Origin of the sequence: Pseudomonas sp. 5Ae-yellow (genome assembly GCF_014077575.1) — a bacterium.
GTDB lineage: Bacteria > Pseudomonadota > Gammaproteobacteria > Pseudomonadales > Pseudomonadaceae > Halopseudomonas > Halopseudomonas neustonica.
The window spans coordinates 1-115,343 of record NZ_JACGWE010000005.1 but is presented as its reverse complement, the minus strand read 5'-3'; the positions used below and the strand labels follow the sequence as shown (position 1 = coordinate 115,343).

The following is a 115,343-nucleotide window of genomic DNA, read 5'->3' as shown; positions in this document are numbered from 1 at the left end:
AACCGGAGGTAGTCGGCAAGGTATTGGCCAAGGGTGGTTTTGATCCAGCTGAGGTGATGACCAAAGCCAGCGATCCGGCGGTGAAAGAACAACTCAAGAAAGCCACCGAAGAGGCAGTCAGCCGAGGCGTTTTTGGCGCACCGACCTTCTTTGTTGGCGATGACATGTTCTTTGGCCAGGATCGGCTGGAGTGGGTCGAGGCGGCAGCCAGCAACTAAGCTCCGCGCTCCCTGCAGCCGCGTATGTGCGCCGCAGGTCACATGCAGATCATTTGCTACAAAGTGGTAATTGACGGAACCAGGCGGCAGGCATAAGTTAGCGCTTAATCCCCTTTTGGTCGGAATAATCACCATGCTGTCCCTTGCGCTAAAGTGTGTAATGGGTGCGCTCGCAGTGCTGTTGATCGCACTGCTGGCGAAATCAAAAAGCTTTTATATCGCTGGCCTGGTGCCGCTTTTTCCGACCTTCACCATCATCGCCCACTACATCATCGGCACCCAGCGGCTGTCGAGTGACCTGCGTAGCACGGCGCTGTTTGGTCTGTGGTCGCTGATTCCCTACGCGCTGTATCTGATTTCGATTGCCTGGTTTAGTCAGCGATTCAGTTTGATTACCACGCTGGTGTTGGCGGTAGTGGCCTGGACTGTGGCGGCGGCGGTGCTGATTTATGTTTGGTCGCGGGTTTATTCGTTGGGGTAATGGCTATTCCGGATGGCTATCGCAGCCGTGCAGTGTTGAAACGTCTTTGGTTAGCTGATTTCCGCTTTCGCCTCTAGGCGAGCCAAGGGGGCATGCTTGCCCATGCCCCCTTAGCGATCCCCCAGGGCACCCAGCTGCGCGGCCCTCCGGGTTCGCTGCGTTGCTCGACCTGCCGGGGATACTCGCAAACTCGCTTCGCTCAGACACCGCGAGCATCTTTTTCCCGGCAGCTCTGCGCTACTCGCCCGCTCAGATGGGAACTGGTGGGCCCTGCAAACGTGGGTTTTGGTGTTTAAATCTTGACCAAAACAACCAAACTCGAAAACCACGCCGTGCTCGACCAGTGATTCCCCCTTCCAAGCTGCCGATTAACGCAGGGGTTGAGCGATTAAGCCGAGGAATGTTGGGGGCGCCTAGCCTGAGGTGCGAAGCGCCGAGTTCCGCAGGCGCGCTCAACACCGAGTAACGCAGGGAAGCCGCAGGCCAGCTTGGTGGCCCAATCTGGTCGCGTGCATTTCTTTTGGTTATCTTTTCTTTGGCCATTCAAAGAAAAGTGACTCGCCGGAAAAGGCGAAAAACGCGCTTGGTAACAACCAAAATAACCAGCCATTGCTCAGCGCAATAAAAGCTTGGCCGCACCCGATAAGCGATCAGGTCTCAAGCATAATGGTCACCGGCCCATCATTCACCAGATGCACCTGCATATCCGCCCCAAACCGCCCTGTCGCCACCGGCGCGTGCAGCGCCTGAGCCTGGCTCACCAGATAATTGAACAGCACCTCAGCCTGCGCTGGTGGCGCGGCGGTTGAGAAGCCGGGGCGTAGACCCTTGCGCGTGTCGGCGGCTAGGGTGAACTGCGAGACCAGCAACAACCCGCCTTGCACCTGCCGCAGGGAATCATTCATGCGGCCATCGGCATCGTTGAATACCCGGTAGTCGAGTAGCCGCTTGAGCAGTTTGTCCGCGCTTGCCTCGGTGTCTTGCGGCTCGATGCCGACCAAGACCAGCAAGCCTTGGTCTATCGCGCCGACCACTTCACCGTCGACCTCGACGCGGGCCTGACGCACCCGCTGCAGTAGTCCCTTCATCTCATTCGGCCTGCGGTGCCAAATCCAGTAGGCGCTTGGCCATATCACCCGTCGCGCGCACCAAGGCATCGGCAATGCCCGGCTCGGAAGCCGCGTGACCGGCGTCGCGAATAATGTTCAGTTCGCTACTCGGCCAGGCTTGATGCAGTGCGTAGGCGTTATCCAGCGGACAGACCATATCGTAGCGGCCGTGCACTATGATGCCGGGAATATGTTCAATACTCGGCATATTGTTGAGCAACTGATTGGGCTCAAGGAAGGTCTTGTTGGCGAAGTAATGACACTCGATACGCGCGATGGCATAGGCGCGGCGGGCATCACTAAAGCGGTCTATCACCTGTGGGCTGGGTCGCAAGGTGGCGCAGCGGCCTTCCCAAATCGACCAGGCCTTGGCGGCATGCATGCGGCAGATCTCATCGTTACCGGTGAGGCGGCGATAGTAGGCGGCGACCATATCGTCGCGCTCTTCCTCGGGGATCAGATCCAGGTAGTCTTCCCAGAAGTCGGGGAAGATGTGGCTGGCGCCCTCTTGGTAGAACCAGCGAATATCCTGATCACGGCACAGGAAGATACCGCGCAACACCATGCCCATAACCCGGTCCGGATGCGCCTGCGCATAAGCCAGCGCCAGGGTGGAGCCCCAGGAACCACCAAAGAGTACCCACTTCTCGATACCCAGGTGCTCGCGCAGTACTTCCATATCTGCGACCAGGTCGGCCGTGGTGTTGTGCTCCAGATTGGCATGCGGGGTGGAACGTCCGCAGCCGCGCTGATCAAAGGTGATGATGCGATAGATCGACGGATCAAAGAAGCGTCGGCTGAGGGCATCACAACCGGCACCCGGACCGCCATGAATAAACACCACCGGCAAGCCATCTTCCTGACCACTTTCATCGACGTAGAGAACATGCGGTGGGGCCACTGCCAGCTCGTGACGGGCGTAGGGTTTGATCTCCGGATACAACAATTGCATGATGGGCTCCTGGCCTGTGCGCCAACGCGACGGACTTGCTGCTTTAGAGTAGTGCTGCCCTCTCCTCCGCGCCCGCGCCGCTATCTGGATAAAGCATCACATTACTGACCTGCGAGGCTGCTGTCACCTGTGCGCACGCTACTTATTCTGCTAATCACGCTGACCCTTTGCGCCTGCGGCCCCTCCTCGCCGGATGAACGCCTGAATCAGGCCATTACGCAACTGCAGGACGGCATAGAATCCCGCGACCGCGAGCAGGTAACCGCGCTGCTGCATCCCGAATTCAGCGCCCAGGATCAATTCGATAATGCCTGGGTGGAGCGCAATCTGCGGCTGATGTTTTTGCAGCACCAGCGCATCAATGTGTTGGTCAGTAGTCAGGATACGCAGATCGATCCCGGCTACCCCGAGCGCGCCGAAACCAAGGCGCGGGTGACCCTGACCGGCGCCGAGCGTTTTTTGCCCGAGAGCGCCGGTCAGTACGATATTCGCCTGCTCTGGCTGGATGATACCGGCGAGTGGCTGTTACGCGATATTGACTGGCAGCGGATCCGCTGACGATGCTTGATGCCGCGCAGCTGGCCGCGCTGGCCCGTATCGCGCTGGGCCATGTCACACGTGAGTACCCACATAGCGAACCTATGCGCCTGCAATCGGCGGCAGACCTGTTGCCGCCCAGCCAGCTGCATCCGGTGTTTTATGGCAGTTATGACTGGCACTCCTGTGTACACAGCTATTGGCTGCTGGCGCGCATTCGACGACTACAGCCTGAGCTGGCCGAAGCCATCGCTATTGAGGCGCTGTTTGATCAGCAACTGACTCAAGCGAAGCTGGAGCGGGAGTTGGCGTTTTTTCAACAACCCCAAAAGGCAAGCTTTGAGCGCCCTTATGGCTGGGCCTGGTTACTCAAACTGCAGGCTGAGCTGAGTGCCGACAAAGCAGCTTGGGCTAGTGCATTACAACCGCTTGCTGCGCATCTGGCACAACGTCTGTGCGACTACCTGCCGCGCCTGAGCGCGCCGATCCGCAGCGGCGCGCACAACAACACCGCCTTTGCCTTGCTGCTCGCACTCGACTACGCCGAGTCCTGTGGGCATGCCGCGCTAAGCGCGCAGATCATACATAGTGCGCAGGCGTTTTATCGTGACGATCGCGATTGCCAGGCGTGGGAGCCCGGCGGCGAAGACTTTCTCTCACCCGCGCTGCAGGAAGCAGCGCTGATGCAACGTGTGCTGCCCAAAACGGAGTTCCAGCGGTGGTTTAGCGAGTTTCTACCGCGACTGGAGCAGGGCCAGCCTGCTAGCCTGTTGACGCCAGTCCAGAGTCGCGACCGCAGCGATGGCAAGCTGGCGCACCTGGATGGACTCAACCTCAGCCGCGCCTGGTGTCTGCAGGCACTGGCAACCGCCCAACCAGCCACCCTGCAAAAGCGCATGCAAGCCAGCGCAGCGGCTCATCTGCAAGCCAGCCTGCCGCATATCGACGGCGACTATATGGGCGAGCACTGGCTCGCCACCTTTGCCCTGCTGGCGTTACAGACGGCGCATTAACGTAGCTTGGTTTCACGCAGTCTGAGCATGAACTCCGGCGCGCCAAAGCTATCGGCGCACGCCTGCGCCCAATACTTCTTGAACACGGGCAACTCGGCACGCCCATCCAGCAATGCGCCCGGCTCCAGGAACTGAAACAGCTCACCGTAAGGCTGCACCTCATACTTGTTGACGCGACGCATGATGTGCTCCGGTCCCAACTCGCGCGGGTGACTCAAACCGGCGGCTTCCAGCAGATTGGCCAAGGCGGCCACCGTGTTGCGATGGAAGTGATAAACCCGCTCGCTTTTGTCCGCCACGTCCAGCTTGCCGCCGCGGCTCGGGTCCTGTGTTGCCACGCCGCTAGGGCATTTATCGTTATGGCAACTCAAGCTTTGAATACAGCCCAGCGAGAACATGAAGCCACGCGCACCGTTGCACCAGTCTGCACCGAGGGCCAGCGTGCGGGCGATGTTGAAGGCGCTGGTAATTTTACCCGCAGCACCCAGCGCAATATCCTCACGCAGGTTGGCGCCGACCAGGGTGTTATGCACCAGCAGCAAGGCATCGGTCATGGGCATGCCCAGGCGATTTATGAACTCCAGCGGCGCGGCGCCGGTGCCGCCTTCGCCCCCATCCACCACGATAAAGTCTGGCCGTTCACCGGTTTCCAGCATGGCCTTGGCAATCCCGAACCATTCCCAGGGGTGCCCGATGGCCAGCTTGAACCCGACCGGCTTGCCGCCTGACAGTTCGCGTAGTTGGGCAATGAAGGCCATCAACTCCAGCGGCGTATGAAAGGCAGAGTGCGCGGCCGGTGAGACCACATCCTCACCTACGGCGACACCGCGAGCCGCAGCGATTTCTGCGGTCACCTTGGCGGCGGGAAGAATACCGCCGTGCCCCGGCTTGGCACCCTGCGACAGCTTGATCTCGATCATTTTCACCTGATCAAGCTGCGCGTTACGAGCGAAGCGATCGGGATCAAAGCTGCCATCGGGTTTGCGGCAGCCAAAGTAGCCAGAGCCGATCTCCCACACCAGATCGCCGCCGGGCTCGCGGTGGTAACGCGAGATCGAGCCTTCGCCGGTATCATGATAGAAACCGCCTTTCTTAGCGCCGCTATTGAGCGCCAAAATCGCGTTAGCCGACAGTGAACCAAAGCTCATGGCCGAGATATTGAACACACTCACATCGTAGGGTTTAAGTGTTTTCGGGTGACTGCCCACCGGAATGCGAAAGTCCTTATCAATAATATCCACCGGCGCCAGCGAATGATTCATCCACTCGTAACCCTCGGCGTTCATGGGAATCAGTGAGCCAAAGGGCTTCTTGTCGAGAATATTCTTGGCGCGCTGATAAACGATGTTGCGCTGCTCACGCGAGAACGGCAGTTCATCGGTATCGGACTGGATAAAGTATTGCCGTAACTCAGGCCCGATCGACTCGAGCAAATAACGGAAGTGCGCCACTACCGGGTAGTTACGACTGATAGTGCGGCGCTTTTGCAGCACATCCCAGGTACCCATCAGCGCCAGCAAAGACAGCGGCACGGCAGCCAATAGCCACAGCAGTGAAACGAAGCTAAGCCCGAGGCTGATCAGCGCGCCGATCAGGCAAAACAGATAGGGAACATAACGCAGCGCTGACGCTGGTAATTGCATACAGCCATCCTTTGTCGATAAGGCAGGGGGATATTCGAGTCATAGCATATCCTCCCCGCCCCTATACGACCAATGCCGCCGGGTCAGCGCGCACAGGCCGCCGCAATACAGGGAGAGACAAACAAGCCGCCCCGCCAGGCCCCCCTCAAGGTGCGAGTCGCCACCATCAACCACATGAGCGCCAGCAGAATCACCAGTGCGACCCCCATCTTATTGAAAAACCCGAGTTGCAATACGCTGCCGAGCTTGAGTGTGGCCAGGGCGTATACGCCCACTGGGAAGGTAAATCCCCACCATCCAAGGTTGAAGGGAACCCCATGACGGAAATAACGGATGGTGATTAATAATGCCAATAGCAGCCACCATAAACCCAAACCCCAGAGCAAAAGTCCGCCAATAACGCCCACCCCCTGCGCGACCATGCCGACTGTTTCCATACCGCGTGCGGCCAATACGCTAGCCGCGTCGGCGCCCAGCACCAGCAGACCCAATGCTCCAGTACCAATGGGGCCGAGTGACAGCAGGCTGGACGCCGCCATATTCTGATGCGGTAATTTGTGTACCGCCATGCGCAATAGCAGGATGACCAGAATACTCAGGGCCACTGGCACCGAATAGGCCCAGAGGACATAACTGACAATCAGCACCTGGTATGCCTGTTCGCCCGCCAGATAAGGTATCAGCAGCCCCCCGCTAACGGCAGCAACCTCAGCTGCGACAACAGGGAGAAGCCAAACGGCCGTCATCTGATCAATGCTGTGCTCCTGATGCGTAAACATCAGGTAAGGAATGCTGACGCCGCAGATGAGCGCAAGCGCGACGTCGAACCACCACAGCGGCAGCGCCACTGCGACCAGTTGCTCCCCCCAGTAAGGCACACCGAAGGCCAGCACCCCATTGATAATAGTCGCCAATCCCATGGGAATGGTGCCAAAAAACATCGAGACGGTAGCGTGGCCGAACACTCGCTTGGCTTCATGGAAGAAGAACAGCCAGCGCGCTGCGTACAAAAGCATGAACAGGCAGAAGAGGCCGATATTGATTAACCAAAGGGTGCGCCCCACCAGTTGCATGCCGGGTAAGGGTAACTGCGGCAAAGCCAGCGCCAAAATGCCGGTTCCCATAGTGACGGCGAACCAGTTTGGCGTGAACTGCCGTATCACCTCACGCGGGTGCTCCAACTGACGTAAAGGGCGTATTTGCAGCAAGCCGCTGCTCGCTAATCTGGCAAACATGAGATGAGCTCCGATTAAATTCCATTTAATTATATAGCCCTCTCATATCGATATAAGCGAGTAATACACGTTACGTATATCGGATTTACCGATCATTATCGTCAACCACGCTGCCTGCGCAGACTGGCATCCTTTGTGCTTCAATCAATACAAAAAGTAGAGCCAGAGTTTGACCATGAAGCCGCTTGCCACCACATGCCAGGCACCCGACCAACGCCTGATCAGCCTGCAAAGTACCTGCCTGATTGCCCTGTGCTTTCGGGAGCAGGCCTTGGCAGTTGCGCCTCTGCTGGAACAAACCGGTCTCAGCCTGAGCGATCTGGAAACACCCACCCGGCTGATCACGCCAGAGCAGGAGCAACAAGTATTCGCCAATGCCGCGCGTGTGAGCGCCAGTCCGCTCTTGGCGCTGCAGCTGGGGCAGCGCATGCGCGTATCGGCCTACGGGCAGCTCGGCTACGCAATGCTCTCGGCGCCTACGCTGGGCGAGGCGCTAAATGTCATGCTGGCTTTCCCAGTGCTACTCGGCAGCTATTTCAGACTCTCATTAGAGCCACTGAGCAGCGGTCTTATCGCCCTGCGCGCAGATCAGTACCATGAAAACCCGGCATTACAGCTATTCAACATCGAGCTGTGCCTGTCGTCTATCAAAGCCATGTTGGACGACGCACTGGGGCAACCGCTGGCCCTTACTGCGGTGCACCTGAGTACGCCACAACCTGCGCACAGCGCCGATTATGAGCGCTACTTTGGCACCTGCACGGTAACTAGTGCACAAGCAGCAGAGCGCCTGGTATTTGACTGCGCCGCACTGCAAGCAAGCCTGCCACTGGCCGATCCGGTAACTCATTTCGAGGCACGGCGCCAATGCCAGGCGGCTCAGGACAACTTCAGCACTCACGCACTCTCACCGCTGGTCAGCCACCTCTGTGCACAGCTGGAGCAACAGCTGGAAGCACCGCCCAGCCTGACCCAGCTGGCCGAGCAACTGCACTGCACTACGCGTACCCTGCGCCGCCACCTGCAGAAGGCGGGCTGCGGCTATCAGCAGCTGCTCGACCGGCTGCGTTTTCAGCGCGCAAAACTGCTGCTCAACCGCCAACAATTACCCATTTACGCTATCGCTGAGGAACTGGGGTTCAGCGAAACGGCCAGTTTCCGTCACGCCTTTTTGCGCTGGTCCGGTACCACACCACGTGCCTGGCGACAGGGACAAACGCTCGGCGAGACTAACCTCTAAGGTCCACAACCGTTAATAGCAAAACGGTCACCCCCCCTGTCCGTTTCAATCCCTTTTATGTCCATCTGCACTATTTCAACCTGCGTGTCTGAACGCCATGATCGGTACCAAGGCTGGCCAGTAGCCGCAACCGTCACCCCATCAAGGATTCATCATGCAGACTTTCTACAGCGAAGATCATCGCCTGCATCACGCCAACGCAGAACTGAACGAAGGGCAACTGATGCCCTGCTTTGAAATGCCTTCACGCGCTGACATGGTGCTGGCGCAGGTCAAACGAACCGAATTGGGGCCTATCAGCGCGCCGCTGGATTATGGCATTGAACCCATCAAGCGAATCCACGATGCCAACTTTGTCGATTTCATTCAGACCGCCTGGCCGCGCTGGAACGCATTGGGCCGGGAACATGACATGCTGCCGCTGGCATGGCCTATGCGCCGAATGCCCATGCGCTGCCCCGACGATATTGACGGCCAACTCGGTTACTACAGCTTCGATGCAGGCGCGCCGCTCACAGCCAACAGCTGGCAGGCGATCTACAGTAGTGCCCAGGTGGCACTCAGCGCTCAGGCCCATATCGCTGCCGGCGCGCACAGCGCTTTTGCCTTGTGCCGCCCGCCCGGGCACCACGCCGGCATCGATTATATGGGCGGCTATTGCTATCTGAACAACGCCGCTATCGCCGCTCAAGCCATGCTGGATCAAGGCGCGCGCCGAGTCGCTATTCTTGACGTCGACTTCCACCACGGCAACGGCACCCAGGACATGTTCTATCAGCGGGCCGATGTGCTGTTCACTTCGATTCACGGTGACCCACGCAACGAATATCCGTGCTTTTCGGGCTATGCCGACGAACGTGGCGAAGGCGTCGGCCTGGGCTACAACCTCAACTACCCGTTGCCTGCCGGCAGCAACTGGGACGCTTGGTCTCGGGCGCTGAATGACGCCTTGCGGCAGATTGCTGGCTTTGGTGCCGATTATCTGGTGGTTTCGCTAGGTGTAGATACCTACCTCGCCGACCCAATTTCCAGCTTTAAACTCGACAGCCCGGACTACCTGACCATGGGCGAAATGATCGCCAAACTGGGACTGCCAACACTGTTTGTTATGGAGGGCGGCTACGCCGTAGAAGAGATCGGTATCAATGCCGTCAATGTACTCACCGCTTTCGACGCTACCGTCACAGCTCAGGGAGAAGTCCAATGAAACCCATCAACATGGCACGAAAACTGGGGCTCGTTGCCCCACTGGCAGCGCTATCCTTTAGCGCGATGGCCGCTGACGAGGTCAAACTCAATACTGGTTTGACTACACCCCACAGTCGGTATTGGACGGTTTTCAGACTGAAACCGGCATTGCCCCCACGCTGGACACCTTCGATTCCAACGAGGTGCTGGAAGCAAAACTGCTGTCAGGCCGCTCCGGTTACGATGTTGTAGTACCCAGTGACAGCTTCCTGGCCAAACAACGCCAGGCCGGCGCCTTTCAGGCGCTGGACAAGAGCCTGCTACCCAACCTTGGCAACCTCAATCCCGATTTGCTGAAAGTATTAGAAGCCAGCGATCCCGATAATCAATATGCAGTGCCCTACATGTGGGGCACCAACGGCATCGGTTTCAATATCGACAAGGTACGTGAGGTCATGGGCGAGGACGCCCCGGTTGACTCCTGGTCGCTGGTATTCGAGCCGGAGAATATGAAGAAGTTGTCTGAGTGCGGCGTTGCCTTCCTCGACTCTCCGTCCGAGATACTTCCCGGCGCCCTGCACTATCTGGGGCTGGACCCGAACAGCACGCGCGCCGAGGATTATGAAGCGGCAACCGCCTTGATGAGCAAGATCCAGCCCTACGTGCGCTACTTCAACTCGTCACGCTTTCTGAACGATCTGGCCAATGGCGAGATCTGCGTCGCCGTGGCTTGGTCTGGCAGTATTCTGCAGGCTGATTCGCGCGCCAAGGAAGCGAATAACGGCGTCCACCTGGACTATCGCATTCCCAAGGAGGGCGCTCAGGTCTGGTTTGACCTGATGGCCATACCCAAAGACGCGCCCAACCCAGCCGCAGCGCACGCTTTCATCAACTACATTCTCAAACCAGAAGTCGCAGCCGAAATCAGCAACGTAGTTGGCTATGCCAATCCCAACGCGGCGGCCACACCACTGGTCAAGGAGAGCTTGCGTAACAACCCCGGCGCCTACCCACCACCTGAGGTGCAGGAACGCCTGTTTACGCTCAAGCCGCTGCCGATGGCTGCCGAGCGGATTCGTACCCGTGCCTGGAACCGCATCAAGACAGGACAATAAGTCTTGCTGTTATCTGCCACGCATTAACAGAAAACCCGCAGCGATGCGGGTTTTCTGTTTCAGCACAACACCTGAAGCGGCGCGTTACATCCCCATCGGCTTGACGCCAATCAGTACGCCATGCAGATAGAAGGCAAAGGCTGCCCAGGCAACCAGACCAACTATGACCGCCAGCGCATCCATCGCCGGCTTGCCTTTGCCGTAACTGACGCCGACCAGGCGATCGCGCTTGCGTGATACCACAAACAAGGCCACGGCCCAGGCCAGAAAGCCGCCAAACAACAACAGGTCAGCCAGCGCGCCATTGGCTAGCAGGTGGGCCAACGCCCAGAATTTCACCCCCAGTAACATCGGATGACCGACCCGAGCCTTCATGCAGGTGCCCGGGATGTAGGTTGCGGCCAGCAGGATAAATGCAGGAATGGTCAGCAGCGCGGCCAGGTGGCGCGTCCAGACCGGTGACACCCACAACTCGGGCGAATCCAGCCGCGCTTGGCCGTAGCCGTAAATGATCAACACAAGACCCACGATGGACGCCAGTGCATAGATCCCCTTCCAGGCCATCAGGCCCTTGGCAGCAATCTGCTTGGCGCGCCATTCAGGAGCAAACAGGCGCGTGGAGTGCACGCCCAGAAATAGTATCAGGCCGAGGATCAGCAACAGCATGCGAGAGTCCTTCTATAGATAAAATCACGGAGTGGCAGCGGTATCTTCCGCTGTCCAGGTCAGCCACGCCTATGCGCGTAGTCAGAGAAGACAATGCACCAGTGCGGCCTTGCAGGCAACAGCCGCGAGAGTAGCCGCCGTTGCCCCGGGTTGCTTACTGCAGCCGCGCAGTCAGTGCATCGCCGGACTCAGCCTTGAGTATCAATGCGCCGGTATCACTTACCGCAAAGCTGCTGACGTTTTCCAGTGCCTGCAGAAAACGCGACTCCTGCTGACCCATCGCCCCAACACAGGCCATGCGCGTGGTGACCAGTTGGCTTACCGTTAGCCTGTTGCCAGCTACAGCGTAGGCGCCAGCGTAGTTGTTACAAGAGGCCCGTCCCGACACCCGCCCATCATTACCGAAGTTAAGCGTCACCCGCGAGCGATCGATAATCCCGCCCTGATTGATGTCTTCCACCACCCATTCACCCGCCTGCAACAGCAGTGCGCCAGCTGGCTCACACTCGGGATAGGACTGCCCCTTGATCACCAACATCCCCTTGTCACCCTTTGACCAATAGCTGGTTGAACGGTCGCCCGGCACTTCGTACTTGGCGCCAGAGCCAGAGCGCACTTGCTCAAGCACATACTTGTCACTGCCGGCCTCGAGCGTCATCTGATCGCCGCTGAATACCGTGCGCACCGGTAGCGACCCGCAGCTCATGATGGCAACGACAGGTTCAGCCCCGCGCGGTGGCGGTGGCGCAGATCCAGAAGGGCGCTGCGAGCTGGCACAGGCTGTCAGTAATACCAAGGAGCCCAGCAGGGCCGTTGTTAAAGCGGGGCGAAAACGCATCAAACATCTCCTTTGCGAGTAACATCATCAGGGCTTAGAGTAGCTATTCCCTACTCCGAGCGCTGTCTTGAGAGAGCATTCAGGGCAAATAAATCTGCCCTTCCAGGTAAAGTACGGCCAAACCACTGACCTGCACATGGTCCTCCTGCACAACACAGTCCAGCCGCCCACCGCGGCTTGAAGCCTGGATGGCCAGCAACTCGGTTTTACCCAAGCGCTCGGCCCAGTAAGGCGCCAACCCGGCATGGATGGAGCCGGTGACCATGTCCTCCAGTCCGCCATTGCTAGGCCAAAAGTAACGCGAGACACAATCAGACCGATCACCCGGCGCCGTAACCACCACATCGCGCGGCCCCAGCAACATGAGTTGCTCAGGGTCAGGTTGCACCTCTAAAACGCTGCGCTCATCGTCATAGACGGCAAACCAGGCTTGTCGATTGACCAACACCTGCACCGGCGGCAGGGAGAGCCCGGCCAACAGCGCCGCAGGCACCTCGGTTACAGGCTCTGGCTCAAGCCGCGGGAAGCGCATGCTAATACGCCCATCGGCCTCACGACTGACTTTTAAATCACCCACGGCGGGAGCGCTGAAAATGACAGTATCCAGTTCAGGCTGCTGGCGGAACAGTACAAAGGCACTGGCCAAGGTGGCATGACCGCAGAAGTCGACTTCGCACAACGGCGAAAACCAGCGAATGGCATGCCGCCCGTGATCACCCGCGACAATGAAAGCGGTCTCGGACAGGTTATTTTCCTCGGCAATGGACTGCATCAACTCCGCCGAAAGCCAATACTGCAGAGGTACCACAGCAGCGTAGTTACCCTTGAACAGGGTGTCGGTGAAAGCGTCTACCTGGTAGATCGGCAGCTGCATGACCAGCTCCTTGAATAAAAAACGCTAGCCTAACGCAATCGCTTTGACGCTATGCGATACAGTTTGCAACCCACTAAACACAACAGCCCACAGGCTCAGAACCGAGACCCCTCCGTTTGCAGAAAGGCTGCCTCATCGGCCGTAGTCGGGCGCACGAGGATACTGTTGCGGTGTGGATAACGGCCAAAGCGCTCGATAATACGCTTATGCTTGAGCTCGGAGCGCAGGTTGTCCTGCATACCCGGCGCGCTAAACAGCTTGACCGCCTGCTCATGCATTCGCAGTGACTCGCTATGCATAAAGGGCATGTACATAAAGGCACGCAAGGTGACGGGCAGCTGCTGGTCGGAACCGCCAGCAATGGCCTCCTGCGCCAGCACCAATGCCATCCCGTCACTGGCAAAGGCACGCGGGGTATCGCGCCAGATGTTGCGCGAGAACTGATCGAGCACGATAATTTCCGCCAGTCGGCCGAGCGGCGTACCCCGCCAGTTAACCAACTCTGCTCGTTCCGCTCGCTCATGCAGCGAGCCAAAACGCTCTTTGATAAAGCGATCCAGCCCGGGATCCTTACGCCACCACTGTATTGGTCTGAGTTCGGTAAACCAGAACTGCAGCACCTCATCAACTGCCGACACCCAAAGCTCCTCTTGCCTAGTATGCGATTGTCGAAGTCGCGCCCGACATATAGGGGTCAGATCGATCAAATCCGGATCGGTTCCACGCGTGGTCGCCGCACTTAGCCGACGCAGGGACCTCGCCAGTGCATTGCGCCCATGACTTGACGAGCCCTATCAATCAGGCTCAGCCGTAAAGCCGCGACACACCGCCGCGAGCTTATTCCCGTCCGGGTCGCGCACATAAGCACTGAAAAAGTCCGGATTGTACTGGGGACGCAATGCCGGCTCGCCTTCATCACTACCGCCATTTGCGAGTGCGGCCGCGTGAAAGTCTCTTACCTGCTCCCAGCTATTTGCTTTGAACGCAACCATAGTCCCGTTGCCCACAGTCGGCGGCTTAGCATTGAACGGCTCACAGAGCCAAAGCGCCAATTCCTTCTCACCCTGGTTCTCATAAAACCCCCAGCCAGCCCAGCCCTGCCAGTCGTCTTCCTCTCCGGGGGTGGCGCAGCGCTGAATGCCCAACGCACCCATGACAGGATCGTAAAATCGGATACTGCGTTGCAAGTCACTGGTACCCAAAGTCATATAAGAAAACATGCCGCCACTCTCGCGCCTGAAGCAATAAAGAGTCAGCATAACCGCCCGGCAATCGGAAGGCATTATTTAGACATCAATGCATTACTTCGCTATCATTGCGCGCCGCTGAGCAATCAGCCCATCACTACGCCCAATAGACAGCCGCCTGTTTATCGGCGCTTTTAAGCGTTAAATCTAGGTATTATCCGCTTAATTTAGTCAGTTTCATGCGCACGCGCGATTTGTAACACTGGCGTGACAAAATACTTCGCTCTAAAAATACGTTGAATACAAACTATGTCCAATTCCAATATCCTGGCTATCGCCACCCCTGAGAGCGCGTCTTTCGACGCCAACGACTTCAGCCACCAGCGCTTTAAGGTGTTCACCGCCAAGCAGCTGAATCAGATATCCCAGCTACAAAAGCTCAGCCCAGACCAGCGTTTTGAGATGCAGGTAGTCGCCAGCGTGCTGCCATTCCGCGTTAACCAGTACGTGATCGATGAACTGATCAACTGGCAGAATGTACCCAATGATCCTATTTTTCAGCTGACCTTTCCGCAGCGCGGCATGCTCAAGCCTGAGCACTACGACCGCGTGGCCGATGCCCTGACCAGCGGCGCGGACCAGCCAACGCTAAAGCACATCATCAGAGAGGTGCGTGGCGAGCTGAATCCCCATCCCGCAGGCCAACTTGAACACAATATCCCCAAGATTGACGGCGAAGTGGTTGAGGGCCTGCAACACAAGTACCGGGAAACAGTCCTGTTCTTCCCCAGCTCTGGTCAGGTGTGCCACAGCTATTGCACCTTCTGCTTTCGCTGGGCGCAATTCGTCGGTGACAAGGACCTGAAGATAGCTGCGCGCGAGTCGACGCAGCTGCAGGACTATCTGCGCGAACATCCAGAAGTAACTGACATACTGGTCACCGGCGGCGACCCGTTGGTTATGAAGACGCGTAACCTGCGCGCCTATCTCGAACCGCTGCTGAGCGACGAGTTCGCCCACGTGCGTACCATCCGCATTGGCTCCAAAGCACTGACATTCTGGCCACAACGGGTGGTGACCGATGATGACGCTGAGGACCTGTTGGCGTTATTCCGCGAGATCCAGGCCGCCGGCAAGCACCTGGCGCTAATGGCTCACTACAACCATTGGCAGGAACTGGAGCCCGAGATCGCGCGCGAAGCCATTCGCCGCGTACGCGCAACCGGCGCGCAGATTCGCGCCCAGGGTCCGCTGCTGGCGCACATCAACGACAGCGCCGAGGTCTGGGCGCGGCTATGGCAGACCCAGGTCGAGCTGGGCATCATTCCGTACTACATGTTTATCGAGCGTGATACCGGTGCCCGCCACTACTTTGAAGTGCCATTGATCAAAGCCTGGCAGATCTACCGTGACGCTATGCAGAATGTCTCGGGCATTGCCCGCACCGCTCGCGGCCCTTCCATGAGTTCACATCCGGGCAAGGTCGAGATCCAGGGTGTTGCCGAGATCCATGGCGAGAAAGTGATTGCCCTGCGCATGATTCAGGGGCGCAACCCGGATTGGGTTCAACGCCCCTTCTTTGCCAAGTATAACGAAGAAGCAACCTGGCTTAACCACCTTGAACCAGCGTTCGGAGAAGAGAAATTCTTTTTCGATGATTGAACACGAGGCCCGCCACCTGGCGGGCACTGCTTTCTCTTCGAGCGCGCACCTTGGTAAGAGTGATTGCCAATCTAGTCCGATAGCGGTAACTGTATCCAGAGCGCAAAAAAGCCCAGAAAAACCCAAAAGCCGCAGAACAACCAAGGGGAACGCTTGGAAAACGCCAAGGATTTGCGCTGCCCACTGAAGGTCGACTCCCAATCCGAAAATAACGGAAATTCATCATAAGCCTGGCCAAAAGCGGATTCGTGCTGCAGCAAACCACTCTGCTTGGCATACCAATGATCAATAATGTCGCAGGCAGCCTTTATCCCGGGCCAGGCACTGAACGAGCTGAGAATACCGAAAACCGCGAGCGTGGGAGGCACCACTAGAGTAAACAGCTCACCCCAATGGGGGTTGCTGTTGGCCATGCAGGAAGCGTAGGCAATAACCAGAAAGGACTGCGCCGTTAGATACGCATTGGTGCGGTTGGCCAGGTTACCCGTCTCATTAAATATCTCGCGCCGGTAGAAATCCAGGCGCTCCTTGGGCGTCGTGAGCATTTGCAGCGCCGGGTCAGACTGCGGTGGCTCAGGCTTGTGTGGATGAATGATCATGTCCGTCCTCGTCGCATCCCTAACACTAATGTGAAAAACCAAACTGCCTTTAGTTCCTGGTAGCAATACGAACGAGAGACGGTGCTGCAAGCGGACCCACAACAAAAAAGGCGCTGCCCCTTGCAGAGCAGCGCCCCTATACAGCAGCGATCAATCAGTAAGGACAGTTACCACGATATTCTGAAATGCTGAAGTCCGACTCATGGTTTGGTCCGCACAGGAACTGATTGTAGCGGCCGTCTTCATCCAGATGCAGCTTCATCCAGGATACACCCAAGCGCCCCAGCACATCGTTATTGATCCCGCCGCCATTAGCGCAGAAGTGACTACCGTTATTGATCTCAACGAACGCCTTATCGATGCTCGATGGCAGTGCATTGTAGAACGGCGAAGCGTGAAGTCCGACCGGCGCAACAACGTCGGACTCACAAGCAAAGATCATGGTTGGTGCTTCAGCACGGCGCGCATAGTAGCTGCTGGTATCCCATGGTGCGAGCGGAATGGCTGCTTTGATGCGGCCCTGGCTGGCTACGCGAATAGTACCACCGCCACCCATCGACCAACCGATCACACCCAAACGACTGGTATCGATCATGCCCTGAACTGGGCTGCCGTTATCGCTGTTCTGATCAACCAGATAGTCCAACGCGGCATTAATCTGTGTGGCACGGCTCGGCGGTTGATCAAAGCCGGTGTTAGTGTCGATCGTCATCACGACAAAGCCGTAGGACGCCAACTTCGGCCCCCACCATTCAATGGAAGACTCGGCAGAGACATAACCCGGAATAACCACGATGGCCGCCATGGTGCCGCTAACGTCCTCGGGGTAATGAATGGTACCGCCACCAAAGCCGCCTACCAGACTGGAGACCCGCTCGGTATCAACGGTGTATTGACCGCGTGCGGCCTCCAAGAAACTCACGGTCGGATCAGGGCCACGCTGATAGCCAGAGCCGTTACCAGGGTCAGTCGGCTCTCCTGGCGGTGGATTGGTTGCCATCGCGGCCGAGGACATCATCAGCGCGCCAGTGGCCAAGAGAGCAAACAGGGTGTTGCACTTTTTCTTCATCATTTATTGAGTCTCCGTGAAGCATTATTGTTTTAACTACGGATGCTGGCACGCCTTAAAACAGGGGCCATCGCAAGGGATAAAGCTGCCTCGGGACAAATACTACAGATGACTCAAGTCGATTCAATTCGCCCATGCGGGTGAAAAACAACATATCAGGGATGATGGTTCACTTGACCGGGCGATAGGAAGAACAGGGGATTGTCCAAGGTTATGATGGCGCGATTGACCTCGGTTAGTAGTCGCGCATCGACAGCCATAGAGTCGCATATACAAAAAACCCCGCCCGGAAGACCGGGGCGGGGTTTTTCTTTGGTCTGTTTTCAGACCAGGCTATCAGCCTTTGCTGGCGCGCTTGCGCTCGTTCTCGTTCAAGAACTTTTTACGCAGACGGATCGACTTGGGCGTTACTTCTACCAGCTCGTCGTCGTCGATAAACTCCAGCGCCTGCTCCAGGGTGAAACGAACCGGTGGGACCAGCGCGATAACTTCATCCTTGCCGGAGGCACGCATGTTGTCGAGCTTCTTGCCCTTGGTGGGGTTGATCACCAGATCGTTGTCACGGCTGTTGATACCGGCCAACTGACCTTCATAAATTTCCTGGCCTGGCTCAAGGAACAACTTACCGCGGCTTTGCAGTGTTTCCAGCGAGTAAGTCAGTGCCTTACCGGTGGCCATGGAGACCAGAACGCCGTTCTGGCGCTGACCCACGTCACCCAGCTTGACCGGACCATAGTGACTGAAAGTACTGGTCATGATGCCGGAACCAGAGGTCATGGTCAGGAAAGTGTTACGGAAACCGATCAAACCACGTGCTGGAATGTTGTACTCCAGACGGATACGACCCTTGCCATCCGGAACCATGTTGGACAGATCACCCTTACGCAGACCCATCTGTTCCATGATCGGACCCTGATGCTGGTCTTCGATGTCGATGATGACATTTTCATAGGGCTCATGCTTTTCGCCGTCAACTTCCTTGACCACAACTTCTGGACGAGAAATGCCCAGCTCAAAGCCTTCGCGACGCATGGTTTCGATCAGTACCGACAGGTGCAACTCACCACGACCTGATACCTTGAACTTATCAGCGCTATCGCCTTCTTCAACGCGCAGTGCCACGTTGTGCAGCAGTTCCTTTTCCAGACGCTCCTTGATGTTGCGGCTGGTTACGAACTTGCCTTCTTTACCGGCGAACGGCGAGTCATTAACTTGGAAAGTCATGCTCACGGTGGGCTCGTCAACGGTCAGCGCAGGCATGGCTTCGACATTCTGCTGATCGCACAGGGTGTCGGAGATGAACAGCGGATCAAAGCCGCTGATGCAGATAATGTCACCCGCCTGGGCATCGTCAACCTCGACACGCTGCAAACCATGGTGACCCATGATCTTCAGAATACGGCCGTTGCGCTTTTTGCCGCTGGCGTCGATAGAGGTAACCGGGCTATTTGCCTTGATCTTGCCGCGACGAATGCGGCCAATGCCGATCACACCCAGGAAGCTATTGTAGTCCAGGGCCGAAATCTGCATCTGGAAAGGACCATCCAAATCGACGTCTGGCGGTGGCACGCGGTCAACAACGGTCTGGAACAGCGGGGTCAAATCTTCCGACATTTCCTCTGGATCCATACCGGCAATACCGTTGATTGCGGAGGCATAAACAAAAGGAAAATCCAACTGCTCGTCGGTGGCACCCAGGCTGTCAAACAGGTCGAAAACTTGGTCGATAACCCAATCAGGACGCGCGCCTGGGCGGTCAATCTTGTTGACTACAACGATGGGACGCAAGCCAGCCTGGAAGGCTTTCTGGGTTACAAAGCGGGTTTGCGGCATGGGGCCGTCAACCGCGTCGACCAGCAGCAGTACTGAGTCAACCATGGACATGACACGCTCAACCTCGCCACCGAAATCGGCGTGGCCAGGGGTGTCAACGATGTTGATGTGGTAACCGTTCCAATTAATGGCGGTGTTTTTCGCCAGGATGGTAATGCCGCGTTCCTTTTCCTGGTCGTTGGAGTCCATGATGCGCTCAGACTCCAACTCCTTGCGGTCCAGCGTACCGGACTGGCGGAGAAGGGCGTCAACCAGGGTAGTTTTACCGTGGTCAACGTGGGCGATAATGGCGATATTACGAAGATTCTCGATCACTTTGAACGTCCTGGATGGCGCGGCACTTGAGCCGGCTAACTGGAAAAAAGAGGTGGGCATTATACAGACCCAAGCATGACAGTGTATGTTTTTTGCACGCCCAAGCCCAATTGCACTGCATTAACGGGCATAAAAACCGCCAGACGGCCTGTTATTGCCGCCCTGACAGGCCTAACTTTTGGGCAAACGAAGAACCCGCACATTGCCGTAACCGGCATCGAGCAGATACTGCGCATGGAGCTGACTCATTACACCCTTCTCACAATACAGCAGGAAGGCACGAGATGCGTCCAGTGTCGTAAATGCACTGTTGAGACGATAAAAAGGTATCTGCTGTACCTCTACCCCAGGCAACTGCAAGGGCCTTAACTCCTGCTCGTCCGGGTGGCGGATGTCCAGCACCACTTGCCCGGCCAGTGCGCTGCTGACCACCTCAACCTCGGCACCGCCCGCCATCACCTGATCAAGCTCACTACAATCGGTATAGGTTGCGCCAGCTAACGCCCGATTCAGCACCTCAAAGTCAAAACACGCCTCGACCTCTTCTACTTTAGCCACGGTGGTACGAATCGCCGGGCCCACCGAAATAACACCGCAGTACTCCGGCATGCTGCTGGAGAAATCCAGGGTACCGATCTGACGCGCCGTATCAATGATGTCACCCTTGCTGGTGGTAATCAGGGGGCGAATCACAAAACGCTCAGCCGCCTTATCAATTACGCTGAGATTGGGTAGCGTCTGGCTTGCGACTTGCGCGATGGCCTCCCCTGTCACCAGCGCATCGATATCCAGCCGACCCGCCACGCGGTCGGCGGCACGTAACATCATGCGTTTGAGCACGACGCCCATTTGGCTGTTCTCTACATTCTGCAGAATTTCTGCCACCACACCCTCGAAGGGCACACTGACAAAACGCAGTCGATGGCTCGCCGCGTAGCGCTGCCATAAATAGTGCGCGACCTGGCGAACACCCAATTCGTGCGCACGACCACCCAGATTGAAAAATACAAAGTGCGGCAATAACCCGCGCTGCAGCATCTGGTAGCTGGCTACGGTGGAGTCAAATCCGCCCGAAAGCAGGCTCAAAACCGGCTCCATGGTGCCCAGCGGGAAGCCACCCATGCCCGGGTGACGAGCCTGAATCAGGAATACCCGCTGACTGCGAATCTCAATTTGGACAACAACCTCGGGCTGCTTCATCGACACGCCAGCTGCGCCGCAACGCCGCTGCAGCTCGCCACCCACTTTGATCGCCACATCCTGTGAGCTGAAATCATGTTGGCCGACCCGCTTGCAGCGCACGGAAAACACCTTGCCTTGCAGCTGCTCACCGACGGCAGTGACGCATAGATCTGCCAGCTCATCCAGCGTGCCCAGCGGGTACTCGTGCACTTCCAGAAAATGCGCGATACCCGGTGTATTTTTCAGCCGAGCAATACACAACTGCTGCAGCTGTCGATCACTGCCAAGGTTTATCTCCAGGCTATCCCAGCTGCCGGTAACCCGCGCTTCAGGATCAATATCGGCCAGCAGAAGCTTCAGATTGCCCTTGAGTTGCGCCACAAAGCGCTTGCGGACTTGGCGGGTCTTGATGGTAATTTCAGGGAAGAATTTGATGATGAGTTTCATAGGAGTGGTGTAAGGTGCGCAAAGCCGCGCATTATACCTTAGAGTGGTTGCGCGGCGCGCGAACGATCAACAAGCGGCGCGCACTATAAGCGTGCACAATCCCGTTAGGCTGCACTTATTAGGTGCGCTATTATGGTGCGTACTGGCGATTTTTTGAGCAAAGCCCACTGAAACAGGGCCTTTCGAGCTATGCTCCGAAATGGCACACCTTTTGCTCACTTGTAATGCAACCGACGTGCGGACCCGATCCGCTCAAATTAAAGAGGCGCCAGGCCAGATGCCTGGCAAATGATTCCTTTTGGAGGAAACCATGTCGAAAGCGATGGATCTGATCAAAGAGTATGACGTGAAGTGGGTAGACCTGCGCTTCACCGATACTAAAGGCAAGCAGCAGCACGTCACTATGCCTGCTCGTGATGTCAACGACGACTTCTTCGAAGAAGGCAAGATGTTCGACGGCTCCTCGATTGCCGGGTGGAAAGGTATCGAAGCTTCCGACATGATCCTCATGCCCGATGACAGCACCGCGGTTATGGACCCCTTCACCGAAGAGCCTACCTTGATTCTGGTTTGCGACATCATCGAGCCTTCTACCATGCAGGGCTATGAGCGCGACCCACGCGGCATCGCCAAGCGTTGCGAAGAGTATCTGAAGTCCACCGGCATTGGTGACACTGTATTTGTTGGCCCCGAGCCTGAGTTCTTCGTTTTTGACGAAGTGAAGTTCAAGTCCGACATCTCCGGTTCCATGTTCAAAATCTTCTCTGAGCAGGCTTCCTGGAATACCGACGGCGACTTCGAAACTGGCAACAAGGGCCACCGCCCTGGCGTCAAAGGTGGTTACTTCCCGGTTCCTCCGGTCGATCACGATCACGAAGTCCGTACTGCCATGTGTAATGCCATGGAAGAAATGGGCCTGACCATCGAAGTTCACCACCACGAAGTGGCGACTGCCGGTCAGAACGAGATCGGCGTACTGTTCAACACCCTGGTAGCCAAGGGCGATGAAGTACAAACGCTGAAGTACTGTGTACACAACGTTGCTGATGCCTTCGGCAAAACCGCTACCTTCATGCCCAAGCCTCTGTATGGCGACAACGGCTCCGGTATGCACGTACACATGTCCATCTCCAAAGACGGCAAGAACACCTTTGCTGGCGAAGGCTATTCCGGCCTGTCCGACACTGCCCTGTTCTTCATCGGCGGTATCATCAAGCACGGTAAAGCGCTGAACGCGTTCACCAACCCGTCCACCAACAGCTACAAGCGTCTGGTCCCAGGCTTTGAAGCTCCGGTAATGCTGGCGTACTCCGCTCGCAACCGTTCTGCTTCCATCCGTATTCCTTACGTTTCCAGCCCGAAAGCGCGCCGCATTGAAGCACGCTTCCCTGATCCAGCTGCTAACCCTTACCTGTGCTTCGCGGCACTGTTGATGGCTGGCCTGGACGGTATCCAGAACAAGATCCACCCTGGCGATGCTGCCGACAAGAACCTGTATGATCTGCCGCCGGAAGAAGCCGACCAGATCCCACAAGTTTGCGGCAGCCTGAAAGAGGCCCTGGAGTCTCTGGACGCAGATCGCGAGTTCCTGACCAAGGGCGATGTCTTCACCAATGACTTCATCGATGCTTACATGGAGCTCAAGCACGCCGAAGAAATCAAGGTACGCACCTTCGTTCACCCGCTGGAATACGATCTGTATTACAGCTGCTGAACCTGGCGCAAGCCTGGCAGTCAAAGAAGGGTGCCCCTATGGGCGCCCTTTTTTATGCTTGCCATACTGCTCCCATGGGTGAAAAACCGGAGCAGCATACGGCGACACGTGGCGATCTCGACGCCATCAGGCTATAAAGAAGACTGCATGGATGGGCTAGAGCGCCCCAGGAGAGAAAGTGATGTCCAAGAAATCAGTTATGGCACTGTCCGTACTCTTACTAGGCGGCATGAGCGCCGGCGCTGGTGCGAGCGAGATTTACACCTGGACAGATGCACAAGGCAATCGCATCTACTCAGACCAACCCAATCCCAACTCCACCAAGATTGAAGTTGGTCCGACCAATAGTATTGAGCCGCCCAAGCCTATTCCCGCATTTAACGAAGCAAGCAATGGCGCCAACAACCAAAGTAACGCCAATATTACCGGCGGCTATCGCAGCCTTAAGGTCACCAGTCCAGCCAACGATAGTGCAGTTCGCGCCAACGACGGCAATATCACACTGTCGGTCACCATCGACCCGCCGCTGCGCAGTGGAAACCTTCTTCGAGCGCAGGTTGATGGCAATCTGAACGAGCAAGCGATTGCCGGTAGCGGCCAACCCAATGCGACATTAACCTTGCCCAACCTGGACCGAGGCACCCACGAAATCAGTGCTGTCATCATGGATACCAAAGGCCAGGTTATCCTCAGCAGCGACCCGGTTACTCTGCATGTTCAGCGCACTTCGCTGAACCAGCCTGGCCGCGTCGGCAATCCAAACCAGGCCCCTACTGCGCCAGCCGCACCGCGCGCACCAAACGTGCCCGGCCCTACCACCGGAAACTGACCTACCTGCAACGGCGCGGTCAACGTCCAGAACCGCGCCAGCATAAGGCACCGTTTTGGTGCATACTCCCACCAAGAGCTCCCATTCGTGCGCCATCGTTTGGCGTGTGGATTACTGCCCGCTGTCGGTGTGCCACTATAAAGCCTACTTTCTTCACCGTATAACGCTAGCATCGCCAGCATCCAGTGCCCTATTTACAAGGCATGCAGCCCCTACTGCTGCTTGCTGGAACGCTGCGCAACAGAAACGAGCAAAAGAATATGCATAGCATTAGGTCTACGCCCTGAATTGGTTCGCTTCTTGCATTTCTCTGCCCAAACCATGGATATAGTTATGCTGCCTGATCGATTTCTACGCCAAATTTTGGACAACCTGACCACAGCCGTGCTGCTGCTTGATGCAGACTTGCGCCTGAGTTTCATGAACCCAGCAGCAGAGATGTTATTGGCCGTTAGTGGTCAGCGAGTATTCCAGCAGCCCGTAAGCGAGCTTTTTACTGATACTGCTGCGGCACTGGAGTCCCTACGCAACGCTGTTGAAAACGCTCACCCCTTTACCAAACGTGAAGCGCAGCTGAATCTGAGCAACGGCAGAAGCATGATGGTCGATTACTCAGTCACCCCCATCATGGCAGCCAATCGCAGCTGGCTGCTGATTGAGCTTTATCCGCGCGACCGTTTGCTACGTATCACCAAGGAAGAAGCTCAGCTATCCAAGCAGGAAGTCACCAAGGTACTGGTACGCGGCCTGGCACATGAGATCAAAAATCCGCTGGGCGGCATTCGCGGCGCGGCGCAACTACTGGCCCGGGAACTGCCGGAAGAGTCACTCAAGGATTACACCGACGTTATCATTGAGGAGGCTGATCGACTGCGTAACCTGGTTGATAGCATGCTCGGCCCTTATCGCCCGCCAGCTCTGCACCCGATCAACATCCACGAAATTACCGAGCGCGTCTGCAGCCTGATCGAAGCTGAAACCCAGGGCGTCCTGCAACTAAAGCGTGATTATGATCCCAGCATTCCGGACATCCTTGCCGATCGCGAACAACTGATTCAGGCACTGCTGAATATTGTGCGCAACGCCATGCAGGCGATAGCCGAACACCGCCCGCTGGAACAGGGCTGCATTACCCTGCGCACTCGCGCGCTGCGCCAATTTACCATTGGCCAAACACGCTACCGCCTGGTGTGCAGACTGGAAGTGATCGATAACGGCCCCGGCATTCCGTCTGACATCGTCGAAAGTATTTTTTATCCCATGGTCAGCGGCCGGGCTGAAGGTACTGGACTGGGACTGTCGATCACCCAGAACATAATTGGCCAGCACCAGGGCTTGATCGAGTGTGACAGCGAGCCCGGCTGTACGACCTTCACCCTGTTCCTGCCGCTGGAAAAGGAAGGGGGCGACTGACATGTCATGCACCTGGAATTACCCAGCGCGACGATTTGGGCTCCCGCCCCACCGCCTTAGCCTGACAACGAACCCCGCCGTTATCTACTTGCGCGCGTTCACGTCACTGATTAACGAGCCTTGTCTCAACTGCCTGCCGGCTAGACCGGAACTGGAGAACTGATTTATGACCCGCTCACCCAATCGTGCTGAAAATGTCTGGATTGTCGACGATGACAGATCCATCCGCTGGGTTCTGGAGAAAGCGCTGCAGCAGGAAGGTATGGAGCCCGTGAGCTTTGACAGCGCCGATGCCGCGCTGGCGCGCCTGCAGCGCCAAAGCCCGGATGTGCTTATCAGTGACATTCGCATGCCCGGGACCAGCGGGCTGGACCTGCTTGCCAATATTCGCGAGCGCTACCCCAAACTACCCGTCATCATCATGACCGCCCACTCCGACCTCGACAGCGCGGTAGCGTCATACCAAGGAGGTGCCTTTGAGTATTTGCCCAAGCCCTTTGATGTTGATGAGGCGGTCGCGTTGGTACGCCGTGCGCTAGCTCACACTCATGAACAGGAAGCGGAGGATGAAGAGCCGGACGAAGCACGCACACCGGAAATCATCGGTGAAGCGCCGGCCATGCAAGAAGTCTTTCGCGCCATTGGCCGGCTGTCTCACTCCAACATCACGGTACTGATCAACGGCGAGTCCGGAACGGGTAAAGAACTGGTAGCCCATGCCCTGCACCGCCATAGCCCGAGGGCGCGCAATCCGTTCATCGCGCTGAACATGGCCGCCATACCTAAAGATCTGATGGAATCAGAGCTGTTTGGCCATGAAAAAGGCGCCTTTACCGGTGCCAGCGTGCAACGCCGTGGTCGTTTTGAGCAGGCTGATGGCGGCACCCTGTTTCTCGACGAGATCGGTGACATGCCGGCAGAAACCCAGACGCGGCTATTACGTGTGCTTGCCGATGGCGAGTTCTATCGGGTGGGCGGACATACGCCGATCAAGGTTGACGTGCGCATCATCGCCGCCACGCATCAAAACCTGGAAGGCCTGGTTCAGGCAGGCAAGTTTCGCGAAGACTTGTTCCACCGCCTGAATGTCATTCGTATCCACATTCCCAAGCTGGCCGAGCGCCGTGAAGATATCCCAGCGCTGGCTCAGCACTTTCTGGCCAAAGCCGCACAGGAACTCGCGGTCGAGCCAAAGCTACTCAAGCCCCAGACCCAGGATTATCTGCGCAACCTGCCCTGGCCCGGCAACGTCCGTCAGCTAGAAAATACCTGCCGCTGGATCACCGTTATGGCTTCCAGCCGCGAAGTGCTGATCGAAGACCTGCCCCCCGAAATGCTCACGCAGCACCACGACAGTGCGCCTGATGGCAATTGGGAGCACGGTTTGCGCACCTGGGCAGACCAGGAGCTGGCCCGCGGGCTAACCAATCTGCTGGATATCGCGGTGCCGGCATTCGAGCGGATCATGATTGAGACCGCCCTTAAGCATACGGCAGGAAGACGCCGTGATGCCGCGCAGTTACTGGGCTGGGGGCGAAACACCCTGACTCGGAAGATCAAGGAACTGGGCATGAATGTGGATGGCGCTGATGAAGAGGATAGCGAATAAAGTCTCGCAATCCACAGTCAGCGCAAAACTGGCACGCTTGATGCTTTATAACTAGTGGGTGTATTTGGGGTGACTCTGGTTCAGGCAGGCTAGAGTCACCTTTTTTTATGCTCAAGCCTCAAGCCTCAAGCCTCAAGCCTCAAGCCTCAAGCCTCAAGCCTCAAGCCTCAAGCCTCAAGCCTCAAGCCTCAAGCCTCAAGCCTCAAGCCTCAATAGGGTGATTGCGGCGTAATAGCAGTCAAGTCTTCTTTCAGTCTATTCGTCCGCTGCAGAATGCACCAAGACACTTCGTTTCCAAGTACCCTATTCACGGGTGCTTGCAGCCCCCATGGCGCACGCCTACACTGCCCTCCCAACATCACCCTGACACCTAGACCATGTTCCACATAGCCCTGCTCGAACCCGAGATCCCGCCTAATACCGGCAATATTATTCGTCTGTGTGCCAATACTGGCTGCCAGCTGCATCTGATTGAACCCTTGGGTTTTGAGCTGGATGACAAACGCCTACGACGTGCGGGCCTGGATTATCATGAGTTTGCTGCGGTTAAAACCTACCCCAATCTTGAGGCCTGCCTGCAGGCAGTAAATCCGGGGCGCGTGTTTGCGTTGAGCACTAAAGGGGAAAAGGGGTTTAGCGAGGTGCAGTTCGCTGCGGACGACCTGTTTCTGTTCGGACCGGAAAGCCGCGGGATACCGGCTGAGGTGCGCGAGGCGCTACCGGCGGATCAAGTACTACGTATTCCCATGCTACCCGACAGCCGTAGTCTAAACCTCTCCAACAGCGCTGCCGTGCTGATTTACGAGGCTTGGCGCCAACTGGGATATGAGGGGGCGCTTTAAGCGCAGCTGCAAGCTGCAAGCTGCAAGCTGCAAGCTGCAAGCTGCAAGCTGCAAGCTGCAAGCTGCAAGCTGCAAGCTGCAAGCGTAATCAGGATGCTTTACGCCTACTCGGTGTCAACCACCTTTCAGCGCAGTTTACGCCCACAACTTGCTAACTTTTGGCTTACTTGTCGCTTGCAGCTTGCGGCTTAGCGCCGGCCGGCCTTAGCGCGTTTTCACCACAACTTTGCCGACCGCCTGACGCGAGCTGAGGATGTTGAGTGCATCTTCATATTCGTTCAGCTCATAGGTCTTGGAAACCAGCGGCTTGAGCTTGCCCTCGGTGTGCCAGGCAAAGAGTTGCTTGAAGTTGTCCAGGTTAGCCTGCGGTTCGCGGGCGGCAAAGGAGCCCCAGAACACACCGACGATAGACGACCCTTTCAGCAACGCCAAATTGACCGGAAATTCGGGAATACGGCCACTGGCAAAACCGACTACCAAAAGACGACCTTTCCAGTTGATGCTGCGTACCGCCTGGTCAAACAGGTCGCCACCGACCGGATCATAGATGACGTCGGCGCCTTTGCCGTTAGTCAGCTCTTTTACTGCGTCTTTCAGACTGACTTCACTGTAATTGATCAGATCATCAGCGCCGGCTTTTTTCGCCACTTCCAGCTTCTCAGCACTGGAGGCAGCGGCAATAACACGTGCGCCCATTGCCTTGCCAATCTCGACGGCAGCCAAGCCAACGCCACCAGATGCGCCCAGCACCAGCAGGGTTTCGCCGGGTTGCAGATCACCGCGCTGCTTGAGTGCGTGCATGGAGGTGCCGTAGGTCATGCTAAAGCCAGAGGCAGTGATGTAATCCATATCATCGGGCATCGGCAAGACACGCATGGCATCGGCCGCAATCTTTTCTGCGAAGCTGCCATAGCCGGTCAGGCCCATAACCCGGTCACCCACTTTCAGGTGCTTGACCTTCTCACCCACGCTGGAAACCACACCAGCAGCCTCGCCACCTGGCGAAAACGGGAACGGCGGCTTGACCTGGTATTTGCCTTCAATGATCAAGGTGTCAGGGAAGTTAACGCCCGCTGCATGAATATCGATAACCACTTCATTGGCTTTGGCAACCGGATCAGCGGTCTCTTCCAAGACCAGGCTGCTGGCGGGTCCATAGGCTTTGCATAGAACAGCTTTCATTGTTGTCTCCTTGGCTCTAGCAGGATTTGAATAAGGTGATAGAGGCAGCCAAAACAGGACAAAAAACCGAACAAGCGCTTTTTTACGTGTCGTAAATAGCGTCGCGTCGGCGATTTTAAATCTGTATTAGCACTACCGCTCGTTGTGCCAACAACGGCTTGGCCTACGATGCCTACAGTCTAGTCGTCTACCCCGCACCAGGGTCAATGACCATGCCCTGAAGTGATGGGTATGCATAACATCAGCACCAGCCTGGATGGATGGACGGATAAGCATTTGGCGAGGACCCCTTGCTCAGCTATCCTGTGACGACATCATTGGAGCCCCACAATATGCAACGCAGACGCCTTTCTCTGTTACTCATCGCCGCTCTGCTGCTGCCCTTCACGGTCAGCGCGGAAGAAGATGAAGCACCTGCCAACCAAACTGCCTACGTCGAGATGAAGCCGTCCTTTGTCGGCACCATAGGCACGGGCCCGCGCATCCAGTATCTCAAGGCGGATGTCGCGCTGCGAACTGAAGATCCCGCGGCCGTTAGCCGTATCGAGTATCACGACCCGCTGATTCGTAATGCCCTGGTCACGCTGTTTGCGCGCCAGACCACCGACGACCTGTCCTCTATGGATGGCAAAGAGGCGCTGCGCGCAACAGCGCTGGAGACCGTCCAGGCTGTATTGACCGAAGAGGAAGGTGCACCGCTGGTTGATGATCTGCTGTTTACCAACCTGATAGTGCAGTAGGTCTCGCTGGCACCTGCCCCGCGCGGGGTAGCACCAGCGGGCAGATCAGACTCGCTGGCTCAGGTACTGATCAACATAACTGTCGAAGTCCAGCGTGTCTGCTGCCTCAATAGCCTCCTGCTCTGCCAGCGACTTTTCAGCCGCAGCTTCGCACTCAGCCTGCACTTGTGCATCCAGCGGCCGCGCGCGGAAATAGCGGTTATGCTCTTCAGACTGGGCCAAGGCAAAACGGAAGAAGCTATCGCCCTGCTCTTTGATAGCGGCCAACACACGCGCTGATGGGGTAAGAGCAGAATCAGCCAACTTGGCGCGCTGTTGGTCAAGGCTCAGGCTATAACTCTGGGTATCATTAGCGCTGTCGAGCAGCTCGGCACAAGCTGCCATACCATCCAGCAGCTTGTTGCCCCAGTCCACCAGCGAGCGTTCACCGCTGTTGTCCTGCAGCTGCAAACCTGGCTCACGTCCACGCTTGACCGCCAGATTGAAATTATCAGATGCCGCCTGACACTCGGCATCATCCAGCTCCGGGCTCTCCTGCAATGCGCAATACAGCAGAAAGCTGTCCATAAAGTGCGCCGTCGATGGATCAACCCCAAGCGGTGCAAACGGATCGATATCCAGGCAGCGCACCTCAATGTACTCAACGCCACGCTGAGCCAGTGCATGCACCGGCTTTTCACCACTCTGCGCAACCCGCTTGGGCCGAATTGGACTATAGAACTCGTTTTCAATCTGCAACAGATTGGTATTCAGCTGCTGCCAGTCGCCGTTCGCGTCGTGCGTACCCAGTTTAGCGTAGGGCTCATAAGGCAGGCTGATCGCGTCCAGCATGCTGGCAATGTAGTTCTCCAGGCTGTTGTAGCAGATGTTCAAACCGGATTGTGCGTTGTTGTTGTAACCCAGGTCACTCATGCGCAAGCTGGTCGCATACGGCAAGTACAGACTCTTCTCGCCCAGGGGTTGCAAACGATGATCGCGGCCCTGCAGAAAAGTGGCACAGACGGCTGGTGAGGCACCGAACAGATACATTAACAGCCAGGCATAGCGGCGGAAGTTACGAATCAGCGCGAAGTAGCGCTCAGACTGGTATTGCTGGTCGCTGCGCGCGTCCTGATCCTGCTGCTTGAGCTGGGCCCAGAGCGCCGGCGACAGGGAAAAGTTGTAATGCACGCCCGCAATACACTGCATGGCCTTGCCATAGCGAATCGCCAAGCCCCGGCGGTAGACGTTTTTTAGCGTGCCGACGTTCGATGTACCGTACCAGGCAATCGGAATATCGCTATCGTTGGTCGGTAAACGGCATGGCATCGACTGATTCCACAGGCGCTCGTCACCCAAGTGGCTGTAGGTAAAGCGGTGTACCTGATCGAGATTACCGAACAGCTCGTCAATACTGCGACTGACTGGAGTAATCAGCTCAATCAGCGCTTCAGAGTAATCAGTGGTAATAGTCGGATGCGTCAGTGCCGACCCCAGCTTGGCGGGGTGTTCACTATGCACCAGCATGCCATCTGCGGTAATCCGCAAGCTTTCCTTTTCGATGCCGTGACGGCAATCGGTCAGTAGTGGCTGCACCGCAGGATCACGCAGCAGGCCGAGACGTTTACTAAGCGTTGGTGACAAGGTGTCACTCCTTGGGGGTTATAGCACCAGCTGGTATCCACCAACTGGCATCTCAATCAGTATAGAAAGGCGCAGGCCCTTGCGCTCGTTAAAGTCGGGCAAAGGTACCAAGGCACTTGGCGACCAGAGCGCCGTCCTGCCAAACCTCGCCATCCACCACTATGGTGCGGGTGCCGGCATGCACGACCTTGCCGGTGCACTCCAGCTCACCACCAATGACCGCGCGAGTGTAGTTGATCTTGCACTCGATGGTCGCCGTGCTTTCATGCGCTTCCAGCACACTGAACGCAGCGGCACCCATGGCCGAGTCCAGCAGGGTAAAGACCACGCCACCATGAACGCGATGGGTGGAATTGAAGTGCTTATCGGTGATGGGCAGGCGCAATGTGCAGCTGCCCCGCTCTATGGCGGCGAATTCTATACCAACCAGCGCGGTAAACTCGCTGGTGCGTTGGGCTGCGAAGGCCGCCAGGGCCGGGTGTAAATCGCTCATGGCATCACCTTTTCTTTTTGGCATTGGCAAACAGACTGGCAAAAGTGCCTTCTGCGGATGGCTTGGCCTGTGCGTTGGTTTTGGCGTTGTGCTTGTTACCCTGATTACGTGCCCGGCTGCGCTCGGCAGGTGATTCTGACTTGTCGCCCGCCGCCGGCGGCGTATCTTCAAGACGCATGGTGAGGCTGATGCGCTGACGAGGAATGTCGACTTCCATCACCTTGACCTTGACGATGTCACCGGCCTTGACCACATCACGCGGGTCCTTGATGAACTGCTGCGACAGCATGGAAATATGCACCAGGCCGTCCTGATGCACACCGATATCGACAAATGCGCCGAAATTGGCAACGTTGGTGACAACGCCTTCAAGGGTCATACCCGGTTTGAGATCCTTGAGACTTTCCACACCCTCCTGAAACTCTGCTGCCTTGAACTCGGGGCGCGGGTCGCGGCCCGGCTTATCCAGCTCTTTTAGGATATCGGTAATGGTAGGCACACCAAAATGCTCATCGGTATAACGTGCTGGCTCCAACTTGCGCAGAAACGCCGAGTCGCCAATCAGGCCACGTACGTCGCGCCCGGTTTCTTCGGCGATACGGGTTACCAGAGGATAGGCCTCGGGATGCACCGCAGAAGCGTCCAATGGATTGTCGCCATCCATGACCCGCAAAAAGCCTGCGGCCTGTTCGAAGGTCTTTTCGCCCAGACGGCTCACCTTGAGTAACTGCTTGCGGTTTTTGAACGCACCGTGCTGATCACGAAAGTCGACAATGTTCTGTGCGATATTCGGGTTCAGGCCGGAGACCCGCGTCAGCAGTGCAGCGGAAGCGGTATTGAGGTCTACGCCCACCGCGTTTACGCAGTCTTCCACTACGGCATCCAGCCCGCGCGCCAACTTTATTTGCGACACATCGTGCTGGTACTGACCCACACCAATGGCCTTGGGCTCGATTTTTACCAGCTCGGCCAGGGGATCCTGCAGACGCCGGGCGATGGATACCGCGCCGCGATAGGTAACATCCAGATCGGGAAACTCGCGCGATGCCAGCTCCGAGGCCGAATACACCGAAGCGCCTGCCTCTGACACCATGACTTTCTGCATGGTCTGGCCGCTGCACAGCTTGATCAGATCGGCCGACAGCTTATCGGTCTCACGCGAGGCAGTGCCGTTGCCGACGGCAATGAGGCTGACCTGATGCTTCTGGCAAAGCGCTGCCAGCGTAGCCAATGAGCGATCCCAGTCGTTGCGTGGCGCATGTGGGAATACGGTAGCGGTATCCAGTAACTTACCGGTGGCATCAACTACTACAACCTTGACGCCGGTACGCAACCCCGGGTCCAGCCCCAGGGTAATGCGCGGCCCGGCGGGCGCAGACAACAACAGATCCTTGAGATTACTGGCAAAGACGCGGATAGCTTCGTCTTCGGCACCTTCGCGCAGTTCGCCCAACAACTCGGTTTCCAGATGACCCAGCAGCTTTACTCGCCAGGTCCAGCGCACGACTTCCAATAGCCACTTGTCTGCTGCGCGGCCCTGGTTTTCAATACCAACGGCCTCGGCAATGAGCCCTTCGCATGGGTGCATGGCACCCACCGCTGGCGCCTCATCGCCCAACTCCAGAGCGATGCTCAGCACGCCTTCGTTACGGCCACGCAGAATCGCCAGCGCACGGTGCGACGGCACCTTGGCCAGCGGCTCATCATATTCAAAGTAATCGCTGAACTTGGCGCCTTCCTGCTCCTTGCCAGCAACCAGGCGTGAGACTACCCGGCCTTCTTCGCGCAACGCACGACGCAGCTTGTCGAGCAGCGCCGCATTTTCACTGAAGCGCTCCATCAGAATATATTTGGCGCCATCGAGCGCAGCCTTGGTATCTGCGACGCCCTTGTCGGCGTCTATAAAGGCTGCAGCCTGGGCTTCAGGCTCCAATGTTGCGTCGGCATAAAGCGCATCAGCCAGGGGCTCAAGGCCAGCCTCAATAGCGATCTGGCCTTTGGTGCGACGCTTGGGCTTGTAGGGTAGATAAAGGTCTTCCAGCCGGGTCTTGGTCTCGGCCTGACGGATATCACGTTCCAGCTCGGGGGTAAGCTTGTCTTGTTCAGCAATACTCGACAACACCGCCGCACGGCGGTCCTCGAGCTCGCGTAAATAACGCAGACGCTCTTCCAGGTAACGCAGCTGGGTATCATCCAGACTGCCGGTGACTTCCTTGCGGTAGCGAGCAATAAAGGGAACGCTTGCACCCTCGTCCAGCAGGCCCACGGTGGCATCTACTTGTTCAGGGCGCACCGACAATTCAGCGGCAATGCGTGCGGCAATACTCTGCATGGGTAATCAATTCCACGATTTGCGGTAACAGGTCGGGCAGTATAACCGAGACACAGCTTCAGGTCGGCCCCCAAAAGCACGCTGGATACCAGTACTATAACAAGGTAAAAAGAAACCTCTTGTAACAATGGTCAGCCCGCAAAAAGCGCGGGCTTGGGTCACAATGCGGGCTTAATATCTCAGGCAGGTGCAGCATGACGAGCGAAGGCGAGAAAATCCTGATTGTCGATGATGACGTGCGTTTGCGGCGCTTGCTGGAACGCTTTTTGGGTGAACAAGGCTATCGCGTTCGCGCGGTTGAAGATACCGAGCAGATGGATCGTCTGCTGGCACGTGAGATCTACTCGCTGATCGTGCTCGACCTGATGCTCCCCGGCGAAGATGGTATGACCGCCTGCGCGCGTCTGCGTGCCGAGGGCAATACCACACCTATCATCATGTTGACCGCCAAAGGTGATGAGACCAGCCGTATTCAGGGGCTGGAGATTGGAGCCGATGACTATCTGCCCAAGCCCTTTAATCCACGTGAGCTGGTCGCCAGGATGAAAGCGGTATTGCGGCGCCAGCTACCGCAGGTCCCAGGCGCACCCAGCACCGATGACGACCAGGTAACCTTTGGTGAATTCGTCCTCAATCTGGCCACCCGCGAGCTGAAGCGCGGTACGGAAGTGAACATGCTGACGACCGGTGAATTTGCGGTACTCAAAGCACTGGTCCGCCACCCACGCGAACCCCTGACCCGTGACAAGCTGATGCAACTGGCCCGCGGCCGTGAATGGGATGCGCTGGAGCGTTCCATCGACGTACAGATATCGCGCCTGCGCCGTATGCTGGAACCCGATCCCTCCAAGCCCCGTTATATCCAGACGGTCTGGGGCGTAGGTTATGTCTTCGTACCGGACGGCCAGTCCGCGTGAAGGGTGGTCCTGGCTGGCACCCGCTACTCCCGCGTAGCTTTTTTGCCCGCACCATTTTGCTGGTGTTGCTGGTTACCCTGTTTTCCAAGATGCTGACGCTGATTTACCTGCTCAGTAACGAGGATCTGCTCGTTGACCGCCAGTACAGTCACGGCACGGCCATGCTGGTTCGCGCCTATTGGGCCAGCAGCCCGGATACGCGTCGCGATATCGAAGAGATGACCGGGGTGCAGGTAACCGTTCCCGAACAGGTACCGCAGGGCGAGGTTCATTGGCCCTACTCCGGCATCTTTACCCACCAGTTGCGCGATGAACTAGGCGACCAGACTCAAGTACGGGTACAAACCCAAAGCCATCCGGCGGTCTGGATTCATCAGCCAGCTTACGGTGACTACTGGCTAAAAGTGCCACTTTACGCCCACCCGCTGCGCGGCCAACGAGTGTGGATGGTAGTGACCTGGCTGGTATTGATCGGCATGCTCTCAACGGCTGCGGCCTGGCTGCTGGTGCGCCAGCTCAGCCAGCCACTGAAAACCCTGGAGCGCGCTGCGCGCAGTATTGGGCGAGGTAAAAGAGTCAGGCTCCTGGATAACAGCGGACCCTCCGAAATTGCCGAGGTATACCGTGCGTTCAATCAGATGGCGCAGGATGTCGAGCAGGCCAGTCGTGATCGCTCCATGCTGCTGGCGGGGGTTTCTCATGATTTGCGCACACCGCTGACACGCATGCGCCTATCCACCGAGTTACTGTCGGACGCTGAACCCGAGCTTACCGATGGCATGATCCGCGACATCGAAGACATGGACGCGATTCTTGATCAGTTCATGGCCTATATTCGCGACGGCAGTGCAGAGGCGAGCGAGAGCGGTGATATCAACGAGCTGATTAGCGAAGTCGTCGCCCCGCTCAATACCAATGGCGAGGCGGTTAGGCTGTGCTTGCAACCCGTGCCGGAGTTCGAGTTTCGCCGGCTGTCGATCAAGCGCGTGCTGACCAACCTGATTGAAAATGCGCTGATACACGGCGGCACCGGCGTCGAGGTCTGCACCTATCTGCAGCAAGCAGGTCCCGAGTCACGGCTGATTGTCAGCGTGCTCGATCGTGGACCAGGGGTGGAAGTGCTAGAAGGGGACGCGTTATTCAGCCCCTTCATTCGGGGCGATCAGGCGCGTTCGACGCGCGGCACTGGTTTGGGGCTGGCCATCGTCAAACGCATTACCGATAGCCATGGCGCTAGTGTTCAGTTGCTCAACCGTATCGGTGGTGGGACCGAGGCACGGCTGAGCTTCATACTCTGATACGAGGGCTGATCAACCGGCGCGGCGCAAGAGACCGGACTGGTCCAGCGCCTGCTCGACGGCGGACAAGTCGGGAATCAGCAGTTCGCCAGCCTCCTCAGCTACCTGCACCCGCTGTAATACATAGCGGCTACCTTCCCCAACCTTCTCTACCTCTTCGCGCGTCAACCGGCGCGCGCGCGGAATGCCCCACACCCGCACACCGATAAAGCGCAGGTTAGTCACGCCATCCAGCGCGTTCAGAATCAGCGTGCGCGGCTCTGCTCCAGCAGCAGGTTCCGCGCCTTCAGCCAGCAAGTTGTCGAGGTCTACCATGGGTACTTGCTGGTCACGCCAAAGAGTCCAGCCGAGAAACCATTCGGGGCCGCTCGATGCCGACTGGCTAAGGCGGTAAGCCACTAGCTCGGCTACCGCGACGTTAGGTAACAATAGCGGCTTACCCGCCAGCGGAATGATGAGACCATTAAGGCTTTCCAGCACATCCGACATGTCTACCGATCCTCATTGCTATTCGTGGGACGCTGTCGCGCCTACAGGGCCAGTGGCCATTCTTGCAGCAGCCAATGCTGCAGCGCCGCTGCCAACTCTTCTGGCGAGCCTTCTCGGCTACTGAAGCCGGCATCCTTTACCGCTTTGGGCATGGTCGCGCAGGCTGAGCTCTGCTCATCCTGGGTCCAAACCTCAATCCCCTGCTGACGCAATCGGCCACAAGCGCCTACGCCGTCTTCACCCATACCGCTGAAAACAATAACGCCGCTGGCAGACCCAAAAGCACGCACCGTCTCATCAAGCACCGCCTCAATCGACGGACGATACAAGCCCGGCCAGGCTTCATCACTTAATTGCACTGTACCGCCGGAGCCGAAGCGCAACGAGCGCGATACTGGCGCAACCAACACATCCCCCCTGCGCAGATGAGCACCAGGCTGACAGTTGATAATACGCCAGTCATTCTGACGACCCAGAATCTGCGGTAGCTGCTGTTCAAAGCCAGCGTCAATGTGCTGGGCATAGATGAAAGCGACCGGCAACGCTGCCGGCAGTATATCCAGGAAGCGCTTAACTGCTGCTGGACCACCCAAAGACGCGCCCAGCACCCAAACACAAGACGGCACATCATGGGGTAGTTGAGGCACTATCGCCGGGGCCAGGCAGTCAGCCGCAGGTGGCGCACCAAGCAGGGGCTGCAGCTTACCGAGCAAGCGCCGTTGCCAGCGCGGATACTCCTCATCGCTCACATCAGGAATATCGCCGACGCCTAACAAAACAGGCACTGGACTATGTTCAAGCAACCAGTCTGCCAACGGTGATTCTTCAGCCAGCTCAAGCAACCAGGCATCGGTCTCGATCTGCGCCAGTCGCCCCGCATCAAGCTCGGCGGGATCACTGGCAAAAACCAAACGGTAGCCGAACCCAGTGAGTACGTCCGCCAGCCGATTACGCTTACTTTCGTTGCCGGCGAGCAGAGCAATCGCCGGCACACAGCTATCACTCACGGACATCTACCAGTTTGCTGATAACGTCCAGCAACTGCGCTTCCTGGTAAGGCTTACCCAGGTAGACATTTACCCCAATGCTAAGCGCACGCTCGCGGTGCTTCTCGCCGGTCCGCGATGTGATCATGACAATGGGTAGCTCGCTCAGGCGCTCGTCATGACGCACCCGCGTCGCCACCTCAAAGCCGTCCATGCGCGGCATCTCGATATCCAGCAACATGATGTCCGGCTTAATATCCTGGAGCCGGGCAATGGCGTCCACACCGTCCTTCGCCGTTACCACTTCCATGCCGTTACGTTCCAGTAGGCGCGTAGTCACCTTACGCACCGTAATGGAGTCATCCACAACCATGACCAGCGTCGCGCGTGCTTCCGGTTTACTTCTCGCCTGCGCCCGTTCAGCCGCCAGGTACTGCTGCGCCTGCAGCGCTTGTTGTGCGCGGATAACAGCCAGCAGATCGAGGATCACCACCACGCGCCCATCACCCAGGATAGTGGCACCGGAAATCCCGGGCACGACCGCAAACTGACGCCCAAGACCCTTTACTACAATCTCGCGCGAGCCTGCCAAGGAGTCGACCTGCACAGCCACGCTGTGCTCGGCACCACGCACCAGAATGACGGGCAACGGTAGCGAATGCCCAGTCAGCCGCGGCTGCTGGCCAGTAACCAGCAGATCGCCCAGATAGCGCAGATCGTATTCTTTACCCGCATATTCAAAAGGCGGTGCGTCTGGCGCGTAATAGGCTTCAAGCTCATAGCCGGAAACCCGCACGATACCCTCGATGGTATTCAATGGAATCGCGTACAGGTCTTCCCCGGAATACACCATAAGCGCCCGGTTTACCGAAACCGTAAAGGGCAGACGAATAGTAAAGGTCGTTCCCTTACCGGGCTCGGTCGTCAGCGTCATGCTGCCGCCAAGCTGCTTCACTTCAGCGTTGACCACATCCATACCAACACCACGACCGGATATCTGCGTCACCTGGGTCGCGGTTGAGAAGCCCGCTTCCAGGATAAACTGCAGTACTTCCTGATCTGTCAGTTCAGCATCCGCATCCATCAGTCCGCGTTCAATCGCTTTGTTGCGAACGGCACTGAGGTTAATACCGGCGCCATCATCCTTCAGCGTCAAGACTATCTCGCTACCCTCGCGAGCCAGGTCGAGCCAGATGTTGCCTTCGCCACTCTTGCCCTGCTCCTGTCGCACCAAAGGCATCTCGACACCGTGGTCGACCGAGTTACGCAGCATATGCTCCAGCGGGCCGATCATGCGCTCCAGCACACTGCGGTCCATCTCGCCCTCGGCATTGCCGACAATGAGTTCGACCTGCTTGCCCAGTTCACCGGCGACCTGACGTACGACGCGACGCATGCGTGGCAGCAAGCGTTCGAAAGGCACCATGCGCGTGCGCATCAGACCTTCCTGCAGCTCGGTATTAACCCGCGCCTGCTGCACCAGCAGGGTTTCCGCGTCGCGGCTCTTGGTAGCGATCGATTCTTTCAGATCCAGCAAGTCCGACGCTGACTCAAACAACGAGCGCGACAACTGCTGCAGCTGCGAATACTGATCCATTTCCAGCGGATCGAAATCTTCGTAGCTCTGCTCAAGCTCTTCCTGGTGACGGGACAGAATCTGTGCCTGGGTTTCCATATCAAGGCGACGCAGCTGGTCACGAACCCGATCAATGGTGCTTTCTACGTCTTCCAGGATACTGCCGACATCTGTCACTTGCTGTTCGATGCGGCCGCGGAAAATGGAGGTCTCACCGGCCAGGTTGACCAGCTCTTCCAGCAGCGCCGAAGACACTTTGACGCTCTCCTGGCCACTGGTCCGTTTGGCGCCTTCTGCCGATGGCTGGCTGGCGTTCATGGCTCGCTGCAGAATGTCCTGCACACCCGCCAATGACATACCTGTCGCTGCTGGCGCGACTGCAACCGGCGCGTCAATTGTCGCTAGCGGCTGCGGCTCTGCCGTAATCTCATCCGAACCCGGCAACTGACCAGCGGACAGCTCAGCGATTCTTGCCTGCAACGCAGCCAGATTCTGTGCCAGTTCTTCATTCTCACTTGAGCCACTTTGCAGCGCAATTTCGAGCTGTTTCGCATGGTCCGCGAGCTGCCTTTGGCCAGCCAGGCGAGCACTTCCCTTGAGTGTCTGAATGCGATGCAGCAACTCAGCTGCGGCCGCAGCATCTGCTTCACGCCGTTGTAGTAGCTCGGCGCATGGCGACAATAGCTCGTCCGCTTCTTCAACAAAAATGGCCAGCATGCCGCCCATGGGTTGCGGCTCTGCAGCAGGTGCTGACACCAACGCACCACCCGTGTCGAGATCATCACCAGTTTTGCTGGGCAGGCGTGGCGGCTCGGACGGGTTCTTACGGAAACTATTAATTGCTGCAATCAGCGCGGCGCCATCGCTGATAGGGCGCCCCGCGACCACGCCGTCGACCATATCGGCCAAGGCGTCGTGGCAAGCATCTAGCAGCTCAAACAGCGGCGCAGTGACCTCATAGCGATGCTCGCAAAGTGCCTCGTACACAAATTCCATCTCGTGCGAGAGATCACCAACCGGGCGAATCTCGGCCATCCGCGCGCCACCCTTGAGGGTGTGCAGGTCGCGCTGTAATGATTCGACGGCAATAGTATTACCGGTATCGTCCTTCCACTGCTGCAGACTGGTGGCGGAGCTTTCGATAATTTCCTGTGCTTCTTCGAGAAAAATATCGACCAGTTCTGCGTCTGTCCCAGCTTCACTCGGACTCCACAGCCCCGCCGATTTACTCTGAGCGGCAACAGGCGGCGCCTTAACAGCCTGGATATCGGCCGGTAGCAGCGCCTGAAGCGCCTGGATTTCTTCTGCCGCTGCGACCAGGTGCTGATGAGCTGCCACCTGATCCATCATGCTGATCAAGCGCTCGTGCCCTACTGCAAGGACACCCAGTGCAGGCGAATCGAGCTCAAGACCCTCCAGCACGCGTTCATGCACCCGCTCAAGTGCTTCACAGAGCTCTTCCAGCGCAGGCAGTTCTACATCGCCAGCCACATCTGCCAAACCACGCAGAGCGCCAATCAAGTCGCGACTATTGAGCGCGACCGTGGCATCCGCCTGCTTGGCGTACAGCAGGTCGGCAGCATCCAGGAGATCGTCGATACCCTCGGTGAGGAAAATAGACATGAGGCCGCTACTGCCAGCATCTCCGTCCTCAAGGTCTGCACGGCTTGCTTCGCGGGTTGCCAGGGCCTGCTGCTGAAGCTCATGCAAACGCTGCAGGAAGCCCTCGGTACCGGCAATGGGCCTGTCTGGACCAGCCGCCAACTGATCCAAGCCAGTTTCAAACAGCGTGACCGCATCACCCAACAAATTGACCAAAGCCTGGTCGGTAGGAATCAGGTTAGCCTTGAACTCTTTAGCCAGCTTCTCCAGCGGGGTAGCCAGCACAGCAATCGACTGGATGCCCGCCATATGGGCACTGCCTTTCAGCGTATGCAGTGCGCGCTGCAGGGCATCACTAATACTGCGTGGCAGGCCGTGCAATTCGCATTCGTGCAGATAGGCGTTGATTTGATCAATATGACTACGGGTTTCATTGCGGAAGATGTCCAGCAATACCGGGTCCATAGTCGCTTCAGCTTCAGCTGGCTCTGGCTCTGGCTCTGGCTCTGGCTCTGGCTCTGCGGGAAGTGTGTCAGGCTCTGACCAGCTGTCCAGACTATCCGTCTCAATAAGCGGCAGCGTTTCATCTTGCAGCGTCAGGTCTGCTTCAGGCTCCTGCACAGGCTCGGGCAACTGATCGAGATCGATCTCGTCTGCCTCCAACTCCGGCAGACTATCGAGCGGCTCGAGTGTGACATCCATATCCGCTGGATCGGATTCACTACTTTCAACCAGGTCTGGCAAATCAGCCGCTGACTCTTCACTGAGTAACTCAGGCAGCTCGCCTGATACGTCAGGCGCCTCAGCCAAATCAGCGTCTTCGTCGATAACCTGGGCCGGGGCAGCATCGGGCATCACCTCGCCACGTGCCAAGGCATCCGCCTGGGCAGTCAACTGCTCGACTTCAGGCCACATACGCTGCTGATTACTGGCAAAGTCTTCAACCAGACGCGGCATCAGCGCTCGTACCGCGTTCACTACCGTGAAGACGTCGACGCCCAGCGCAACACTGTTATCCATCACCCGGTTCAGCATATTCTCAACTGACCAGGCCAACTCCGCGAGCACGCCGGCCTTAACCATGCGGCCGCTACCCTTGAGGGTGTGAAAGCCGCGGCGAACTTCCGCCAGTGCTTTTTTATCGGCGTGATCTTGCTGCCAGGCAGGGGTGAACTCGGCTAGCGTCTCCAGCACTTCGCCGGCTTCCTCGACGAAAATCTCGACCAGCTCGGGGTCCAGCTCGTCGTCTTCAATAACCGCTGGCGCTGCAGGAGCAGCATTTGCGTCTGCGCCAGTTGCTTCCGCATTGGCGAGTTCGTCAGCCATCTGCGAGCTATCGTCTGCAGAGGGGGCGCCATCCGGCAATGAATCAGGGTGGTAACCCAGGCTGCTAAGCCGCTCTTCAGCGACGTCCAGAATGCTGTCACCGCGGTTACTATCATCTTCGGCGAGACGCTCAAGATAATAGTCGATGCTGGTGATGACATCAGCCAGCGCATCCAGCGCTACCCAGTCAGGGATCGCCTTGGAATCCACCAACTGCTCCAGAATATAGCGTCGGCAGGCACCGACATCAGCCGCCGCACGTGCCAGCGGCACCATTGCCAGACCACCACGCACGCTGTTCAGCAACTCATCTACGGGCTCAAGCTGACTGTGATCCCATTGATTAGCGATAAAAGCATTGATCGCTTCGCGGGTTTCTTCCAGCGCATTGCGGGCTTCGTGCACGACCATGTGCTGGACTTGCACAATGTCCTGAGCAGCAGCAAGACGCTGCATGTCATTATCGACTGCGCCCTCTTTCTCGCCTCGCTCAAGACCGAGAATGCCCTGCAGGCTGGCTTCAACATAGAGCATGCCACCGGCAACATCCATCAGCGCCGCATCGGTCACACTGGACTCACCACTGGCAAGGCGCTCTACCTGCTCAATCTGCTCACTCAAAACCCGTCGCGGCTGCCCCAGGCCCAACATCGCCAACGTATCGCTAACCTGTTTCATGATGGGCAATAAGGCTGACAAGCGGTCCAGCTGGCTGCGATCGCTGCGTACAAAGAGATCGAGTTGATCCTTGACCTGCATCAGCTCTTCGCCCAACGCCATCACCACCGACTGCATGGCGCCCCGATCAGGACCAACCAGTCGCGCGTCCTCAGCTGACAGATCATCCTGACCACCAGCCCAGGAGTCCTGCAGTTGATAACGCTGCTTCAACGCGTCCAATCGCGGGCTACCATCGGCGCTTTTGGCGACGTAGAACAGCAGATTACGCAGTAACTCGGGTGGCGGAGCACTTTGTAGTGCGTCAGCGCCCCGGGTCATTAATTGACGGAGCTCCTGGTCAGCCTGCCGGAGCAACTGTCTGACAGCTGCGCCATTTTCGATACTGCCCTCTTCAAGGCCTTCTGCAACACCGGCAAAAATGGCCCAAAGATCCGCATAAGGCGCACCCTGACAAAGCTGTTGTAGCCGCGCAAATACGTTGCGCAGGTGACGGCTGTTAACCTTGATATCCTGGCCGCGGATAACCCCGGCCTGCGACATCTGCAACGCCTGACGCAATTTACGCAACTGCTTGACGTTGTCAGCTTGAGATAGATCCGCTAGCTCCGATGACGATTCAGCAACGGCGGTATCGAGTCCGGGGCTGAAAAGCGCGTTTTCCGATAGCAGCTTGTCTCCGCGTGCGGTGCGCATATCGTTCAGCAGCGGCAAAAGCACCAGCGGCAAATCACGCCTGCCACTTTGTACCCGATCAAGATAAGCAGGCATCTGCAGGATGGCCTGCATGAGCACTTCGAGCGCTTCGCTTTCGCGCTTCACTGCACCGTTCATAAGCGCTTGAGCAAGCTGCTCCATTTCTTCGGCGAGCAGTGCTGCACCATAAAACTCGACCATCTGCAGCGTGCCATGGACCTGATGTATATAGGTCAGACAGAAACGCAGACGCGTTGAATCCTCGGGGGTTTCAACAAAGGCCTCAAGCGCTTGACGCGCCTGATTCAGCGTTTCAGAAATCTCGCCCTTGACCCAATCGAGAGCGACGTAGTCATGCCGATCACTCATATTTACTCCAGACGTCCAGTGCTATCCCGGCGCACATAGGCCTGTACCTGGTCATCAGGTAGCCGCTCGAGCAAGGGATTATTCCAGTCCATGATTTCACCCAATCCAATGATCAACATGCCGCCGGGCGCGAGCCGCGTCGCCAGCAGGTTGAGCAGATCGCGGCGACGCCAGCGACGGAAATAGATGAGCAGGTTCTGGCAGAAAATAATATCCAGGTCCCTGATAGGGGCCTGGGCCAATTCAAGAATGTTCAAGCGAGAAAAACACACCCGGTCACGCAGGGCATAGGCAACTTCGTAACGGTCATTCGGCAGGGTTTGCAGCCATTCGCGGCGCTCACGGTCGTCCAGTCCGCCCAGACGATTGCCAGAGTAAGTGGCGGCACGCCCCTGCTCTAGCGCCTTTAGGCTTATATCGGTCGCCCAGACGCCATATCCGCTGGCGTGGCCGCCCGCTGCAGCAATACTTTGCTCGCTGACAATGGCCAACGAGTAAGCCTCCTCGCCGCTGGCGCAACCCACACTCCATAGCTGCAATGGCCGCTCTGCGCCCCGATCAGCAAGCAGTGCGCTCAAATGCCGACCAATGGCATCGAACGAGGGCCGGTGCCGCATAAAGCTGGTTTCCCGCACCGTCAATCGATCAATCAGCGCAGACCATTCCACCGCGCCCGCCGCACCCTGCGTCACCTGATCATAGTATTGCTGATAGTCGGTGATGTTCAGCTCACGCATGCGCGTGCCAACGCTGGTCTGCAAAAACGTTCTGCGCTGATCACTAACGCACACGCCGGTACGAGCCTCCAGCAGTGTTTGCCACTGCCGAAATTGATGCGCGTCCATTTCCGGCAGCTGTTGCAACGACCAATTCTGCGTTGTCTGCACTTTATGCCCCTCGCTCCAGGCGAAACCGGAGGGCCGCGCTTGCAGCCTTCCGACTCAGCTTAGTCGTCCTGCTGCGGTAGCGTGAAGCCGTCAACCGACTGACGCATGGCCTCAGCCAGTTTCGCCAACTCACCAATGCTGCGTGCGGTGGTGGTGGTACCTGCCGAGGTTTGCGAGGTGATCTCCTGGATCACGTTCATGGTATTGGAAATGTGACCGGCAGAAGAAGCCTGCTGCCGTGCGGCGTTGGAAATGTTCTGAATCAAGGCTGCCAGACTGGTTGATACCTTCTCGATCTCTTCCAGAGCGACACCGGCGTCCTGTGCCAAACGGGCACCACGAACCACCTCGGACGTCGTCTGTTCCATCGAGATAACCGCTTCATTGGTATCGGTCTGAATGGTTTTTACCAGCGCTTCAATCTGCTTGGTGGCACCAGAAGAACGTTCAGCCAGACGCTGTACTTCGTCGGCTACCACCGCGAAGCCTCGACCGGCGTCACCGGCCATGGAGGCCTGAATCGCGGCGTTCAAGGCCAGAATGTTGGTCTGGTCAGCAATGTCGTTAATCAGACTTACGATGTCACCAATTTCCTGCGATGACTCACCCAGGCGCTTGATCCGCTTGGATGTGTCCTGAATCTGCTCGCGAATGGTATCCATGCCAACGATGGTATTCTGTACTACCTCGTTACCCTTGTTGGCGATGGCTACCGAACGTTCTGCTACCGCCGCCGATTCGGAAGCGTTGGCGGATACCTGGTCAATGGAAACCGCCATCTCGTTTACCGCGGCAGAGGCGCCAGCAATTTCCTGTGCCTGGTGCTCGGAGGCCTCGGCCAAGTGCATCGCTGTACCCTGTGTTTCCTGGGCAGCGCCTTCTACCTGCAAGGCCGTTTCGTTAATGGTCAGTACCAGTGCGCGGAGTTGGTCAATAGATTCATTGATAGAGTCTGCGATCGCACCCGTGAAGTCCTCGGTTACCGTCGCCTGGGCGGTGAGGTCACCGTCGGCCAAGTCACCGATCTCATCCAGCAGTCGCAAAATCGCTGCCTGGTTGCGCTCATTTTTCTCAGCGGTTTCAACCAGACGCTCGCGGGTTTCGCGGGTCATCTGCACACCGATCAGCAAAATGCAGCCCAAGGCAATGACGCCCAGCGCGTAGCCTAAAATACTGTTGATAACACGGGCATCAGCGCGACTCTCAAAGCCACTGGCCAACTCTGATACGTTTTCCAACAGCGACTGCGAATCGGTAAAGATTTCGTTGGCAGCGGAACGTACCTGATAGAGCTCCGGAGACGTCAGCAGAATCTGGTCAACAGAATCCGATACGTAGCGGAACAGCTCTTGAATTTCCTCGAGTCGGGCGGCTGCTTCCGGGTTGGTTACCTGCGTAATGCCAATAGCATCGTTGCCCTGCAACATACCCTGCAGTACGCGACCAAAGAGGCTGGCATCACGACCAAAACTGTCCGCTGCCATCACCGAGTCCTGGTCACCAGCGAGTACGCGGTTTACCGAACCAAGAATACGCTCGGCCAGCAATGATTGCCGCTGAGCGATGGCCACCTGATCGGCCGATGCGCCGCTGGTAATCAACAAATCAACCACGTCTTCATACTCGACCTGAAGCTGAGGCACGGTATCAGACAAGTTGTTGGCAACTTCGTGTAGGGACAATACCGTCGCCTGACTGGCCAAAATGGCGTCCGCATTGCGGCGTACTTTATCCCAGTCATCTTGCGCAGGCGCCAGCTGCTCCTGCAGCGAAGCGGGAGTCGGAGGAAGGCCGGTTTGTTCACGACCTTCTATCAGATAATCCCAGCGCTGCTGGAAGTCGTTACGCGCCGTCAACAGCAGACCAAAGGCTTCCGGCGTACCCGTAGCTGCCTCAGTCGCCGACTTGGAAATTTCCTGCGACAGTACGCGCAACTCACCTGCGTGGCCGATATATTCGGTGTCGTATTTACTCTGAATATTCAAATACAGGAAGTTGACGAACAGCAACAACAACGACAGGATCAGTACGGCGAACAGGCCGGTGAGCGTGCGGTTGCTTCGCATCGTGGACAGCATCTGTCTATCGAACTTTTTCATTTTATGGCCCCTACCTGGCCGACAGCCTTGTTGTTCTAGCTAACATGCTCCGATGCAGCAGCTCATCACCGGCCGCACCCCAAATACTGATCAAAGCGCTACGTCGAGAAACGCCTGATCGTGCGCTAATGCGCGAAAATTAAATACCAGCGCCTGTTGCTCGCCGTCATAGGCACCTATGACATAGGGACGCACCGCGTCATCAAGCTCTGGTAGGCGTTCACTGAAGGAGCTGACGGGCATGTGCTGCATACCCAGTAACTCATCGATCAGCAAGCCAACAAACAGGTCGTCACGATCCAGCACCAGGACTCGGCGCTGCTTGCGCGGCGCTGTGCTGGTGACACCAAAAAAACCGCTCATATCAACGATCGGTAATAGACGGCCACGCACATTGGCTACACCTCGTACCCAAGCCTTAACCCGGGGCAACGCGGTGTAACGTGGCTCATGCAGAATTTCACTGACCTCGCCCATGGCAGCGAGCATAAAGTGTCCTGCCAGCCGAAAGCCGACACCACTCCAGACTTCGCTCACCACATCTTGAGACGGCAAGCCGCTAGCCTGTGTGCGATAACTTTTGGCCAGCGTCTGCAATAGATCGAAGGGATGCTGTATATCTGACATGCCGAGTCTATTCTCGTTGTTATGCGGCATCGAACAAGCAGGATTTCCTAGCTGCCGAGTACCGATTTCAGTGTCTGGACCAGAGTAGATTCCTCGACCGGCTTGGTCAGGTAGTCTTTTGCACCCTGGCGTTTACCCCAGACCTTATCGGTTTCCTGGTCTTTGGTGGTGACTATAATCACCGGAATATTGGCAGTTTCCGGATCTTTGGTTAATTGACGAGTTGCCTGAAAACCGTTGAGGCCAGGCATGACAATATCCATTAATACAGCATCCGGCTTTTCCTGACGTGCAAGCGCAACGCCATCTGCCCCGTTCTCTGCCTTTAATACTTCATAACCGTGCTTTTCAAGCATGCCGGTGAGCTTATAAAGCTCGGTTGGCGAATCATCTACTACCAGAATACGGGCCATCGGAGTCCCCCGGTTAATTCAAAATTATGCAGCGGCGCTTATGCGCCCGCCGCACCAGCCATGTTGCCAGCCTGCGGCACATGCGCGCGAATAGCGCCAAGCAGCTCTTCTTTGCTGAATGGCTTGGTCAAATACTGATCTGAGCCTACTATCCGACCCTTGGCCTTATCGAACAGACCATCCTTGCTGGACAGCATGATCACGGGGGTGGAGCGGAAAGCGCTGTTGTTCTTGATCAGCGCACAAGTCTGATAGCCGTCGAGGCGCGGCATCATGATGTCAACAAAGATGATGTCGGGATGATTATCCGCAATCTTGGCTAGCGCATCAAAGCCATCAACGGCAGTAATCACGGTGCATCCGACTTTTTTCAGCAAGGTTTCCGCCGTGCGTCGAATCGTCTTGCTGTCATCAATCACCATGACCTTCAGGCTCTCGAAATTTTCTTCCATAAGACCAGCCTTTGTTATAAATGGTGGTTCAATTCTTTATGGCTGCGTCTTGCCAGCCGCTGACCAGCCAAATCCTTTTCGCGTACTTTTAGCATAGATTACTCGGCCAATCTATAAAGCTTACTCATGTCCAGCGCATCCATCCAGACTAGCCGACCTTTATTGCACACAGCATCAAGCGTTACACTGCATGCTTACCTCGAAACAGCGCGGAATACCTCTAATATGCCTATTCGTCTCGGCGTCGTCATGGATCCCATCAGCGCGATCCATTATAAGAAAGATAGCACCCTGGCCATGCTACTGGCCGCCAGTGAGCGCCAGTGGGAGTTATTCTATCTGGAGCCTCAGGATCTCTACCTTGCCGACGGACAGGCTATGGGCTGCATGCGTTCCCTGCAGGTACATGCAGACCCTGATCACTGGTACGACCTGGGCGAACAGCAGCAGCTCAGCCTTAGCACATTGGACGTCGTACTAATGCGCAAGGACCCGCCCTTCGACAATGAGTTTCTTTACGCAACCCACATTCTGGAAGCCGCTGAACGCGCTGGCGTCTTGGTGGTCAATCGCCCAGCCAGTCTGCGCGACTGCAACGAAAAGCTGTTCGCTACTCAATTCCCGCAGTGCGCGCCCGAACATATCGTTACACGGCGGGCCGACATTCTGCGCGAATTTGCCAAGCGGCACCGTGACGTCATTCTCAAACCGCTAGATGGCATGGGCGGTTCAATGATTTTCCGCATCAAGGAAAACGATCCCAATCTCAGCGTCATCATCGAAACACTGACCCGCCACGGCCAAGAACAGATTATGGCCCAGCGCTATTTGCCGGAGATCAAAGATGGCGACAAACGCATCCTGATGATCAAGGGCGAACCAGTACCCTACTGTTTGGCGCGTATCCCGCAGCAAGGCGAGACACGGGGCAACCTGGCCGCTGGCGGCCGCGGCGAAGCGAGACCACTAACCGAACGCGACCGCTGGATAGCCGCTCAGGTAGGGCCGACCCTGCGCGAGCGCGGCTTGCTGTTCGTTGGCCTGGACGTGATCGGCGACTACCTGACCGAAATCAATGTCACCAGCCCCACCTGTATTCGTGAGATTGACGCCGCTTATCAAACTGATATCGGCGGACAGTTAATGGACGCCATCGCCGAGCAACTCGCTGCCCGTTAATGCCGGAACCTGTGTCACCTTGCGCGCGGCCTGTCGCGCAGGTGACGCAGTGCATGGACTTTTCCCGGCACGCGGGGCAGACTTCACCGCATATCTGAATCACGTCGAAGCCTACGGAAAGCATGAATACAGCCGTAACACCTCCTACACCGCAGCCGCCGACTGTCACCGCCCGTGACCGTCTTGGCTTTACCTTGTTTATTGCTGCGGTGCTACACGCCCTGGTAATTCTTGGCATCACCTTCGACCTGCCTACGCCAAGTGAACTGTCCAAGAGCCTGGAAATCACTCTCGCCACCCAGCAGAGCGAGGAGCAGCCAGAGCAAGCTGATTATTTGGCGCAGCATAATCAGCAAGGTAGCGGAACCCTGGAAGAGAAAGCCGCTCCGAGCACGACAGAAGAGGCTGACTTTCAAGATAGCGAAATCAACAAGGTCACTCCGCAGCAACAGGTCAGCGCGCCACCACCCATGCCACAGGAACAAAAGGTCGTTACTACCAGCGCGCCGAAAATCGACCAGATCACCACTGCATACACCAAGCCCAAACCGACCGAAGCGCCACCGGCCAGCCTGCACTTTAATATGAGCACCCTGTCCAGCGAGATCGCCAGCCTGGAGGCCCAGCTTGCCGAAGAGCGTCAACAGTACGCACGCCGCCCAAGGGTATTGCGGCTCAATGCGGCTTCAACCATGCAGGACAAGGGCGCCTACTATAAAGATGCCTGGCGCCGCAAAGTCGAGAAAGTCGGCAACCTGAATTACCCGGCTGAAGCACGCAGCAACAAGATATACGGCAGCCTGCGATTACTGGTAGCGATCAATCGCGATGGCACCTTGCGTGAAGTGAGCATTCTCGAATCCTCCGGTAATACGGTACTGGATAACGCAGCGTTGCGGATCGTGCGGCTTTCAGCCCCGTTTACGCCTTTCACGGGTGATTTGATGGATGTCGACGTACTGGAGATTATCCGCACCTGGCGCTTTGAACCGGGCGATCGGGTATCCAGTTCATAAACTAGGAGCGGGCGCATCAACGCCCGCCCGGACCAAACCAGCCTTGCTCTGCAAGCACTTCCGCCCAATACTATGCGCATGAAACAGAGCATACCGAGCAACCTTACCCATCACTTTCTGATTGCCATGCCACACATGGCCGATCCGCGTTTTAATCACAGCCTGATTTATCTCTGTGAACACTCGGAGCAAGGCGCAATGGGCCTGGTGGTCAACCAACCCAGCGACCTGGACCTGGCCGACCTGCTTGACCAGCTTGACCCAGAGCTGGACGTTTGCGCGGAACAACAGTGCCAGGTGTTCAATGGCGGGCCGGTCGAGCAGGAACGCGGCTTTGTATTGCACCCTGGTCCGCAGCAGTGGGAATCCAGCCTGGATCTCGGCCCGCTACAGCTAACCACCTCCCGCGACATCCTCTCGGACATGGCTCGCGGCCTTGGGCCGAGCGAGGCTCTGATTGCGCTCGGCTACGCCGGCTGGGACGCACGGCAACTGGAGCAGGAACTGGCTGATAACGTCTGGCTAAGCTGCCCGGCCGACCACCAGATATTGTTTGCGCTACCCAGCGCAGACCGCTTGGCGGCAGCGGCACGCTCGCTGGGCGTGGACTGGACGCTACTGACCAGCCAGGCGGGCCACGCCTGATGGTCAAGCACCAGCGCGCCCTTGCTTTCGATTATGGCACCCGACAGATAGGGGTTGCCGTAGGCCAGACGTTGACCGGCAGCGCCGAGCCACTCATCAACCTGCGCGCTCGCGACGGCATTCCAGACTGGGATCACATCGGCAAACTGATCAAGGAATGGAAGCCGGATATTCTTATTGTCGGCTTGCCCCTGAACATGGATGGCAGCGAGAGTGAGATGAGCACCCGCGCCAGCAAGTTCGCCCGCCGACTGGAGGGCCGATTCAATCTGCCCGCCCAGTGCGTCGATGAGCGCCTATCCACTTTTGAAGCCAAACAACAGTTACGCGACCAGCAACGCACGCCCGGCAGTTACCGAGAAAATCCGGTAGATAGCCTGGCTGCTGCTCTGCTGCTCGAAACCTGGCTCGCCAGCCAGCCCAAGGAGATGTCATGAGCGCACTACCCGAGGTCGGCCCGTTACTGCAGCAGATGGCAGACCAGTTGAGCCGCTATCTGCAAGAACGGCAGATTGATGACCCGGCCTTCGTAGGTATACACACCGGCGGCGTCTGGATCGCCGAGGCTCTGCATCAGCAAGTCGCCCCCAATGCACCCATGGGTACTCTCGATATCGCCTTTTACCGCGATGACTTTGAACAACATGGCCTGCCACAGCGGGTGCGCCCTTCAGAGCTGCCTTTCACCGTAGATGGTCGCCACCTGATTCTGGTAGACGACGTGCTCATGACCGGGCGCACCATTCGCGCCGCGCTGAACGAACTATTCGACTACGGCCGCCCTGCTTCCGTGACCCTGGTCACCCTGCTGGATATCGAAGCGCGGCAATTGCCGGTGCGTGCCGACATCCTCGGCGCCAGCCTCGCCCTACCCGCTGGCCAGCGGGTAAAGCTGACCGGCCCCAGCCCACTGCAGCTCACCCTGAACGCCGCTACCCACTGAGACAGCCATGACCCAGATGCCGCAACACCTGCAACTGAACCACCAGGGCCAACTGCGCCACTTTCTTACTATTGAAGGTCTCTCCCGCGAGCTGCTGACAGAGCTCCTGGATACTGCCGACTCCTTCCTTGAAGTGGGCGAGCGCGCAGTAAAAAAGGTCCCGTTGCTGCGCGGCAAGACCGTGTGCAACGTCTTTTTCGAGAACTCTACCCGCACTCGTACCACCTTTGAACTTGCCGCCAAGCGCCTATCGGCGGACGTGCTCAACCTGAACATCTCGACCTCGTCCACCAGCAAGGGCGAAACACTGTACGACACGCTGCAGAATCTGGAGGCCATGGCCGCCGACATGTTTGTTGTGCGCCATGGTGATTCCGGTGCGGCGCACTTCATTGCCGAACACGTTTGTCCGGATGTCGCCGTCATCAATGCGGGCGATGGCAACCATGCCCATCCCACCCAGGCGATGCTCGACATGCTGACGATCCGCCGTCATCGCGGCGACTTCGAAAAGCTATCGGTTGCCATCGTCGGCGATATCCTGCATTCGCGAGTCGCGCGCTCCAATATGCAGGCGCTGAAAACCCTCGGCTGCCCGGACATTCGCGTCATTGCCCCGCGCACCCTGCTGCCTGACGGTATCGAGCAATACGGCGTGCGCGTTTTCAACGATCTGCGCGTCGGCCTGCGTGACGTAGACGTCGTTATCATGCTGCGACTACAACGCGAGCGCATGCAAAGCGGCCTACTGCCCAGCGAAGGCGAGTTTTATCGTCTCTACGGTCTGACCCGAGAAACACTGGCACTGGCCAAGCCCGATGCACTTGTCATGCACCCTGGCCCGATTAATCGCGGTGTCGAAATCGAGTCGGAGGTCGCCGATGGCCCGCAGTCCGTGATCCTCAAGCAGGTTACCTATGGCATCGCTGTGCGCATGGCCGTGATGTCGATGGCCATGACCGGACAAACCTCCCAGCGCCAGCACACCCAGGAAGCGAACTAAACCATGCGACTGACCATTGAAGGCGCGCGGGTAATCGACCCTGCGAGCCATTTTGACCAAATTACCGATCTGCATATCGCCGCTGGCCACATCCAAGCCATTGGCGCTGCACCCGAAGGGTTTACCGCCAATCAGGTAATCGACGCGCGTGGGCTGATCGCCAGCCCCGGACTGGTTGACCTCAACGTCAGCCTGCGCGAGCCGGGTTATAGCCGCAAAGGCAGCATCGACAGTGAAACCCGCGCAGCGGCAGCTGGCGGCGTTACCAGTCTGTGCTGCCCGCCCGACAGCCGCCCGGTACTGGACACTTCAGCCGTGGCCGAGCTGATCCTCGACCGCAGCCAGGCATCCGGCCATGCCCGCGTACTGCCGATAGGGGCGTTGACCCGAAACCTTGAGGGTGAACACCTGAGCGAACTGGTAGCCCTGCGTGATGCTGGCTGCGTGGCCTTTACTCAAGGCCTGAATCCAATGGGCAGTAATCGTATTCTGCGTCGTGCGCTGGAGTATGCCGCGACCTTTGATGTACCCATCATTTTTACCCCGCTCGACCCTTCGCTAGCCGAGGGCGGCATGGCTCACGAAGGGCCGACCGCGTCCAGACTAGGGCTGATCGGCATTCCGGAAAGCGCGGAAACTGTGGCGCTCGCCCGTGACCTTTTGCTGATCGAGCAAACCGGCGTACGCGCGCATTTCAGCGGGCTCACCAGCGCCCGCGCAGTAGACATGCTGGCAACCGCCCAGGCGCGAGGCTTGCCTGTCACTGCCGATGTCGCCGCCTACCAACTGCTGCTCTGTGATGAGGACCTCAATGGATTCTCCAGCCTGCTGCACGTTATGCCACCACTGCGCTCCGCTGCAGACCGCAGAGCGCTGCGTGAAGCAGTGCAGAGCGGCGTAGTACAAGCTATCGCGTCCCATCACCGACCACACGAGCCAGAGGTTAAGCGCGTGCCATTCGCGGCCTCGGCGCCCGGCATCAGTAGCGTCGAGATTCTCCTGCCGCTGGCACTGACGCTGGTTGCCGATGGCCTGCTGGAGCTGCCGGCCTTGCTGTCCCGCCTGACCACTGGCCCAGCTGCAGCACTCAATCTGCAGGCTGGACAGCTAACGCTGGGCGGCGCTGCTGATCTGACGCTGTTTGATCCAGCGAAGGCTTGCGAAATCGGCCGCAACTGGCTGTCACGCGGCGCTAATTGCCCCTTCATCGGCCAAGGCGCGCCAGCCGCTGTCACCCATACCCTGTGCAACGGAAAATTGGTGTACCAAGCCAACTGATCACGCCCCCTTAGTCGGGCTTATGCCCGACGTCACTTGACCATGAAAAGGATGTAGGTATGGCTGCCTTTGGCTTACGCGGTAAATCCCTGCTTGCCCTGCTGCTGGCTGGAATGCTGGCGTTACTGCCCGCTGGCCTGATCGGTTGGTCATTGCTGAGCAGTATTCACGAGCACTTCGGTGAAGCCTATGCGCGCAACGCAACGCTGCTCAGCCGAGAAAAAATTCGCACCCCCATCAGCCGTGAACTAGCGCTGTCACTTCGGCTAGCCAATTCTGAAGTCACGCTGCAGTGGCTGAAAGACCCGCAAGACGCCGCCAAGAAGGATCTGTTTTTCCGCGAAGCCGAGCGCTATCGCCAGGACTTTCGTGATCATGCCTACTTCATCGTCATGCTCAGTAGCCTTGAGTATTACTTCAACGGCAACGAAGAACCCGTCAGCATGCAGCCGCACTACACGCTGAACCGAGAGACAGCAGCAGACAGCTGGTTCTTTTCCACCCTGCGCGACACCGATAATTTCAATATCAATGTCGACTCTAATCCAGAACTGAATACCACCAAGGTATGGCTCAACATGGTGGTCAAGGACGATAGCGGCGAGGTGCTGGCCCTGGCGGGTTCCGGACTGGATCTTTCCAGCTTTATTCGCGACTTCATCGCCAGTGACGAGCAGGGTGTCACACCCATGATCCTCGACGCAGATGGTGCCATCCAGGCGCATCAGAATAGCAACCTGATTGCCCTCAACTCAGGCGCTAATGCGGATGCCAGAGCCGGTAGCAACCTGCTCGACATGCTTGGTAGCGACAGCGAAAAACAGATGGTCATCCAGGCCATGCAAGCCGTGAAGGCCAACCCGGATGATGTGCGTATTCAGCCGATTACACTCGACGGCAACGCCCAGCTCCTCGCGCTAAGCTATATCCCTGAGCTCAATTGGTTTGTCGCCAACGCCGTCGATCTTAACAGCGCCCAGGTCATTGACCGCACTTGGCTCACCCCTGTTCTGATCGGCCTGGGTGCCCTACTGATCATGCTGATTCTGCTGTTTGCCTTTGCAATTGAGCGACTATTGCTGAGCCCGCTACGCCAACTCCGTTTAAGCGCGCAGGCGATCGCGGCTGGACGCTACGATGTGGCCATGCCACGCACACGCAATGATGAAATTGGCGAACTAAGCGACGCCTTTGACACCATGGCCAAGAAAGTACGTAGCCATACGCATGAGCTGGAAGAGCGCGTTCAGGAACGCACCCGCGACCTGGAGGAGCTCAACCAGAGCATGCATGCTGCGCGCAAGAAAATTGAAGACTCGATCGACTACGCCAGTCTTATTCAACGTTCGATTCTACCCAGCCGCGATCTGGTCAATGAGCTCGGTCAACATCACACAGTGCTATGGCGGCCGAGGGATGTCGTGGGTGGCGACTTCTATGTATTCCGCAGCGACAATCAGCAGTGCCTGTTTGGCGTGGTTGACTGCGCCGGCCATGGCGTCCCCGGCGCACTGATGACCATGCTCGCGCATGCTGCACTGGATCAAGCCATCAACGACTGCGGCATGGCTAATCCGGCCGCGATACTGGAGCGTACCGATCAAATAGTGCGCAATATGCTGAGCGATTCGGCTGAATACAAATCGATTGCTACCAACATGGATGTGGGGCTCGCCTTTGTCGACTTGAGCCAGCGTCGAGTGGTATTTTCCGGTGCCAAAATGGCACTTTATTATAGCGATGGTCGTAGCGTAGAACACGTTGCTGGCGCTAAACGCGCACTGGTCGACAAACGCATTGGCGACTACCGCAATACCGAGGTAGCACTGGACGCCGAGCGTACTTTCTATCTCTGCACTGACGGCTTTCTGGATCAGGCTGGTGGCGAGCAGGGGTTTGGGTTTGGCAACAGCCGTTTTGCCGAGATGCTATGCCAACATGCCAAATTGCCGCTGCAGCAGCAAAGCGCGGCTTTCAGCGATACACTGGCGGCCTATCAGGGCGACTATCCGCAGCGTGACGACATAACCATGCTCTGCTTCCGATTTGACTGAGCCGAGCGAAATACAAATACACAAACGCAAAGGAGCTGTAATGGAAGATATTGATCTTTTTGCCATGCGTGAGCGCTTCAATAGTCAGCAGATCATGCTGTGCTTCAACGGTCCCATTTCACGCAGCCTGATCGAAGAAATCGGTAACGCACTGCGCAATTATCTTTCCGCGGATCACGCCCATCCCAGTGCGGCAATGGACGTGTTTGCGGTCTACATTGAAATGACCCAGAACATCAGTCACTACGCTCGCGAACGGCAGTGGAGTGAGCAGGAAGCTGGCGCTACCGTTGTGGTTTCACGCAACCAGGACGGCCGCTATGTGGTTTCTGCCGGAAATCTGATTGAAATGACCGATGGTGAGCGGCTGCAGCAAGCCGTTGCAGGCCTGGCAGAGCTCGACAAGGTTGAGCTGAAGGCCGCTTACAAGGAACAACTGCGCCGCCCGCGTGATGAAGTGCGCCCCTCAGGTGCCGGCCTTGGCCTTATCGATATAGCGAGAAAGTCCAGCGAGCCACTGCAGGCCTCCTTGCAACCACTGGCCAGTGGACGCGGCTTTTTCAGCCTGCGCGCTGTTATCTGATCAAGTAACGAGTTTAAGAATATGACCGATTTTTCTATCCCAAACTCTCAGTCAACACCTGAAATCCGCAGTGACTGGGCCAACGGCAAGCTTTACATGGCGGGTGATTCCTACCCGGAAAACTCTTTCGATATGTTCCAGCAAGTCTTTAACTGGATCGAGAGCTATCTGGAGCAGAACCAGTCAGAACTGACACTGGAACTGCGCTTGCTGTACCTCAATACCAGCAGCGTGAAAGCCATGATGGATATTTTTGATTTGCTGGAGGCGGCCCATCAGGATGCCAAGCCGGTTCAGGTATCCTGGTACTACGACCCACAGAATGAGCGGGTTGCCGAGCTAGCCGAAGAGTTCAAGGAAGACTGTACCTTCCCATTCGATATTGTCAGTCAAGCCTAGAGTCCAAAATGAAACAACTCAACCAGAGCCTTGAAGCGCGTATCACCGAGTTGCTGGATGACCCGACGCAACAGGACAATCCATTGCGCGAGCCACTCGGCTCACTGTGGGCCAACCATCAGGACCTGGCGCGGCGCATTGACCGGATCAGCCACATATCCGATGCCTATCAGAGCATGGCTAAACTGCAGGAGCAGTCGCTGACCGAACGCTTGAACAAGCAACTACGCCAGCTGGAAAAAGTGGCGCGTATATCCGATCGCTACCAGAACATGATGCGCGATCTGAATGAAGCATTGCGCGAAGCGTCGACCCATGACTCCCTGACCGGACTGGCCAATCGTCGCCTGCTGGTTGAGCGCCTGAAAAAAGAGACCGAACGATTTATTCGCTATCAGCGCCCCTTCAGTATCGCCATGCTGGATGTCGACCACTTCAAGAGCATCAATGACCAATACGGCCATGAACTCGGCGACAGTGCACTGACCGAAATCGCCCGGGTGCTTGACGCCGAAATACGCGAACAGGACCTATGCGGCCGTTGGGGCGGTGAGGAGTTTTTGATTTTAATGCCGGAAACCAGGGCCGATGCAGCAGCGCAGGTTCTGGAACGGGTACGCGGTGCGATACAGCGCCTGGCCATCCGCGCGCAAACTGACTCAGTCAGCATCACCATCAGCGCGGGCATTGCCGAGCATCAGCCAGGTGAAAGCTATTCCGAAACGATCAACCAGGCAGATCACGCCTTGCTTGTCGCCAAGCGCGGCGGACGGAACCAACTGAGCACCGCCCGCACATCGCTTACCGACTAACGCCGTGTCGGCATGTGGGGCGCGTTCTCGTCTTCGTCTTCTAACGCGAAACCGCCGCTATCATCGCCCATGAGATGCTTGCCATCGGTTTCCGAGCCGAGCTTGATCATCAAACGCAGATCGTTAGCCGAGTCGGCGTGCAGCAATGCATCTTCATAGGTGATCTCGCCCTGGCTATAGAGCTTGTAAAGCGCCTGATCGAAGGTTTGCATACCCGCCTCGGTGGAACGCGCCATGAGCGGCTTGAGCTCATGTACTTCGCCCTTGCGAATCAGATCCGCTGCCAGCGGCGTATTCAACAGCACTTCAATAGCCGCTCGGCGCCCCTTGCCGTCCGGAGTCGGAATCAGCTGCTGGGCAACAATAGCCTTGAGGTTAAGCGATAAGTCCATCCATACCTGCTGATGCAACTCGGTAGGGAAGAAGTGAATGATGCGATCCAGCGCCTGGTTAGCGTTGTTGGCATGCAGTGTCGCCAAACACAGGTGACCGGTTTCGGCAAAGGCCACGGCATGCTCCATGGTTTCCTTGGAGCGCACCTCGCCAATCAGAATCACGTCCGGCGCCTGCCGCAAGGTATTCTTCAGGGCAATTTCAAAAGAGTCGGTATCGATACCCACTTCACGCTGGGTAACAATGCAGTTTTGGTGCTGGTGAATAAATTCGATAGGGTCTTCGATCGAAATGATGTGACCGCTGGAATTTTTGTTGCGATAACCAATCATGGACGCCAGTGAGGTCGACTTACCCGTACCGGTCGCCCCGACAAACATAACCAACCCACGCTTGGTCATCGCCAGCTGCTTGAGCACCTCAGGCAGGCGCAGATCTTCCATCGTCGGGATATTGATCTCGATGCGACGCAGCACCATGCCCACCAGGTTGCGCTGATAAAACGCGCTGACCCGGAAGCGACCAATACCACGCGCGCTGATGGCGAAATTACACTCACGCTTCTCGGCAAATTCGCGGCGCTGTGACTCGGTCATCACACCAAGGACCGTTTCGCGGGTCTGTTCTGGCGACAAGGGGGTTTTCGTCACCGGCAGAATTTTGCCATTCACCTTCATGCTGGGTGCAACACCGGCCGTGATGAAAAGGTCAGACGCACCCTTATCAACCATCAGCCGCAACAGCTTTTCAAACTCCATGCTATGCCTCTTTTATCCTTCACGGCAGGCCACTCGGCGCCCACCCAAAAATGCCAGTCTGTTTAGAAGCTGTCCACGGCCTTGGCTTTCTCGCGCGCGCTGTCCTTGGTAATCAAACCCTTGGAAACCAGGGTCTTCAAACACATATCGAGGGTCTGCATGCCGATGTTGCCGCCGGTCTGAATCGCCGAGTACATCTGCGCGATCTTGTCTTCGCGAATCAGGTTACGAATCGCCGGCGTGCCAATCATGATTTCGTGTGCAGCTACGCGCCCGCCGCCTATTTTCTTCAGCAGCGTTTGCGATATAACGGCTTGCAGCGACTCGGACAACATCGAGCGCACCATGGATTTTTCTTCGCCGGGGAACACATCGACAATACGGTCAATAGTCTTGGCCGCAGAGGTGGTGTGCAGAGTACCGAAGACCAGGTGACCGGTTTCGGCCGCTGTCAGTGCCAGGCGGATGGTTTCAAGGTCACGCATCTCGCCGACCAGAATGATATCGGGATCTTCCCGTAGTGCCGAGCGAAGCGCTTCGGCAAAGCCCAGGGTATCGCGGTGAACCTCACGCTGGTTGACCAGACACTTTTTCGACTCGTGAACAAATTCGATGGGGTCTTCGATGGTCAGGATGTGCTCGTACTTGGTGCTGTTAACGTAGTCCACCATGGCAGCCAGACTGGTGGATTTGCCCGAACCGGTTGGTCCGGTTACCAGTACCAATCCGCGCGGGTTGCCGGCAATCTTTTTGAACACATCGCCCATCCCGAGGTCATCCATACTGAGGACCTTGGAGGGAATGGTTCGGAACACGGCGCCAGCACCGCGATTCTGATTGAAGGCGTTAACCCGAAAGCGAGCTACGCCAGGTACTTCGAAGGAGAAATCGGTTTCGAGGAACTCTTCAAAGTCCTTGCGCTGCTTATCATTCATGATGTCGTAGATCAGCGCGTGCACTTGCTTGTGTTCCATGGCCGGAACGTTGATCCGGCGCACGTCGCCATCCACACGAATCATGGGCGGCAATCCTGCCGACAAGTGCAAGTCCGACGCGCCCTGCTTCGCGCTGAAGGCTAACAGCTCAGTAATATCCATAGGGTTCCCCATTACAACCTGCAAGCATGTAGAATGCTGTCAGAGTCTATTCGATTGGCAAGGTATTAACGTCAGTAATGTCCACGATAGCAGAGAATATTGCAAACGTTCGTGAACGCATACAGCGCGCCGCCGCTGTTGCCGACCGCGACCCCGATACCATTACCCTGATGGCGGTGACCAAAACCCGTCCCGCCAGTGCTGTCCGCGATGCCTGGGCAGCAGGCGTACAGAATATAGGGGAAAACTACCTGCAGGAAGCGCTGGAAAAGATGACTGCGCTCTCCGACCTTCCCTTGATCTGGCACTTCATTGGCCCCATTCAATCAAACAAGACGAAAACCATCGCCGAGCACTTCGACTGGGTACACAGTGTCGATCGCCTCAAGATTGCCCGGCGCCTGTCCGACCAGCGACCCGAAAGCATGCCGCCACTGAATATCTGCTTGCAGGTCAATATCAGTGGCGAGGAAAGCAAGTCCGGCGTTTCCCTGGCGGAGCTACCGGAACTGGCCAATACCATTGCTGCGCTGCCGCGCATCAAGCTGCGCGGGTTAATGGCCATTCCTGCTCCGGCTGAAGACAGCGCGGCCCGTCGCGCGCCCCTGGCCGCTCTGCGTGAGGCTCAGGCAGCGCTCGCGCTGCCGCTGGATACGCTATCGATGGGGATGAGCGACGACCTGGCCGAGGCGATTCAGGAAGGTGCCAGCATAGTGCGCATCGGCAGCGCCCTGTTTGGTGCACGCGACTATTCAACTCCACCCACGCATTCTGAGCGAGGTTCCAATTAAATGACTGCTCCTACTATCGGTTTCATCGGCGCCGGCAACATGGCCACCAGCCTGATTGGCGGCATGCTGCAGAAGAACATGAAGCCCGAGCGCATCATTGCCAGCGACCCCAAGCCAGAACAGGGCGCTGCACTGCACAAACAGTTTCAGATTCGCACGGTTACCGACAACGCCGTATTAGCCGCTGAATGCGACGTGCTGCTGCTCGCGGTCAAGCCGCAGGTGATGCAGGCTGTTTGCCGCGCCCTGCCGACTGAGCGTAAACCAGGCCAACTGGTGATTTCCATTGCTGCCGGTATCAGCTGCGACAGCCTGGCCGCCTGGCTCGGTGACGCAACCCCCATTGTCCGCTGCATGCCCAATACGCCATCGCTGCGTGGCCAAGGCGTCAGCGGCCTATATGCTACCGCAGCCGTCAGCGACGAACAGAGAGAACTGACCGAAACCATCCTCAATGCCGTCGGTATTAGCGTATGGCTGGAAGAAGAAAGCCTGATCGACGCGGTCATCGCTGTCTCCGGCAGCGGGCCAGCCTATTTCTTCTACATGATCGAATCCATGATCGATGCCGGAGAGAAACTGGGATTACCACGCGATACCGCAGAACGTCTGGCCTTGTTTACCGCACTCGGCGCAGCCGACATGGCAGTCAACAGTGATGTCGATGTAGCTGAACTGCGCCGCCGCGTCTGCTCACCCGGGGGCACTACCGAGCAGGCAATCAAGACCTTCCGCGAAGAAGGTCTGCCGCAGATGGTTGATAACGCGATGCAGGCTGCTGCCAAACGCGCCGCTGAAATGTCCAAAGAACTTGCCTGAGGAAACACCATGACCGGCCTGAACATGGCAGCTATTTACATCGTACAGACCCTCGGCAGCTTGTATCTGCTGATCGTTCTGCTGCGCTTTATCCTGCAACTGGTGCGCGCGGATTTTTACAATCCGCTGTCGCAGTTCATCGTGCGCGCCACCAAGCCGTTACTGATGCCACTGCGTCGCATCATCCCAGGCTGGGGCGGCATTGACTTCGCCTCGCTGGTGTTGGCACTGATCCTTCAGCTGGTGCTCATGGCAATCATCATCAAACTCATGGGCTTCGCGTTGCCAGGCATACTGCAGCTGCTGGCCTGGTCCCTGGTTGCGATCACGGCGCTCTTTCTCAAGGTGTTCTTTTTTGCGCTGATCATCAGCGTGATTCTGTCCTGGGTGGCACCCGGCAGCGCAAACCCGGCAGCAATGCTGGTTAACCAGCTGTGCGAGCCAGTGCTGGCTCCGATCCGCAAGATACTGCCCTCACTGGGCGGCCTGGATCTTTCGCCTATCTTTGCTTTTATCGCGCTGAACCTGCTGCAGATGCTGGTGATCACCAATATGGCGATCGCCACCGGCATGCCCAAGGGGCTGACGCTCGCGCTGTGACGCCTTTTTATAGCTGGCGTGGCGAAGACCTGCTGCTCGACTGCCATCTGCAACCCGGAGCGAGCCGTATTGGCTTTGCCGGGTTGCACGGCGAACGGCTAAAGATTCGTATCAGCGCGCCGCCAGTCGATGGCAAAGCCAACAGCATGTTGCTGGCCTTTCTGGCCAAGTCTTTTGGCGTTTCCAAACGCGAGGTAGTATTGGTCAGCGGCCAGACCAGTCGACAAAAACGCGTTGCCATCAGCGCCCCGCGACAATTACCGGAAGAGCTGGCAATCCAGCGTCCTTGAATATTGCACCGGCGCCGTTAGACTGGCGCCTCGATTGTTGGCCCTTCGCCTGCCCGCGATGCGCAGCCTTCCGTTCATCTCGGTAGGCCATTGTGAAGCCGGCCACCTCACACTGGAAAAGATTATAAATGTCCACACTACCTGCTGACTCTGTCGGCCTGGTTACCCCCCAGCGGCATACCTTCAGCGATCCGTTGCCACTAGCGTGTGGCAAGGCGTTGGCATCCTACGAACTGGTCTACGAGACCTATGGTCAGCTCAACGCAGGGGCTGACAATGCGGTGCTGATCTGCCATGCACTGTCCGGCCATCATCATGCCGCCGGTTACCACAGTATTGATGAGCGCAAGCCTGGCTGGTGGGACTCCTGCATCGGGCCGGGCAAAGCCATCGACACCAACCGTTTTTTTGTCGTCAGCTTGAATAATCTTGGTGGCTGTCACGGCTCCACCGGGCCATCCAGTATCGATCCCGAGACCGGCAAAGCTTACGGTGCCAGCTTCCCGGTGCTGACGGTCGAAGACTGGGTGCACAGCCAGGCGCGGCTGGCCGACGTACTTGGGATAAAGCAATGGGCTGCCGTGGTTGGCGGCAGCCTCGGCGGCATGCAGGCGCTGCAATGGGCGATCAGTTATCCAGAGCGTATTCGCCACTGTGTTGCCATCGCCACCGCGCCCAAACTGTCGGCGCAGAACATCGCCTTTAACGAGGTAGCACGTCAGGCAATCACCACCGACCCCGACTTTCACCATGGCGATTACGCCGCCTTCGGCGTGATACCCAAGCGTGGCCTGATGCTGGCACGTATGGTGGGCCACATCACCTACTTGTCAGACGACTCCATGGGCCGCAAATTCGGCCGTGAGTTACGCAGCGAACAGCTCAACTACGACCTCACCAGCGTGGAGTTCGAGGTTGAAAGCTACCTGCGCTACCAAGGGCAGGAGTTTTCCGGCCGCTTTGACGCCAACACCTATCTGCTGATGACCAAAGCGCTGGATTACTTTGACCCAGCGGCGGCACATGGCGATGATTTGGCGAAAACCCTGTCCGGTATTCAGGCGCATTGCCTGGTCATGTCCTTTACCACCGACTGGCGTTTCTCGCCGGAGCGCTCGCACGAGCTGGTCAACGCGCTCTTATCAGCCAAGAAACAGGTCAGCTATCTGGAGATTGAGGCTGCGCAGGGGCACGATGCCTTTCTGCTGCCCATCCCCCGCTACATCGAGGCCCTGAGTGGCTACATGAACCGTATAGAGGTGACCTCATGAGCCTGCGCGCCGATCTGGAGATCATTCAGCAATGGATCAAGCCCGGCAGCCACGTACTGGATTTGGGTTGCGGTGAAGGTGAGCTATTACGCCACCTGCGTGACCACAAGCAGGTGCAGGGCTATGGCCTGGAAATCGATCCGGAGAAGATCAAGACCTGCATCCAGCATGGCGTCAATGTACTGGAGCAGAACCTCGACAAAGAACTGAACAACTTTGAAGACGACAGCTTCGATACCGTGGTCATGACGCAATCCCTGCAAGCCATGCACTACCCGGATCGGGTACTCGAAGACATGCTGCGTATCGGTCACGAGGGCATTCTCACCTTCCCTAACTTTGCCCACTGGCGCTGCCGCTGGCATCTGGGTACCAAGGGTCGCATGCCGGTGTCCGAGTTCATGCCCTACACTTGGTATAACACACCCAATATCCACTTCTGCACCTTCAAGGATTTTGAGCAATTGTGCCGCGAGCGCAATATCAAGGTGCTGGATCGTCTGGTGGTAGACCAAACGCATCAGCGCAGCTGGTTGAGCGGCTTGTGGCCCAACCTGATGGGCGAAGTAGCCATCTATCGCATCAGCCGCTGAACCAAAGAACACTAATTTTCGAGGAGACCTTCATGCTACGCACATTCGCCATGTTCGCCTTGCTGCTGCTCGCACCCTGGGCCAGCGCGGGCCCCGAACCCACCCGTTTTGGTGACCTGATCGTCTATCACAATGTCTTTAACAGCAGCTTTCTGCAGCCGGATATCGCAGCCAAGGCTGGCCTGCAACGCGGCCCCAGCAAGGGCGTCATCAATATTGCTGTGCAACGCCAGAATAACGGTAGCCCAGAAGCGGTGGACGCCATCCTCAAAGGCGAAGTACGCAGCCTGATCGGCCAACCTGTCGAGCTCGATTTCAAGCGCATCAAGGAGGGCGACGCCATCTACTTCGTCGCCAACTACAGCGCCGCACAACGCGGCATACTGCTGTTCAAGATCGACATTCAGGCCGCGCCCGGCGCCATGGTGCACAGCCTCAGCTTCCAGCAGGAGTTTTTCCCCGATGACCAGTAACACCCTGCCATTCGATACCCTGGTGCTGGCCAGCAGCAACAAGGGCAAGTTGGCTGAACTGCAGGCCATGCTGGGTGATCAGGTCAAGATACTGCCGCAGAGCGACTTCATCGACGAAGACGTTGAAGAAACAGGCCTGACCTTCGTTGAGAATGCACTGCTCAAGGCCCGCCATGCAGCGCGCGCTTCGGGTCTGCCAGCGCTGGCCGACGATTCCGGTCTGGCGGTCGACGCACTCGGCGGCGCGCCCGGCATCTACTCCGCGCGCTACGCCGGCGGTGAGGGCGATACCGCCAATAACGCCAAGCTGCTACAGGCACTGGAAGACGTACCCACCGAAGCACGCGGGGCGCAGTTCATCTGTGCGCTGGCACTGTTACGCCACGCCGACGACCCTATGCCGATCATCTGCGAAGGTATCTGGGAAGGCCGCATTCTGAATGAGGCGCGCGGCGCCCACGGCTTCGGTTACGACCCGCTGTTCTGGGTACCCGAGCGCAAATGCTCCAGCGCCGAGCTCAGCCCCGCCGACAAGAATCAACTCAGCCACCGCGCCCGCGCCATGGCGCACCTGCGGCAGCGGTTGGGGCTGCTTTGAAGCAGCTGGAAGCTGAAAGCGGGAAGCGGGAAGCAGAGGCCCACTCGGACCGAGTCAAGCTTCAAGCTTCAGGCTTCAAGCTGCCGCCCTTGGCGGCCTATGTTCACATCCCCTGGTGCGTAAAGAAGTGCCCGTATTGCGACTTCAATTCGCATACGAGTCAGACGGCGTTGCCGGAAGACGCTTATATCGACGCCATGATCGCCGACCTGGAGCAAGACCTGCCGCTGGCAGCCGGGCGCGAGCTGACGTCGATCTTCTTCGGTGGTGGCACGCCTAGCCTGTTTTCGGCGGCCAGCCTTGATCGGTTTTTGCAGGCGCTAAACGCACGTCTACCCTTTGCTGCCGACATCGAGATCACGCTGGAGGCCAACCCCGGCACCTTTGAGCAGGCCAAATTCTCTGATTATCGCGCGGCCGGGATCAATCGTCTGTCGATCGGCATCCAGAGCTTCAATGCCGGCCACCTCAAGGCGCTAGGGCGCATCCACGACGACCGTGAAGCCTTGAGTGCGGTCGATATGGCGCGCCGGGCAGGCTTCGATAACCTGAACCTCGACCTCATGCACGGCCTACCCAACCAGAGCCACGAGCAGGCCATCGCCGACATTGACCAGGCCATGGCGCTGGCACCGGAGCATCTGTCCTGGTACCAACTGACGCTGGAGCCCAACACCGTGTTTTACTCCAAGCCGCCCACGCTGCCGGAAGAAGACATTCTTTGGTCGATCCAGGAAGCCGGACAGCAACGCATGGCAGCTGGCGGCTACGCCCAGTACGAAGTATCCGCTTACGCGCAGCCCGGTAGGCAGGCCAGACACAACCTGAACTACTGGCAGTACGGCGATTTTCTCGGCATAGGTGCAGGCGCTCACGGCAAGATTACTCATAGTGATGGCGCGATTGAGCGTCACTGGAAGACCCGTCTGCCCAAGGACTACCTGGCCGCCGGCAAAGACGTGCGTGCCGGGCGCAAAACTTTGGCAGCTGATGAGCTACCTTTTGATTTTCTGATGAATGCTCTGCGCCTGGTTGATGGTGTACCTGCGAGCTACTACTCGGCACGCACCGGGCAATCGCTGACCGATATTGAGCCGCTACTGCAACAGGCTGCTGCCAAGGGACTGCTCGAGCCGTGGGCACATCAGCTGCGCCCGACCGAGCGCGGCAAACTCTTCCTCAATGACCTGCTGGAGCTGTTTCTCTAACGCAATCTTTAATGGTAAAAGGCGCTCAGACTGGCGCCGCCTATCGTATCCCAACAGGCCAATGCGGTAACATCTGCGTCATCAATAGCTCTTGCCGCATGAACGTGCAGTCAGCAGAATTGTCTCAATCGACACTAATACCTGCCCTGGAGGCCCAATGAATCCGTTCAGCTTTGCCACCACCGCCCAGATTCTCTGCGAATCCGGCTCCGCCGCCCGCCTCGGCGAGCTGTGCCGCGAGCGTGACGCCCAGCGTGTACTGATAGTCACCGATCCCGGGATTACCAAAATCGGCTTGCTCGATAGCATCCTGCCCGCCATGGCCAAGGCACAGGTGAGTGTTGAAGTCTTCGATCAGGTTGAGGCCGATCCGCCGGAGCACGTGGTGCTGGAAGCGGTCGCTCAAGCCAGGAACATGCAGGCCGAGCTGATCATTGGTTTTGGTGGTGGCAGCTCAATGGACGTCGCCAAGCTGGTCGCGCTGCTGGCGCATCCAGAGTGCAAACAGCAAATGGCAGACATCTATGGGGTCGGCAATGCTCGCGGCCAACGTCTGCCGCTGTTTCAGGTACCGACCACCGCCGGTACCGGCTCGGAGGTGACGCAGATTGCCATCATCACCACGGGCGCCACTAGCAAGATGGGCGTGGTCTCGCCGATCCTGCTACCCGATCTGGCGCTGCTCGATGCCGACCTGACCCTGGGCTTACCAGCCCATGTCACTGCGGCTACCGGTATTGATGCCATGGTGCATGCCATCGAGGCCTATACCAGTAAACTGAAGAAAAACCCGCTGTCTGACATGCTCGCGCGCGAAGCACTGCGGCTACTGGCTGCCAACCTGGATCACGTCGTCCAGGACGGACAGAATCGTGAGGCGCGTCAGGCCATGCTGCTCGGCGCCCTGCTCGCCGGGCAAGCCTTCGCTAACGCACCCGTCGCTGCGGTGCACGCGTTGGCCTATCCCCTCGGCGGCCACTTTCATATCCCCCACGGGCTGTCCAACGCCTTGGTATTGCCGACGGTTATCGAGTTCAACGCCTCCGCGGCAGCGCCACTGTATGCCGAGCTCGCCCCCTTGATTGTCGGACCAAGCCTGCGTCCCGGCGACAACGACAGCCTGACCGCGCAATTGGTCAGCGCGCTATCCGATCTGAGCCCGCGCTGCGGCCTGCCTAGCCGCCTGAGGGACGCCGGCGTGCCCGAAGACAAGCTGGAAATGCTGGCCAAGGACGCGATGCTGCAGCAGCGTCTACTGGTCAACAATCCGCGTGACGTCAGCGAGGCCGACGCGTTGGCCATCTATAAACTGGCCTATTGATCCACCCGACAAGAGACCCAGCATGAGCACAAGCAAGCCAACCCGTCAGGATTATCATTACCTGCACCCGATCACCACCCGCTGGCACGACAACGATATCTACGGCCACGTAAACAACGTGACCTACTACAGCTACTTTGACAGTGCGGTGAACAGCTGGCTGATCGCTGAGGGCGGTCTGGATATCCATGAGGGCGATCAGGTCGCCTTTGTCGTTAGCTCCAACTGCGACTACTTCGCACCCATCGCCTTCCCGGATGCGATTGAAATTGGCGTAAAAGTAGCGCGTCTGGGCAGTAGCTCAGCGCATTACGAGCTCGCCGTATTCAAGCAGGGCCGCGAAGAAGCCTGTGCAGCGGGACGTTTCGTACACGTGTTTGTTGATCGTCTGAGCAACACCGCCTTCCCGATTCCCAACCAGTGCCGCGCGGCGCTGGAACGGCTGATGGATCCGATCTGATGCGAGCGATCGCGCTGCTCAGGCTGGCCTTGCTGCCGACGCTCGTCGTTTGCAGCACGCAACTGCATGCAGAGCCCGCTCTGCATGCACAAACCCAGCAGTTCGACGTAGCTGGCAGCACCACAGACGCCATTCGTGCCAGCCTCAATCGTAATCGCCAGCACAGCAGCAGCCAGGTGCAATGGCACTTCAACTGGCAATCAACACCCGGACAGTGCCGTATCACCGATGTCAGTACCGAGGTAACGGTTACGGCGCATACGCCGCACCTGCAGCCTGATCCGCAGCGTCCAAACGCGGTTCAGCAACAATGGGACGGCTATCTGCTTGCACTGCAAGCACATCAGGAAAAACATATTGAGTTGGCGCTGGAGCATGCCAGACAGATTGAGCAAAGCATTGCTACGCTGCCGCCAATGGGCAGCTGCGATCAGCTCCAGCAAGCGGCCAATGCTACCGGTCAGCGCCTGCTCAATGTATTGAGTGAAGCCAATCGGGAATACGACAAGCGCACCCAGCAGGGCGCGCTTGAAGGGGCGAGCTTTCCCTGAAAGCGCCTGCCAGGCGCACTTCACTTCAAGCCAGCCCGGCTTGCCTCAAGCCATACCGCCAGGCGTAAACAACTCGATCCAGTAACCGTCTGGGTCGCGGATAAAGGCAATGTTGTGCATCTTGCCGTCCTGCGGCCGTTTTACAAAAGAGACGCCCAAGGATTCAAAACGCTCACAGGCTGAGGTCAGATCTGGCACAGCAAAACCAATATGACCAAACCCCTTGGGCTCGTCATTACCATTGTGATAGCTGAAATCGGCATCGTCCTCGGTGCCCCAGTTGTGCGTCAGCTCGAGCATCGCCGGACGGCCAAAGGTCTGCATCGTGCGTTCCTTTGAATCGGTCGACCAATCGCCCAGGGCGTGGCTGTCGATGGCAGCCAGAAAATAAAGACTGAACTTCATTTCCGGGAAATCCAGCTTCTTGACCAACGTCATACCCATGACACGGGTATAGAAATCCAGCGTCTTTTCCGGCGACTTGATACGCAGCATGGTCTGGTTGAAGACGAAGCCTTCGGTGGCTGGATCGCGGTTTTCGCAGAGGCCATCGGCCTGTTCAAAATGGCGACTCATTGCATTACTCCCGAGCGGGTTAAAAGCCCAGAATAACACTGATAGGGCCGCGCCAGCAGCAGCGCAGCCCTATCTATCTGCGAGCGCTCAGGAGAAGGGGCGGTCCTGCCACCAGGGGTAGAAGCTCGGACGATCCTGACTTGGGCGCAGGGTGAACTTGGCGGGACGTTTTTCCAGGAAGGATTGCACGCCCTCCTGCGCATCCACCGACTCGCCCATAAAGGCAATCGCCCGTGAGTCGATTTTATGTGCTTCCATCGGATGGTCGGCACCCAGCATGCGCCACATAAGCTGACGGTTGAGCAGGGTCGACATCGGCGAGGTGTTATCCGCGATTTCGCGAGCCAGCTCACGCGCTGCTGGCAGCAGTTCATCCGGCTCGTGCAGGCTGCGCACCAAGCCGCCTTTCAATGCTTCTTCAGCGCCAAATACCCGGCCGGTATAGACCCACTCGGCGGCCTGCTGCGGGCCGACCAAACGCGGCAGGAACCAGCTGGAACAGGCTTCCATGGTGATACCGCGACGAGCAAAAACAAAACCGAAACGCGCCTTGGTGGATGCCATGCGAATGTCCATCGGCAAACTCATGGTGGCGCCAACGCCAACGGCTGCGCCGTTAAAAGCGCCAATAACCGGCTTGGTGGATTCGTAGATACGCAGTGAAACGGTGCCGCCGCCATCACGCAACTCGTCGCCTTCCGGCTCGCTCTGACGCTTGTGGCGGTTGAAGGTATCGCCGCCCTTCTCCAGATCAGCCCCAGCACAGAACGCCTTGCCGGCCCCGGTCATGATGATCACGCGCACCGCATCATCGGCATCGGCAGCATCGAACGCCGCAATCAGCTCGCGGCGCATTGCGCCGTTGAAGGCGTTCATACGATCAGGTCGGTTCAGCGTCAAGGTGAGGATGCCATCCTCAACCTGATAATCCAGTGTTTCGTAAGACATGTGGGCGCTCTCTATTTGGTCAATAGCGCCCAGTGTAGAACCCGCCAGTCACAGTAACCAGCTGAGTTACCGTGGCGTATGTGGGGGTATTGGTGGGGTGGATGGAAGCGTAATTATCCAGTATGCGTCAAGTAACATACGTGCATGCACTACCGAAAAATAAACGCCCCCCCCGCCCTTTAGTTAAGACTTACGCGCATGCGCCTTTGTAGCAGCTTAATTTCCCCGGACACCTCGATAGGTGGAAAATGCATTTATCAAAGAGCCTCGCATGTCTGACCAACGTAGAAAACCCGACGACAGCTTCACGTGAAGCTGGTCAAGGACCAGGGCCTGAGTGTTTAGCAGGTCTATCATGATCTTAATATCGGCGACACGGCTGTTAGGCGCTGGTTACAGCAGTATGACTGCCGAGCAGTTGGAGTAATCCGGAATAGGTAAACCGTTCACGCCTGAGCAGCAGCGCATTCGACAGCTGGAAAAAGAAAATCGCCAACTCAAAGTGGACAACGAGCTATTAAAAAAGCTACCGCCTTGCTTGAAAATGGAGCGAGTCTGGCGTCGCGATTATGCCAACCACGCAGAGGCGGTACGCGACATTACTGAATGCGTCGTTGGATTTTACAACAACGAACAACCGCACTCGAAACTGTGGGGGGCCGCCTATGAGCGTGAGATGGAGTTGAAATCACCTATCGCGGTGTCCGGAAATAGTTAACCACTGCAGGGCAAGCCCCCGCTTATCTGGTTGCCCCATTCGGCGTAGCTGCTACTTCCCTGTTTCCGGTGCCGGCCGCTTCCCCTAAAGCCCCCGACCTAGCTGCCCAACCATTTCGCGAATAACGATCGCATTGATGCTTCTTAGCAGGCGAACTTCCCCTGCAAAGGTTGCTTTCAACTCAGGCCGGGCATGCCCAAGCTGGGCGTTTTCTGCCAGCACCTCTTCCAGCAACTGCGGTGCGGCGGAGCTCAGTGCTTCAACCATCTTGCGCACGGCATTCTTTGCCGTGGCGGGCTTGATACCCATGGTTTGACCGGCCTGGATCAGCAGGTCGGCATCTATCTGCGGCAACTTCTGGCGATCCAGGATTGGCCAGGCCAGCTCGGCCCCTTCGGGCCAACGGTCCTTGTCGCAGGCTTTGGTGCCGTACACGGCGGTACATAGCAGGTCGTAGAAGGGAGCCAAATGCATGCCTTTGGCCGTTAGCAAAAAACTGATGTTTTTCAGGTGCGCATCTTCGTTGCCCATCAGCACGTTGAACACCAGCCACTCGAACAGGCGCAACCTCGCCAGCGCAGCTGGTTTGCAACGGCTCGCCAGATCAGCCACGCGCTCAATGTTGCCCGCGCTGTATTTGAACTCGCGTGACAGCCCATCCATCTGACAGGCGTCGATGCAGTGCAGGCGCGCACATCCATCCGGGGTCAAAGTCCGGTCAAAGCGCTCGATTAGAAAGACGGGCTCGAGCGCATAGAGACGTTCGACCTTCGGCACCGGCAGACCGACCCGCGCGGCCAGGGTCATTACAAACCATTCGTTAATTACCGAATGCCGCCAATCCGCGCCGGGGTGATTCGGCTTGAGAATATGCGTTGAAGGTTCGTTGCCAAGGGGCTCAAGCAATTCACCCTCTCGCCAGATCACCGCCATCTTATGCTGCGCGCCAGCAAGCGACATGCGCTTGGCTGCCCGCTGGGCCAGCGGCACCTCGGGCATGGATTGAATACGCTGAGACAGGGTGACCGTAGACAGCGGCTGGGTGCTACCCGGTTGCGGCAGCTCACCCGGCGGCAACAGGGTAATAGAGCCGGCTGACTCGGCGCCAAAGTGCTGCAGCAAGGCAAAGGCGTCGGCAATGGTTACCCCTGCGGCATCGGCAATTAATGTGCGCTGGCCCTCCTCCGGCAAAAGGTTGTCGAAATACCACTGTACCGGGCGATGGCTGGCGCCATCACGGTGTTCCTCAGCCTGCAACGGCAGCATGGGGCAAAGCGGATAGGCCGCAGGGTCGGCCAGCCACTGCGCACTGTAAACGAAAGCCCAAAGCCCTTTATTCTCCCGGAGGGTGCCAATGCGGACCTGGTTGATCCAGGCGTCGAGGGATCGCCCCATCAATCAGCCTCACTGTCGGCAACGCGGGGGCGAGGCCGCACTGTGCGAGCTCGCTTCGCCTTGGCCACCTCCAGAATCGCGTTTACCTCCTCAGCAAACGGCTCCGGCACCTCAACCGAGAGGGACAGCCCCAGCTCCTGCATGACCTGGAACAACTTGCCCCACTGCACGGTTTCGCCCCCCCTTTCGACCTTGCCCAGGAAGTTCTCGGATACGCCAATGCTACCCGCAGCATCATCCTGGCGCAGCTGCATGGCCTTGCGGCTTGCCCTCACAAGCGGCCCGATCTGCTCTGGGGAGCTGATGTCGAATTTCATTGTGTTCCTCGTTCTAGATGATCTAGAGCTGAATTAAATCCTCGCGATCATGCGGAATAGTGCGACTACACTACCAAAATAGCAGAAAACCTCATGATCGGGAGGATAATTACAAATTACACCGAAGGAACACATGGATCCTCGCGATCGCGAGGATTATCTTGCAGAATTTTTCTTTCATTCAGAATCCACACGAACGTGTGGATAGAGCGCTGCTTGATGGATCGCCGCCCTGGATATAAGCCCATAGCCACGCTGGCAAACCCCATGAAAAGTATCCGCTGCTTACAGTCGACCCCCGGGGAGCGGGCAGAGCATCATGCGGATATCGGCGCTATCAGAGAGAACGGCGCGCGGATCCGCGCCGTATCGCGTTAATCAGTCTACCCGCTCAAACTTGAGATCCCAGACACCATGCCCGAGCCGCTCGCCACGGCGTTCAAACTTGGTGACAGGACGTTCTTCCGGACGCGGAACGTAGGTGCCATCCGCGGCCTGATTACGGTACCCCGGCGCTGCACTCATGATCTCCAGCATTTGCTCGGCATAATGCTCCCAGTCGGTCGCCATATGCAGCACGCCACCCGGCTTGAGTTTGGTACGCACTAGTTCGGCAAAGCTGAGCTGCACAATACGGCGCTTGTTGTGCTTCTTTTTATGCCAGGGGTCGGGAAAGAACAGCAGCAGACGGTCAAGACTGGCGTCCGGAATACTTTGATTCAGCACTTCAATGGCATCGCAGTCGAATACCCGCACATTGCTGGTCTCGCTATTGACCAGGCCGTTCAGAAGCGAGCCTACACCGGGGCGATGCACTTCAATACCGATAAAATCCTGCTCGGGTGCTACCTGCGCCATCTCCAGCAGCGATTGACCCATACCAAAACCAATTTCCAGCGTGCGCGGTGCCTGCCGCCCAAATACGGCGTCCAGATCCAACAAGCCCTGGTCCAGGGTCAGGCCAAACTTCGGCCAGCCATGATCAATACCGCGCTGCTGCCCCTCGGTCATGCGCCCAGCGCGCATGACAAAACTGCGGATAGCGCGGCGCTTTGGCGAGGTCGATTCGGTATCGGCGTTTTCAGGTAACTCAGGGGTATCGGACATGGGAGGCTCGTGATTATTTTCTAAAAGTCACCGCCAACGGCGATGACCCTTCATGGCATCGGGAGATCAGCGGATAGTGCCATCCAGCGGTGAGGATGCTGTGGCATACAGCTTGCGCGGCATACGGCCAGCCAGGTAGGCGCCACGGCCAGCCAATACCGCGTGGTGCATGGCCTGAGCCATAAGCACCGGCTGGTCGGCGTGAGCAATGGCACTGTTCATCAGCACACCGGCGCAGCCCAGCTCCATGGCGATGGTCGCGTCAGACGCGGTACCCACGCCCGCATCAACCAGCACAGGCACCGTCGCCTCCTCCAGAATAATGCGCAGGTTCCAGGGATTGCAGATGCCCATGCCGGAGCCAATCAGACCCGCCAGCGGCATGACAGCCACACAACCCATAGCAGAAAGCTCACGCGCGATAATCGGGTCATCGCTGGTGTAGACCATGACGTCAAACCCATCTTTAACCAGAACTTCGGCGGCTTTCAGCGTTTCTACTACGTTGGGGAACAGGGTTTTCTGGTCAGCCAGTACTTCCAGTTTGACCAGTTTGTGACCATCCAACAGCTCGCGCGCCAAACGGCAGGTACGCACAGCGTCTTCTGCGGTAAAACAGCCGGCGGTATTGGGCAAAATGGTATAACGATCCGGCGGCACAACGTCGAGCAAGTTGGGCTCATCCGGATTCTGGCCAATATTGGTTCGGCGGATAGCCACCGTCACGATCTCGGCGCCGGACGCTTCAATGGCACGGCCTGTTTCGGCCATATCCTTGTATTTGCCGGTCCCTACCAGCAAACGGGAACGGTAACGGACGCCGGCAATTTCCAACGCATCTTGGCTCAAATCGGTCATCAGGTTCTCCAGAAAGGGCTTAGCCGCCGCCGATGGCGTGAACAATCTCTACCCGGTCGCCGTCGCTTAACAGCGTCTCGGCGTGCTGACTGCGCGGCACAATATCGAGGTTCAGCTCAATCGCCAGGCGCTTGCCAGTCAGGCCAGTCAGTTCGATCAGCTCAGCCAGACTGATGACCCGATCAAGGGAATAGGCTTCGCCATTGAGATAGATCTGCATAAGCGGCTCGGTTATATCCGGGTGTAGAAAGTAAGTGGGCACGTGCCTGGCGCTCATGGCGACAGCAAGGGCGCTATGATACCGCGCTTTGCCGCCAGCTGACCACGCCATAGCGCCTTAGAGACTGCGCCATATCCCCGCAGCAAAACAGCCCCAGGCTATCAGCCAGGTCAGTCCGCCCATGGGGGTCACCATGCCCAGTTTGCTTATACCGGTCAGCGCCAGCAGATAGAGGCTGCCGGAAAACAGCAGTATACCGAGCGCAAAAAGGACGCCTGTCGCCTTGAACAACCCCGACTCGGGAAAGCGCAACAGCAATAGCGCCACACCAATCAGCGCCATGGTATGCCACAGCTGATAGTGCACCCCGGTTTGAAACGCATTGAGCAAATTGTCCGCCAACTTGTTACGCAAACCATGTGCGGCGAAGGCCCCCAAAGCAACACCGCTGAAACCAGTGAACGACGCGAACAACAGCAGCCATTTGGCCATGATATATTCCCTTTCCTGTTTATATTTCGAACACAGACTTATTCGACTTCACATGATCAAGAAGATACTACGCAAGACCGCCAAGTGGTTGCTTATACTCGCGTTCCTGAGCCTGCTGCCGATCATCATCTTTCGCTGGGCCCCCGCGCCCGGCTCAATGCTGATGGTAGAGCGCTGGTACGCGGCAAAACAAAGCGGACAACCACTGACGATTCAGTATCAGTGGCGCCCATATGAGCAAATTCCTGACAATATGAAAATGGCGGTCATCGCATCTGAAGATCAGCGCTTTGCCAAACACTGCGGCTTTGACCTTCGAGGAATTCGCGAGGCCATACAACACAATATGCAGGGCGGGACCCTGCGCGGTGGTAGTACCATAAGCCAGCAAGTCGCCAAGAACCTTTTTCTTTGGTCGGACCGCAGCTATCTAAGAAAGGGCGTGGAGGTGTGGTTCACCCTGTGGATAGAGATACTCTGGCCCAAGCAGCGCATTCTGGAAATGTACCTGAATATTGCTGAATGGGATCGCGGCGTATTCGGCGTAGATGCCGCTGCGCGCACTCACTTCAACATTGGCGCTAGCTATCTGTCGGACCGTCAGGCCAGCCAGTTGGCTGCCGTATTGCCGAGTCCGCTGAACTGGGACCCGGTAAATCCACCCCAGTATGCGCAACGCCGGGCGATATGGATACAGCAGCAAATGCGGCAGCTAGGCGGCAGAGAGTATCTGGACAAAGTGGAAGCGAGAAGCGACTGGCTAGCCTGGTTTCGACTGCGCTACTGACCCTGATACCTGAATAACAGATTACCGCCACCCAGTCCCGGCACCTACTGGCCGCTTAGATCATCACGCAAACCAAACATGATCGAATAGGCTTTTTCCTCGCCCACAGCTACCACTGCGCCTATCTTCGGATAAACCCAAGCCTCTTCACCTTCACTCACCGGCAGGCGCAGATCCGGGTTACCCATGGTGCTTTGCACATCACTTAACGCCAAGGGCTCAGAAGGTATCAGGCTTAATCGCAGCACCGGCTGATCTTTCAGCGCATCGGCCACCGACGAGTTGATCGGCTGATCCGGCAACTCAGGCTCCCAGGCCTGAGCCTGCACCAGACTGTCACGCTGCTGCGGTGTCAATTTCAGCACTGCCTGCACCCGCCAGCTGACATCATCACTTTCCAGCGTATAGCGGCTGACCAATAGCGGCTTACCTTCAGAGCTGATCATCCACAGAGTACCGTGACCCAGGGCATCGCTTGCATCACCCAGAGTCAGCTGTTGGCGCTGTAACGGCCCCCACAGGCTGTCTTCATAGGCCGTGCGCCACTGCATGGGCTCACCCTGCTGCGGCTTTGATAGCCAAAAACCAAAGGCAAAGAAAGCCAATATAATCACGCTCAACAAGGTGGCCAGTCGAGCGCCCTGACGACGAGTCATGCACAACTCCTTTTATTGTTTTGAATTAGGTTTTCTACAAACAAAAAAGGGTATCCACGCAGGATACCCTTTCAGTAGTCACAACCGGAGGCGGTGCTTCAGAGCTCAACCTCGGTTTCCAGATTCTTCTTCAGCTTGTTCATCGCATTCTTTTCCAGCTGACGAATACGCTCGGCTGAGACCTGATACTTGGCGGCCAACTCGTGCAACGTAGCCTTCTCTTCCGCCAACCAGCGTTGGTAAAGAATGTCACGGCTGCGCTCGTCGAGGGCTTCCAGGCCCGTCAGCAGGCTGGTGCTGGAGCTATCAGACCAATCAGCCGATTCAAGCTGGGTTGCTGGATCATAGCGCTTGTCTTCAAGGTAATGAACCGGCGCGTAGGCAGCATCGTCGTCTTCGTCTTGAGCACCATCAAAGCCCAAATCCTGACCATAAAGTCGACTTTCCATTTCGCGCACTTCACGCGTCGCCACACCCAAGTCTTCAGCCACTGCGTTCACTTCATCATGTGACAGCCAAGACAACTTTTTCTTGGCACTGCGCAGATTGAAGAACAACTTACGCTGCGCCTTGGTAGTAGCTACCTTGACGATACGCCAGTTGCGCAAAATGAACTCATGAATCTCGGCACGAATCCAATGCACCGCGAAAGACACCAGGCGGACGCCCATTTCCGGATTAAAGCGCTTGACCGCTTTCATCAAACCTACGTTACCTTCCTGCACCAGGTCAGACTGCGCCAGACCATAGCCAGAGTAGCTGCGTGCGATGTGCACAACAAAACGCAGGTGAGACATTACCAGCTGGCGAGCAGCCTCAAGGTCTTCCTGATAATACAGACGATCAGCCAGCTCCCGCTCTTCTTCAGCACTAAGAACCGGGATGCTGCTTACATTCTGAACATAGGCTTCAAGATTCGCACCCGGTACCAAGCTGTTAACGGGTAGCAAGGCAGTGCTCATGTTTGAACTCCCAAAAATTGACGACCTAGTGTATCACTGCAAAATAAGACTGTGAACGCAGACTAAAGTTCAGGCCCCCAGCTGGAAGCTGGAAGCTGGAAGCTGGAAGCCAACGAGCGTGCGGGCCGGACCTGCAGCGTCAACGCCTTCCTACAGGCGATGCGACAAACCCCAAGAACCGCCCGGACTGCTTTTAGCTTCCAGCCTCAAGCTTTCAGCCGCTTTTATTGCGGCTCTATCGCCCGCACATGCTGCCCCACCGCTAGCCAGGCACCGACCAGCCCCAGCAACATAGCACCCATTACCAATGTCAGGCCATCCGGCCACGGCATGCCGATCAGTGCAAAGTCGCTCTGATAGAGACTGGCTACCTGCTGCACGGTCACATTCAACCAGGCCAGGCCCGCCGCCAATAGCAGCCAGGCCATCACCCCGGCCAGCAGCCCGTAAAGCACACCGATATACAGGAACGGGCGGCGGACAAAAGCGTCAGTCCCGCCCACCAGCTTGACTACGAGAATCTCTTCCCGGCGGCTTTCGATGGCCAGACGAATGGTATTGGTCATGACCAGCAGCAAGGCGATGATCAGCAACAGGCCAAGCCCACCCGTAAAGCGCTCCAGCATGCTCAAAATGGCAGCCAGCCGCTCGACCCAAAGTAGATCAATCTGCACCTGCTCAACGCCATCAATAGCTGCAAGTCTGTCACGCAGTGGCTCCAAAGCTGCTGCGCCGCCCTCGATACTGCTAGGCGTCACCACAATAACACTCGGCAACGGGTTATAGCTCAACTGCAGCAGTGCGTCGCCCATCCCCGAGTGCTGCTGGAATTCGGCCAGCGCCAGCTCTTTATCAAGCAGTTGTGCGTTAGCCACGCCGGAGAGCGTCTTGATTGCCGCCAGTTGCTCTTGCTGTCGCTCCTTGCTGACACCGTCCTCAATATAGACCGAGATCTGCGCTGCTTTCTGCCAGTTCACGCCCAGTTGCTCGACCTGGTTGATCAGCACCGAAAGCCCCATGGGCAGCGCTAGCGCAATGGTCATCACCAGCACGGTCAGTACACTGCTAAAGGGGTAGCTACGCACCTGATGCAGCGCCTGTCGCGCGCTGGCGCGATGGCTACCAAGCCAACTGCGTAGCGGATGGCGCCAATTACGCTCAGAGCGCGCAGCGCCCTTGGGCGCCTTGCGTTTGGGATCAGCCGGTCGCTTGGCTACAGACATGACTACTCCCCATCCGTAATCAGCCGACCCTGATCCAGGGTCAGCATGCGATGATCGAGCTTGGCAATCAGCGGCAAATCGTGACTGGCTATCAACACGGTGACACCCACCCGATTAAAATCCTCAAACAACGCCATGATCTCGGCAGATAGTGCGGGATCAAGGTTACCCGTCGGCTCGTCGGCCAGCAGCAATGCGGGTTTGTGCACCACAGCGCGGGCGATACCCACTCGCTGCTGCTCACCGCCAGAGAGCGCAATCGGTAAGCTGCCCTCTTTACTCAGCAGCCCAACCTTGTCCAACGCAGCACGCACGCGGCGGCCCACTTCATCTGGCGGCGTGCCATTGATAACGAGCGGCAGGGCAACGTTATCGAACACAGTGCGGTCAAACAGCAACTGATGATTCTGAAACACCACGCCCACCTGACGACGCAGGTAGGGAATGTCATCACTGCTCAGCTCTTGCAGATTCTGACCGCCGACGTGCACGGCGCCAGAACTCGGCCGCTCCATGCACATGATCAGCTTGAGCAAGGTGCTTTTCCCCGCGCCGGAGTGCCCGGTGATGAAGACCATCTCACCGCTACGGATGTGCAGATCGAGGTTATCCAACCCCTGATGGCCGTTCGGGTAGCGTTTGCTGACACGTTCAAAGCGAATCATTGCGTTTGGATTCCAGACTCTTCGCTGCCAAACACCCTATTTGCTACCAAAGAGGGCTTCAACGAACTCGGGCGCAGTAAAGGGCCGCAGATCATCAATCTGCTCACCCACACCAATGTAACGGATCGGCAAGCCAAACTGTTTGGCCAGCGCAAAGATCACACCGCCCTTGGCGGTGCCATCCAGCTTGGTCAAGGCCAAACCGGTCAGACCGACTGCCTGATCGAACAACTTGGTCTGCGATATCGCGTTCTGTCCGGTACCGGCGTCCAGCACCAAGAGCACTTCGTGCGGTGCCTCTACGTCGAGCTTGGCCATTACGCGCTTGACCTTGGCCAGCTCGTCCATCAAGTGATCTTTGTTGTGCAGACGCCCCGCGGTATCGGCAATCAACACATCAGCACCGCGCGACTTGGCCGCCTGCAGCGCATCGAAAATGACTGACGCGGAATCAGCGCCCGTGTGCTGTGCAACAACACTAATCTGGTTGCGCTCACCCCAGACCTGCAACTGTTCAACGGCAGCTGCGCGAAAGGTATCACCAGCAGCCAGCATCACCTGCTTGCCTTCGCTCTGCAGGCGCTTAGCCAACTTGCCGATGGTCGTGGTTTTACCCACCCCATTCACGCCCACCACCAGAATCACATAGGGCTTTTTGCTGCTGTCGACTTCCATCGGTTTGGCAACATGAACCAGCAGCGCCTCCAGCTCACCCTGCAGCGCGCGATAGAGGGCCTTGCGGCTAGATACCTGGCGCCGCGTTACGCGCTCTTGCAGGCTTTCCATAATTAGCGTGGTCGCCTCAATACCCACATCGGCCATCAGCAGCCGGGTTTCCATCTCCTCCAGCAGCTCATCGTCGATTTCTTTCTCGCCGAGGAACATGTTGGCCATGCCCTCGCCAAGATTGGCACTGGTCTTGGACAGTCCCTTTTTCATCCGCGAGAAAAAGCCCTTGGACTCCTCCTCGGCAACCGGCTGCGGCTCGGCAACCGGCTCAGCGGCACTTTGCCCCAGCTCGGAGAACAATGAAGCAGCTGCCTCACGGGCCGCCTGCTCGCGGGCCTCTACGCTATCGAGTTGCTGGCTGAGCGGTGCTGGCGCATCCTGCTCGGGCTCGGGGGCGGGGGCGGGCGCTTCTTTACGTCGCGCCCAGCCAAACAGACCTTTTTTTTCCGGCTTGGCGGCCGAGTCGGCGGCTTTGTTTTCGGGGCTTTCTGGCTTGTCTTTGGAACCAAACATGAAGGGTCACTATCTGAGTCTGACGGCGAATGCTTCGCCATATTGAAGGTTGGGTTATCCTACCCCACTTCCGCCATTGGCGGTATGACCCCCGGACGCTGCCGAGACGTAATCTGCCGATCAGATAACACCTTGGCTACTACCGACCACCACTGCCCCACAGGATCCAACGAATGTTGCGGCTGATCTTTGTACTGCTAACGCTTCCCCTGCTCTCGTTTACCGCGGTAGCCAACGAATCACGACAACCAACGCATAGCTACACACTGGACAACGGTCTCAAGGTGATCATCCGTGAAGATCATCGTGCGCCTGTCGTCGTATCGCAGGTCTGGTACAAGGTCGGCAGCAGCGATGAGCCGCCGGGGCAGACCGGTCTCTCGCACGCGCTGGAGCACATGATGTTCAAGGGCAGCAAAAACCTCGAGCCCGGCCAGGCATCTCGTCTACTCGGCAGCCTGGGCGCCAGCGAGAACGCCATGACCACGCGTGACTATACCGCCTATTACCAGATCCTCAGCCGTGATCAATTGCCGGTTGCGCTGGAGCTGGAAGCCGAACGCATGCATCAACTGAGCTTGCCGGAAGACGAGTTTCTCAAGGAAATAGAAGTCATCAAGGAGGAGCGTCGGATGCGCGTCGACGACAACCCCAATGGCTTGGCCTACGAGCGCTTCCTGACCCAGGCCTACATGGCCAGCCCTTACGGTCAGCCGGTGATCGGCTGGATGCACGATCTTGACCGCATGCAGATTGAAGACCTGCGGGCCTGGTACCGCGCTCACTATGTGCCAGCCAACGCCACCCTGGTTATTGTTGGCGATGTCTATCCCGAGACCGTCAAACCCTTGGTCGAGCGCTACTTTGGTGCCGTACCAGCGCGTACTCCGGTGCCTATTCGCACGCCACTTGAGCTGCCCGCTGGCGGTGAGCGCAGCCTGGTGCAACACCTGGATGTGCAGCTGCCTACGCTGATGCTTGGCTTCAACGTTCCCAGCCTGACTACCAGTGCACAGCCCTGGGAGGTGCATGCATTGCGCCTGCTCGATGCGGTGCTCGACGGCGGTCACAGTGCCCGCCTCGCCAGCAACCTGGAGCGCGGCAGCAACATTGCCACCAGCGTGGGCACCCACTACGACCCCTTCAGCCGAGGTGACAGCCTGTTCATCCTCAGCGGCATTCCCAACCTGTCCCGCAACGTTGATCTGGCTCAGCTTGAGCAAGGCGTGTGGGAGCAAATTGACGCCATCAAGAAAACGCCGCCCAGCGCTGAAGAACTGGCACGCGTTCAGGCGCAACTCGTCGCTGAACTGGTGTACTCGCAGGATGACATCAACACTCAAGCCAACCGTATTGGTGCGCTGGAGAGCGCAGGACTGTCCTGGGAGCTGATAGATCAGGATGTTGACGCACTCAAGGCCATCACCCCCGAGCAAATCAGCGACGTCGCACGCCGCTATCTGGTGCGTGAACGGATGACCCGTACAACAGTGCTGCCACTGGCCAAGGAGGCTCAACAATGAAGTCAATAAAGCCCTTTGCCCTGCTCCGCTGGCTGCTCGCAATCGTCGCGCTTGGCGTCATGTTGGCGGTATTGCTCAAGCAGTCACCCGCACCAGAGGCGCAACCCAAACCCACGCCTGATACCGAAGAACCGGCCAACACCCCCGAGCCGGATACGGCCGCAGAAGTCTTTGGCTCGCCGCTACCAGCGCTGCAGTCGCTGGAGCAATTGGACCTCGATACGCCACCGGCACGACGCGGGCTGGACCTGCAGCACTGGACCACTGCACAGGGAACCAAGGTCTATTACATGCGCGCCGAAGAGCTGCCGATGCTCGACGTACAGCTGCTGTTTGCTGCCGGCGCAAGCCGCGACGGCGACCAGCCCGGCCTGGCCATGCTGACCAACGCGCTGCTTAACGAAGGCACCAAAAACCTGAGCGCGGACGATATCGCCAGCGGCTTCGAACGACTCGGTGCCGAATTCAGTAACGGTGCATACCGCGACATGGGCCTGGTCAGACTGCGCAGCCTGACCGACAGCGATAAGCTGGAACCGGCATTAGCGCTGTTCGCTCAGGTATTGGCGCAGCCTGCGTTCCCGGCAAAGGCCGTAACCCGCGTGCGCGAGCAGATGCTGGCCGGCCTGCAGTACCGCATGCAGCGCCCGGGCTCACTGGCCAGCGAAGCCTTTTGGTCAACGCTTTACCCGAATCACCCCTACGGCAACTTGCCGGATGGCGAAACTGACAGCCTGAAAGTCATAAGCCGCGCCGATCTGCAACGCTTCCACCAAACCTACTACGCCGCCGGTAATGCCGTGATCGCGCTGGTAGGTGACATTGATCGCGACCAGGCAGAGCAGTTGGCGCAGCATTTGGCCGACGCGCTACCGGAAGGCCAGGCAGCGCCGACCACGCCCGATCCCGAGCCCGTGGCTGCAACCCAAAAGCAGATCGACTTCAACAGCGAGCAGACACAGGTCATTGTCGGTCAGCAAGGCATCAAACGCGGCGACCCTGACTACGCCGCGCTTTATCTGGGCAACCAGATCCTCGGTGGTTCAGGCTTTGGCTCGCGCCTGATGGAACAGGTGCGCGAAAAGCGCGGCCTGGCCTACTCCGTCAGTAGTGGTTTTACCCCCATGCAGGCGCCCGGTCCTTTCAGCATCAGCTTACAGACACGTAGCGACCAGACTGAACTGGCGCTGGAAGTGGTCAATAGCACCCTGGATGACTTTATCGCCAAGGGACCAACCGAAGCTGAACTGGTACGCGCCAAGCAGCAGATTCTGGGCGAGTTTCCGTTGAGTACCGCCAGCAACAGCGCGATCGTCAGCCAATTGGCCGCAATCGGCTTCTATAATCTGCCGCTGAACAATATGCAGTTGTTCCTCGATCAGGTTCAGGCGCTAACGGTCGAGCAAATTCAGGCTGCCTTTGCAGCGCATCTGGACCTGGCCCATCGCGTTACCATCACCGTCGGCCCGCCACAGCCAGAAGAGGACGCAACCAGCGGCGAAAGTGCGCCTGAAGCAACCGAGACAGCAAGCGAAAACGACGCAACCAAGCCAGCGGAGACCAAACCATGAAGCAGCCTAAAGCCAAGATTGGACAACTGCGCATCATTGGCGGCGAGTGGGGCAGCCGGCGCTTCAGTTTTACCGAGCAACCCGGCCTGCGGCCAACCGCAGACCGGGTACGCGAAACCCTGTTCAACTGGCTTAGCAGCGATATTCAGGGCGCTCGCTGCTTTGATCCCTTTACCGGCAGCGGCGCACTGACGCTGGAGGCGCTATCACGCGGCGCAAGTTGGGCCCTGGCGGTCGATCTGAGCCGCGACGCGGTCGCCTCACTGCGTGAGCATCTAGCCACGCTGCAATGTACCAAGGCAGAGGTCCGACAGGAAAATGTGTTGGCGCTGCTCGGCACACCACCCGCTGAGGCCTACAACATCGTTTTTCTCGACCCTCCCTTTCATCAGGATTTACTCGAGCCCGCCTGCACGGCGCTGGAGGCCAATGCCTGGCTGACCGACGACGCGCTTATCTACGTCGAAAGCGAAAACTCGCCCAGCCGCCTGAGCCTGCCGAGCAACTGGCAACTGCATCGCGACAAGCGCGCCGGGCAAGTCTGGTATAGCCTCTGGCGCCGCCAGGCGTGAGCCTGTATCGCCCCGCTCACTGGCTGCCGGGCGGTCATCTGCAGACGCTGTTCGGCCCCCTGCTGCGCAGGCCGCCCAGCCTGGAACGCCAGCGGGTGCGCATGACGCTGAGCGACGGCGACTATCTGGACCTCGACTGGTACGGCAGCGCACAGCCGCCAGCGCCTATCGCCATTCTCTTGCATGGCCTCACCGGCAGCTCTGCATCGCTGTATATTCTCGGCCAGCAGCGGGCACTGGCTGCCATCGGCTGGCGCAGCGTGGCGGTCAACTGGCGCGGCTGCTCCGGCGAGCCCAACCACAGCGCGCGCGCCTACCACTCTGGTGCCAGCGACGATCTGGCCGAGGTCATCGGCTACGTTCGCGAGCTTAACCCTGATCAGCCATTGGTCGCTGCGGGTTACTCGCTGGGCGGCAACGTCTTGCTTAAGTATCTGGGCGAATCCGGCGCCGAGTCGCGACTGACAGCGGCGGTCGCCGTCTCGGTTCCCTTCCGGCTGGATCAATGCGCCGATCGCCTGCAGGTTGGCTTCTCGCGCGTCTATCAAAGCCGCTTCATGCGCGACATGCTGGCCTACGTTGCCAACAAAAAACGCCTATTTCAGCATCAGGGCAAAGACGCCGAATACGCACGACTTGATGCGTTGGGCTCGCTTGAGGGCATGGACAGTTTCTGGGATTTTGATGGGCGGGTTACCGCGCCTCTGCATGGCTATGACAGCGCTCAGGACTATTATCGCCAGTGCAGCAGCCGCTACTTCCTCGGTACTATTGCCACCCCGACACTGATCATTCAGGCGCAGAACGATCCTTTTGTTTACCCGCACAGCCTGCCGCAAACCAGCGAGCTGTCCGCCAGCACTGAATTCGAATTACATCAGAGTGGCGGTCACGTGGGCTTTATCGAAGGCCTGCCATGGCAGCCGAGCTATTATCTCGAACGCCGGATTCCACAGTGGCTGGCGGCTCAGCTCGCAGTCACACCTTCCAGCGGCAGATAATATTCAGCCAACAACGCCTCAACCGCCGGCCTTGCCTGCTCGGTCAGCAGACCCATTTCCTGCGCCAGCACCTGATATACGCCGCGACGCAACATAGCGGGCGTCAGCTCGGTCTGATCGGCCTCCAGCACCGTAGTGCACAGGAAGCTTACCCAACTGTTCATCAGCAACCAGGAATTCAGCGCCAATACTTCTGGGTTGGCGCGCCGGGCACAGAGAACGCCTGCATCAATCAGCCCCTGATAGATCGCCTGTCCACTATGCAGGCAACGCCGGGAGAACTGCCGATAGCGCTCAGCCATGTCAGGATCGGCGGAGACCAAATGCTCTAGATCACGCAGCAGAAAACGGTACTGCCATAGTCCCTGACTGATCGATTCCAGATAATTTGCCTTGTCCTGCAAATCGAGCGGCCGCCCCTGCGGCACCTGCAGATAACCCTCCACATTCGCCTCATATGCAGCCACCAGCTCGGCGATAATCTGCTGCTTGTTACGGAAGTGGTAATACAGATTGCCCGGCGACATGCCCAGATGCGCAGCGATGTGATTGGTGGTAACAGCGCGCTCACCCTGCTCGTTGAAGAGATGCAGGCTAGCCTGAAGGATGCGGTCGCGGGTTTTCATGCCTGAATACCGTTTGGTAGATGAATTTGACAGTTTAGAGCAAATACTCTAAAAATACCTGACGCGTTACAGCAAGACGCTTTAATGGACCAGCGCAATATAGAAAGCGCACTCATCCAAGCAACCCACAAACAACAAGAGCTGACGATCGAGAGCCAGCCCTTTTGCGGAGGCACCCATGGTAGCCGATATTGCTTACATGCAGGACCAGCAGCACTCCATTGACCGCATGCATGAGCTATTTGCGCAGCAACGCGCAGCTTATCGAGCGGCTCCCATGCCGGATGCCGATAGCCGCATACAGCAACTCAACGCATTAAAATCCGCCCTGCTAAAGCACCAGGACGCGCTGATTAGCGCGATCAACGCCGACTTCGGTCGACGCTCTGCCGACGAAACCAAACTCGCTGAAATTCTGCCAGCAGTAGAAGGTATCAAGTACGCCTGCAAACACATTCGCGGCTGGATGAAGCCCTCCAAGCGCAAGGTTGGTATGGCCTTTCAACCGGGCAAAGCGCAGGTGGTATATCAGCCGCTGGGGGTGATCGGCATCATAGTGCCGTGGAACTACCCTCTCTTTCTCGCCATAGGTCCGTTGGTGACCGCCGTTGCCGCCGGGAATCGCGCGCTGATCAAGATGAGCGAGTCGACCCCGGCTACCGCCGAGTTGCTGGGCAAGGTACTCGCTGAGGTATTCAAGGAGGATCAGGTCGCGGTCGTTACCGGCGAAGCTGAAGTAGGTATGGCCTTCTCGCAGATGGCCTTTGATCATCTGCTGTTTACCGGCGCTACCAGCATCGGCCGGCATGTCATGCGCGCCGCCGCGGCCAACCTTACCCCCGTCACCCTGGAATTGGGCGGTAAATCCCCGGCCATCATTTCCGCCGATGTGCCGCTGACGGATGCCGCCGAGCGTATCGCCTTCGGCAAGGGGATGAATGCTGGTCAGACCTGCGTGGCGCCAGACTATATTCTATGCCCGCGCGCGCGTGTCGAAGGCCTGGTAGAGGCCCTGAGCACCCAACTGGAAAAAATGTATCCCAAGCTACTTAACAATCCGGATTACACCCAGGTCATCAACCCGCGCCAATATCTGCGTCTGCAAGGCTACCTGCAGGATGCGGAGGCCAAAGGCGCGCGCCTCTTGCCGATCAACCCTGCCAACGAAGATTTGAGTGACAGTCGTATCCTGCCACCCACGCTGATCCTCAACGTCAGCGACGACATGACATTGATGCAGGATGAGATTTTTGGTCCCTTGTTGCCGATCGTGCCCTACGACAGCCTACAAGAAGCACTCGACTATATCGCCGACCGACCGCGCCCACTGGCGCTCTACTACTTCGGCTACGACAAGGCCGAGCAGCAGCGCATGATGGAGCAGACCCACGCTGGCGGTATGTGCATCAACGACACCATCTTTCATGTCGCGCAGGACGACATGCCCTTCGGCGGCATTGGCGCCTCCGGCATGGGCCATTACCACGGCCACGAGGGCTTTCTGACCATGAGCAAAGCCAAGAGCGTTTATATCAAACAGCGCTTCAATGGCTCTCGGCCGATTTATCCGCCCTACGGCGGCAAACTACTGAATATGGTGTACAAACTGTTCCTGCGTTGAGCAGGACGCACGATAGAAACAGCCGGCGTGCTCAATGCGCTCGGCCAGAATAAAAACAAAGAGCAGGACTATATGGACCCTAATCTGAATCCACAGCTAGGCCGACGCAGCCTCTTGAAACTGGGGCTGGGCGCCAGCCTGGCCCTGAGCACCGTCGGCCTGACTGCCAGCCTTACTGGCTGCACCTCCGAGCATGCTGCGCCGCAATTCAAGGTACTACGCGAATCCGACCTGCCACTGCTGGCGGCTTTGTACCCAGCCATCATTGGCCCCCACCCAGCCTTCGCTGAATCGTCCGACGCCATTGCCAAGGCAAGCGCACAGCTGGACTGGACGCTGGAGCGAACTTCTCCCTTTGTCCAGAAAAGCATACTGGACCTGCTCGGCCTACTGAGCATGCCCGTCACACGCGGCCCCCTGACCGGTGTGTGGGGTGACATGGCCAAGGCCAGCCCCGACCAGATTGAGGCATTTCTACTGCGCTGGCGCGATAGCCGTTTTGACATGCTGCGTCAGGGGCAAAAGACCCTGACGCAGCTATTGCAGATGTCCTGGTACGCCCTGCCCCAATCATGGGCAACGACCGGCTATCCCGGCCCACCCGTCATCTGATTCAGAACCGATTCCAGGGGAAACACATGCCTGTACCTGATTTATTTCTGCAAGGTGTTGCACGCGGCTGGCAGGTAATCGATGCCGCCACGCTTGAGAACGAAACCACACTTGAAGCTGATGTGATTATCATCGGCACCGGCGCGGGCGGTGGCACCAGCGCAGAGATCCTGGCCCAGAACGGGTTCAAGGTGTTGCTGGTCGAAGAAGGTTCGTTAAAAACTTCCAGCGACTTCAAAAACGATGAGGCCAAAGCCTACGCCGACCTCTATCAGGAAGGCCTGGCCAGAGCCACGGCCGACGGTGGTATCGGCATTCTGCAGGGCCGCACAGTGGGCGGCACCACTACGGTCAACTGGACCAGCAGCTTCCGCACGCCAGAACCAACGCTGGCGCACTGGGCCAAAGAGCACAACGTAAAGGGGCTCGATAGCCAAAGCATGGCGCCCTGGTACGCGCGTATGGAGGAGCGCCTGGGTGTCGCACCCTGGGCCGTGCCAGCCAACGCCAATAACGACATCATTCGTCTGGGCTGCGAAAAGCTCGGTTATCACTGGAAGGTCATTCCGCGCAACGTCCGTGGCTGCTGGAACCTGGGCTATTGTGGGACCGGCTGCCCGACCAACGCCAAGCAATCCATGCTGGTCACGACTATTCCTGCGGCCCTGGAAAAAGGCGCCACCCTGGTGCACAGCGCGCGTGCCGAAAGCCTGGTAGTTACAGGCGACCGCGTGACTGAAGTACTTTGCCGGGGGATGAATAGCACCTTGACCGCCGCCACCGGGCAACGCCTGCGGCTGCGCGGTAAGCACATAGTGCTGGCCGGCGGCGCCATCAACAGCCCCGCGCTGCTGCTGCGCTCGAAAGCACCTGATCCGCACGGCAGACTGGGTAAGCGTACCTTCCTGCATCCGGTCAACATGACCCTCGCGCGTTTCGACCGCGACATCAACGGCTTCTACGGCGCGCCCCAGTCAATCTATTCCGACCACTTCCAGTGGGACCAGGGCACGACCGGCCCCATGGGGTATAAGCTGGAAGTGCCACCGATGCAGCCCAGTATTACCTCGGCCCTCATGGGGGGTATGGGGCAGGAGAACCTGCAGCGTATGAACGGGCTGGCGCAGAGCAACCTGCTACTGGCGCTGCTACGCGATGGCTTTCATGAGCAAAGTCAGGGCGGCAGTGTGGCACTGCGCGACAACGGTGACCCCGTGCTGGATTACCCGCTCAACGACTACCTGTGGGACGGCACACGTCGCGCCTATCTGAGCATGGGCGAAATCCAGTTTGCCGCTGGTGCCAAAAGCGTCATGCCGACCCACGCGCATGCCCGCGAGAGCCGCAGCTGGGATGACTTCAAGCAACAGATAGACCAGCTGAGTTACCGGATACATGATGTACGCTTGGCCACCGCACATATCATGGGTGGTTGCGCTATGGGCGAAGACCCGACACAGGCGGTAGTCGATAGCCGCGGCCGTCACCACCAACTGGACAACCTCTCGGTACTCGATGGATCGATCTTCCCCACCAGTATTGGAGCCAACCCACAGCTATCCATCTATGGCATTGTTGCCAAACTGACAACTGCTCTGGTGGCAGACCTGAGCTAAGTAACGTTAGCCCCGACCCACAATCGGGGCTAATCGCGGAGCTAAAAGTGGCAGGCAAGCGCCTGTGTTGCTGGGTTTTCGGCTGCCATTGGGCTACCATCTGCCTCTCACTCGGACAGCCGCAGGACCTCGCCAACATGAACACCGTACTCTACCCCGGCACCTTCGACCCTATCACCAAGGGGCATACCGATCTGGTTGAGCGCGCTTCGCGCCTATTTGATCGCGTGGTGGTGGCCGTTGCCGCCAGCACCAAGAAGAATCCAGCCTTTACGCTGGAGCAGCGGGTAGATATGGCCAAGAACGTACTGGCGCACCTGCCCAATGTCGAAGTAGTCGGCTTCTCCTCACTGCTCGCGCATTTTGTCAAAGAAGTGAATGCGAACGTGCTGCTGCGCGGCCTGCGCGCGGTATCCGACTTTGAGTATGAGTTCCAGCTGGCCAATATGAACCGGGTACTGGCTCCCGACGTGGAAAGCCTGTTCCTGACGCCATCGGAACACTATTCCTATATATCTTCCACGCTGGTACGCGAGATTGCGGCACTGGGTGGCGACGTGACCAAGTTCGTGCATCCTGACGTCAATGCAGCCCTGCTCAAACGCTACCATAGCTGAGCCTGTTGCCCTGCGGAGCCACTGAACCATGTCACTGATCATTACCGACGACTGCATCAACTGCGATGTCTGCGAACCGGAGTGCCCCAACGGGGCCATTTCTCAGGGCGAAGAGATCTATGTGATTGATCCCAACCTGTGCACCGAGTGCGTAGGGCATTTTGATGAACCTCAGTGCCAACAGGTCTGCCCTGTTGACTGCATTCCGCTCGATCCGGAGCATGTCGAAAGCAAAGACGAGCTGATGGATAAATACAAGATTCTCACCGGCGAGGCATAACCATGCGCATGCGGCAGAACTGGCTACCCCTGATCACCGTCAGCCTGGTGGGCCTAATGTCTGCCGCACCACTGCATGCCGCCTCAGGGCCGGATCAACAGGCCGTCGCCAGCGCGCACCCGATCGCCACTGCGGCCGGCCACGCCATACTCGACCAGGGCGGCAACGCCTTTGATGCAGCGGTCGCCGTTGCATCAACGCTGGCGGTGGTTGAGCCCTACAGTTCCGGGCTCGGCGGTGGTGGTTTCTTTCTGCTGCGTCAACCCGGTAACAGCGACCAGCCCTACCGTTTTATTGACGCTCGCGAAACCGCGCCGCTCAGCGCCGGGCGCGATCTTTACCGCGACAGCGATGGCGTGGTGCAGCGCGACCCCGCCATCAATGGCCCTATGGCGGCAGGCATTCCCGGCGTTCCCGCCGCGCTGGCACACCTGGCCGAGCACTATGGCAAGCTGCCTCTGAGCCAGTCGCTGGCGCCGGCCATTGCTGCCGCCGAAAATGGTTTTGCCATCAGCGAACATTACCGCACGCTGGCGGGCTACCGTCTTGAGGTGATGAATCGCTACCCCGATACCGCGCGAATTTTCCTGCGCGACGGCCAGCTTCCTGAGGTAGGGACCCTGGTTCAGCAGCCCGAGCTGGGCAACACGCTGCGCGCCATGGCTAGCCATGGCCGCGATGGCTTCTATAAGGGCGAAGTTGCGACGCAACTGATCAACGGCGTAAAAGCCGCCGGCGGCATCTGGCAAGCCGCCGACCTGAACGAGTACAAGGTGATCGAGCGCAGCCCCATTCGCTTTAACACCAGCGGCTATGAGGTGATTAGCGCACCATTGCCATCCGCCGGCGGCATCGCGCTGGCGGGCATCCTGCAAGGCCTGGCTAGCTTGCCCAAGGCAGAGCCCGGCTCGGTCACCCAGACACACCAGCTGGTCGAGCTGATGCGCCGCACCTACCGCGACCGCGCCGCGCTGCTCGGCGACAATGACTTTGTCGAGGTACCGGTCAAGCAACTGATATCGGCTGACTACGCCAACAAACTGGCCACCAGCATCGACCCGCAGCACGCCACCCGCAGCAGTGAACTCGGCCCGCTGATTGACTTTGTCGAGGGTAACCACACGACCCACTTCTCCCTGATTGATGCCCAAGGTAACGCTGTCGCAGCTACCCTCAGCGTCAATTTGCCATTCGGCTCTGCGTTCACCGTGCCCGGCACCGGCGTGCTGCTCAATAACGAAATGGACGACTTTGCGGCTGACCCCGCTGGCGTCAACGCCTACGGCCTGGCCGGTAGCGAAGCCAACGCCATCGCGCCCGGCAAACGCCCGCTCTCCAGCATGACCCCGACCATGCTGGAAAATGATCAGCAACTGGCGGTCCTTGGCACCCCCGGCGGCAGCCGTATCATTACCATGGTGCTACTTGGCTCGCTGGAAGCCATGCAGGGCGAACCGGTTGAGCGCTGGGTCAGTCGCCCACGCTTCCACCACCAATACCTGCCGGACCACATTCAGGTTGAAGCTGCCGCCTTTAGCGAAGAGCAAGAACGCGCACTCCAGGCCATGGGCCATCGTATTGAACCCGTCGGCCGCGACTACGGCAATATGCAGGCGGTGTCCTGGAATAAAGAAAGCAATCAGCTTAGCGCCGCCAGCGACCCCCGCGGTATAGGCGCGGCTAGCGTGCGAGAGCAAGCCGTCCTGACACCGAGCGAGTAACCCGACGATAGCCTGCCTAATCCACTATTCAGGGGTGTTCGCATAAAAACCTTTATCAAAGAATTCTGGCTCTTCGGCCTGAAACAGGCCTACGCCTGCCTGTTTGGCGGCTTCCTACTGCTGGTGATGGTCGTCACCCGCTACTGGTACCCGATTGAGGGACTGCACCGCTACGACTTCATCTTTCTCGCCGCCATTGCCTTTCAGTTATTCATGCTCGCGGCTCGGCTGGAAACACTGCGCGAATCCATGGTCATCGTGGTTTTTCACCTTACTGCGACCGCTATGGAGCTGTTCAAAACCTCGGACGCCATCGGCTCCTGGCAGTATCCCGAAGAGTATCTGTTTGGCATCGGCAATGTGCCCTTGTTTACCGGCTTTATGTACAGCGCTGTGGGTAGTTATATCGCACGCGTCTGGCGCCTTTTTGACTTTCAATACACCCACTATCCCGCACGCTGGCAAACCGTGGTACTGGTCAGCCTGATCTACCTGAACTTTTTTACCCATCACTTTATCTGGGATCTGCGCTGGGTATTACTCGCCGTCACGGTCTTCCTGTTCTGGCGGACGCAGGTCCATTTCATGATCATCAAGACCCACCGCTGGATGCCACTGCTGCTGGGGTGGTTTCTGGTCGCCCTGTTCATCTGGTTTGCCGAAAACATCGCCACCTACGCCAACGTCTGGGTGTACCCCAATCAGAAAGCGCAATGGCACATGGTTTCGCTGGCCAAGTTGAGCTCCTGGTATTTGCTGATGCTGCTAAGCTTTGTGCTCGTCTCGCTGATAAATAACCCCATCATCCGCCACGCTGAGCGCCAAGGGGCAATAATAGGTAAGCAGCGAAACCAGTAAATCTGTTACTTAGGCCATCAATCGTAATAACAACAGCGTTATAGCGGCTGCATCCGGCTTCGCAGCACAGGGCGCTGACTTTTTGAAGTCATTTCATCGTAAAAGCCGAGAGATTCTTTTATTAATCCTGTATATTGGCCGCCTGTTTTTCCACCCGGCTATCTGAGAGTGCCATGACCGACCTATCCCTTTACCGAAATATTGGTATCTTCGCCCACGTTGATGCCGGCAAAACCACCACTACAGAACGTATCCTCAAACTCACCGGCAAGATCCACAGGCTGGGCGAAACACACGAGGGTGAGTCCACCACCGACTTCATGGAACAGGAAGCCGAGCGCGGTATTACCATTCAGTCCGCTGCTGTCAGCTGCTTCTGGAAAGGCCACCGCTTCAACGTCATCGACACCCCCGGCCACGTTGACTTCACCGTTGAAGTGTATCGCTCGCTGAAAGTGCTCGACGGCGGTATCGGCGTATTCTGTGGCTCGGGCGGCGTTGAGCCTCAGTCCGAGACCAACTGGCGTTACGCGAACGACTCCAAGGTTTCCCGTCTGATTTTCGTCAACAAGCTTGACCGTATCGGTGCCAACTTCCTGCGCGTTACCGCTCAGGTAGAAAAGGTTCTGGGCGCCAAGCCGCTGATCATGACACTGCCTATCGGCGCAGAAGACACCTTCTCCGGTGTTGTTGACCTGTTGACCCGAAAAGCCTACATCTGGGACGAAACCGGACAGCCTGAAAACTACACAGTCGAAGACGTACCGGCTGATATGGTCGATGACGTAGAAACTTACCGCGAGCAGATGATTGAAACTGCCGTGGAAATGGACGACGACATCATGATGGCCTACATGGAAGGCGAAGAGCCATCCATCGAAGACATCCAGCGCTGCATTCGCAAGGGTACGCTGGAACTGGCGTTCTTCCCGACTTACTGCGGCTCTGCGTTCAAGAACAAGGGCATGCAGCTGTTGCTGGACGCCGTTGTCGACTATCTGCCAACACCGACTGAAGTTAATCCTCAGCCGCTGACTGACGAAGAAGGCAACCCGACTGGCAAACACGCCATCGTGAGCGAAGACGAGCCTTTCCGCGCCCTGGCGTTCAAGATCATGGACGACCGTTTCGGCGCCCTGACTTTCTGCCGTATCTATTCCGGTAAGTTGAACAAGGGTGACACCATCCTCAACTCCTTCACCGGTAAGACCGAGCGCGTAGGCCGCATGGTTGAGATGCAGGCCGACGAGCGTAACGAGCTTAGCTTCGCTACCGCTGGCGACATTATCGCTATCGTTGGTATGAAGAACGTGCAGACTGGTCACACCCTGTGTGATCCGAAGCACCCTTGCACACTGGAAGCCATGGTGTTCCCAGAGCCCGTTATCTCCATCTCCGTTGAGCCGAAAGACAAGGGTTCTACCGAGAAAATGGGTGTAGCGATCGGCAAGATGGTTGCAGAAGATCCAACCTTCCGCGTCGAAACCGATATCGACTCCGGCGAAACCATCCTCAAGGGCATGGGCGAACTGCACCTGGACATCAAGGTCGACATTCTGAAGCGTACCTACGGTGTTGAGTTGGTAGTAGGTCAGCCACAGGTTGCCTACCGCGAGACCATCACCAAGCAGATCGAAGACAGCTACACCCATAAGAAGCAGTCGGGTGGTTCCGGTCAGTACGGTAAGATCGACTATGTCATCAAGCCCGGCGAGCCGAACTCAGGCTTTACCTTCCGCTCCAAGGTTGTGGGCGGTAACGTTCCGAAGGAATACTTCCCAGCGATCGAGAAGGGTTTCGCCTCTCTGATGGGCACTGGCCCGCTGGCAGGCTTCCCGGTTCTGGACGTTGACTTCGAACTGACTGACGGTGGCTTCCACGCTGTTGACTCCTCGGCCATCGCGTTCGAGATCGCAGCCAAGGGCGCTTTCCGCCAGTCCATGCCGAAAGCCGGCCCTCAGTTGCTTGAGCCCGTCATGAAAGTAGACGTGTTCACGCCTGAAGATCACGTCGGTGACGTGATTGGTGACTTGAACCGTCGTCGCGGCATGATTGCGGGTCAGGAAGCCGGTGTTACCGGTGTACGCATCAAGGCCGATGTTCCGCTGGCAGAAATGTTCGGCTACATCAGCACCCTGCGTACCATGACCTCCGGTCGCGGTCAGTTCTCCATGGAGTTCTCGCACTACTCGCCTTGCCCGGCGAACGTTGCAGAAACCGTGATCGCGAAAGAGAAGGAAAAGCGCGCAGCGAAATAAGCTTAGGCTTAACTGCTGCCGTCGAGACAGGCTCCGGCCTGTCTCAGCAAAAACGCCCGATGCTCAGCATCGGGCTTTTTTTTATGCGCGGATATATGTAAAGCGCGGCAGCGCTCATGCCGGTAATGCGACCTACCGCAGGATCAGGCCCCGGCAACCAAGGCAGCTCTGATATAAATCATGTCGTGCGCGGCACGCAGGTGCTGACTTATGTCTAGCAGGTAGTTCAAGTCATTGAGTAGCGAGGTGGCTTGCCACCCATCCAACTCCTGATTGCGCAGCTGCTCGTGTAATTGCTGCTCAAAGTGACTACGAAACAACGCGTCCTGCGCTAGCAAATCGGCAGACTGCCGCTGCCCAGCCGCATTTCGCGCCTCATCTTCACGACTGGCAAGATCATTGAGTATTGCGCGACCCTGCTCACGTAACTGACGATAACCGTCGCGCACAGCCGGTCGTTTGCTATCTATATGTTTGCGCAAATTAACTTGCAGGTGCTTGGCCGCCTTCACCGCCTCAACAAGATCCTGAGCCGACAGGGTGTCATCCATCAGCTCCTGTTGTTGCTCAGGCAACAGATCGCAGGTAAGGCGGCTACGGAAGGCTATGATGTCCGCATAAACGCCTTTGATATGCTGATGATAGAGCGCATCAGCATCCTCCCGCTCGGCCAGGGGCGGAACCGGCAGCCTACCCTGCAGATCCTGGCTGGCTGCCATGTTACGAGTGAACGTAGAAGGCAGATAAAGCGCCGCAGCGATCACCTGCCGACTCAGGTTGGCCATGTGCGCCAACTCCTGCTCCAGCACCTTGAGCGCCGTATCAGCGTGCACCAGGGCAGCATCATTGAGGTACATCGCCTCCGATCTCGGCTGCAGAGCCAGGTCAACGGCCTGCTCACTGGCCATGGGCAGCCAACGCTGTAGCAGACGAACCATCAACGGCACCAGCGGCACCATCAGCAGCAGTCCCAGCAGGTTGAAGAGCGTGTGAAATAGAGCCAACTTGAGCGTATAGGATTGCGCAGCGATACCCAGCCAACCGCTCAGAGAACCAACCAACTCCATCAGCAGAGGCAAAATAGACAAGGCAACCACAGAGGTGGTCAGGTTAAACAGAATATGTGCGGCGGCCAGTTGCCTACCGGCATTATTGGCATTGATCGCGGCAATCAGTGCCGTCACTGTGGTGCCTAGATTCGCCCCAACCGCCATGGCAAGTGCATTCTCGTAACCCAGCTGACCGCTAGCGAGCGCACTCAAGGTAATCATCAGGGTAGCGTGACTAGACTGCATCAGCACGGTTGCCACTGTCCCCAGCAACGCAAACAGCAAGACACTTTGCCAACCACTTGCAGCATAAGCGGAGAGATCCAACACGCCATCCATACCAGAGAAGCCTAGCTTCATCTGATCGATACCGAGAAACAGCAAGCCAACGCCCAGTAAAACCTGGCCACCGCCACGCCAACTGGCCGATTTATTGCGCTCGAATATCACGCCCAACAAAAGTAAAGGCATAGCAAGCTGGGACAAATCGACTTTGAGGCCGACCAACGCGATCAACCAGGCACCGGTCGTGGTGCCCAGGTTTGCACCAAAAACAATGCCAATACCCGCCGTCAGCGTAATCAGCCCGGCGCTGAGGAAGGCGATACTGAGCAGGGTAATAAGCGAACTGGATTGCACCAGGGCAGTCGTAACGCCACCAAAAAGAAGGCTTTTCCAGAGCTTGTTGGTGCAACGGGTAAGCCAACGTTCAAGAGCGCCGCCGGTGAACGCACGAAAACCGTCTTCCAGATAACGCATGCCCAAAATAAACAGAGCAATGCCGGCAAAAAGCAGAGATAGCGCAGTATTACCGAAAAACAGCAGCACAAACCCCACCAGCGCGGCGACTAGCCACGCTGGCTGGAGAAAGAGAAGTCGTTGCTGCCACGCGCGTCTTGCCTTCATGTTTCTAGCACGCAGGATCAGATCGGCGGCGGGCGCAACACGCTGCGCACCAGCGGGCAGCTTTTACAGCAGACCCCGGCGCAAATAGCGGCCTCAGAGGTTCTCGTCTTGCTGCTTGCGGCCGTAGCCGCTGCGCGTGCAGCCGAGGCAACGAACAAAGGTCTCGGCACCGGGACGGACTACCAGCTCACGGCCTGCTTCGGCGACATTACCGCCAGCAGCAGAGAACGGCAGGCTAACCACGAAAGCAGCCGCACCAACGGCAGTAACAGCCAATAACAGCGGACGAGCAATGACCAGGTCGCCTATCATGGCAAAGTAACCGGGCTCCTCTTGCTGGTAGGAATTGTAGTTTTCAGCAGCCATAACGCTGACACTCATCAGCAGGCCGGCAGCTAAAGCAGTAGTTTGACGTAACAGGCGCATATTGAATCCCTGGTTGTGGCCCGAAAGGCGTTGGTCTTGTTACACGACCCCTTTTCCTATGGGCCGCTGGTATCACACTCCATTGTAGGCACATTCCGCAGGTTTCGGAACGTAGCTGACTGAAATTAGGCCAAGACCTCTATTCTTACTGGCTTTTCGCGACTCATAACCCGTCCTTAACCCTGACATTGACGGCAAAAAACCGAGCTGCGCTGGCCCAACCTGACCTCACTCAGCGTCGTCCCACAGACCTTGCACATCTGGCCTGGCCGGCCATACACAAATAGCTCCTGCTTGAAGTAACCCGGTTGACCGTCACCACCGACAAAATCACGTAGCGTAGTACCGCCGCGCTCAATCGCATGGGCGAGGATGCGTTTGATCTCGTCTGCCAGCTTGAGATAGCGCGCCCGGCTGATACGCCCGGCTTCACGGCGCGGATCAATTCCAGCAGCAAATAGCGCCTCACTAGCGTAAATGTTACCCACCCCGACAACCACCGCGTTATCCATGATGAAAGGCTTTACCGCGCTACTCTTGCCACGCGAGCGCTGGTACAGACGCTCACCATCAAAGTCGACCGATAGCGGCTCGGGCCCGAGCCTTGCCAGCAGTGCATGGGGCTCGCCCTTGCGCGCCCACAGCATCGCCCCGAATCGACGCGGATCCGTATAGCGTAGCGCCATACCGGAATCCAGTTCGATATCCACATGCTCGTGCTTGGCCGCTGGCGTGCCAGCCTCGACCAAACGCAGGTTACCCGACATGCCCAGATGGCTAATCAGCGTACCGCCGCCAATCTGCATCAGCAGGTATTTGGCCCGACGGTCGATTTGCTCAAAACGCTGTCCTTCAATCTGAATCGCCAGATCTTCGGGGATGGGCCAACGCAGGCGACGCTCACGCACGATCAGACGCGTCACAGTTTTGCCTTCCAGATGCGGTGCGATACCGCGTCGTGTCGTTTCTACTTCAGGTAATTCGGGCATTCAGGATTGCTGCCAGTAGGTAAAGAAGATCAACAACAATAACAGCGGCATGACACTGAGGACAAAACGTCCGTTCCAACCGAAGGCCACGCGAAACGGTGTCTCGCCGCTGTAACGCGACAAAATCAGCGTAGACGGACCGAAGGGCGAGAAGATCATCGCCAGCGAGAAGCCGCACATCAAGCCGACCGCAGGCGTCATGATGGGCACCCCCAGCAATGACAACTGCGCCAGAAGGCCGGCAATCAACGACAACGAGACAATGGGCGCCAGCCCCAATACCGCCAGAGTTATAGTGCTGAAGAGGCTACCGACCGCCAGCAGAATATTGTATTTGGGGTCTTGCGCCAGCCAAGCGGCGATCTCTTCCAGCGGCGCTACCGCGCCAAGCACGCCACCGAGCAACGCGGCGCAGCCGAAGATGAACATCTCGTTATGCATACTGGCCATGTTGTCAGTGACCTCCTGCAACACAGCACGCGGTGAACGCTCACGCCACAGCAGATAGCCAATCACCCCAAAAGGCACCAGTACCATGGCCGACTGCGAAGCGGTCAGGCTGGACAATGAGGCCAGCACGCCGATTGCGCCCAGCCCGACCAGACTGCCCAGCAACAACTCCAGCATGCCGTCAGCCTTGCTCGAATCGCCTATATTGTCACGCAGCTCCAACAGCCCGGTGGTTTCCCGTCGCCAACCGACCACGATCATCATCAGCGCAGCAACGGCGCCGTAAGGCACCATGGTACTCCAGGATTGCTCGGGCATTTCCCGCGAAATAATCGCAATGGTGACGCTGGTAGGCGCCAGCAAGGGCACCAGAGCAAAGCCGCGCAAGGTCGTTACCATCACACTGCGCAGCCCGCTTCGCCGCTGCTCATCGGTCAGCGAATAACGCTTCAGATGCTCGGTTAGGGTGCCACACAACAGGTTCATCATGCCGAAGTTGAGAATCGAGCCGATACTGCCCGCGGTCAGCACGTAGCGCGGATACAGGACGACCTTGGAGCCGGACAATAACGCCTTGTGCAGCTCGCGCAACTGCGGCAGACGCTGCGCCAGCAACTGCATCAGACCCAGCGCCCCCAGAAAGCTGGTGTAGTAAGCCACCGAGCTCGCCAATTTGGGCCATAACGCAGCTTCCGGCTGAGCAAGAAAGATTGATGCCAGCAGAATGGCCAGGGTAGCGACACCCAGCCAACGCGGATAAGGATTCAGCCGATTGAAATGCAGCAGAAAATACAGCGCAAAGGACCCAGCGGCGCACCAGCTGAACCAGTGCAACTGAGTCAGCAGCCCTAAGAGCTCAAGCGCCACCCCAAGGGGCAGCAGCACTGTGGCCTTCACGGCAGGTCCTTGCGATAAGCACCTTTCTTGAATACGCCGTCGCCGAAGCCGAGCAACTTATCGTCCTGATCCAGCAGGTCGCAGCTGGCCATAAAGACCTTGTGGCCACCACTGCGGCAGGTCGCGACGGCGCGCACCCGGCTGCCAGCCTGGGCAGTGGCGGAAAAATTGGTGTTGAGTGACAGCGTAATTGCTACCCGGCGCTCGTCTGGCGATTCTGCCCAGGTGCCGCACAACCCCATGGCAATATCCAATAGGCTCGCCGTAACGCCGCCGTGCAGGTTGCTGGCATTGTTCATATGTTTCTGCGTCAGTGTCAGCGCGACCACTGCTCGCCCCTGGCTGTACTCCTCCAGCTCAGCGCCCAACTCCTGAAAGAAACCGGTGACCGTACGGGCAATGGCTTGACGTTCATCTTGATTCACGGGTGCAACACCTTTTATTCACTACACTCGATGGGATTATGACAGTCTGGACGCAGCAGCTATGGGTCGCGTGCTTGACTGTCTCGACAGCCAACAATTATGGCACAGGGTAATAAGGCCAGACTGTCGCCGAACTTGCACTCGCACGGTACAGGATTTAATCTCCCAGCACATTAAACGAAATACTGTTTCGCCATGCGAAACAAAATTGACTTAACGAACACCAGAGGAACCACGCATGTTCAATCGGATTGGCGTTATCGGCGCCGGCGCCATGGGCCGCGGTATTGCCCAACTATTCGCCAGCAGCGGTCAGCAGGTTCAACTGTTCGATACCCGCGCCGAAGCCATTGAGGACGCGCTGCAGTTCAACCGCAACCTGCTACAGCGTGCCCAGGCCAAAGGCAAAATGACCGAGGCGGAGCTGGAGGCAACAATTGCCCGCATGCAGCCCGCGCAAAAGCTGGAAGACCTGAAAGACTGCGACCTGGTTATCGAAGCTATCGTCGAGTTGCTGGAGGTAAAACAGAAGTTGTTCGCCGATCTGGAAGCCATCGTCCGCGAAGATTGCGTACTGGCTACCAATACCTCTTCGCTCTCGGTCACCCGTATTGCCAGCAGCGCCAAGCATCCGGGCCGCGTCGCAGGCTTCCACTTCTTCAATCCCGTGCCGCTGATGAAGATTGTTGAGGTGGTGCGCGGTGAGCGCACCGACGAGCGCGTCATCGAAGGCCTAGTAGAGCTGGCCAACACCGCCGGTCACTTCCCCGCCATTACCCCTGACACCCCCGGCTTCCTGGTGAATCATGCGGGCCGCGCTTTTGGTACCGAGGCGCTGCGCATACTTAGCGAAGGCGTGGCGCCCCCCTCACAGATCGACCGCATCCTGCGCGACGGCCCGGGCTTCCGTATGGGCCCGTTCGAGCTGTTTGACCTGACCGGGCTCGACGTCTCTCACGCGGTAATGGAATCGGTGTACGAGCAGTTCTATCATGACCCGCGCTACACGCCATCCTTCATCGCGGCACAGCGCGTGGCCGCCGGCCTGCTGGGCCGCAAGACCGGCCAGGGCTTCTACCGTTACGAAGACGGCCAGAAAATTGAACCTGCCGAAGCGCAGCCCGAGACCGTACTGATCAACCGCCCGTTTTGGCTAGAGACCGATGACGACGCGCTACGCAATCAGGTCAGCGACGTGTTGACCAGCGCCGGCGCTATACTGGAAACCGGGACAAAACCTTCGGACGATGCCATTTGCCTGATCACCCCTCTGGGAGACGACTGCAGCACCGCCCTGACCCAACTGGGACTGCCAGCCGAACGCACACTGGCACTCGACAGCTTCGTTCAATGGGACAAACGCCGCACACTGATGCGCCAACCCGCCGCCAAGGCAGAGGTAGTAGCTCAGGCTCGCCAGGCGCTCAGCGCAGATGGCGTGCCCGTCGAAGTGATCAACGATTCAGCCGGCTTTGTGGTTCAGCGCCTGATTGCCAGCGTCGTCAATCTAGGCTGCGAAATCGTGCAGAAAGGCATTGCTACTCCGCAAACGCTGGACCGCGCCATTCAATTGGCTCTGGGCTATCCCAAAGGCCCGCTGGCGTTCGGTGAGCATTATGGCGAAGCCATCATACTTGCCGTACTCAATAACCTGCAGGCCGTTTACGGCGAGCCGCGCTACCGTCCCAGTCCTTGGCTGCGCCGCCGCGTCCAGCTTGATCTGCCTTTGACCACACCCGATTTTCAGGAGTAAGACATGACTGCCTATATCTATGATGGCCTGCGTTCACCTTTCGGTCGCCACGCCGGAGCTCTGGCCAGTGTTCGCCCCGACGATCTGCTCGCCAGCGTCATGAGCGCGCTGATCAAGCGTAACCCTTTCGAAGGCAAGGATTACGAAGACGTAATCATGGGCTGCACCAACCAGGCCGGTGAAGACGCGCGCAATATTGCCCGCCATGCTGGCTTGATGAGCGGCCTGCCGCAGGAAGTGGCCGGCGTTACCGTCAACCGTCTGTGCGGTTCAGGCCTGGCAGCAGTGCTCGATGCTTCACGCGCGGTCAAGGCCGGTGAAGGTCAGCTGTTTGTCGCCGGCGGTGCCGAAAGCATGAGCCGCGCGCCTTTCGTTATTGCTAAAAGCGAGAGCGCCTACTCGCGCGACTTCCGCGCCTTCGACAGTACCATTGGCGCGCGCTTCCCTAACCCGCGCGTGGAAGACGCCTTTGGCGATGACACCATGCCGCAGACCGCTGACAACGTAGCCGCCGAAGTCGGTATCAGCCGCGAAGAGGCGGATACCTACGCTGCGCGCAGCCAGGCCTTGTACGAAGCGGCTCGCGCCGACGGCTTTTTCACCGATGAGATTCTGCCGATCGAAGTATCCCAGGGCCGCAAGAAGCCTGCGAAGGTAGTCGACCAGGATGAACACCCCCGCCCCAGCAGCGATATGGCTGCCCTCAGCGGCCTGCGCCCACTGTTCAAGGATGGCGTAGTCACCGCTGGTAACGCTTCGGGCGTCAATGATGGCGCGGCAGCGCTACTGATTGGCGATGCCGCTATCGGCGAGAAGTACGGCATCAAGCCCCGCGCCAAGGTGCTGGCTGGCGCGGTGTCCGGCGTTGCGCCACGCGTCATGGGTCTGGGACCAGTTGAAGCCTGCAAAAAGGCGCTGAGCCGAGCAGGCCTGACCCTGGACGATATGGATGTGATCGAAATCAACGAGGCGTTTGCCTCACAGGTGTTGGGCTGCGCCAAGCAGCTGGGCATCGCATTCGATGATCCGCGCTTGAACCCCAATGGTGGCGCTATTGCCGTAGGTCACCCGCTGGGAGCGTCCGGCGCACGCCTGACACTGACCGCCTTGCGCCAGCTGGAGCGCACCGGCAAGCGCTATGCACTGGTCAGCCTGTGCATCGGCCTGGGCCAAGGCGTAGCGGCGGTTATCGAGCGCGTCTAAGGCGGGCCGACTTGGCGGGGGCAGGCGCAACAGTTCAGCCGGCTCCCGCCTTCTGCTAAGGTAGCGCCAGCGAGTAAGCCAACCTTAGCGAACAGAGATAATTGAATGCAGGCCAATAACGTATTTGAATGGCTGGGCCAGGTTTTCGGTACCGTCATCCGCTTTATTATCGACAGCCTGGTCTGGCTGTTTACCCTGTTGAGCAATGCCAGTTCAGACTTCGTTAACGGCTTTGCCCGCGCGCTCGGTGTCGACAGCAGCCTGCTCAATATAGCTGCCGTTATACTGGGCCTGTGCCTGATCTACGTTGGCGTGCGCGCCTTCCTACGCAGAAGAATCCTCGTTGGCATCATCTGGATTCTGCTTGGCCTGTGGCTACTCAGCGCACTCATGCATTAAGCCGCAGCGCCTTGCCTAGCGTTTGACCCGGCGTCATATTGAAAACTCTTTCGTGCCAAACTCAAGGAGAGCATCATGGGATTTGCCTTTTCCAACGACCTGAAACTTGAAAGTCCGGCCTTCGCCCAAGAGGGCGTCATCCCCAGCAAGCATACTGGCGAAGGCGTCGACGTTTCTCCTGCGCTGAGCTGGAGTAACGCGCCTGAGGGCACCAAAAGCTACGCGATCATCTGCCACGATCCTGATGCTCCCTTGATCTCCGCCAACGGCACCTATGGCTTCGTGCACTGGGTGCTGTACAACATTCCCGGTAACGTGAGCGAGTTGAGCGAAGACTGCAGCGATTTCACCCAGGGTAAAAATAACTTCGGCAAGGCAGGTTACAACGGCCCCATGCCGCCGGAAGGCCACGGCCAGCACAAATATTACTTCTGGGTAATAGCCCTAGATGCTGAGCTCAATCTGCCAGAAGGCCTGAACCTGTGGCAGCTGCTTGAAAAGATCGAGCCCAACGCAACGGCAATGAACCGCCTGATCGGCTGCTACCAACGCGGCTGATTAACAGGACAGGGCGGCCTGAGTTATACACGCGCCGCCCTGTTAGCCCCCTATACAGCAACGCCTGCGCGTCTTACTAACCTCGCCTGAGGATGGGCAATTGCCCCTGCGCATGATGGCCAATTCGCGCCAATAAGCTTGATTGTTAGCGAACCACAGCGCTCCTTATTATGTCCCTCCTATTCGAGCCCTTTGTCAGTTGGAATTCCCTGAATGAGTACATCAACGCCCACCAGCCACGCCTTTGACCAGGCAATCGCCTTGCAACCGCAAGACAATAATCTGTTTGCCGGCGCAACCAGCGATGCCTATCAGAATATGGTGGGGCCCTTTGGTGGCGTCACCGCTGCGACACTACTCAACGCAGTGCTCCAGCACCCCGAGCGTATCGGCGAGCCTATCTCGCTCACCATCAACTTTGCCGGACCAGTGCAACCGGGTGCCTTTGCAATCGAAGCCACTCCCATCCGCACCAACCGCTCCACCCAGCACTGGCTATTGCTGCAGCGCCAGGCGGGTGAAGTGGTCACCAGCGGTACCGCCTTTTTTGCTACCCGCCGCGAAACCTGGTCGGAACAACAACTGCCCATGCCAGCGGCGGTTGCCGCCGACAGTTTGCCGCTGGTCTCGCGCACGGAACGCAGCTGGTTTGAAAACTATGATTTTCGCTATGTCTCCGGGCTATTCAATCCCGCCAGCCCATCCGAGCATGACACCGGCGATACCGACACTGTGCTCTGGGCCCGTGACAATCCAGCAAGGCCATTGGACTTTGCCTCACTAACCGCCATGGGCGATGTCTTTGCCCCGCGAATCTTCCATCGCCGTCAGCGCTTCACCCCGGCCGGGACAGTCTCAATGACCCACTACTACCATGCCGACGCCGCGCAACTGATTGAAGCCGGCGACCGTCATGTGCTCGGCCACGCGCGTGCCGCGCGCATGCACAACAATTATTCGGACCAGATTGCCCATGTATGGAGCGACGATGGCATCCTGCTGCTGACCTCAACGCAAGTGGCTTATTACAAGGAGTGATCGAGAGGCAGGCGCTGCCCGGCTGGCGCGGGCAAGCCACCTGTTAGCGAAGGTTCAGCCGAACAGCTTGCCTAGCTGCATGCGCAGTCGAGCATGCAGCAGCGTGCGGGTTTCACGGTAGGCGCGTCGATCCAGCTTTGCCAGTTGCCGGACTTTTTCACGAGCACGCTCAAGCAGTTGCTCGGCGCTCTGCAGCTCGTCGAAAAAACCGGCTTCCAGCGCTTGCCGAGGGGTCAGATACTCAGCCTGCAGCGCACACCGGTTAAGCCAGTTTGGCGCCAGGCGCGCCTGCGCCTGCAGCATGGCGCCGTCGGGCATGGTCATACCAATAGCGACCTCGTTCAAGCCGATACGGAAGTCACCCTCAGCGCCAACCCGGTAATCCCCCAACAGCAGTACAAATGCTGCCTTGGCCATCGCGTGACCGGTACTGGCAATAACCAGCGGCGCCGGATAATCCAGCAGCGCCAGCGTCAGGCGATCGCCTGCGGCGCGCATCGCATCACAGGCGGGGCCACCCGCATCGATCAACTTGCGATCATAACCGCCGCTGAAACAACCCGGTCGCCCACAGATCAGCAGTGCCGCATCGGCCTGCGCTGCCTCCTCGATGGCGGCCAGCAGTTGCTCCAGCATCGTTTCAGACAGGGCGTTGACCTTGCCGTCGTCCAGCTGAATCTCGGCAATACCGCCTTCTATGCTCAGCGTCAGACCCGTCATGCCTTGGTCTCACCACGGGCTTCATCGCGCAATACCCGGCGCAGCAACTTGCCAACTGTCGACTTTGGCAGGTCATCGCGGATCTCAACATGCTTGGGAATCTTGTAGCCGGTCAGATGCTCACGACAGTGAGCAATGATCGCGTCTTCAGTCAGTTCAGCGTCATTCAGACTGACATAGATTTTGATCGCCTCGCCGGTACGATCGTCCAACACCCCAACGGCGACACACTCGCGCACGCCGGGGTGGCGCATGACGGCATCTTCAATATCATTGGGATAAACGTTGAAGCCGGACACCAGGATCATGTCCTTCTTGCGATCGACCAGCTTGAGGAAACCCTGATTATCGATCACCCCGACGTCGCCGGTTTTCAGCCAACCATCTTCGGTGAAAGCAGCGGCGGTTTCATCCGGGCGGTGCCAGTAGCCCTGCATTACCTGCGGCCCGCGGATTAGCACCTCTCCGGGCTCACCGCGCGGCGTTTCCGCACCATCATCGTCAACGGTCTTGAGCAGGGTATCGATTACCGGTTTACCAATATAACCCTCCCTGTGAGGCGTAAAGGCTGTTGAGGCAACTACAACCGGCGAGGTTTCGGTCAGGCCATAGCCTTCACGAATAATGCTGCCGGTGCGCTCGGTCCATCGCTTGGCGAGCTCAATGTTCAGCGGCGCACCGCCCGAGTTGACCCACTTCAAGCGACTGAAGTCGACAGTATCGAACTGCGGATGCGCCATCAGCGAGATAAATAGCGAATTAATACCCGATAGCAACGTGAAAGGACGTCGCTTGAGTTCATTGATCAAACCGTCAAGATCGCGCGGGTTAGTAATCAACACACTATGGAAGCCGGTAAACACCGAAGCGATGCAGTTCGCCGTAAAAGCGAAGATATGGTAAAGCGGCAACGGTGAAATACGCACTTCGTTGCCATAATCCACATCGCCTTCCTTGAGGATGCTGACCGCCTGCAGGACGTTACACAGGATATTGCGGTGGGTCAGCATGGCGCCCTTGGATACGCCGGTGGTCCCGCCGGTATACTGCAGCACGGCCAGATCGTCGAGGCCGCGCTGAGTCTCTATCGCGGGTAGCTCGTCACCCAGACGCAGCGCCTGCATGAAGCGCACCTCGTCTGCTTCGCTACTATCGTACTGAGGGCTGGCATAGTCATCCATGCTGGTAACAATCAACGTCTCTATGTCGGTAGAGCTCTGAATCTTGCGTACCAAAGGCACCAGCTTGTCGAGCACGACAACCGCCTTGGCACCCGAATCAGCGAACTGATGACGCGTCTCGTAAGGGGTGTACTGGGGGTTGGTATTAACGATGATCAGCCCGGCACGCAGCGCACCGAAGATCGCAATCGTGTATTGCAGCAGGTTAGGCAACTGGATAGCCAAGCGGTCGCCCGGCTCCAGCAATGCGTGCTGGCGCAGGTAACGGGCGAAAGCATCAGCACGGCCGCGCAATTGATTAAACGTCAGAGTATCTGCACCGCAGGAGAAAGCAGGACGGTCAGCGTAGCGATCGCAGGCGCTGTCCAGAATATCGAAAAGGGTGGTGTGCCCCAGCTCATCCAGCTGGGCGCCGACGGCATACTGTGCAGATGTCGACATCTTGACCTCGTTTTTGGACTATTATTTTGCAGAGCGGAATGAAATACCAAAAAGATGCTATTCTATTAGACCTTACTGTGCAACGATCGAGACAGTCTACCCTTGGTATCGCTGTGCAGAATGCCCGTACGTGATATGTTTCGCGGCTAATCAACAACAATAATAGTCCAGCATCGAACCGTTATAGCGCCGCAGGTCGGCCAGCAAATCAGGATGCGCCAGCAAGGTATAAAACGCGATGAAAGATGAGCAGGAAAACAGCAACGCCCCGGTTACAGCCAAGGACCGTAAGTTCGTAGAGGCCCTGTCTCGTGGCTTGGACGTTTTACGTGCCTTCAGCCAAGGCTCCGTGGTGATGGGTAATCAGGACATCGCGCGTATCACCGGCTTGCCTAAGCCTACTGTCTCTCGCATGACCTATACCCTGACCAAGCTGGGTTATCTCAGCTACTCAACCCAGCTGGAAAAATATCAGCTCGATTCAGGCGTTCTGGCGTTAGGCTACGCCTATGTATCAAATCTGCGGGTGCGCCAGCTGGCCAAACCCTATCTGGATGAATTCGCCCGCACGACCAATACCTCCGTCGGCCTGACCTGCCGTGATCGACTCTCTATGATCTACGTCGAGAACTGCCGGCCATCGGAAACCACCTCCCTGCGCATGGATGTTGGCGTACGTCTGCCACTGGCCACCACGGCTGCCGGCCGCGCTTACCTGGCAGCAATGAAACCGGATGAACGCAGCCATGTGATGGATGCCATCAAGGCGCGCAACCCTGAGGCCTGGCCCGAGCTGGAAGCCTCGCTGCAAAAGACCTTTGCTGAATATGAACAGCATGGCTTCTGCCTGTCACTGGGTGACTGGGATCGCAACGTCAACGCTGCTGGCGTGCCACTGCACCTGCAGGACGGCAGCCTGATGGTACTAACCTGCGGCGCGCCCTCCTACCTTGTCTCAGAAGAACGCGTGCAGACTCAACTGGCGCATCAGCTGGCGATGCTGGCGCGTGACATAGAGCGGTTAGGCGTTTGAAGCTCGGCGGCAAGCTTTAAGCGGCAAGCGACAAGCTGGCCGTGCAGTCGCCAGCTAACCCACCTGCTCCGCGCCAATCTTGGGTTTAACTTGCGCTGAAAGCTTGCCGCTCTGATGAATCAAACCCGCGCTGGCGCTGGTTTGATTCATCACCTTTACTGATAAACCCCTATTTCGCACAAAGGGGGCATCGACAAAGCATTCTTTTTTTTGTATTTTGCCTAGCGGAATATGATTTCATTATTTCGCATAGTGAAACGCATCTAGCCACTCATACGGAGGTCAAGCATGTCGGACGTAGTCACGCTGGAACGCAAAGGCGCCATTGCGGTTGTCACCGTCAATAACCCACCGGTCAATGCACTGGGTATTGCCGTACGCGAAGGCCTGCAGAACAGCTTCAAGGCAGCCGAAGCCGACCCTGAAGTAAAGGCTATTGTGCTGGTATGTGAAGGATCAACCTTCATCGCCGGGGCTGATATCAAGGAATTCGGCAAGCCGCCGCAAGCACCAAGCCTGCCGGACGTAGTCAATGGTATCGAAGCCGGCAGCAAGCCGAGTGTCGCGGTTATTCACGGTACCGCTCTGGGCGGTGGCCTGGAAGTCGCTGTTAGCTGCCATTACCGCATTGCCCGTAAAGACGCCAAGGTCGGCCTGCCGGAAGTCAAGCTGGGCCTGCTGCCCGGTGCCGGCGGCACACAGCGTCTGCCACGCCTGACTGGCGTCGCCAAGGCCCTGGACATGATCGTCAGCGGTGCGCCCATCAGCGCCACCGAAGCGCTGGAGCTGGGCGTAGTCGACCAACTGATCGAAGGCGACCTGCTGTCAGCTGGTTTAGCGTACGCCGATCAGTTGATTGCCGAAGGCAAGGGTCCACGCCGCACTGGCGAGCGCACCGACAAGCTTGAAGGCGTTGATAACGCGGCTGCCGTTGCAGCCAAACGCGCCGAGATCGAAAAGAAGATGCCCGGCCTGTTCTCACCACAGCGCTGCATTTCTGCGGTCGAGGCTGCCTTCACCCTGCCCCTGGCCGAAGGCCTGAAGCGCGAGCGTGAGCTATTTGCCGAGTGCCTGGTTTCGCCGCAGCGCGCTGCCTTGGTACATGCCTTCTTTACCGAGCGCCTGGCTTCCAAGGTCGACGGCCTGGCAAAAGACACACCGGTACGTGACGTCAAGTCAGCCGCCGTGATCGGTGGCGGCACCATGGGCGTGGGCATTGCCATGTGCTTTGCCAACGCCGGCATCCCGGTCAAGGTACTGGAAATCACTGCAGAGGCCCGCGACAAGGCCATGCAGCGCGCCCGTGATACCTATGGCATGAGCGTCAAGCGCGGCAGCCTGAACGAAGCCGCGCTGGAAAAGCGCATGGCGCTGATCAGCGGCGTAACCGATTATGCCGACCTGGCCGACGTTGATCTGGTTATCGAAGCTGTATTTGAAGAAATGAGCGTCAAGCAGAAAGTCTTTAGCGCTCTGGACGCCAACTGCAAGCCCGGCGCGATTCTGGCCAGCAATACCTCTTCGCTGGATCTGAACGAGATTGCTAACTTCACCAAGCGCCCCGAAGACGTTGTGGGCCTGCACTTCTTCAGCCCGGCCAACGTGATGCGTCTGCTGGAAGTGGTGCGTGGCGAAAAAACCGCTGACGACGTGCTGGCTACGGCCATGGCGATCGGCAAGAAACTGAAGAAGGTTGCGGTGCCCGTTGGCGTCTGCGATGGCTTTGTCGGCAACCGCATGGTCTTCCAGTACGGCCGCGAAGCTGAATTCCTGGTGGAAGAAGGCGCCACACCTGCACAGGTAGACGGTGCATTGCGTAAATTCGGCATGGCCATGGGGCCGTTTGCCATGCGCGACCTGTCGGGTCTGGATATCGGTTTGAGCATCCGCACTCGCCAACGTCAGACCCTGCCAGCAGAATTCAAACTGCCGCTGGTTTTGGACAAGATGGCCGAAGCCGGTATGCTGGGCCAGAAGACCGGCAAAGGTTTCTATGTTTATGAAGCGGGCTCCCGTACCCCGTTGGAGAACCCGGAACTGCCGGCGCTGCTGGAAGCTGCTTCAAAAGAGCAGGGTATCGAGCGCCGCGAACTGTCCGATGAGTACATCATCGAGCGCACCATTTATGCCCTGATCAACGAGGGAGCCAAGATCCTCGAAGAAGGCATCGCTCAGCGCGCCAGTGACATCGACGTCATCTACCTCAATGGTTACGGCTTCCCGGCCTTCCATGGTGGCCCGATGTTCTACGCTGACGCCGTGGGCCTGGATCGCGTGTACGCAAAAATCTGTGAGTTTCACGAACAGCATGGCGCTTGGTGGAAACCGGCCGCACTGCTGGAAAAACTGGCCAAAGAAGGTCGCAAGTTCGCCGATCTTTGATAAATCAGCGCGGCCGGCATAGATACCGGCCGCCGGATACCCGTATTACAACGAGGACTGACAATGGAAATCCATTTTTCTTCCGAACAGCTCGCCTTCCGCGATGAAGTGCGTGAATTCCTGAAACAGGAGCTGCCGGCCGATATCGCTGAGAAGGTCAAACTGGCCAAAGAACTCAGTAAAGAAGATCACGAACGCTGGCAGAAAATCCTGTCCAAGCGCGGTTGGTACGCGCCAGGCTGGCCCGTTGAGCACGGCGGCACCACCTGGGGCCCGATCGAAAAACACATCTTTGATGAAGAGTCCGCTGCCTATGGCGCACCACGTCTGGTGCCTTTCGGCGTCAACATGGTTGCTCCGGTCATCATCAAGTTTGGTAGCGAAGAGCAGAAAGCTACCTACCTGCCGCGCATCCTCGATGGCACCGACTGGTGGTGCCAGGGTTATTCCGAGCCAGGCGCAGGTTCCGACCTTGCTTCGCTGAAAACCCGCGCAGTGCGCGATGGCGATCACTACATCGTCAACGGTCAGAAAACCTGGACCACCCTGGGCCAACACGCCAACTGGATCTTCTGTCTGGTCCGCACCGATCCTGAAGCCCAGCAGCAGCGCGGCATTTCCTTCCTGCTGATCGACATGGCAACTCCCGGCATCACCGTGCGTCCGATCATCACCCTGGACGGCGATCACGAAGTCAACGAAGTCTTCTTCGACGACGTGAAAGTTCCGGTAGAAAACCTGGTTGGTGAAGAGAACAAGGGCTGGACTTGCGCCAAGTACCTGCTGACCCACGAGCGTACTGGCCTGGCCGGCATCGGCGCTTCCAAGGCTGCCTTGAGCAACCTTAAGCGTATTGCTTCCAAGCAGCAGAAGAACGGCAAGCCGCTGATCGAAGACGCCATGTTCCGCAGCCAGATCGCGGAAGTGGAAATGTCCCTGATGGCAGCCGAGATGAGTACCCTGCGTATTGTTGCCGCAGCCTCCGAGGGCGGTGTACCGGGTGCGGAAAGCTCCATTCTGAAAGTACAGGGCACCGAAATCCGTCAGGCCATCACGCACCTGATGCGCAAGGCGCTGGGACCATACGCCCTGCCATACCTGCCGGAAGAAATGGAACTGGACTACGACGGCGAACTGCTCGTCGGCGACTACGCGGCCTCACCGACCCCGCAGTATTTCAACATGCGTAAACTGTCGATCTTCGGCGGATCCAACGAGATCCAGAAGAACATCGTCTCAAAAATGATTCTTGAGCTCTGAGGAGGCCGACCGTGGATTTCAAATTGACCGAAGAACAACAGATGCTGCAGGAAACTGCCGAGCGTTTGGTTCGCGACGTGTACGACTTCGACAGCCGCAACAAATTCAGCGAAAGCGAAGCCGGCTTCAGCACTGCTTTCTGGCAGCAAATGGGTGAACTGGGCCTGACAGCCATTCCCTTTGCCGAAGAACTCGGCGGCTTTGGCGGTAGCGGCATCGAAACCATGCTGATCATGGAGCAACTGGGCCGCGGTATTTGCCTGGAACCCTACATGGAGTCCGTGATTCTGGCTGGCGGCTTGATCGCTCAGCTGGGCAGCGACGCTCAGCAAGAAGCCCTGATGGGTGAAATTGCGTCTGGCCAGCTGCAAGCTGCCGTCGCGTTGGACGAATTGAACAGTCACTACGACCTGGCCAACGTCACTACCACTGCCAAGCAAGACGGCAGCGAGTGGAGCCTGAGCGGCCGCAAGGGCGTCGTCATCGGTGGCCAAACGGCTGGCAAGATCCTGGTATCTGCCCGCACCAGTGGTGATAGCCGTGATCAGCAAGGCATCAGCCTGTTCCTGGTCGATCCAACCGACGCCGGTGTAAGCCGTCGTGTCTACGCCACCATGGATGGCCGCAAAGCCTGCGAACTGTTCCTGGATAACGCCAAGGGCGAGTTGCTCGGCGAAGCCGGCAAAGCCTATGACGCAATCCGCTATCAGAGTGGCCGCGCTATCGCTGCCCTGTGTGCCGAAGCCGTTGGCGCCATGCGCACTGCCTGCGACCTGACACTGGAATACCTGAAGACGCGTAAGCAGTTCGGCGTGCCGATCGGTAAATTCCAGGTGCTGCAACACCGCATGGTCGACATGATCAGCGAGCTGGAGCGCGCCACATCCATGGCGACCCTGGCCGCTTGTCTGGCGGACGATGAAGACAGTGCTGAGCGCAGTGCCAAACTGGCCGCGGCCAAGTTTATCGTCAACCGCGCTGCGCGCTCTGTTGCCGAAGAGTCTATCCAGCTGCATGGTGGTATCGCCATGACTTGGGAATACAACGGCGCGCATTACGCCAAGCGCCTGGTTATGATCAGTCATCAGTTTGGCGATGACGATCATCATCTGGAAGCCTACGCTGCTCAACTGACTGGCGCTTAAGTCAATTGCAGACTGCCGGGTCGGCTGGCCAAATAGGTCACCAACCCGGCATTTTTGTCTGTCAAAGCGACAATTTATACTTCCGGGCGCCTTGTCTGCCCGGTATCCTAGGCACCCCTTTTAATGTCATGCGCCTACGGGCGTCTCAAGACTTGTGGAGGACTAACGTCCATGAAAATCCTCGTTGCCGTTAAGCGCGTGGTCGATTACAACGTCAAGGTTCGCGTCAAAGCGGATAACTCCGGCGTCGATCTCGCCAACGTCAAAATGTCGATGAACCCCTTCTGCGAAATCGCTGTAGAAGAGGCCGTTCGCC

General features: G+C 57.7%; 108 protein-coding genes and 3 pseudogenes (1 of these 111 running past the window's edge). 63 read left to right on the top strand and 48 right to left on the bottom strand.

The features are described from left to right. Together H4J77_RS05215 and H4J77_RS05210 are read left to right on the top strand one after the other, a co-directional pair. On the top strand, positions 1-218 hold the end of the coding sequence (locus H4J77_RS05215) for a 2-hydroxychromene-2-carboxylate isomerase (protein ID WP_182247356.1). Its footprint begins 370 nt before the window's first position; the window shows 218 of its 588 coding nt (coding positions 371-588); its start codon lies off the left edge, out of view; the stop codon is at positions 216-218. A 136-nt stretch (positions 219-354) separates the two neighbouring features. Further along, a complete protein-coding gene (locus H4J77_RS05210) occupies positions 355-699 on the top strand; it encodes a GlpM family protein (RefSeq protein WP_259364742.1) in 345 nt (114 codons plus the stop codon). Positions 700-1,349: 650 nt separating this feature from the next. Here the strand turns inward: H4J77_RS05210 and dtd are convergent. Beyond that, entirely contained in the window at positions 1,350-1,787 is a 438-nt protein-coding gene (gene dtd / locus H4J77_RS05205) for a D-aminoacyl-tRNA deacylase (RefSeq protein WP_182247352.1), read from the bottom strand. A 1-nt stretch (position 1,788) separates the two neighbouring features. Further along, complete coding sequence (pip, locus tag H4J77_RS05200) at positions 1,789-2,760, bottom strand: prolyl aminopeptidase (RefSeq protein ID WP_123888259.1); 972 nt, start codon at positions 2,758-2,760, stop codon at positions 1,789-1,791. A gap of 129 nt (positions 2,761-2,889) precedes the next feature. Here pip and H4J77_RS05195 point away from each other — a divergent pair, with 129 nt between their 5' ends. Both H4J77_RS05195 and H4J77_RS05190 read left to right on the top strand, forming a co-directional pair. Next, on the top strand, positions 2,890-3,318 hold the full coding sequence (locus H4J77_RS05195) for a hypothetical protein (RefSeq protein ID WP_182247350.1): 429 nt from the start codon (positions 2,890-2,892) through the stop codon (positions 3,316-3,318). Between the two features lie 2 nt (positions 3,319-3,320). Then, positions 3,321-4,310, top strand: a complete 990-nt coding sequence (locus H4J77_RS05190; RefSeq protein WP_182247348.1) for a DUF2891 domain-containing protein — start codon at positions 3,321-3,323, stop codon at positions 4,308-4,310. Here the strand turns inward: H4J77_RS05190 and H4J77_RS05185 are convergent. Together H4J77_RS05185 and H4J77_RS05180 are read right to left on the bottom strand one after the other, a co-directional pair. After that, positions 4,307-5,953: an FMN-binding glutamate synthase family protein gene (locus H4J77_RS05185; RefSeq protein ID WP_182247346.1), complete on the bottom strand. Its 1,647-nt coding sequence runs from the start codon at positions 5,951-5,953 to the stop codon at positions 4,307-4,309. The two genes, H4J77_RS05190 and H4J77_RS05185, sit on opposite strands and share 4 nt — an antisense overlap. An 83-nt stretch (positions 5,954-6,036) precedes the next feature. Then, a complete protein-coding gene (locus H4J77_RS05180; protein ID WP_182247344.1) occupies positions 6,037-7,188 on the bottom strand; it encodes a TDT family transporter in 1,152 nt (383 codons plus the stop codon). A 175-nt stretch (positions 7,189-7,363) separates the two neighbouring features. On the opposite strand from H4J77_RS05180, the gene H4J77_RS05175 reads away from it, so the two are divergent. From H4J77_RS05175 to H4J77_RS05165, 3 genes and pseudogenes are all read left to right on the top strand, one after another. Further along, positions 7,364-8,428 carry an AraC family transcriptional regulator gene (locus H4J77_RS05175; RefSeq protein WP_182247342.1) on the top strand — a complete coding sequence of 355 codons (1,065 nt, stop codon included), beginning with the start codon at positions 7,364-7,366 and terminating at the stop codon, positions 8,426-8,428. 154 nt (positions 8,429-8,582) lie between these two features. Beyond that, a complete protein-coding gene (locus H4J77_RS05170) occupies positions 8,583-9,635 on the top strand; it encodes a histone deacetylase family protein (protein WP_182247340.1) in 1,053 nt (350 codons plus the stop codon). 5 nt (positions 9,636-9,640) lie between these two features. Next, positions 9,641-10,731 (top strand): annotated as a pseudogene (locus H4J77_RS05165) (polyamine ABC transporter substrate-binding protein). Between the two features lie 84 nt (positions 10,732-10,815). Here H4J77_RS05165 and H4J77_RS05160 read toward each other — a convergent pair. From H4J77_RS05160 to H4J77_RS05140, 5 genes are all read right to left on the bottom strand, one after another. Next, positions 10,816-11,397, bottom strand: a complete 582-nt coding sequence (locus H4J77_RS05160) for an NnrU family protein (protein ID WP_182247338.1) — start codon at positions 11,395-11,397, stop codon at positions 10,816-10,818. A gap of 154 nt (positions 11,398-11,551) precedes the next feature. Then, on the bottom strand, positions 11,552-12,235 hold the full coding sequence (locus tag H4J77_RS05155; RefSeq protein ID WP_182247336.1) for an META domain-containing protein: 684 nt from the start codon (positions 12,233-12,235) through the stop codon (positions 11,552-11,554). A 79-nt stretch (positions 12,236-12,314) separates the two neighbouring features. Then, the gene (locus tag H4J77_RS05150) at positions 12,315-13,097 is read right to left on the bottom strand and encodes a PhzF family phenazine biosynthesis protein (protein ID WP_310734942.1); all 783 of its coding nucleotides are present in this window, start codon (positions 13,095-13,097) and stop codon (positions 12,315-12,317) included. A gap of 107 nt (positions 13,098-13,204) precedes the next feature. Further along, on the bottom strand, positions 13,205-13,747 hold the full coding sequence (locus tag H4J77_RS05145) for a DUF924 family protein (protein WP_182247332.1): 543 nt from the start codon (positions 13,745-13,747) through the stop codon (positions 13,205-13,207). Between the two features lie 156 nt (positions 13,748-13,903). Then, the gene (locus H4J77_RS05140; protein ID WP_123888248.1) at positions 13,904-14,329 is read right to left on the bottom strand and encodes a VOC family protein; all 426 of its coding nucleotides are present in this window, start codon (positions 14,327-14,329) and stop codon (positions 13,904-13,906) included. A gap of 276 nt (positions 14,330-14,605) precedes the next feature. Between H4J77_RS05140 and H4J77_RS05135 the strand changes: the two genes are divergently transcribed. After that, positions 14,606-15,958 (top strand): KamA family radical SAM protein, encoded by a 1,353-nt coding sequence (locus H4J77_RS05135; protein ID WP_259364733.1) that lies wholly within the window; start codon positions 14,606-14,608, stop codon positions 15,956-15,958. Positions 15,959-16,029: 71 nt separating this feature from the next. Here H4J77_RS05135 and H4J77_RS05130 read toward each other — a convergent pair whose 3' ends face one another. From H4J77_RS05130 to thiI, 4 genes are all read right to left on the bottom strand, one after another. Beyond that, on the bottom strand, positions 16,030-16,503 hold the full coding sequence (locus H4J77_RS05130; RefSeq protein ID WP_404940754.1) for a hypothetical protein: 474 nt from the start codon (positions 16,501-16,503) through the stop codon (positions 16,030-16,032). A 208-nt stretch (positions 16,504-16,711) separates the two neighbouring features. Beyond that, positions 16,712-17,629 (bottom strand): dienelactone hydrolase family protein, encoded by a 918-nt coding sequence (locus H4J77_RS05125; RefSeq protein WP_182247328.1) that lies wholly within the window; start codon positions 17,627-17,629, stop codon positions 16,712-16,714. 333 nt (positions 17,630-17,962) lie between these two features. After that, positions 17,963-19,774: a translational GTPase TypA gene (typA, locus tag H4J77_RS05120; RefSeq protein WP_182247326.1), complete on the bottom strand. Its 1,812-nt coding sequence runs from the start codon at positions 19,772-19,774 to the stop codon at positions 17,963-17,965. A gap of 171 nt (positions 19,775-19,945) precedes the next feature. Further along, on the bottom strand, positions 19,946-21,403 hold the full coding sequence (thiI, locus tag H4J77_RS05115) for a tRNA uracil 4-sulfurtransferase ThiI (RefSeq protein WP_182247324.1): 1,458 nt from the start codon (positions 21,401-21,403) through the stop codon (positions 19,946-19,948). Between the two features lie 310 nt (positions 21,404-21,713). Here thiI and glnA point away from each other — a divergent pair, with 310 nt between their 5' ends. From glnA to trmL, 5 genes are all read left to right on the top strand, one after another. Next, positions 21,714-23,117, top strand: a complete 1,404-nt coding sequence (glnA, locus tag H4J77_RS05110; protein WP_182247322.1) for a glutamate--ammonia ligase — start codon at positions 21,714-21,716, stop codon at positions 23,115-23,117. Positions 23,118-23,298: 181 nt separating this feature from the next. Then, entirely contained in the window at positions 23,299-23,946 is a 648-nt protein-coding gene (locus tag H4J77_RS05105) for a DUF4124 domain-containing protein (RefSeq protein WP_182247320.1), read from the top strand. 333 nt (positions 23,947-24,279) lie between these two features. Then, positions 24,280-25,359, top strand: a complete 1,080-nt coding sequence (gene glnL / locus H4J77_RS05100) for a nitrogen regulation protein NR(II) (protein WP_182247318.1) — start codon at positions 24,280-24,282, stop codon at positions 25,357-25,359. A 166-nt stretch (positions 25,360-25,525) separates the two neighbouring features. After that, the gene (gene ntrC, locus H4J77_RS05095) at positions 25,526-26,968 is read left to right on the top strand and encodes a nitrogen regulation protein NR(I) (protein ID WP_123888236.1); all 1,443 of its coding nucleotides are present in this window, start codon (positions 25,526-25,528) and stop codon (positions 26,966-26,968) included. A 377-nt stretch (positions 26,969-27,345) separates the two neighbouring features. After that, positions 27,346-27,810: a tRNA (uridine(34)/cytosine(34)/5-carboxymethylaminomethyluridine(34)-2'-O)-methyltransferase TrmL gene (gene trmL, locus H4J77_RS05090; RefSeq protein ID WP_182247316.1), complete on the top strand. Its 465-nt coding sequence runs from the start codon at positions 27,346-27,348 to the stop codon at positions 27,808-27,810. Between the two features lie 204 nt (positions 27,811-28,014). On the opposite strand, the gene H4J77_RS05085 is transcribed toward trmL, so the two are convergent. Further along, positions 28,015-28,992: an NADPH:quinone oxidoreductase family protein gene (locus tag H4J77_RS05085; protein ID WP_123888234.1), complete on the bottom strand. Its 978-nt coding sequence runs from the start codon at positions 28,990-28,992 to the stop codon at positions 28,015-28,017. A gap of 332 nt (positions 28,993-29,324) precedes the next feature. On the opposite strand from H4J77_RS05085, the gene H4J77_RS05080 reads away from it, so the two are divergent. Next, a complete protein-coding gene (locus H4J77_RS05080; protein WP_123888233.1) occupies positions 29,325-29,732 on the top strand; it encodes a flagellar basal body-associated FliL family protein in 408 nt (135 codons plus the stop codon). 45 nt (positions 29,733-29,777) lie between these two features. On the opposite strand, the gene gshA is transcribed toward H4J77_RS05080, so the two are convergent. From gshA to H4J77_RS05065, 3 genes are all read right to left on the bottom strand, one after another. Continuing rightward, positions 29,778-31,355 (bottom strand): glutamate--cysteine ligase, encoded by a 1,578-nt coding sequence (gene gshA, locus H4J77_RS05075; RefSeq protein WP_182247314.1) that lies wholly within the window; start codon positions 31,353-31,355, stop codon positions 29,778-29,780. Between the two features lie 88 nt (positions 31,356-31,443). Continuing rightward, positions 31,444-31,848, bottom strand: a complete 405-nt coding sequence (locus H4J77_RS05070; protein ID WP_158611231.1) for a PaaI family thioesterase — start codon at positions 31,846-31,848, stop codon at positions 31,444-31,446. 4 nt (positions 31,849-31,852) lie between these two features. After that, on the bottom strand, positions 31,853-34,180 hold the full coding sequence (locus H4J77_RS05065; protein WP_182247312.1) for a Tex family protein: 2,328 nt from the start codon (positions 34,178-34,180) through the stop codon (positions 31,853-31,855). A 194-nt stretch (positions 34,181-34,374) separates the two neighbouring features. On the opposite strand from H4J77_RS05065, the gene ompR reads away from it, so the two are divergent. Together ompR and H4J77_RS05055 are read left to right on the top strand one after the other, a co-directional pair. Continuing rightward, positions 34,375-35,097: a two-component system response regulator OmpR gene (ompR, locus tag H4J77_RS05060; RefSeq protein ID WP_123888229.1), complete on the top strand. Its 723-nt coding sequence runs from the start codon at positions 34,375-34,377 to the stop codon at positions 35,095-35,097. Beyond that, entirely contained in the window at positions 35,094-36,395 is a 1,302-nt protein-coding gene (locus tag H4J77_RS05055; RefSeq protein WP_310734940.1) for an ATP-binding protein, read from the top strand. Before ompR ends, H4J77_RS05055 begins: the two co-directional genes overlap by 4 nt. A gap of 12 nt (positions 36,396-36,407) precedes the next feature. On the opposite strand, the gene H4J77_RS05050 is transcribed toward H4J77_RS05055, so the two are convergent. From H4J77_RS05050 to H4J77_RS05015, 8 genes are all read right to left on the bottom strand, one after another. Further along, positions 36,408-36,884, bottom strand: a complete 477-nt coding sequence (locus tag H4J77_RS05050) for a chemotaxis protein CheW (RefSeq protein ID WP_182247310.1) — start codon at positions 36,882-36,884, stop codon at positions 36,408-36,410. 41 nt (positions 36,885-36,925) lie between these two features. Further along, the gene (locus tag H4J77_RS05045; RefSeq protein WP_310734939.1) at positions 36,926-37,891 is read right to left on the bottom strand and encodes a chemotaxis protein CheB; all 966 of its coding nucleotides are present in this window, start codon (positions 37,889-37,891) and stop codon (positions 36,926-36,928) included. After that, positions 37,884-44,117: an Hpt domain-containing protein gene (locus H4J77_RS05040; RefSeq protein WP_182247306.1), complete on the bottom strand. Its 6,234-nt coding sequence runs from the start codon at positions 44,115-44,117 to the stop codon at positions 37,884-37,886. The genes H4J77_RS05045 and H4J77_RS05040 overlap by 8 nt, the downstream gene beginning before the upstream one ends. Positions 44,118-44,119: 2 nt before the next feature. Continuing rightward, positions 44,120-45,004 carry a CheR family methyltransferase gene (locus tag H4J77_RS05035; protein ID WP_182247304.1) on the bottom strand — a complete coding sequence of 295 codons (885 nt, stop codon included), beginning with the start codon at positions 45,002-45,004 and terminating at the stop codon, positions 44,120-44,122. Positions 45,005-45,063: 59 nt separating this feature from the next. Then, a complete protein-coding gene (locus H4J77_RS05030; RefSeq protein WP_182247302.1) occupies positions 45,064-47,103 on the bottom strand; it encodes a methyl-accepting chemotaxis protein in 2,040 nt (679 codons plus the stop codon). A 90-nt stretch (positions 47,104-47,193) separates the two neighbouring features. After that, on the bottom strand, positions 47,194-47,730 hold the full coding sequence (locus H4J77_RS05025; RefSeq protein WP_123888223.1) for a chemotaxis protein CheW: 537 nt from the start codon (positions 47,728-47,730) through the stop codon (positions 47,194-47,196). A 47-nt stretch (positions 47,731-47,777) separates the two neighbouring features. Further along, the gene (pilH, locus tag H4J77_RS05020; RefSeq protein ID WP_123888222.1) at positions 47,778-48,143 is read right to left on the bottom strand and encodes a twitching motility response regulator PilH; all 366 of its coding nucleotides are present in this window, start codon (positions 48,141-48,143) and stop codon (positions 47,778-47,780) included. A 38-nt stretch (positions 48,144-48,181) separates the two neighbouring features. Next, positions 48,182-48,595: a PleD family two-component system response regulator gene (locus H4J77_RS05015; protein WP_123888221.1), complete on the bottom strand. Its 414-nt coding sequence runs from the start codon at positions 48,593-48,595 to the stop codon at positions 48,182-48,184. A 225-nt stretch (positions 48,596-48,820) separates the two neighbouring features. Here H4J77_RS05015 and gshB point away from each other — a divergent pair, with 225 nt between their 5' ends. From gshB to siaD, 11 genes are all read left to right on the top strand, one after another. Beyond that, positions 48,821-49,774, top strand: coding sequence for a glutathione synthase (gene gshB, locus H4J77_RS05010; protein WP_123888220.1), 954 nt, complete (start codon positions 48,821-48,823; stop codon positions 49,772-49,774). 122 nt (positions 49,775-49,896) lie between these two features. Beyond that, the gene (locus H4J77_RS05005) at positions 49,897-50,790 is read left to right on the top strand and encodes an energy transducer TonB (RefSeq protein ID WP_182247300.1); all 894 of its coding nucleotides are present in this window, start codon (positions 49,897-49,899) and stop codon (positions 50,788-50,790) included. Positions 50,791-50,868: 78 nt separating this feature from the next. After that, positions 50,869-51,435: a YqgE/AlgH family protein gene (locus H4J77_RS05000; protein WP_182247298.1), complete on the top strand. Its 567-nt coding sequence runs from the start codon at positions 50,869-50,871 to the stop codon at positions 51,433-51,435. After that, a complete protein-coding gene (ruvX, locus tag H4J77_RS04995) occupies positions 51,435-51,872 on the top strand; it encodes a Holliday junction resolvase RuvX (protein WP_123888217.1) in 438 nt (145 codons plus the stop codon). Before H4J77_RS05000 ends, ruvX begins: the two co-directional genes overlap by 1 nt. Continuing rightward, on the top strand, positions 51,869-52,378 hold the full coding sequence (pyrR, locus tag H4J77_RS04990; protein ID WP_123888216.1) for a bifunctional pyr operon transcriptional regulator/uracil phosphoribosyltransferase PyrR: 510 nt from the start codon (positions 51,869-51,871) through the stop codon (positions 52,376-52,378). Before ruvX ends, pyrR begins: the two co-directional genes overlap by 4 nt. A gap of 7 nt (positions 52,379-52,385) precedes the next feature. Then, the gene (locus tag H4J77_RS04985; protein WP_123888215.1) at positions 52,386-53,381 is read left to right on the top strand and encodes an aspartate carbamoyltransferase catalytic subunit; all 996 of its coding nucleotides are present in this window, start codon (positions 52,386-52,388) and stop codon (positions 53,379-53,381) included. 3 nt (positions 53,382-53,384) lie between these two features. Next, positions 53,385-54,659, top strand: a complete 1,275-nt coding sequence (locus tag H4J77_RS04980) for a dihydroorotase (RefSeq protein WP_123888214.1) — start codon at positions 53,385-53,387, stop codon at positions 54,657-54,659. A gap of 59 nt (positions 54,660-54,718) precedes the next feature. Next, entirely contained in the window at positions 54,719-56,713 is a 1,995-nt protein-coding gene (gene siaA / locus H4J77_RS04975; RefSeq protein WP_182247296.1) for a biofilm regulation protein phosphatase SiaA, read from the top strand. Positions 56,714-56,753: 40 nt separating this feature from the next. After that, positions 56,754-57,296 (top strand): biofilm regulation protein kinase SiaB, encoded by a 543-nt coding sequence (gene siaB, locus H4J77_RS04970; protein WP_123888212.1) that lies wholly within the window; start codon positions 56,754-56,756, stop codon positions 57,294-57,296. A 21-nt stretch (positions 57,297-57,317) separates the two neighbouring features. Then, complete coding sequence (gene siaC, locus H4J77_RS04965) at positions 57,318-57,695, top strand: biofilm regulation phosphoprotein SiaC (protein ID WP_182247295.1); 378 nt, start codon at positions 57,318-57,320, stop codon at positions 57,693-57,695. 8 nt (positions 57,696-57,703) lie between these two features. After that, on the top strand, positions 57,704-58,507 hold the full coding sequence (gene siaD, locus H4J77_RS04960) for a biofilm regulation diguanylate cyclase SiaD (protein WP_123888210.1): 804 nt from the start codon (positions 57,704-57,706) through the stop codon (positions 58,505-58,507). Here siaD and H4J77_RS04955 read toward each other — a convergent pair. Together H4J77_RS04955 and H4J77_RS04950 are read right to left on the bottom strand one after the other, a co-directional pair. After that, positions 58,504-59,658 (bottom strand): PilT/PilU family type 4a pilus ATPase, encoded by a 1,155-nt coding sequence (locus tag H4J77_RS04955; protein ID WP_123888209.1) that lies wholly within the window; start codon positions 59,656-59,658, stop codon positions 58,504-58,506. The two genes, siaD and H4J77_RS04955, sit on opposite strands and share 4 nt — an antisense overlap. Positions 59,659-59,720: 62 nt before the next feature. After that, on the bottom strand, positions 59,721-60,755 hold the full coding sequence (locus H4J77_RS04950) for a type IV pilus twitching motility protein PilT (protein WP_123888208.1): 1,035 nt from the start codon (positions 60,753-60,755) through the stop codon (positions 59,721-59,723). A gap of 77 nt (positions 60,756-60,832) precedes the next feature. Between H4J77_RS04950 and H4J77_RS04945 the strand changes: the two genes are divergently transcribed. The 12 genes from H4J77_RS04945 to H4J77_RS04890 all read left to right on the top strand — a co-directional run bounded on the left by H4J77_RS04945 (position 60,833) and on the right by H4J77_RS04890 (position 69,730). Beyond that, a complete protein-coding gene (locus H4J77_RS04945) occupies positions 60,833-61,546 on the top strand; it encodes a YggS family pyridoxal phosphate-dependent enzyme (protein ID WP_182247294.1) in 714 nt (237 codons plus the stop codon). Next, entirely contained in the window at positions 61,547-62,365 is an 819-nt protein-coding gene (gene proC, locus H4J77_RS04940; protein WP_182247293.1) for a pyrroline-5-carboxylate reductase, read from the top strand. 9 nt (positions 62,366-62,374) lie between these two features. Next, positions 62,375-62,965 (top strand): YggT family protein, encoded by a 591-nt coding sequence (locus H4J77_RS04935; RefSeq protein WP_182247292.1) that lies wholly within the window; start codon positions 62,375-62,377, stop codon positions 62,963-62,965. Further along, entirely contained in the window at positions 62,962-63,255 is a 294-nt protein-coding gene (locus tag H4J77_RS04930) for a DUF167 family protein (protein WP_123888204.1), read from the top strand. The genes H4J77_RS04935 and H4J77_RS04930 overlap by 4 nt, the downstream gene beginning before the upstream one ends. A 128-nt stretch (positions 63,256-63,383) precedes the next feature. After that, positions 63,384-64,526: a homoserine O-acetyltransferase gene (locus H4J77_RS04925; RefSeq protein WP_123888203.1), complete on the top strand. Its 1,143-nt coding sequence runs from the start codon at positions 63,384-63,386 to the stop codon at positions 64,524-64,526. Between the two features lie 2 nt (positions 64,527-64,528). Next, the gene (gene metW, locus H4J77_RS04920; protein WP_123888270.1) at positions 64,529-65,119 is read left to right on the top strand and encodes a methionine biosynthesis protein MetW; all 591 of its coding nucleotides are present in this window, start codon (positions 64,529-64,531) and stop codon (positions 65,117-65,119) included. A 32-nt stretch (positions 65,120-65,151) separates the two neighbouring features. Beyond that, positions 65,152-65,592 carry a DUF4426 domain-containing protein gene (locus tag H4J77_RS04915; RefSeq protein WP_123888202.1) on the top strand — a complete coding sequence of 147 codons (441 nt, stop codon included), beginning with the start codon at positions 65,152-65,154 and terminating at the stop codon, positions 65,590-65,592. Continuing rightward, positions 65,582-66,190 (top strand): RdgB/HAM1 family non-canonical purine NTP pyrophosphatase, encoded by a 609-nt coding sequence (gene rdgB, locus H4J77_RS04910; protein ID WP_182247291.1) that lies wholly within the window; start codon positions 65,582-65,584, stop codon positions 66,188-66,190. Before H4J77_RS04915 ends, rdgB begins: the two co-directional genes overlap by 11 nt. A gap of 80 nt (positions 66,191-66,270) precedes the next feature. Further along, positions 66,271-67,398 carry a radical SAM family heme chaperone HemW gene (gene hemW / locus H4J77_RS04905; protein ID WP_404940753.1) on the top strand — a complete coding sequence of 376 codons (1,128 nt, stop codon included), beginning with the start codon at positions 66,271-66,273 and terminating at the stop codon, positions 67,396-67,398. A gap of 157 nt (positions 67,399-67,555) precedes the next feature. Continuing rightward, complete coding sequence (locus H4J77_RS04900; protein WP_123888199.1) at positions 67,556-68,719, top strand: iron-containing alcohol dehydrogenase; 1,164 nt, start codon at positions 67,556-67,558, stop codon at positions 68,717-68,719. A gap of 22 nt (positions 68,720-68,741) precedes the next feature. Further along, complete coding sequence (locus H4J77_RS04895) at positions 68,742-69,179, top strand: thioesterase family protein (RefSeq protein ID WP_182247287.1); 438 nt, start codon at positions 68,742-68,744, stop codon at positions 69,177-69,179. Further along, the gene (locus tag H4J77_RS04890; RefSeq protein WP_123888197.1) at positions 69,179-69,730 is read left to right on the top strand and encodes a DUF922 domain-containing protein; all 552 of its coding nucleotides are present in this window, start codon (positions 69,179-69,181) and stop codon (positions 69,728-69,730) included. The genes H4J77_RS04895 and H4J77_RS04890 overlap by 1 nt, the downstream gene beginning before the upstream one ends. A 45-nt stretch (positions 69,731-69,775) precedes the next feature. On the opposite strand, the gene gloA is transcribed toward H4J77_RS04890, so the two are convergent. Both gloA and H4J77_RS04880 read right to left on the bottom strand, forming a co-directional pair. Next, positions 69,776-70,306, bottom strand: coding sequence for a lactoylglutathione lyase (gloA, locus tag H4J77_RS04885; protein WP_123888196.1), 531 nt, complete (start codon positions 70,304-70,306; stop codon positions 69,776-69,778). A gap of 87 nt (positions 70,307-70,393) precedes the next feature. After that, positions 70,394-71,254, bottom strand: a complete 861-nt coding sequence (locus tag H4J77_RS04880; protein WP_123888195.1) for a crotonase/enoyl-CoA hydratase family protein — start codon at positions 71,252-71,254, stop codon at positions 70,394-70,396. A 309-nt stretch (positions 71,255-71,563) separates the two neighbouring features. On the opposite strand from H4J77_RS04880, the pseudogene H4J77_RS19920 reads away from it, so the two are divergent. Then, positions 71,564-71,780, top strand: a pseudogene (locus H4J77_RS19920) (transposase); the annotation flags it as partial. 276 nt (positions 71,781-72,056) lie between these two features. Here the strand turns inward: H4J77_RS19920 and H4J77_RS04875 are convergent. From H4J77_RS04875 to H4J77_RS04850, 6 genes are all read right to left on the bottom strand, one after another. After that, positions 72,057-73,367: a HipA domain-containing protein gene (locus tag H4J77_RS04875; RefSeq protein WP_123888194.1), complete on the bottom strand. Its 1,311-nt coding sequence runs from the start codon at positions 73,365-73,367 to the stop codon at positions 72,057-72,059. After that, the gene (locus H4J77_RS04870) at positions 73,367-73,684 is read right to left on the bottom strand and encodes a helix-turn-helix domain-containing protein (RefSeq protein WP_123888193.1); all 318 of its coding nucleotides are present in this window, start codon (positions 73,682-73,684) and stop codon (positions 73,367-73,369) included. Before H4J77_RS04870 ends, H4J77_RS04875 begins: the two co-directional genes overlap by 1 nt. Before the next feature lie 378 nt (positions 73,685-74,062). Next, positions 74,063-74,791 carry a tRNA (guanosine(46)-N7)-methyltransferase TrmB gene (gene trmB / locus H4J77_RS04865; protein ID WP_123888192.1) on the bottom strand — a complete coding sequence of 243 codons (729 nt, stop codon included), beginning with the start codon at positions 74,789-74,791 and terminating at the stop codon, positions 74,063-74,065. Between the two features lie 66 nt (positions 74,792-74,857). Beyond that, on the bottom strand, positions 74,858-75,649 hold the full coding sequence (locus tag H4J77_RS04860) for a thiazole synthase (protein ID WP_123888191.1): 792 nt from the start codon (positions 75,647-75,649) through the stop codon (positions 74,858-74,860). 19 nt (positions 75,650-75,668) lie between these two features. After that, positions 75,669-75,869 (bottom strand): sulfur carrier protein ThiS, encoded by a 201-nt coding sequence (thiS, locus tag H4J77_RS04855; RefSeq protein ID WP_123888269.1) that lies wholly within the window; start codon positions 75,867-75,869, stop codon positions 75,669-75,671. 117 nt (positions 75,870-75,986) lie between these two features. Then, complete coding sequence (locus tag H4J77_RS04850; protein ID WP_123888190.1) at positions 75,987-76,361, bottom strand: DUF423 domain-containing protein; 375 nt, start codon at positions 76,359-76,361, stop codon at positions 75,987-75,989. Positions 76,362-76,413: 52 nt separating this feature from the next. Between H4J77_RS04850 and mtgA the strand changes: the two genes are divergently transcribed. After that, positions 76,414-77,148, top strand: a complete 735-nt coding sequence (mtgA, locus tag H4J77_RS04845) for a monofunctional biosynthetic peptidoglycan transglycosylase (RefSeq protein WP_123888189.1) — start codon at positions 76,414-76,416, stop codon at positions 77,146-77,148. Between the two features lie 44 nt (positions 77,149-77,192). Here mtgA and H4J77_RS04840 read toward each other — a convergent pair whose 3' ends face one another. The 5 genes from H4J77_RS04840 to ftsY all read right to left on the bottom strand — a co-directional run bounded on the left by H4J77_RS04840 (position 77,193) and on the right by ftsY (position 81,896). Further along, the gene (locus H4J77_RS04840; protein ID WP_182247285.1) at positions 77,193-77,804 is read right to left on the bottom strand and encodes a hypothetical protein; all 612 of its coding nucleotides are present in this window, start codon (positions 77,802-77,804) and stop codon (positions 77,193-77,195) included. Between the two features lie 98 nt (positions 77,805-77,902). Continuing rightward, the gene (gene rpoH, locus H4J77_RS04835) at positions 77,903-78,766 is read right to left on the bottom strand and encodes an RNA polymerase sigma factor RpoH (protein WP_123888187.1); all 864 of its coding nucleotides are present in this window, start codon (positions 78,764-78,766) and stop codon (positions 77,903-77,905) included. A 224-nt stretch (positions 78,767-78,990) separates the two neighbouring features. Beyond that, positions 78,991-79,989, bottom strand: coding sequence for a permease-like cell division protein FtsX (ftsX, locus tag H4J77_RS04830; protein WP_182247283.1), 999 nt, complete (start codon positions 79,987-79,989; stop codon positions 78,991-78,993). 2 nt (positions 79,990-79,991) lie between these two features. Beyond that, positions 79,992-80,654, bottom strand: coding sequence for a cell division ATP-binding protein FtsE (ftsE, locus tag H4J77_RS04825; RefSeq protein WP_123888185.1), 663 nt, complete (start codon positions 80,652-80,654; stop codon positions 79,992-79,994). A 36-nt stretch (positions 80,655-80,690) separates the two neighbouring features. Beyond that, entirely contained in the window at positions 80,691-81,896 is a 1,206-nt protein-coding gene (ftsY, locus tag H4J77_RS04820; protein ID WP_182247281.1) for a signal recognition particle-docking protein FtsY, read from the bottom strand. A 173-nt stretch (positions 81,897-82,069) separates the two neighbouring features. Between ftsY and H4J77_RS04815 the strand changes: the two genes are divergently transcribed. From H4J77_RS04815 to H4J77_RS04800, 4 genes are read left to right on the top strand one after another with little or no spacing between them, the layout of a single operon-like run. Then, on the top strand, positions 82,070-83,419 hold the full coding sequence (locus H4J77_RS04815; protein WP_182247280.1) for a pitrilysin family protein: 1,350 nt from the start codon (positions 82,070-82,072) through the stop codon (positions 83,417-83,419). Further along, entirely contained in the window at positions 83,416-84,990 is a 1,575-nt protein-coding gene (locus tag H4J77_RS04810) for a pitrilysin family protein (protein WP_182247278.1), read from the top strand. The genes H4J77_RS04815 and H4J77_RS04810 overlap by 4 nt, the downstream gene beginning before the upstream one ends. After that, complete coding sequence (gene rsmD / locus H4J77_RS04805; protein WP_182247276.1) at positions 84,987-85,562, top strand: 16S rRNA (guanine(966)-N(2))-methyltransferase RsmD; 576 nt, start codon at positions 84,987-84,989, stop codon at positions 85,560-85,562. Before H4J77_RS04810 ends, rsmD begins: the two co-directional genes overlap by 4 nt. Then, positions 85,559-86,563 (top strand): hydrolase, encoded by a 1,005-nt coding sequence (locus tag H4J77_RS04800; RefSeq protein WP_123888180.1) that lies wholly within the window; start codon positions 85,559-85,561, stop codon positions 86,561-86,563. The genes rsmD and H4J77_RS04800 overlap by 4 nt, the downstream gene beginning before the upstream one ends. Here H4J77_RS04800 and H4J77_RS04795 read toward each other — a convergent pair. Further along, the gene (locus H4J77_RS04795; RefSeq protein WP_123888179.1) at positions 86,530-87,189 is read right to left on the bottom strand and encodes a TetR/AcrR family transcriptional regulator; all 660 of its coding nucleotides are present in this window, start codon (positions 87,187-87,189) and stop codon (positions 86,530-86,532) included. The genes H4J77_RS04800 and H4J77_RS04795 overlap by 34 nt on opposite strands. Before the next feature lie 178 nt (positions 87,190-87,367). Here H4J77_RS04795 and H4J77_RS04790 point away from each other — a divergent pair, with 178 nt between their 5' ends. The 8 genes from H4J77_RS04790 (at position 87,368) to fusA (ending at position 96,772) form a co-directional block, all read left to right on the top strand. Continuing rightward, positions 87,368-88,810, top strand: a complete 1,443-nt coding sequence (locus H4J77_RS04790; RefSeq protein ID WP_182247274.1) for a coniferyl aldehyde dehydrogenase — start codon at positions 87,368-87,370, stop codon at positions 88,808-88,810. 72 nt (positions 88,811-88,882) lie between these two features. Continuing rightward, complete coding sequence (locus H4J77_RS04785; RefSeq protein ID WP_123888177.1) at positions 88,883-89,422, top strand: twin-arginine translocation pathway signal protein; 540 nt, start codon at positions 88,883-88,885, stop codon at positions 89,420-89,422. Positions 89,423-89,448: 26 nt separating this feature from the next. Further along, the gene (locus tag H4J77_RS04780) at positions 89,449-91,038 is read left to right on the top strand and encodes a GMC family oxidoreductase (protein WP_182247272.1); all 1,590 of its coding nucleotides are present in this window, start codon (positions 89,449-89,451) and stop codon (positions 91,036-91,038) included. Positions 91,039-91,175: 137 nt separating this feature from the next. Next, positions 91,176-91,655, top strand: coding sequence for a pantetheine-phosphate adenylyltransferase (coaD, locus tag H4J77_RS04775; RefSeq protein ID WP_123888175.1), 480 nt, complete (start codon positions 91,176-91,178; stop codon positions 91,653-91,655). A 28-nt stretch (positions 91,656-91,683) separates the two neighbouring features. Further along, on the top strand, positions 91,684-91,935 hold the full coding sequence (locus H4J77_RS04770) for a YfhL family 4Fe-4S dicluster ferredoxin (protein ID WP_123888174.1): 252 nt from the start codon (positions 91,684-91,686) through the stop codon (positions 91,933-91,935). An 8-nt stretch (positions 91,936-91,943) separates the two neighbouring features. Then, entirely contained in the window at positions 91,944-93,656 is a 1,713-nt protein-coding gene (gene ggt, locus H4J77_RS04765) for a gamma-glutamyltransferase (protein WP_220469266.1), read from the top strand. 12 nt (positions 93,657-93,668) lie between these two features. Continuing rightward, positions 93,669-94,514 (top strand): DUF817 domain-containing protein, encoded by an 846-nt coding sequence (locus H4J77_RS04760; RefSeq protein ID WP_220469265.1) that lies wholly within the window; start codon positions 93,669-93,671, stop codon positions 94,512-94,514. A gap of 173 nt (positions 94,515-94,687) precedes the next feature. Beyond that, positions 94,688-96,772 (top strand): elongation factor G, encoded by a 2,085-nt coding sequence (gene fusA / locus H4J77_RS04755; protein WP_182247268.1) that lies wholly within the window; start codon positions 94,688-94,690, stop codon positions 96,770-96,772. Positions 96,773-96,915: 143 nt separating this feature from the next. Here the strand turns inward: fusA and H4J77_RS04750 are convergent, their stop codons facing one another. From H4J77_RS04750 to H4J77_RS04730, 5 genes are all read right to left on the bottom strand, one after another. Further along, positions 96,916-98,727, bottom strand: a complete 1,812-nt coding sequence (locus H4J77_RS04750; RefSeq protein ID WP_182247266.1) for a Na/Pi cotransporter family protein — start codon at positions 98,725-98,727, stop codon at positions 96,916-96,918. Positions 98,728-98,820: 93 nt separating this feature from the next. Beyond that, positions 98,821-99,153, bottom strand: a complete 333-nt coding sequence (locus H4J77_RS04745; protein WP_123888169.1) for a multidrug transporter — start codon at positions 99,151-99,153, stop codon at positions 98,821-98,823. 176 nt (positions 99,154-99,329) lie between these two features. Continuing rightward, a complete protein-coding gene (gene mutM / locus H4J77_RS04740) occupies positions 99,330-100,142 on the bottom strand; it encodes a bifunctional DNA-formamidopyrimidine glycosylase/DNA-(apurinic or apyrimidinic site) lyase (protein ID WP_182247265.1) in 813 nt (270 codons plus the stop codon). After that, a complete protein-coding gene (locus H4J77_RS04735; RefSeq protein ID WP_182247264.1) occupies positions 100,143-101,489 on the bottom strand; it encodes a hypothetical protein in 1,347 nt (448 codons plus the stop codon). It abuts the gene before it with no gap. Beyond that, positions 101,486-101,914, bottom strand: a complete 429-nt coding sequence (locus H4J77_RS04730; RefSeq protein ID WP_123888166.1) for a PaaI family thioesterase — start codon at positions 101,912-101,914, stop codon at positions 101,486-101,488. Before H4J77_RS04730 ends, H4J77_RS04735 begins: the two co-directional genes overlap by 4 nt. A gap of 238 nt (positions 101,915-102,152) precedes the next feature. Between H4J77_RS04730 and H4J77_RS04725 the strand changes: the two genes are divergently transcribed. The 5 genes from H4J77_RS04725 to H4J77_RS04705 all read left to right on the top strand — a co-directional run bounded on the left by H4J77_RS04725 (position 102,153) and on the right by H4J77_RS04705 (position 106,865). After that, on the top strand, positions 102,153-103,667 hold the full coding sequence (locus H4J77_RS04725; RefSeq protein WP_182247263.1) for a 3-hydroxyacyl-CoA dehydrogenase: 1,515 nt from the start codon (positions 102,153-102,155) through the stop codon (positions 103,665-103,667). Positions 103,668-103,670: 3 nt separating this feature from the next. Continuing rightward, positions 103,671-104,870: a 3-oxoadipyl-CoA thiolase gene (locus tag H4J77_RS04720; RefSeq protein WP_182247262.1), complete on the top strand. Its 1,200-nt coding sequence runs from the start codon at positions 103,671-103,673 to the stop codon at positions 104,868-104,870. Positions 104,871-104,975: 105 nt separating this feature from the next. Next, positions 104,976-105,269 carry a hypothetical protein gene (locus H4J77_RS04715; protein ID WP_182247261.1) on the top strand — a complete coding sequence of 98 codons (294 nt, stop codon included), beginning with the start codon at positions 104,976-104,978 and terminating at the stop codon, positions 105,267-105,269. Between the two features lie 75 nt (positions 105,270-105,344). Beyond that, positions 105,345-105,827 (top strand): YbhB/YbcL family Raf kinase inhibitor-like protein, encoded by a 483-nt coding sequence (locus H4J77_RS04710; protein ID WP_182247260.1) that lies wholly within the window; start codon positions 105,345-105,347, stop codon positions 105,825-105,827. Positions 105,828-106,040: 213 nt separating this feature from the next. Beyond that, the gene (locus H4J77_RS04705; protein WP_182247258.1) at positions 106,041-106,865 is read left to right on the top strand and encodes an acyl-CoA thioesterase II; all 825 of its coding nucleotides are present in this window, start codon (positions 106,041-106,043) and stop codon (positions 106,863-106,865) included. 54 nt (positions 106,866-106,919) lie between these two features. On the opposite strand, the gene H4J77_RS04700 is transcribed toward H4J77_RS04705, so the two are convergent. Together H4J77_RS04700 and H4J77_RS04695 are read right to left on the bottom strand one after the other, a co-directional pair. After that, positions 106,920-107,585 (bottom strand): crotonase/enoyl-CoA hydratase family protein, encoded by a 666-nt coding sequence (locus H4J77_RS04700; RefSeq protein WP_123888160.1) that lies wholly within the window; start codon positions 107,583-107,585, stop codon positions 106,920-106,922. Then, positions 107,582-109,207 carry an AMP-binding protein gene (locus H4J77_RS04695; protein WP_123888159.1) on the bottom strand — a complete coding sequence of 542 codons (1,626 nt, stop codon included), beginning with the start codon at positions 109,205-109,207 and terminating at the stop codon, positions 107,582-107,584. The genes H4J77_RS04700 and H4J77_RS04695 overlap by 4 nt, the downstream gene beginning before the upstream one ends. A 238-nt stretch (positions 109,208-109,445) precedes the next feature. Here H4J77_RS04695 and H4J77_RS04690 point away from each other — a divergent pair, with 238 nt between their 5' ends. From H4J77_RS04690 to H4J77_RS04670, 5 genes and pseudogenes are all read left to right on the top strand, one after another. Further along, a complete protein-coding gene (locus H4J77_RS04690) occupies positions 109,446-110,240 on the top strand; it encodes an IclR family transcriptional regulator (protein WP_182247256.1) in 795 nt (264 codons plus the stop codon). Between the two features lie 288 nt (positions 110,241-110,528). After that, on the top strand, positions 110,529-112,622 hold the full coding sequence (locus H4J77_RS04685; protein ID WP_182247255.1) for a 3-hydroxyacyl-CoA dehydrogenase NAD-binding domain-containing protein: 2,094 nt from the start codon (positions 110,529-110,531) through the stop codon (positions 112,620-112,622). Positions 112,623-112,685: 63 nt separating this feature from the next. After that, positions 112,686-113,882 (top strand): acyl-CoA dehydrogenase family protein, encoded by a 1,197-nt coding sequence (locus H4J77_RS04680; RefSeq protein WP_182247254.1) that lies wholly within the window; start codon positions 112,686-112,688, stop codon positions 113,880-113,882. 11 nt (positions 113,883-113,893) lie between these two features. Continuing rightward, a complete protein-coding gene (locus H4J77_RS04675; protein ID WP_123888155.1) occupies positions 113,894-115,027 on the top strand; it encodes an acyl-CoA dehydrogenase family protein in 1,134 nt (377 codons plus the stop codon). Positions 115,028-115,198: 171 nt separating this feature from the next. Further along, positions 115,199-115,343 (top strand): annotated as a pseudogene (locus tag H4J77_RS04670) (electron transfer flavoprotein subunit beta/FixA family protein); the annotation flags it as partial.

Coding starts and splice junctions, on each gene's coding strand:
- dtd (WP_182247352.1), bottom strand. CDS start 1,787: ATGAAGGGACTACTGCAGCGGGTGCGTCAGGCCCGCGTCGAGGTCGAC.
- pip (WP_123888259.1), bottom strand. CDS start 2,760: ATGCAATTGTTGTATCCGGAGATCAAACCCTACGCCCGTCACGAGCTG.
- H4J77_RS05190 (WP_182247348.1), top strand. CDS start 3,321: ATGCTTGATGCCGCGCAGCTGGCCGCGCTGGCCCGTATCGCGCTGGGC.
- H4J77_RS05185 (WP_182247346.1), bottom strand. CDS start 5,953: ATGCAATTACCAGCGTCAGCGCTGCGTTATGTTCCCTATCTGTTTTGC.
- H4J77_RS05180 (WP_182247344.1), bottom strand. CDS start 7,188: ATGTTTGCCAGATTAGCGAGCAGCGGCTTGCTGCAAATACGCCCTTTA.
- H4J77_RS05175 (WP_182247342.1), top strand. CDS start 7,364: ATGAAGCCGCTTGCCACCACATGCCAGGCACCCGACCAACGCCTGATC.
- H4J77_RS05170 (WP_182247340.1), top strand. CDS start 8,583: ATGCAGACTTTCTACAGCGAAGATCATCGCCTGCATCACGCCAACGCA.
- H4J77_RS05160 (WP_182247338.1), bottom strand. CDS start 11,397: ATGCTGTTGCTGATCCTCGGCCTGATACTATTTCTGGGCGTGCACTCC.
- H4J77_RS05155 (WP_182247336.1), bottom strand. CDS start 12,235: ATGCGTTTTCGCCCCGCTTTAACAACGGCCCTGCTGGGCTCCTTGGTA.
- H4J77_RS05140 (WP_123888248.1), bottom strand. CDS start 14,329: ATGTTTTCTTATATGACTTTGGGTACCAGTGACTTGCAACGCAGTATC.
- H4J77_RS05135 (WP_259364733.1), top strand. CDS start 14,606: ATGTCCAATTCCAATATCCTGGCTATCGCCACCCCTGAGAGCGCGTCT.
- H4J77_RS05130 (WP_404940754.1), bottom strand. CDS start 16,503: ATGCTCACGACGCCCAAGGAGCGCCTGGATTTCTACCGGCGCGAGATA.
- H4J77_RS05125 (WP_182247328.1), bottom strand. CDS start 17,629: ATGATGAAGAAAAAGTGCAACACCCTGTTTGCTCTCTTGGCCACTGGC.
- thiI (WP_182247324.1), bottom strand. CDS start 21,403: ATGAAACTCATCATCAAATTCTTCCCTGAAATTACCATCAAGACCCGC.
- glnA (WP_182247322.1), top strand. CDS start 21,714: ATGTCGAAAGCGATGGATCTGATCAAAGAGTATGACGTGAAGTGGGTA.
- H4J77_RS05105 (WP_182247320.1), top strand. CDS start 23,299: ATGTCCAAGAAATCAGTTATGGCACTGTCCGTACTCTTACTAGGCGGC.
- glnL (WP_182247318.1), top strand. CDS start 24,280: ATGCTGCCTGATCGATTTCTACGCCAAATTTTGGACAACCTGACCACA.
- ntrC (WP_123888236.1), top strand. CDS start 25,526: ATGACCCGCTCACCCAATCGTGCTGAAAATGTCTGGATTGTCGACGAT.
- trmL (WP_182247316.1), top strand. CDS start 27,346: ATGTTCCACATAGCCCTGCTCGAACCCGAGATCCCGCCTAATACCGGC.
- H4J77_RS05085 (WP_123888234.1), bottom strand. CDS start 28,992: ATGAAAGCTGTTCTATGCAAAGCCTATGGACCCGCCAGCAGCCTGGTC.
- H4J77_RS05080 (WP_123888233.1), top strand. CDS start 29,325: ATGCAACGCAGACGCCTTTCTCTGTTACTCATCGCCGCTCTGCTGCTG.
- H4J77_RS05070 (WP_158611231.1), bottom strand. CDS start 31,848: ATGAGCGATTTACACCCGGCCCTGGCGGCCTTCGCAGCCCAACGCACC.
- H4J77_RS05065 (WP_182247312.1), bottom strand. CDS start 34,180: ATGCAGAGTATTGCCGCACGCATTGCCGCTGAATTGTCGGTGCGCCCT.
- ompR (WP_123888229.1), top strand. CDS start 34,375: ATGACGAGCGAAGGCGAGAAAATCCTGATTGTCGATGATGACGTGCGT.
- H4J77_RS05050 (WP_182247310.1), bottom strand. CDS start 36,884: ATGTCGGATGTGCTGGAAAGCCTTAATGGTCTCATCATTCCGCTGGCG.
- H4J77_RS05040 (WP_182247306.1), bottom strand. CDS start 44,117: ATGAGTGATCGGCATGACTACGTCGCTCTCGATTGGGTCAAGGGCGAG.
- H4J77_RS05030 (WP_182247302.1), bottom strand. CDS start 47,103: ATGAAAAAGTTCGATAGACAGATGCTGTCCACGATGCGAAGCAACCGC.
- H4J77_RS05025 (WP_123888223.1), bottom strand. CDS start 47,730: ATGTCAGATATACAGCATCCCTTCGATCTATTGCAGACGCTGGCCAAA.
- pilH (WP_123888222.1), bottom strand. CDS start 48,143: ATGGCCCGTATTCTGGTAGTAGATGATTCGCCAACCGAGCTTTATAAG.
- H4J77_RS05015 (WP_123888221.1), bottom strand. CDS start 48,595: ATGGAAGAAAATTTCGAGAGCCTGAAGGTCATGGTGATTGATGACAGC.
- gshB (WP_123888220.1), top strand. CDS start 48,821: ATGCCTATTCGTCTCGGCGTCGTCATGGATCCCATCAGCGCGATCCAT.
- H4J77_RS05005 (WP_182247300.1), top strand. CDS start 49,897: ATGAATACAGCCGTAACACCTCCTACACCGCAGCCGCCGACTGTCACC.
- H4J77_RS05000 (WP_182247298.1), top strand. CDS start 50,869: ATGAAACAGAGCATACCGAGCAACCTTACCCATCACTTTCTGATTGCC.
- ruvX (WP_123888217.1), top strand. CDS start 51,435: ATGGTCAAGCACCAGCGCGCCCTTGCTTTCGATTATGGCACCCGACAG.
- pyrR (WP_123888216.1), top strand. CDS start 51,869: ATGAGCGCACTACCCGAGGTCGGCCCGTTACTGCAGCAGATGGCAGAC.
- H4J77_RS04985 (WP_123888215.1), top strand. CDS start 52,386: ATGACCCAGATGCCGCAACACCTGCAACTGAACCACCAGGGCCAACTG.
- H4J77_RS04980 (WP_123888214.1), top strand. CDS start 53,385: ATGCGACTGACCATTGAAGGCGCGCGGGTAATCGACCCTGCGAGCCAT.
- siaA (WP_182247296.1), top strand. CDS start 54,719: ATGGCTGCCTTTGGCTTACGCGGTAAATCCCTGCTTGCCCTGCTGCTG.
- siaB (WP_123888212.1), top strand. CDS start 56,754: ATGGAAGATATTGATCTTTTTGCCATGCGTGAGCGCTTCAATAGTCAG.
- siaC (WP_182247295.1), top strand. CDS start 57,318: ATGACCGATTTTTCTATCCCAAACTCTCAGTCAACACCTGAAATCCGC.
- siaD (WP_123888210.1), top strand. CDS start 57,704: ATGAAACAACTCAACCAGAGCCTTGAAGCGCGTATCACCGAGTTGCTG.
- H4J77_RS04955 (WP_123888209.1), bottom strand. CDS start 59,658: ATGGAGTTTGAAAAGCTGTTGCGGCTGATGGTTGATAAGGGTGCGTCT.
- H4J77_RS04950 (WP_123888208.1), bottom strand. CDS start 60,755: ATGGATATTACTGAGCTGTTAGCCTTCAGCGCGAAGCAGGGCGCGTCG.
- H4J77_RS04945 (WP_182247294.1), top strand. CDS start 60,833: ATGTCCACGATAGCAGAGAATATTGCAAACGTTCGTGAACGCATACAG.
- proC (WP_182247293.1), top strand. CDS start 61,547: ATGACTGCTCCTACTATCGGTTTCATCGGCGCCGGCAACATGGCCACC.
- H4J77_RS04935 (WP_182247292.1), top strand. CDS start 62,375: ATGACCGGCCTGAACATGGCAGCTATTTACATCGTACAGACCCTCGGC.
- H4J77_RS04925 (WP_123888203.1), top strand. CDS start 63,384: ATGTCCACACTACCTGCTGACTCTGTCGGCCTGGTTACCCCCCAGCGG.
- H4J77_RS04915 (WP_123888202.1), top strand. CDS start 65,152: ATGCTACGCACATTCGCCATGTTCGCCTTGCTGCTGCTCGCACCCTGG.
- rdgB (WP_182247291.1), top strand. CDS start 65,582: ATGACCAGTAACACCCTGCCATTCGATACCCTGGTGCTGGCCAGCAGC.
- H4J77_RS04900 (WP_123888199.1), top strand. CDS start 67,556: ATGAATCCGTTCAGCTTTGCCACCACCGCCCAGATTCTCTGCGAATCC.
- H4J77_RS04895 (WP_182247287.1), top strand. CDS start 68,742: ATGAGCACAAGCAAGCCAACCCGTCAGGATTATCATTACCTGCACCCG.
- H4J77_RS04890 (WP_123888197.1), top strand. CDS start 69,179: ATGCGAGCGATCGCGCTGCTCAGGCTGGCCTTGCTGCCGACGCTCGTC.
- gloA (WP_123888196.1), bottom strand. CDS start 70,306: ATGAGTCGCCATTTTGAACAGGCCGATGGCCTCTGCGAAAACCGCGAT.
- H4J77_RS04880 (WP_123888195.1), bottom strand. CDS start 71,254: ATGTCTTACGAAACACTGGATTATCAGGTTGAGGATGGCATCCTCACC.
- H4J77_RS04875 (WP_123888194.1), bottom strand. CDS start 73,367: ATGGGGCGATCCCTCGACGCCTGGATCAACCAGGTCCGCATTGGCACC.
- H4J77_RS04870 (WP_123888193.1), bottom strand. CDS start 73,684: ATGAAATTCGACATCAGCTCCCCAGAGCAGATCGGGCCGCTTGTGAGG.
- trmB (WP_123888192.1), bottom strand. CDS start 74,791: ATGTCCGATACCCCTGAGTTACCTGAAAACGCCGATACCGAATCGACC.
- H4J77_RS04860 (WP_123888191.1), bottom strand. CDS start 75,649: ATGACCGATTTGAGCCAAGATGCGTTGGAAATTGCCGGCGTCCGTTAC.
- thiS (WP_123888269.1), bottom strand. CDS start 75,869: ATGCAGATCTATCTCAATGGCGAAGCCTATTCCCTTGATCGGGTCATC.
- H4J77_RS04850 (WP_123888190.1), bottom strand. CDS start 76,361: ATGGCCAAATGGCTGCTGTTGTTCGCGTCGTTCACTGGTTTCAGCGGT.
- mtgA (WP_123888189.1), top strand. CDS start 76,414: ATGATCAAGAAGATACTACGCAAGACCGCCAAGTGGTTGCTTATACTC.
- H4J77_RS04840 (WP_182247285.1), bottom strand. CDS start 77,804: ATGACTCGTCGTCAGGGCGCTCGACTGGCCACCTTGTTGAGCGTGATT.
- rpoH (WP_123888187.1), bottom strand. CDS start 78,766: ATGAGCACTGCCTTGCTACCCGTTAACAGCTTGGTACCGGGTGCGAAT.
- ftsX (WP_182247283.1), bottom strand. CDS start 79,989: ATGTCTGTAGCCAAGCGACCGGCTGATCCCAAACGCAAGGCGCCCAAG.
- ftsE (WP_123888185.1), bottom strand. CDS start 80,654: ATGATTCGCTTTGAACGTGTCAGCAAACGCTACCCGAACGGCCATCAG.
- ftsY (WP_182247281.1), bottom strand. CDS start 81,896: ATGTTTGGTTCCAAAGACAAGCCAGAAAGCCCCGAAAACAAAGCCGCC.
- H4J77_RS04815 (WP_182247280.1), top strand. CDS start 82,070: ATGTTGCGGCTGATCTTTGTACTGCTAACGCTTCCCCTGCTCTCGTTT.
- H4J77_RS04810 (WP_182247278.1), top strand. CDS start 83,416: ATGAAGTCAATAAAGCCCTTTGCCCTGCTCCGCTGGCTGCTCGCAATC.
- rsmD (WP_182247276.1), top strand. CDS start 84,987: ATGAAGCAGCCTAAAGCCAAGATTGGACAACTGCGCATCATTGGCGGC.
- H4J77_RS04795 (WP_123888179.1), bottom strand. CDS start 87,189: ATGAAAACCCGCGACCGCATCCTTCAGGCTAGCCTGCATCTCTTCAAC.
- H4J77_RS04790 (WP_182247274.1), top strand. CDS start 87,368: ATGGTAGCCGATATTGCTTACATGCAGGACCAGCAGCACTCCATTGAC.
- H4J77_RS04785 (WP_123888177.1), top strand. CDS start 88,883: ATGGACCCTAATCTGAATCCACAGCTAGGCCGACGCAGCCTCTTGAAA.
- H4J77_RS04780 (WP_182247272.1), top strand. CDS start 89,449: ATGCCTGTACCTGATTTATTTCTGCAAGGTGTTGCACGCGGCTGGCAG.
- coaD (WP_123888175.1), top strand. CDS start 91,176: ATGAACACCGTACTCTACCCCGGCACCTTCGACCCTATCACCAAGGGG.
- H4J77_RS04770 (WP_123888174.1), top strand. CDS start 91,684: ATGTCACTGATCATTACCGACGACTGCATCAACTGCGATGTCTGCGAA.
- ggt (WP_220469266.1), top strand. CDS start 91,944: ATGCGGCAGAACTGGCTACCCCTGATCACCGTCAGCCTGGTGGGCCTA.
- fusA (WP_182247268.1), top strand. CDS start 94,688: ATGACCGACCTATCCCTTTACCGAAATATTGGTATCTTCGCCCACGTT.
- H4J77_RS04750 (WP_182247266.1), bottom strand. CDS start 98,727: ATGAAGGCAAGACGCGCGTGGCAGCAACGACTTCTCTTTCTCCAGCCA.
- H4J77_RS04745 (WP_123888169.1), bottom strand. CDS start 99,153: ATGCGCCTGTTACGTCAAACTACTGCTTTAGCTGCCGGCCTGCTGATG.
- mutM (WP_182247265.1), bottom strand. CDS start 100,142: ATGCCCGAATTACCTGAAGTAGAAACGACACGACGCGGTATCGCACCG.
- H4J77_RS04725 (WP_182247263.1), top strand. CDS start 102,153: ATGTTCAATCGGATTGGCGTTATCGGCGCCGGCGCCATGGGCCGCGGT.
- H4J77_RS04720 (WP_182247262.1), top strand. CDS start 103,671: ATGACTGCCTATATCTATGATGGCCTGCGTTCACCTTTCGGTCGCCAC.
- H4J77_RS04715 (WP_182247261.1), top strand. CDS start 104,976: ATGCAGGCCAATAACGTATTTGAATGGCTGGGCCAGGTTTTCGGTACC.
- H4J77_RS04710 (WP_182247260.1), top strand. CDS start 105,345: ATGGGATTTGCCTTTTCCAACGACCTGAAACTTGAAAGTCCGGCCTTC.
- H4J77_RS04705 (WP_182247258.1), top strand. CDS start 106,041: ATGAGTACATCAACGCCCACCAGCCACGCCTTTGACCAGGCAATCGCC.
- H4J77_RS04700 (WP_123888160.1), bottom strand. CDS start 107,585: ATGACGGGTCTGACGCTGAGCATAGAAGGCGGTATTGCCGAGATTCAG.
- H4J77_RS04695 (WP_123888159.1), bottom strand. CDS start 109,207: ATGTCGACATCTGCACAGTATGCCGTCGGCGCCCAGCTGGATGAGCTG.
- H4J77_RS04690 (WP_182247256.1), top strand. CDS start 109,446: ATGAAAGATGAGCAGGAAAACAGCAACGCCCCGGTTACAGCCAAGGAC.
- H4J77_RS04685 (WP_182247255.1), top strand. CDS start 110,529: ATGTCGGACGTAGTCACGCTGGAACGCAAAGGCGCCATTGCGGTTGTC.
- H4J77_RS04680 (WP_182247254.1), top strand. CDS start 112,686: ATGGAAATCCATTTTTCTTCCGAACAGCTCGCCTTCCGCGATGAAGTG.